We start from the raw sequence: 104,247 nt of genomic DNA on the forward strand, positions 1-104,247 counted from the left end.
CACCCGACTCTGCTAATGCGTGGGCAGTTGGCGTATTACCTGTTGCATTTAGTCCTGTTGCTGCATTAATTAATGTTGTTCGTTGAGATGCAGTTAGCGCCTTAGTAGGCACTAACACCACCCCTGCGCGACCATCCCCATCATAACTATAGTTACCTAAGCCCACCTCATAATCATCAGGTAGAGAACCTGTATCTTTTAGGTTACTACTTGCGTCATAAACCTTATCAGCCAATAGTTCAACAAGTGCTATCTGTAGACGTGTCAATCGAGAGTAACGTATCGTACTTCCAACTCTACAACCATCAGGAGTAAAGTTTATTTCTTGTTGAATACTGGTCGTGTCTATGACGGTATTACCGTTTTCATCCCTGAACAAGCCATCAGCAGCCGACCCATCATCCTGACGTTTATAAATAACCGCTCTGATTTTTTCTGAATTCTGAGAAGTGTAATTACCGTCGCATGAGCTGTAGTCGTTACTTATACTACCACTACCCATACTACCTGAAGTATCTAGCATCATAAAAATAGTTGCAGTGCCTGGTGTAGCTGCCTTGTAGATTTCTAAATCGCCAACAGGCTTTCTAGCTGCTTGTGCAACGGTACCACTAAACCCTAGCAGTACAGCAATAGCTAACGCCTTCACACGCCATGGCTGTCGATTGGATGTCTCATTATTCAGGTGTCTCATGATTTATTCCTTATGATAATTGGGGCGATGCGCTAACCATACTTTTATAGCAGTGACGCTATCTAATGTTGCAAGCTTAGACTAAATATCCAAACTTTTAGCTCGATGGTAACGTACAAAGCAAACCACCACCTGTTCCAAATTCGACACACTTGGTACGCTGTGACTGGTTCTCTACATCGGCTTGTTCATAAATAACAGCACTAGGAACACCTGCAGCTGTCATACAACCACCAATGCTATCCTCACTGTCTGTGACTGTATCTAACCGACTGGTTTGTTCAAAGCAGTTTTTGCTTCCTATTCCGGTATCTGCATAAGCTGGCAATACGGCAGTATTATTGATATCAAAAGTATACGCTTGGCTAGACACTGAGCTACTATCCTGTCCGGTAGTATAGCCTTTGAAAACTTCAGCATCCGCGCTAGCAGGCGTTAACGATATATTAACTTGAGTCATACTGGCATTGCGACTACTTACATAATCTTCTGGCTCAGTAGGATCGCAGTATCCATTATTACTACCCAATACACTGCCACCTGATGATAGGATCGACGTTCTATTGATATCAAAAAATCGATCTCGCGGTCGAAAACAAAAAACGTACTCATCGTCAGAGCTATCGGGATTTAGAATAAAGTATCCAAAAGGCCCTGTTATCGATAACATATCGCCATATATTTCTTCATCACTACTACCATTGATACTTTGCTCGATATTTTGGTTTGCATTATCCGCTGATTGTAACAGTAAGGTATTAATCTGATCACTGGTTGCGAGCCGTAAGTCAGTCGTGCTTTGCTTAACTGCAATAACACCTGCCAATATAATCAAAACTAAAAACAGCAATACCACGATGAGCACAGCACCGTGTTGTGAGGATGGAGATACTTTCGGATATTGATACTGCTTAATATTTGACATATTGCCTCTTCTCATGGTGACACGCTGTTATATTAAAGACCGGTCACTGATATAACGCGCGCGTTACGTAACAAGATAGTTGATTCATAGCTGCGGCGATAGAATGTGTCACGCGTCGCATCAGCTGTTAAATTTTGCTCTGTACCTAATACTGTGAAAGTAGTTTTGTCTTCTGTGTTGATCAATGGTGTGCTACTACGAATAATGACCCCAAGCTTCACAGTTGTAATTGAGGGCTTATCAGTCAACTGTGTATATATATTGGCTGGTAGATACGTTAAGTTGTCTATATCCGTCTGTGCACCTAATAGCACTTGGAACTGATCAACACCTGGTGTGATGATGGTGCCATTGCCATCAAAACTTTCTCCAACTACAACCACACCAGCATCCGTCACCCGTCCGGCATCACAAGCCAGTGCCAAATCATTCGCCGCTGAGTCTGCACGGATAAAATAGCGTTCAACGACCCAGTCATCCGTACCAGACGCTACTTCTGTCCCTTCGCAATCAAACAAAGAGCTTTCAGTAATGTTTTTATATTGAATAGTCAATTGATCACTGGCCACACCGTCCATATTTGACAAACCAACCCAGCCTGCCGAGCCAGTGCTATTCGTAAAATTTACACTATCTGTAGTATTACTCGCACCTAAATTTGTCGTCGTTAGTACAATACCACCATGATTTGTCTCATCCGTAATTTCAATAATAGGATTACCTAGATTGGCGATACGGACATGATCCTCAATACCTTGTAGAGCAAAGATAGCACTATCTTGCACTTCGGAAGCGCTTTGCTGTACTGTCAGAGTGCGTGTATTGATTAGATAGACTTGCATCACTGCAGCCGATATAAGCAGACCTAATACCAAAGATATCATCAGTTCAATAAGCGTAAAGCCCTGCGATCTACTAAACATGCTCATCTTCAGCTCGTTTTTATTATGAATACCATTATAATTACAGCTCATTAGTAAGCCTCCGATATCAAGCATTGGCTACCAGTTTTATAAACCCCATTACTGTCTGCGCATGCTTTGGTATCACCGTCATCTAATAATGCTTTGGTGTCATTCCACGCAGTAATCACACACATTTGCTGCTGGATTGCCTGAGCTGTAGTGCCAGGACACATAGTAACAGCAATATCTATATCCTCATCTGCTGCCATTTTTTTGATCATCAACGCGTCCCTAGCAGCCAACTGATTAATACTACAAGGCTGTTTTGGTGCATTGTTTCCACCTGTTGTTACCATTTCTGTCGATAGGCAGTTATTACCGCTAGCTAGAATACTAATCACGTCACCACCAACGGTGACTGTCTCAGTTGCCGAACTACCGACGATAGCCTGAACGGTTGGCACTGCATTAGAATCTGTAGGAGCGGCATCGCTAAAAGAAGTTGCGCCTCCTGTGACATAAGCCTCAGGATAAGCACGCATGACTTCGGCCAAGTTACGAACCACTGTTAATGACTTAGTCCGAACCAAACTCTCGTCTGTGGCTGTGATTGCCCTCATCTGAAGCGCACTAAAACCGAGCACAGCAACAGATAATAATAAAACGGCTACTAAGACCTCTACTAGACCCACGCCGCGCTGATAAGTTAAAACCTTCATGGGCAAGTGCCTCCTAACTGGCTACTAATATTTGCAACCGCAGTAATGATCGCCTGTCTGGGTGATGCAGAATCATTGCTATCACAAATAGTATAAACCATCGCATCCGCTGTCTTGCTTGACTTAAATTCAATCTGGCTAGCAGTAGATCTGATGGTGCTATTAGCATCATATTGATAAGTAGCGATCGTTTCACTGTCGCTTTCAATAACAATTGTGCCCGCATTAGCGCCATTGTTATTATAAGAAAATGTTATGTCTTGGCGACGAATCATGCTTTCAACTTTGGCTTCTTTCAAAGCATTGAGTAGTGTCGCCGTCGTCGACCTAGCTCTTTGATTAGCCAACTGATTACTTATATTAGGCGCCGCGATACTAACAATAATGGCAAGCACAGCAATGGTTACCATCAGCTCAATTAGAGTAAATCCGGAGCTGCTCATTCGTAAACTGATCGGTAGACTATTTGTAGATGCGTTCACATCAAATCCCTATTTATAACGGCCGTTGTCTGTCTGATAGCGATGCTAAGTTCCGCTGAAAGCTTTAATCATAGACTCATATTTTTATAGTGTTTTCGCTAAACTTTTTATGCCTATGAAATATAAAACCTGCAATTTTTATTCCATAATTTTTAGTTGCTATCTAATAACGAAGTAATAGCGGATGCGTCAATAGTACAAGCTATCTAGAACTCGTTATTTTTATCGTATTATTCAATTCAGCGGTGAGAGAAGTGTTTTGTTGATAGCCAACAAATTACTATATACAGTTTTCACAATATAGCGCTAAGGTAACAAATTAGCAACATATTAGTATATTTCGAGTAGGTGAAAGTAGCTATTAAGGCTGGCTTCCATGTGCTAACGCATAGGCAGACAGGAGATAGTTGGTATGACTTTGGTTATCTAACGTGGTTGCTTTTGGTACAGACAGTACACGTCCTAATGCCTGTAAGCTGGCGCCTGTGGTCGCAACATCGTCGAATAGTAATAAGCGTTTGACGGGTAGATTTTCTATCAATACAAAGGCATTGTCTAAATTACTTAAGCGCTCAGCACGCGTGAGTCCTTGCTGACTAATAGTATCGTCAACTCTCATCACGCCGTGCCACAATGGTATCCGCCAGTGCTTGGACAGTTGTGCCGATAAAATACTCACTGGATCGAATCCACGTTTGACCAACCGTTGATTGGTCGTTGGCATTGCAACAATCACGCTATTATCATGATGACAACCACGCGGTCGTGGTAACTGACGTATGGCATGCAGCAGTATTGGCAGTTTGGTTATATCTTCGTGATGTTTAAAGGCTCTAACGGCTTGACGAATCGGATAGTCATAATAGGTGGCAGCCTGAATAGACAATGAAGTACCAGCAGAAATATCAACTTCGAAAGGCTTGGGTAACCAAACGATACTATGATGACAGTGAGCACATAGTAGTCCTCTATTTAAGAGGTGATAAGCTTGTTGGCTCAACTTGGCAGAGAGGGAGTTATTATTTGAAGGTCTAAAGACTGTATTGGTATTTAGGAAGTCATTACTATGTAGCGATGATTGGCTTTGTAACAGTTGAGACTGTGGTGAGCTACGATAAACACGGCATAACTGGCAGCGTATATTTAGATACTCTGCCAGCCACAATCCAGTTTGGTACGGTGCTAATCGCCGCATAAATTACTGTAAGTAGACAAGCTATTAAAAACCGCGCCAGTCATTCAGCACAATACCGAAACCGATAGAGGTGTTTTCATGATTGTAGTCGATGATAGACTCACCATAACCTTGGAAAAGCTGCACATAACCATTGATATTTTCTGACAATGGATAAATATAATCTAGTTGCGCCGCGCCTTTATTGGTGCCTGGATTATAGCGAAGGGTTCCGCTCAAGCTTTGTTGATCAGGCAAATCATATAAGAACTTGATATCGCCATAGCCCATATAGTCTTCAATATCTGGGTTATCATCTGTACTACTACTCTCGTTATTTACTCGAGCCCATAAGCGCGGTACGATCGATAGCTTGCCCCACTCTGCACCTGCCATCAGATAAGCACGGTTCCATGAACGCGATAAAGGATCGTCTTGTCCATTAGAATGGTGAATGGCACCAGCACCCAACATACGCAGACGCCCGCCAAATGGTAGATTGGCGGCGACAGGTTGAGTTAGGAATATTTCGGGCTGGTAATCAGTCGCACGGAATGGACGTGAGTTATCTTCGTTATAGACCTGCCAATGCGACTCTTGCGTATAACCAAACCACAAGTCAGCATTACTATCGAATAAATCTTCTGCAACTTTAGATTTTAAAGATATCTGGAATTTTAACTCAGACTCTCTGACATCATTAGAAGTGAAAGACTCTGTGTCCCGCGTTGGTGTGCTTGGGTTTAAGTTAGGATCAAAAGTATAGAATAGTGGTAATAGATAAGTCGGTCGATACGGTCTTACGGTCCAAGTCCCGCGCTCACTGTTTTTATCCAAATCATAAGATAAGCTCAGTGGTGTATATTTTTCGATATCAGTCTGAGTGACACCTATATTTGATAAAATCTGTGCCTCAGTATTAGTATCATCTTCCGTTTCTACGCTGTTGTTTTTCTCCAAGTTGCTTTTTGCGAGTCGTTGATTGCTCACTAAAATAGTATCTGCATCTTCAACCGTCGTACCACTCATAGCCGTTTCAGCCTCAGCAAATACCACTTGTGGATTGCCTGAAATCGTACTTTGAAAGGTTTTTGCTAAATCCAATGGCTGTTTGGTCGTGGTGTAGCTCGGCGTTTTACCTTGATCAGCCACTTTATCAAAACAGGCCAAACGTGCAGCACTGGTATGTACTTGGGTACAATCAAAAAACAACTTCGCCTGCTCAGCAATAAACTCTTTGCTCACTACCTTGCGACTTTGTTCAGCCGTATCTGATTTTGTTGACTGCTCATCTATACCTTGTGGTATTTCAGAATCTTCATATTCAAATGCTGTCTCTGGTATTGGCAATTCATTATAAGTTTGCGTATTGTCGGTAGCATGCACTTGCACTGTCAAGCAAGTTAACGCTATTCCGATAGCAATGTTCAGATGATGTTTCTCTGTTTGAAGTAAGATATTTTTTCTCGCTTTGGTAAGAGGCATAGATGGGCGCTGTGCAGTGATATGGGGAAACATAAGTATCCTTTGTCTCACTGGCATCATCGCCAGCAAGTATATGAAGTAATGAATATGACCATTAGCGTCATCGCTAAAATAGAACAAGACCAATGATATTCGGATATAAAAGTCCAAAACTGTCATTGGAAATGCGTCTTTAGCATTGTTGCTTTATTGTAATGAAAATATGAATATTATACTAGCGTTATCGCCTCATAATACAAATGTAGATATGAATAAAAGATGTTAAACCAAGTGCTTAGTCTCATTATGATAGACAAATCTTAAGCGCATTAAAAAAGCCAATATACTATGATGATAGTATATTGGCTCTTTCGGATTATTAAGCCTTAGCAAAAGACTTACTCATGTTGTTAAGTATGAGTCATTAAGCATGAACTATTAATTATCAGTTATTAAGCATCGTCAATGTCTGCTCAAATTCTGAACGACCAATTTCACCTACTTGTTGACTGACCAGTTGACCATCCTGATAATACAGTAAAGCAGGTGGGCCAAATAACTTATAGCGTGCCAAGATAGCTTTAGAGTCAGCCGTAGTCTCAGTGATATCAAGTTTGACCAATTGCCAGTCTTGCATCTGTACGGGACGATTATGGAACAAGTTCTTGTCCATAATGCGACATTCTATGCACCACTCAGCGGTGACATCTACTATAACTTTTGGATTGGCAGCGATAATGACATCTAACTCAGCCAACGTAGTGACCGTCTGATCTGTTACATTATTAGCAGTTGACTGACTCGTCGTTGACTGTGTCATCGGTGCCGCACTCAATGAGGCAAGCGGATGCAGACTGTCATCATTACCTAACGCTGCACCTACCATCAAACAAGCTGCCCAAATACCTGCAAGCAAACCGAATGCCTGCGTAAGCATGCGACCTTTACCCAACCAGCTCCACGCCCATGTTGCTACTACCATGAACCATAATGCCCACACTATTAGCATTACTGGCGATATAAAGACACGTTCAATTAATAATAACGCCACGGCAAAGAGTAATAAGGCAAAACCTTGCTTGACCCAATTCATCCACTCGCCAGCTTTCGGCATGATTTTACCTTGAGTTGCACCGATTAAAATAAGCGGAGCAGACAAACCAAACCCAAGCATAAATAAAGCAGCAAAGCCGAGCAGCGGACTACCAATGGTAGACACCGCAAGTAGCGCACCAAATAACGGTGCAGAGACACAAGGCGATACCACTAAGGCGGACAAGAAACCAGCGACCAAACTACCACCTGTACTACCAAGCTTACTATCACCTGCTTGGCTCAACCCTTGCATTTTGCTACTAATGCCTCGTGGCAATCGGATACTAAACACCCCTAGCATATAGAGCGCTAGTAAAACGAAGACGATCGCAAAACTGATTAGGATGATAGGATTTTGTAGCCAACCAATAATACCCAATGACTCACCGAACACCGCAATGACAGCGCCCAAAATACCATATGCGGTCGCTACACCTATGGCATAACTGGTAGTTAAGATAACGCCACGTTTAACCGTTGGGTTCTCTTCACGAGCGACAATATTGGCGACGATAGGCAGCATGGGCAATACACATGGTGTCAAAGCCAAACCAAGACCTGCTAAAAACAGTAAAATCAGTGCCAAGCCAGGATGCGTTCCTAAGCCAAAAGGATCACTATCAACGACACTATTAGCAGCCGCTACCGTATCACTTTGCGCAGCGTTAGCCGTGGTCTCTCCATCTGCTCCGGAAATCGTATTAGTCGCTGTCAGCTCACCATCTAGCGAGCCTTCATCTAGTAAAGCATAATCAATAACCTCATCATCTGCCTGTACTTGCCCTGCTTCAGCATTGTCTGTATTAATATCATTTTCAGACACCTGTGAACCAGCTGCTAGACTAGCGTTAGCTGCTACGTCACCATTAGAAATATTGGTGCTATTTTCTACAGACTGCGACGTTGTAGCAGTGATATTGATAGTCGTATTGATTTTTTCAGGTGGATAGCATAGCCCTGCCTTAGCACAACCCTGCCATCCAATCACAACCGCGGCATTGTCTACACTTTTCCCACTCTTATTCGTCAGAGTCGTGGTTGCGACCATATTGATTTGATCAAATACAGGTACTTTTCCAAAAGTGGGATCATCAATCAGCACAGGCTTCTGACTAAAGGTGAACGGTGCTGCTGTCACCCCATCAGGCAGCATTAGCTTGATTTTATCTTTATAAACATAATGCTCAGGCGTGATATCAAAATTAATCGCTAAGCGTGTACCACTACCCGTAGCGCTAGTGTCAGTAATGACCTGAAATGCTTGATCGACTGGTAGGAATTTTTGCTTTGCGTCACTCTTACTATTGCCAAACAAGTCACCCAATCCGGCCGCTTGTGTGGTCATAGACGTAACTGCCAACCCAGTAGCTACTAGGCCAGTAGGTAACAATCCTGCAAATAACGAGCTACTGCTTATCGCAAATGCCAGTAGATAAGACTTCTTAGCAGGACGGCTTAGCGTTAGCGATGAGGGTTTTTCTTTTACCTTAATCGACATGAATGGCTACCTATTTATTACCAATATTCTATAGTTGAACTCAGATAATTTCGATACAAGGAAACCGAGTGCAAGTTATACATTAGTATGCTTAGCGAGGATGACGATGTAGCGGATTTATATGGATTTGACTATATTTATGACTAAGATATAAATCGACTTATTAGCTATCTAACAGCAATATCGACCGTGGTTTTTACCTTTTCTGGTGGATAGCACAAACCTGCAGTGGCACAGCCTTGCCAGCCAATCACAACTGGCACATTCTTAGCACCTTTACCATTATTCGTGGTCAGCATCGTGGTGGCCACCATATTTCTTTGCGTAAATACAGGTACCTTACCAAAGGTTGGATCATCAATTGAGACAGGGGATTGACTAAAAGTAAACGGTGTGGCGCTCACACCTTTAGGAAAATTTAAGGTTAATTTATTCTTATAGACATAATAGCCTGATGTGGTATCAAAATTAATCGATAAGCGCGTGCCTTTAGATGTCGCCTTAGTACTACTCACCACTTGAAAGGCTTCATCAACAGGCAAAAACTTTGATTTGGTATTACTGTTATTGAACAGCTCACCCAAACCAGCTGCCTGCGCACTCATGGATATCATTGACAATCCAGCCATTAACGAAGCACTCATAACAGTAAATGCAAGCACGTAAGATTTGTTAGCCGCACGCTTTTCTATTGCGGCTGATGTTGATGTTTGGATTGACATGAATGGCTACCTTTGGTTGCTACTTTTAAGGACTGATGGGAAAAATCTAAACTGGCTTTCTTGTATCCAAATTATCTAAAAATGACTATCTCATACAAAATTCTATAATGTAAAAACGGTATAGAATGGCTTTTATTTTATCTCTTGATAAAAAATATCAACCAATAATTGCCTTATTGATTGATTTTGAGCGATGACTCATTTAAATAGTCAAGCATCCCACCTATACACGGTTCTTTTAGTAGACCTCTGTACTGATACTCTCAATAATAATGAATAGCATAATGGCTAATTTCTATAACAATAGCTTCTGGATAATACTGACTTCTCAAATAAGGCTCACTATAGCTTGATGACTGGTTTTACCATAGTAAAAATGTGACTCAGTCAATAATATACAACAGTAAGCAAATATTAAGAAAGCTAAGGTAAGGTTTAGAAAGTAGCTATATTGGACATTCGATAATGAAAGGAGTAAGTCAAGTAATCAGTGATAACGCTCGCTCCAACCATTCGAATCTTTAGCGACATTAGGAAGGATAGAGCCCTAAAGAGCAATACAGCCATACTCAATAATAATATCTAACAATCCATTTGAGAGAATCAAAAATTTAAAGAAGTGGCGTAGAGTCGCCACTATCTGGCATCAAGCCTTGCAATAGCAAAACATCTAAATGCTGCTGTTGCAGTTTTTTATCAAAGTCATTTACTTCTGCAATCAGCATTCTTTCGATACGCTTGTCACTAGCAAACACACTCAATCGCGCACAGATAACCGCCAATTGATAGATACGTTTTTTACAATAGCCATCTAACCCTTGCAACAGTCTCACCATATGCGGGGTCTCGAGACTGGCATAATCATAATCTGCAACGACCTGCTGACTAAGGGCCGTAACACCGTAGCTGATAGACAAGTGAGCACAGAAATAACAGCTAAATAAGTAACCAACGACATGCCCAATATAATAGCCGCGGTCATAGGTAAAGCTACTCACACCAAAGTGGCCAAGCACATAGCTATTGAGACTGCCTTGATCACGGATAGGTTTACCATATTTTAGCTTACCCACAGTTGCAAAACATAATGGGTTGCGACCATCTTGGGTAGTCAACTGCCATCCTGCTGGCTGTTGGGCTGGCATGTGACGGATAATATCGGCGATGATGTCGTCAACCACATGTAACTGCTGCCAAAGGCGCTCTAGCCCATCCGTATCCATCAAACCGCGCTTATCGAGCTGTTGAGCGAGTAGATACTGCTGATGCTCTGCAAACTGTAACTTAAGCGTTTGTACCAGATAAGTGGGACGCGTACTGGCAGAGGCCATATATAGCAGCCGCGTACGCTCGTGCTGAGCCTGATAAAGCGCCACTCGCTGTCCAGCAATATTAGTCTGGTTATCAGTAGGTTTTTGCGTAGTCGAATGGCTATGAGAAAGCCCAGTAGATGAAGTTTTAGACGTTACTTCAACCTCTGCCCCTTCAGCCACTATCTCTTCTGAATTTGGTAACGTAAACAGCGCTAGCAATGTCGCCTTATCAAGTGGCTCGGCTATATTGTCTTGTTCCGTACTTTCTACAAGACATTGGTTATCCTCAACCTTGTCTGTAGCGTTGTTTGTACTTGTATTGCTTTGTTTTTTGGCAGACGCAGCAGAGCCTTTTTGGCTATTGGCTTGTGCGCTTGGCTTTGCGGTCGGTTCAGTCATAACATACCATCAGCAGCAAAAATAAACATCATCTAGACCATACGATATTCCTGCCATACAGTGAAATATCATACGCTAAAAATAAGCACGTACGCCTAGACAACTCATTATTCCATAGTACCTTAACACGAGCACATTGTCAGCCACACATCATCAAAATACCAGGCGCAGCAGTCAGATAAAAGTCTCTATCGACATCTCATTCACCATGGTCAAAAATAAAAAAGCGCTAAAGGCTCAGTGGTGCCCTTAGCGCTTTTAATGTAAATAAGTGCGATGAACGCAAGCTAAGCCATTATTCTTTTTTGATATTGCTGGCGATACACTTTAGGTGACACCCCATAAACACGCTTGAATGCCTGACTAAAGGTTGAGTCTGACGCATAGCCAACCAGCGAACTAATACGGCTGATGCTGTTTTGCTGTAAGCGCAAATAGCGTGCCGCCAAGCGCAGGCGATAATCGATCAGATAGGTCAACGGCGGCATCCCAACTGTATCTTTGAAACGTTGTGCAAAGCTTGAGCGTGACATACCCGCTACTTCGGCGAGATTATGAATTGTCCAGCTTTGACTTGGGTCTTCATGCATAGCGGCCAATGCTTTGGTCAGAAATGGATCTTTCATCGCCTTTAGCCAATTTTCTGTGGCCTCAGGCAGACTTTCAATATACACACGTAAGCACTCAATCATCATAATACTTGCCCAATGATTGATTACCGCTGTCTTACCCATGCGTTCACGTTCAGCTTCTAGTGTCAGTAGTTTAATTTCGACATCGATGACTTCGAACCTACCATCGGCTGCATCATTAATTTCAGGCAGAATCGGAGGCAGTACAGATAGTAAAGGACGGATCATTTCTTTATCATATTTGCATTCAATCAATATCAAAGATGAATTGGGATCACCATTACCATTGATTTCAAGCGTATTACTCTTACAATTAGGCAGTAAGTCATCCAACGATTCTGCAGCATCGCCATGATGGTTCAACGCGTAGCTGACATGCCTATGCGCATTAGGAATCATAATCATATCACCCGCATGTGCCTGCCGCAGACCATTACCAACGTCAATGCAAAAACTACCAGACATGACCAAATAAAATAAAATCGTATCTTGCCGAGTGATTGAGTAAGACCAATTACCAGTACCATTCAGGCGATAATATTTGGTTTCGAACAAATGCACATTTTGTAGCAGTACACTCAATGCATCCATCAGTTGCCCCTTCGATAATATAAGATTAGTCGCATCATATGGTCCAATATCTATGATATCGCCACGATAGTAGCGTCGCTTGATATACGATATGTACGTAGTATTCTAGACTAATATAGATTTAACCATACTATAAGCAAGCAAAATCTATGTACGGCAGCACTAAGCTTGCTATGACTACGACATGGCTCTAGCTATTTTTATTTGATATAGTCGGTTCAGTATAATTTGGATATAAAGAATGCTAGTGAAAGTACTACAAATAGTAGACTAAGCGAGCCTGACACCGTATCCAATTTATAGAAGATGGACTATAACTGATGTTGTATTGAATAAATCGTCTATACCAACCGTCTTTAAAACTTTATCATGATGCACAACTTAAAAGCTTATCTTTATTGGCTCATATAATAGCTATTAAGGAATAATGAAGAAGGTACAGAGACAGGTCGCTTATACAGAAGACTTGTCATCAAAACAAATCGTATAGACGCAAAAAGTCGCCAAAAGTGGCAGAGTCTGATTATTTATAAAGGAGTTTATAATGAGGTAACGCTAGAGATACTAAAAAGAGGTAATGCAGAAAAAATTGGGGCGACTGATGGGACTCGAACCCACGACAACCGAGATCACAACCCGGGGCTCTACCAACTGAGCTACAACCGCCATAACTATTGCCTGATAAGACAAAATTTGCAGGCTAAATGGTGCGCCTGGCAGGATTCGAACCTGCGGCCACCTCCTTAGAAGGGAGATGCTCTATCCAGCTGAGCTACAGGCGCTCTTAGAGGACTTTTATACATTAAAGTCAGTTCTAAATATACCAGAAACTAAACCATTATACATAAAAAAAAGCCTGTAAGGCTCTTAAAAAATAGATGGTCGGAGTGATAGGATTCGAACCTACGACCCTCTGGTCCCAAACCAGATGCGCTACCAAACTGCGCCACACTCCGAAAATTTCTATTATCACGATAGTTTGTTGCTTAACTTGTTATCAGAAATACTGCTAACTCGTTAATGTTCCTCGCTATCGAGGTGCACATATTAAGCGGAAACGGTGGTAGTGTCAACACTTATTTTTGATTAATTTAAAAAATTTCTAAATTATTTCAAAAACACCTACTTTTCATCAAAACAGCTTAAACAAAAAGTCTTTCCTACGACGGCGCTAACCATCGATAGCGCCATTATACTCGATTCAAGGCCGAACACAAGCGCTCGTTTATCGTTCCAGTAAAGACATTAAATGGTATGAGCCATAACTGAGCAGAATTCATATTATTATCAATATCTTGACCATTCAGAGACCGTTGACTAAGTGCTATCGGTTGTCTCTCATCACCTTGTACAGGGTAGACCAACCAGACCTGATCTGCTTGGTAAGCCTGCGCATAACTGGTCAATTGATAAGCGTCACTGGCACTAATGCTCGCTGCATGAGATAAATGCTTCCATTTAATATCGATGACATGACTATAGTTACCTGACACGTTAATGTGAGAAGCTGCTTCTGTATTGTCCTGACCTTGGTGGGTATGGGTATGGGTATGGGTATCGGCATGAGTATCAGTATCAATCGCTGTCTTATATATAAGTAAATCAGGTCGTATAGACAAGCAGGCCTGCCCTTCTGTATCACTCAGCCAGACACTCTGCGATTGATATAGGGGTCTATAATTCGGACTTACTTGGCTAAACATTGAGGCGATACGCTGACTAACCCATTGCTCAAAGGCTTGATTCATATCAATCAATAGGCACAATCGTGGTGATGCTTGTTTATGTTTGGATGCTTTATTGGGATCAATCATGTGACCCGTTTCGGTATTTGACTGTTGCAATAACCAATAAGCCAAGTCCACCAGCTGCTGCATCGTCTGTAATTTTTGCATGTGAAGTGGCAGCACTGCTAGTTGTTGCTTTGCCTGATGATATATCGAGTCGAGCCTCTGCATCTCATGTTGGCTGAGCACAGGTATTGGTTGCCACGCTTGCAAAGATTTAGGGGCCGTTGATTGGCTTAATAGTGGGCTTAATAACATCAGAGCACTTTTAATTAGTCGATTACCCTGCATGTCTTGGCTCAGCACACTGCTCTCACAGACGAACTTATGCGGCTGCATACTGTTATGGCGCAGCTGCTCTTTGATGAGTAGTCGACCTTGTAGCGATGCTTGGTTGTGAGTTTGCGACTGGTAATGCTTGGTCGGTTGCTGCTGTGCCAATCGCTGCAAAAACTGCGTGACCAGCCAATCTGATAAAGGCAATACAGCTATCGGTAATGACGTAAGCTGAGTACTAATCTGGCCTAAATTTTTTGTATGAGGCAGTTTATTGCGGGTTCGATCACTATTACCAATCAAATCAGACATCATGCCTTGCACCCATTGACGGGTTTGTGCGAGATCGCTGTCTTGAATAGATGGATTAAGCTTTGGCAATATCTCTAGTACGATACCACTAGGCAGGAGAATGATACCGATATAGTGCCCGACTTTCAGCTGCCACTGTCCTTGCTGACGTTTGATGCTGAACACCGAGAATTCTTGTGCCATCAACCAATGAAAATCAGCTATCTGTAAAAAACTGTCAACCGTTAGGCGTTGATGCTCAAATACAGTGATAACGTTAGTATCAGGCGCACCCATACCACTACGATTGATATTATTGCTTGTGATACTCTGATTTCTTCCATCGCTATTTATCAATTTTCAATAACCCAATTAATATAAACGCTGGAAAACGGCAGGTTTTATAAACTCGCCTATCTTGGCAATAAGGTCGCTATTGATTCTATAGCTATCTGTATTGACTGACTGATCGAGAAATAAGTGATGCCCTGAAAACATCTGATTTTGTGCAGCTAAATTATTTTTATTATCTATCTGAACATTTGACTCGTTTGTCATCAGTGCTTGGCTATCTTGAATAAACTGTGTGCTCATTGGCTGCTGCTCATCTTTAAAAATATACTGCAGCATAGTAATTTGTCCGCCAGTCGCTTGCGCCAATTGCGGAATAATTTGTTCGATTAATACGTCTTGTAGCTGTTCAAGAGTCGTTACTGAAAATAAGAATGCATGACCCAATTGCGCATCCACCCCTAACGTCTGAATAATGCGATGGTTCAAACCTGTTAATAGTCTGGCCAAATCTATGGTTTCTGCTTCATTATGTTCTGCTGTACTAGACGTTTCTGAGCCTTTACTAAGATTGATAATTGGTAGTAGTTCCGGCTGTGGTGGACAGTCAATAAACCGAAAACGTCGGCGTAGTGCCATGTCTAGCGGTGCTAAAGAGTGATCTTGAGTATTCATAGTCGCATAAATATCGACATTGTCAGGAACACTAAAGGTCCGTCCAGAATATGCCAGATTCACTGTCATGGCATTTGCCATACCCGTACGTTTATCGGGTTCGATCAGACTGAGTAGTTCGCCAAATACTCGTGACACGTTCGCGCGGTTGATTTCATCAATCAGCATGGCATAACGCTGTTTGGGATTGTTTGCCGCGCGCTGACATAGTTTTAAAAATGCCCCATCTTGAATGGCATAACTCATTTGAGACGGACTATTATTAGCATTATTTGACTGACCAGAAGCCACCATCACAGGGCGAATGCCTTCAACGAACTCTTCATAACCATAAGCCTGATGGAAGCTCACCATACTAAAACGCTGCTGACTGAAAGCTTGATTTTGGCTAGTGTCATTGTCTCGCTTTGCCTGCTGAAACTCTTCTAGTTGCTGCGATAAATCCGTTAACAATGCCATGCTTTCTGGTAATAAATACCATGCGCCACTGTTGTCTTTATCAAAGTAAGCTTGGCCAGCACGATTTTTATAACTTACGGTGTCTGAGCTGGTAGGAGTATGCATTTGCAGCACAGACCATGCCGTATTACTTAAGTGTTTCTCTCGCTCATTCTGCGATGCCTTGGCAACAAAAAACTCATGATTGACAATTTCAGGCACCTTGACCAAGTCTTGATTTTTGGATTGTAAATCTAAAAATGCTAGACAGACGACATCTCGCCAGCTGAGCGCTTGCAACAGCTGTGCTAGTAAATCATTAGGATTGGCTCTAGGTAAGTAGTCGGTATATTGCTTAGCAATTTGTAGCAATCGATAAGTCTTACCCGTACCAGCCACACCTGTATAAATAATATTGGTAGGCTTATGAGTTGATGTGTCGGGCATAGCGTCATCCAGCAGATAAGGAGTTCGTGAGAAAAATAAATAAAATGTGCTAAAACGCCGTCATTATAGCGTGACGCTTCACATGGCATCTAACGGCATTATTTTGAACAACACGGCTACGAGCTAAACTATTTCTAGTGTCCAAGACATCACCATATCAGTGTTGTTTTATAAGCGCATCAGTTCATTCTAATAATGGTCGGACAGCGGTAGTTAATGTAACATAGTGAGTATAGCGGCTTGCATAATACTCCGTATTTTTCCGCTATGATGATACACGCTACTACTCAAAATCTCATTCAACGCATCTAAGTTAAGGAATTTTGTATGTCAGGATTATTAAAAAAACTCCCTACCAAGCTGACCAATAAGTTACCAGCCAAAGTATCTGACAACACAAGATTGCCAGTCGAAAAGCCAACCAGCACACTCAAGCCCATCAGCAACCAATTCACCAAACTGTTATCAGTGACTAAATACTTGCCTGCCGGTGCACGATCGAGCATCTTGTCCAAAGCCTTTGGCAAGGTCGTGCCATATGTCGGCACGACAGGCGTCTATTATGAAACGGTCAATCCCAATCAAGTGGTTGTCAGTTTAAATAACACCAAGGCTGTACAGAATCACATTGGTTCCATCCATGCAGTGGCCATTACCTTATTGGCTGAAACGGCCACAGGGTTTATTTTGGGTTTAAACCTACCCTCTGACCGCGTGCTATTAATTAAGTCTTATTCGGTTAACTTTTACCGCCCTATCAAAAAGGGTCAAATTGCTGCGGTGGCCAGTTTATCTGATGAGCAGCGCTTAGATATCTTAAATACGCCAAAAGGTGAAATGGTTATACCTTGCGTGATTCATGACCGTGAGTCTGATAGTGACCGTGACCCGATCGTGGTTGAGATGACATGGGCTTGGATACCCAAATCTGAGCTAGAGGCGCGTCGTCAAGGCAAAGCGAATGAAAAAGCAGCAACAGTTGCTACAGAGTCTCCGGCAGAAACAGAGCAAGATACTCAACCAGTGGTAAATGACGAAGCTGCTAAATAGCTAATAGTTCATCCCGACTCAATGAAACATGATGCGCTGTACACTTTTTTATATCTGTATAGCGCATCGTTTTAGCAGTTGATTAGGGCTAGCACTTATATAAATAACCAGCAACAATACTCTCTATTAAGGTCCTCTAACGTCCTATCCTCTTCTATAATATTGTGTAGCCCATAAGACCCTATCGCTGAAGCCTTCTGACATGTACGTCCCTCTAACGCATACTCAACAGTATTACGCACATAGCCCGTCGCAACGTATGATTCATAAGTACCATTGCTATATGTATCACTAGTATAGATGCCACTGCTATAGATGCCGCTACTATAGCTACCTCTGCATACCTTGTCATAAGCCTTGATAAAGTTGATGACAAAAGAGACGGGTTGCTTAAATCGTTAAACTGGGTAAAGATTGTCTGTAAGCGTGCATGAGTTTGTTATAATAACATTTTGTTTTTCGTGAGTAGCAAGGCTCCGATTTTAGATGCTCCCTATCTGGTCTTTACCATCATGATGAGAAGCTGTCGCCTGCCATAGACTACTGCCTACGATGAATAACTTTTACTATTGAACCAACTCTTCGTTTGTCACCTTTGTTCGCCCGCTATTAGGATTATCCTTATGTCACAACAAGCCGCTATTTCTACTACCAGCCCTACGCCACTTTCACAAGATACATTTACTGTAGGCAGTCGTACACTCTCTTCTCGATTGTTGGTTGGCACTGGTAAGTATAAAGACATGACCGAAACTGGTGCTGCTATTGCTGCTTCAGAAGCAGAGATTGTCACGGTTGCTATTCGCCGAGTCAATATCGGTCAGAACAGTAATGAGCCGAACTTGCTGGATGTAATTTCACCTGATAAGTACACCATACTGCCCAACACTGCTGGCTGTTTTGATGCCGAGACTGCCGTTCGTACTTGCAAACTGGCTCGTGAGCTATTGGGTGGGCATAACTTGGTTAAGCTTGAAGTATTGGGCGACGAAAAAACGCTTTATCCAAACGTAATGGAAACGTTAAAGGCCGCTAAAGTATTGATTGATGATGGCTTTGAGGTGATGGTTTATACGTCAGATGATCCTATCGTCGCACAAGAATTAGAAAGCATGGGCTGTGTCGCTATTATGCCGCTAGGTAGCTTGATTGGTTCAGGTCTTGGTCTGCTCAATCGTCATACGCTCAGTTTAATCATTGAAAACGCTAAAGTACCCGTATTAGTTGATGCAGGCGTCGGCACTGCCTCTGATGCAGCACTTGCGATGGAGCTCGGCTGTGATGGTGTACTGATGAACTCTGCGATTGCTAACGCCCAGAACCCAGTTATGATGGCGCATGCTATGAAGCATGCCATGTGGGCTGGTCGCGCAGCATTCTTAGCAGGGCGTATGCCGGTACGCAAAATGGCGACTGCTAGCTCGCCACAGACCGGATACTTTTTTCAGTAAAACATCTAACAATGCACCATCATAAAAGTCAGTAATAAAACAATAAGAAAAAACGACGTCGGGCTTATTATATTAGACGTTTATCTTTAGTCAAAAATTAGGACTTGTTGAACATCCTACTACGGCAGCGACTAGTGGTAGATGTTCGACATAACCTAATCACTGTTTCATTGAATACCTTGCTCAAAGTATTATATATACACTTATGCTTAATCGCTTTGTCCCACTTTTAAATTGAATCAACAACATCGTCATAAAAGGATTTATTATGCGACTTCTCACAGCAGTCGACCAATTATTTTTGCTTCTTGAGTCGCGTAAACAACCTATGCATGTCGGTGGTTTATTTTTATTTGAAGTGCCAGATACAGCTGACAGCGACTTTGTCTATCAGCTGGTCAAGCAGATGCAAGACTCTGATGTACCGCCAAGCTTCCCTTTTAATCAAGTATTGGAGCATATGGCGTTTTGGCAAAAAGACAAAAACTTTGATGTCGAGCATCACCTTCATCATGTCGCATTACCAAAACCTGCACGGGTACGCGAGCTGCTCATGTATGTCTCAAGAGAGCATGGACGTCTCTTAGATCGCGCGATGCCTTTGTGGGAATGTCACGTGATTGAAGGCATTCAGCCAGAAAATGAAGGCGATCCTGAACGTTTTGCTTTATATTTCAAAATTCATCATTCTTTGGTAGATGGCATTGCTGCCATGCGCCTCGTACAAAAGTCTTTATCTCAATCACCCACCGAACCAGTAACCCTGCCAATCTGGTCTTTGATGGCACGTCATCGCAACCACGTCAACGCCATACTCCCTTCGAAAAGATCTATCAGACGCATCATTAAAGAGCAAATATCTACCATCAAGCCTGTGTTTACAGAATTGCTAGACAACCTCAAAAACTCTGGGGATGATGGCTATGTCGGTACTTTTGATGCACCCATGAGTATTTTGAATAAACGTATCTCTGCGTCACGGCGTATCGCAGCGCAGTCTTATGATATTCAGCGCTTTAATGATATTGCCGATAGACTAAAAATTAGTAGAAATGATGTGGTACTGGCAGTTTGCGCTGGTGCCATCCGTCGCTATTTAATATCGATGGATGCGCTGCCTAGTAAGCCATTAATTGCCTTTGTACCGATGTCACTGCGTACAGATAATAGCGTATCGGGTAATCAGCTGTCATTTGTATTGGCCAACCTAGGCACACATTTGGATGATCCATTACGTCGGATACAGCTCATCCATCGTAGTATGAACAGTGGCAAGCGCCGCTTCCGCCGTATGAACCAAGCGCAAGTGATCAACTACAGCGTTATCGCCTATGCTTGGGAAGGTATCAATCTAGCGACAGGTTTATTCCCGAAGAAACAAGCCTTTAACCTCATTATTTCCCACGTACCTGGCTCTGAGAAACCTCTATATTGGAATGGTGCGCGCTTGCAATCTTTATATCCGGCTTCTATCGTATTCAACGGTCAAGCGATGAATATTACCTTAGCCAGTTATTTGGATAAGATTGAATTCGGTATTGCGGCTTGCAGTAAGGCATTGCCTCACGTACAAGACATGCTCGCGCTGATAGAAGAAGAATTGACGCTGTTAGAAACGACCAGTAAGACGCTTGAATTTCAGGGTATAACCGTTGGCAGTGACAGTGATAAAGCAACAAAAAAGCTGGCTCCTTAACGGAACCAGCTTTTTATTATCAATGCTTTTAAGTATTGCTACTTATACAGCCTCGCCCCAACTAGGAACGACTACTTGCATCAATGGCTTTAACAGCTTGATGTTACAAGCAAAGATAGAACCGGAAGTCATTGAGTTGTGCGCGCCTGTATGATCGACAACCACACCACGTGCCTCAGTGACGATAAGCTCACCAGCAGCGATATCCCACGGCTTAATAGACATTTCGAAATAACCATCGAAACGACCAGCAGCTACATAGCATAAATCCAATGCTGCAGACCCTAAACGACGAATTTGACCACCCGCTTCAGAGACTTTCTGTAGGCTTTCAAAATGCTCTTTCGCATAAGAAATCACTTCACCATTGCGCTTACGCTCAAGCGGATGACCCGTAGTAAATAGGCCACCATCAAGCGTTTTTCGTTCGCTCACTTGCATACGGCGATTGTTCAAGCGCGCGCCTTTACCGCGGCTAGCAGAGAACATCTCATCACGGACTGGATCATAGACCACGCCATGTTGCGTAACGCCTTTATGCTGTACAGCAATCGATACGCAGAACTGCGGCACACCATGAACGAAGTTTTTGGTGCCATCGAGCGGATCGATAATCCAGCACCAGTCAGCGTCTTCGCCGCGACCTTCTTGCATACCAAACTCTTCACCCAAAAATGAATGATTCGGATAGCTGGCTTTTAGCGTCTCAATCGTCAGCTCTTCACTGAAACGATCAATACGTGTGACCAATCCATCAAGTCCTTTCGACTCGATATCCAATTCGATTTTGTGGCGGTTTTGATGCGCATATAAAATCTCTTTACCAACTTTTTCAGCAGTACGCGCTGCGATGACGACCATGGGTTCCATAAATAACCTATTTGCTTGATGAATGAATATAAAAAATAAGACTAACTTTGTGCCCACAACATGCCAATTAGACTAGCCGCATCACACCACATCTATGCGATTTAAAAAACGTGTCTTTTATAGATGAAAACTTATAAATGACAATCGCATTATACTAAAATTGTTCGATAAAAACGAAAAAACCATTACGTTCGCCAAACCAGCCCATATTTTGGTGGTCATCACAAACTGCGCAAGTTGTAAAAAAGTCAGCACCTACGGCTAAGTAAGCGTTAGCTCTATCTATCGAGCTTTTATCTGTTCAAACTAACATTATTGATTCTAAATCAATTTCGACCATACTATTTATGACAACGTTGCTTATAACAACATGGCTTATAGCAATACGATTTATAACAACACGACTTATGACAATAACTGCTGAAGCTGCTTACTCACACCGTCGACACTCAAACCGCAATCAGCCAGTTGCTGAGCTTGGGAACCGTGCGCAATGAAGCGATCAGGAATACCCATATTAGCAATAACTGGACGAGTACGCTTAAAAGCAGCTGACTCATTGAGCAAATACTCATTGACCGCACTACCTGCGCCGCCAGTAATTACATGCTCTTCTAGGGTCGCAATATGAGTAATGCCTTTTGCCAATAGCATCTCTAATAGGCTAGTATCTAAAGGTTTTACCCAGCGCATATTCACCACATGCACTTGATACTCTGATTCTGTATTACCATTGACGATAGCTTCTGCTGCGTGCTGAGCCGTGGTCATCATCGTACCAAATACCAATAATGCGAGCTTTTTCGGCGCATTATTAGGGCCTAATACTGACTCCACTACAGCTTCGCCGATTTTATAAATTTGTGCTGGCTGTTCGATAACGGCGCCCGTACCCACACCACGTGGATAGCGTACAGCCGTACATCCTTGATAGTCATAACAAGTATTAAGCAAATGGTAACATTCGTTTTCATCTTTTGGCGCTGCAATCAACATGTTAGGCACGCAACGTAAAAATGCAAAATCAAATACGCCAGCATGGGTTGCGCCATCTTCACCGACTAAACCAGCTCGGTCGATAGCGAACGTTACGTCTAGATTCTGCAACGCAACGTCATGAATCAGCTGATCATAGCCACGTTGCAAAAACGTTGAATAAATCGCGACAATCGGTTTGACACCTTGAGTTGCCATGCCCGCTGCTAACGTGACTGCATGTTGCTCAGCAATCGCTACATCAAAGAAACGCTCTGGAAAATGACGAGCAAAGTCGATCATTCCAGAGCCTTCTTCCATAGCAGGCGTAATGGCAAGCAGTTTGTCGTCTTCAGCGGCTTTATCACACAAAAACTGGCCAAACACTTGAGAATATTTTAACGCTGGCTTATCTACTGATGCCTTTGCTACTGAAGTATCAGCTGCTTTGATCTTCGCTTCGTCATCTTCGACAGGCAATTTGCTAATCGCATGATAACCGACTGGATCTAGTTCAGCTGGCGCAAATCCTTTGCCTTTGGTGGTATAAATATGAACCAATACTGGACCTGATACTTGTTTTGCCAATGACAATACCCGCAACAGCTCAGGGATATTGTGGCCATCAAATGGACCAAAATAGGTAAAACCAATCGCTTTAAATAAGTTGTCTTCTAATTGCGGGACATCACGCATTTCCTTGTGACGCTTACGGCGATCAAATCCTTGCATATCTGGACGATGACATAGAACAGGCTCGCCTGCCTCAGAGATATCGACCTGATATCCTGATTCCCAAAGCATCGCTAAATGCCGCGAAAATCCACCGATAGAGCAAGATATCGACATATCATTGTCGTTCAAGATAACTAGCAAATCAGCGTCTTGCTGTACTGCATCATTCATGGCTTCAAATGCCATGCCGCCTGTCATCGCACCATCGCCAATGATACAGGCCACTGTTTGTGCACGACCTTGATAGCGCAGCGCTAAGCTCATGCCTAGACCCGCTGAGATTGAAGTCGATGAATGCCCAACGCCAAAGGTATCGTATACAGACTCCGCACGCTCAGGAAAGGCCGTCAATCCTTCTTTAGATCTAATAGTACCTAACTGCTCACGACGACCAGTCAACACTTTATGAGCATAGGCTTGATGACCTACGTCCCAAACAATCTGATCTTGCGGTGTATCTAACAAATAATGTAGCGCAATGGTCAATTCAACCACGCCCAAATTGGCACCGAAATGCCCGCCACTCTGACCGGCTGAATACAACAGAAACAGTCGTAATTCATCTGCCAAGGTAATAAGGTGATTGGTGGTAAACGCGTTTAGATCAGACGGCGTATCAATACTATCAAGCAGTGGCGTATTTGGACGCACACGCGGAATGACAGCGTAAGTCTGCTGCAAATTTGACAGCTGGGCAGCGGATTCAATGGCTGACGCAGATACGGACTGAGACTGTGGGGAATGAGGTGACTGCTGCATAAACCGTACGATACCTACCAATCTGCTGACAAGACGTGCTTTAGAGTATAAAGATAACTATAGCTAAGCGACGTCAATAATATCTACATCATTATTGATGTAACTGACCATATAATTATTCATGCAATGCCTACGTATCTATACCTACGCGGCGCCTAACAACAAACACGCCGTCATAATAGACAGCGCTTCCATACTAGGGGTTGATATTATGCCTTATTATTTTGCATCAATATCGAATGTTCGTGACGACATAGTAATGTAAGGGTAAAGACTTGTCACTGTATCCGTCAAAATAGTATGGCATAATAGCATTTTTTTTTAATGGTCGCTTTAATCATCGTGCATCGTCTGTGAACTTTGTGTGTTTTTATAATAAAGACAATCAGCACGCATGTTTTACGAACAGATTATACTGCTATCATCCTAACTATCATAATACAGCTAGGATGACATCGCTGCGTTATTACTGCTAATACAGACCTTACTGCCACAATTACCGGCTTATGCAGGACATTAATGTCATATCAATTTATTACTAGTGCCAAACTACCGACTCGTTATGGCGAGTTTGATATTCATATCTTTGAAAACGAAGACGGTCAAGAGCATGTGATGCTGACCGTCGGACTGCCTGTGGTCGACCCAGATACAGCGACGCCATCAGAGCGACCGGCTCCCTTAATTCGTATTCATTCTGAGTGCTTAACTGGCGATGCTTTTAGCTCATTGAAGTGCGACTGTGGTCCGCAGCTTAATTCGGCGATGCAAGCCATACAAGAGGCTGGCTGTGGTGCGATTTTGTATCTTCGCCAAGAAGGTCGCGGCATTGGTCTCACCAATAAGATTCGCGCTTACGCCCTTCAAGATCAAGGTCATGATACGTTAGATGCCAATCTGATGTTGGGCTTGCCTGCGGATGCACGTATTTATGACATGTGTGGGCCGATGCTCGCTCATATCGGTATTGATGCGGTCAGACTCATTACGAATAACCCTAACAAGATTGCTTATCTCACTGAGCATGGCATCAATGTCGTGGAACGCGTGCCATTATTGGTAGGGGTCAATGATATGAATGCTGAATACCTCGCGACCAAGCGTGACCGTATGGGACATCTATTAGATAAAGATTTCAATACTGCAATACACCTGAATAAATAGATATTTTATGAGTATTCCAAATATAGATAATAAGTCAGACCTGTCAGAGTCAGTGGTAACACCGACCAATAATGACATCACACGAGTGCGTGAGTTTTTAGTCGATTTGCAGGCGCGTATCTGCCAAGCACTAGAAGCGCAAGAGCGCGATGGTGGCGGCAATGCAACCTTCGTCCCTGATGACTGGGAGCGCCCAGAAGGTGGCGGTGGTCGCTCGTGCGTACTAGCAGATGGCGAGGTGATTGAAAAAGCAGGCGTGATGTTTAGCCATATTCATGTACACAACCTGCCAGCGTCAGCAACAGCGCGCCATCCCGATATCGCTGGCCGCAAAGCTCAAGCCATGGGCGTGTCACTGGTTGTGCATCCCAAAAACCCGAACGTCCCTACTAGCCATGCCAATGTTCGTTTGTTCGTTGCTGAAGCTGAGGGCGAAGCGCCGATTTGGTGGTTTGGGGGTGGGTTTGATTTGACACCATTTTACCCAGTACTGGCTGACTGCATCCACTGGCATCAAGTCTGCCACGATCTGTGCGCACCGTTTGGTGATACCGTCTATCCTGACTTTAAGCAATGGTGTGATGAGTACTTTCACCTACGTCATCGCAACGAGCAGCGCGGTATCGGCGGCTTATTCTATGATGATGTCAATACTGAGAGTCGTGGTTGGGACTTTGAGACCTGTTTTAACTTTATGAAGGCAGTGGGTAACGGCTATCTTGACGGTATCACACCTATCTTTGAGCAGCGTAAAGACACGCCTTTTACTGAACAGCAGCGTGAATTTCAGCTGTATCGTCGTGGCCGCTATGTTGAGTACAACTTGGTCTACGATCGCGGCACGCTATTTGGACTACAGAGCAATGGTCGTATCGAGTCTATCTTAGTAAGTATGCCACCACTGGCGAGTTGGCATTATCGTTTTGAGCCTACTGAAGGCTCACCGGAGTTTGAGTTGACTGACGTTTACCTAAAGCCACGTGAGTGGTTGACTCTATAGCTTATGTGAATATAATAAAGGTGAGCAATGTCTACTAGATTATTGTCTAGTGGATTTAAATAAAGGTCAGCTGCTATAGCTGACCTTTATCATATGGGGCTTATCACCTTCACAGCGATATAAACTGCCATTTATTTGAACTCAATATGGTTGATTGAAACCACGATGTATCGCATGTCAGTCAACTCAATGATATGGTTTAGATAATCATCATCACTTTGAATATTACGATGATATAACAACTATTTTAACCATAGCTACGCAAATAATGGTTACAATACAGATTAAATTTCTAAAAAATCACTGATAAGCGGACATACTTTCAGGTAATTATGAGTTGATTTTGACCACAGTATCAAAGCCACCGTCTGCAAATACGCATACTATTAGCCAAATTTAAAGGAGTAATCTATATGGCACAGGTTCATTCTAACAAATCATTGAAATCTATCTTCGGTATCACCTTAATGGCAGCAGCCTTGGGTCTAACCGCCTGTAGCACTTCAACTGAGTCTAGCTCTAGCCCTGATATACAAGCCCGTCAAGACAGCATGAAAAACTGGGGCGACGCAATGGGCGTCATGGGTGATATGGCCAAAGCACCAGATACCTTTGATGCTGATGTTGTTAAAGAACAAGCGGCATTCTTAGCAGAAGATTCTAGTATGCCGTGGAGCCATTTCGAAAACCAAGAAGATATGGGTAATGCGACTGAAGCTGTTTGGTCTAATGCTGATGGTTTCCGTGCAGAAGCTGATAACTTCCAAAAAGTTACTGCTGAACTAAGTGCTGCCGCTCAAACAGCTACTAGCATGGATGACATCAAGCCTGCATTCAGTCAAGTTGGTGCGAGCTGTAAGTCATGCCATACAGACTTTAGAGCAAAAGATGAATAAATCTTTATACTGATAGTCAGTAGATCAGCATGAAAAAACCGCCACATCATTTGATATGGCGGTTTTTTTATTGTGGGAACTAGCGTTTATGTATATTAATGATAGCTTGATTACTCTACTGCTGCTTTTTCCACATTGATGTTTTTTTGCTCATTGAGATTATCGACAATCGTCATCACTGATGAGTCACTCAAGTCTATCGTTCTAATTGGGAATGGAATATTTACGCCTGCTGCATCTAGCGCGAGTTTAATCTCTACAAATACTTGATGAATCGAGGTAACTTTATTGGCTTGCGTGCCATCTTCAATAAACCAACGTACCATCAAATCTATCGTTGAATCTCCAAAACCTGTCGCAATCACGCTCGGCTCAGCTTTCTTTGATACGCTATCTGCCCTATCTAACGCTTTTAAAATCTCAGCTTTTGCCGCTTCGATATCATCTTCATAACCAATACCCACTGCCAGTTGTAACCGGCGCTGCTTATAGGCAGTATTGACCGTCAACGCTGAGGTATATAAGTCAGAGTTTGGAATAACGACTTGCCGACCATCGTAGGTTTTTATGGTGGTTGCACGAATTTTAATGTCTTCAACCGTACCTTCATACTCTCCTGAGACAATCTGATCGCCGATACGAAATGGCTCTGAGATGAGTAGCAAAATACCAGACAGCAAATTTTGAAAAATATCTTTGAACGCAAAACCAATAGCGACAGAACCGATACCGAGTGCACCGATTAGCTTGGCAGGGGTGAACTCCGGCACAGCTATCACCATGGCTATCATAAAGCCTACGAAGATAATTAAAGCACCACCTACTCGCTGAAAGACTTTGACCAAGTTCTGATGCCGTCTGCGACTGCCTAATATTTTATAGACGATTTTTTTGAAGAGTATCGACAGAAACCAAAAAATCAGGACAACGATAATCGAAGCGACAAAATACGGAATACGATCGACAAAACCAATAAATATGCCATTCGCAGAATCAATAATACTTTGATACGTTAGTGCAGCGGTCGTTGGCTCTGTACCTGTTATCGTTTCTGCCTCAGAGGTTGGCATCTAGGTGTCACTCCTTTGGTTGGTCATATTGATCATTAGTTTTACTGATAAGTATTCGCAACGAATACTTATCAAATATTTAAAGCTTTCAAACGCTTAAAACTTAGCCCATCAAGTCAGCTTGTACAATCTCAATCCAGTAGCCATCTACATCTTTGATAAAGGCGATATTTTTCATGCTGCCATCTTCTGGACGCTTCTTGAATTCGACGTTATTTTTATCAAACCAAGCCACCGCTTCATCCAGACTCGGCACGCTAAAGCAAATATGACCAAAACCCTGTGGATCTTGATTACCATCATGATAGCTAAAATCAGCTTTGGTTTCGGTACCGTAGTTATGAGTCAACTCTAAGATACCGCGCTGACGAAATGCAAAGATTTCTAAATCATCACCAGCAGGCAGGTTGTCTCGCTCGCTCTCCGTTAGCTTGGCCAAAAAGTATAAATCAAAACCCATGTCAGGGAATTTTTTTACTGCTAGCAACGTCATTCCAAGGACGCCCGTATAGAACGCTAAGGACTTGGCAGGATCTTTTACCCGTAGCATCGTATGGTTAAACGTAAAGCCAGTCGTCTGACCTGAAATAGGCTGAACACCATCGGTATTTACGCTGCTAGTAGGCTGGGCTATAAGTGATTCGTTATTATTATCGGTGGCTGAGCCATTATTTGATATAGACATGATTATCCTAATATTGACAAAATATAGAGTTAAAAAAACAAGCGCGTAAAGGCTTTTTACCCGCTTGACTCTCTTATCATAATAAAAAATCACGAAAGGATTGAGAGGATTTTGTAATAGTGCTTATTTGATGTGGCCGATTTAGATGATTTATTAGCTGTCTAAGAACCGTACCTTGCCTGTCTCTAAATCATACTCTGCACCAACGACTAGCAACTGACCACTATTGGTCAAGTCTTCTAGTGCACGTGAGCCATGCTTCAGTTGGCTAACCGACATACGTACGTTGGCACGGATAGAGCGATCAACTAGCTCGTCGGCATCGACGTCTTGACCATTAGCAGTCGCCAATTCATGCAGGTTATAAACACTTGGACGGATGCGGTCTACGATGGACTGCAAATTGGGCGAGTAGTTTGTTTCAGGGTTAATGAGGGTTTCTACGCAGGCCGTAACCGCACCGCAATGTGAATGTCCAAGCACGACCACCAGCTTGGTACCGAATTTTTCGGCCGCAAATTCAATCGAACCAATCTGTGATGGTGCTACTACATTACCAGCGACTCGAATCACAAACAAATCACCTAAGCCTTGATCAAATACAATCTCAACCGGTACACGTGCGTCCGAACAACCCAAAATAATAGCCAAAGGGTCTTGGTCTTTGACCAACTCCGGACGCCTTTGCATCATCGGATCAGTATTGCTCAAGCTATCAACGTAGCGTGCATTTCCTTCTTTCAAAAGCTCGAGGGCTTCTTGACCTGTTTTTGGGCGCGTATTGTTCGGCATAAGATATCCTTTATCATCAATAATATTAGAGTTATAAGCTGTTTAAATTGGATCTAGAATTAGGCTCACTCAGTCTACTATCTGTAGTAATTTTGCTCACATCTCTAGTATCCAAGTCATGTTTCACTGGCTATATTCAAACACAAATCGACTAAATAACTGACTAGTCACTATTAGGTACTGACAGGCCAGTTATATTGGTCTATCACAGAGTAATTGTATAGGAATACCACCTAAAAAATGATAAAAAACTTTGTATTAATGTCGCTATATGACGTAATTATTGCTAGCTGCCCCAAATCATAGAAATGAACCCCCTTGCCAAATGTCCTAAATAGGTTTGCCAAAAACTAGAACTGAAAAGCTCATAATAAAAACTCCTTCCTATCCTATAGTTTATTCCATCTGAAAGAGAGTCAAGGCGACCGAGTGCAGATGTATATGTAATACTTTAAGCGAGGTTAACGCTATCACTCTTTTATAGTGGATTGACTATACCTTTGTCTCTCAAGTACTGTCTCTCACGTAACTTATGATTAACTTGCACTAATTTATATCAAGGGTTTGTTATAATACGTGGCAACCAGACTAAGTCTATCCCCATAGCTTACACCCACACCAAATGACTTTGACCACAGTATCCTAAATGAATGGCCATACTGCGATGTTAGATGCTTAGGAAAAATATTATGACCATCCCGCTGCCCGATACGCACAAAACCTCTGCATCACCTAATGATGATAAGGTGCTGCTGCAACTGACTGGTCTAAAAAAAACCTACGATCAAACTGAAGTATTAAAAGACATCAACCTCGATATCCAGCATGGTGAGTTTTTGACACTGCTTGGCCCTTCAGGCTGCGGTAAGACAACCTTGCTACGCTTGATTGCAGGCTTTGAGCAGCCAAACGCTGGTGCCATTCATTTAGATGGTGTACAGATGGCAGGGTTGCCTGCGGATAAGCGTCCGGTCAATACAGTGTTTCAACAGTATGCGTTGTTTCCTCATATGACCGTCGCGCAAAACGTAGCTTACGGTCTTAAGCTCAAAAAAATACCGAAAGATGAGATTAAGACACGGGTACGCGAGATGCTCGCGATGGTACAGCTAGAACATTTGGCCAATCGTAAACCGCAAGATTTATCGGGTGGTCAACAGCAGCGTGTTGCCATTGCACGCGCCGTGATTAATCGTCCTAAACTGCTGTTACTCGATGAGCCATTGTCTGCGCTCGATCATAAACTACGTTTGCAAATGCAGTCTGAGCTTAAGCGCCTACAACGTGAGTTAGGCATCACTTTTGTCTTTGTCACCCACGATCAAGAAGAAGCACTCTCGATGTCGGACCGTATCGCAGTGATGAAAGACGGTACCTTTCAGCAAATCGGCACGCCTATCGAGATTTATGAAACGCCTGCTAATTTGTTCACAGCCAAATTCATCGGTGAGACCAATCTATTTAAAGCAGAAGTAAAAGGGGTCTATCCCAATCAGCCAGATCGTGATGGTAAAGTCACCAATGGGCGTATCGAAGTAGAAGTTTGCGAGGCACAAGCTCAAGATGGTCCAACCAGCTTACGTAATTTACGTCGGCCTAATTTTGCCAATGACGTGCAAGTCGGCGACATCGTAAACTTACTCCTGCGCCCAGAAGACTTAAGAGTTTACGATCCACAAGATAACGAGCATGTTGGACTGTTTGGCCGAGTGATCGAAAGTAACTACAAAGGCAGCACGCTCGACTCGATTATTGAGCTAGCAAACGGCCATATTATTAAAGCCTCTGAATTCTTTGACGAAGATGACCCAAGTTTTGATTATAAGCTAAATGAAGCTGTCAAAGTCTCATGGGTAGACGGCTGGGAATGGGTATTGCCAGAAGACTCTACTGAGCCAAATAAAGGTGGAGACCATACAAGCGTACAAAAGGATGTCAGTTAATGACAGGTCACAGCTTAGGCAGCAAAAGTCCTTTTCGTACCGCAACGCTATGGCTCATTTGGGGTTGGTTACTGATATTCGCGCTACTGCCAAATATTTTGGTCATCGCTGTTAGTTTTTTGACCCGCGATAGCAGTGCGTTTATCAGCTTACCCGTCAGCATCGACAGCTATGCACGCATGATTGATCCGCTCTATTTCGGCGTATTTATCCATTCGTTATGGATGGCAGGCATCACGACCATCATCTGCTTATTACTTGGCTACCCTTTTGCATGGCTCATATCTAGAGCCAAACCCCGTTGGCAACCACTGCTGATGATGCTATTAATACTGCCGTTTTGGACCAACTCTCTGGTGCGTACGTATGCACTCAAGTTGCTGTTTGCGAATAATGGTTTGATTAATAAATCACTGCTTGCGATAGGTGTTATCGATACCCCTATCGATATCCTATATACGCAAGGTGCGGTGATAGCTGGTCTGACGTATTTACTATTTCCATTTATGGTATTGCCGTTATATGCCGTGTTTACTGACTTGCGTCAGGACATGCTACTGGCATCACAAGATTTGGGTGCATCCAAGACACAGACTTTTTGGCATATCGTACTACCATTGACGACACCAGGCATTATCTCAGGGGTGCTCTTAGTCTTGCTGCCAGCAATGGGGATGTTTTACGTTGCTGATATCTTAGGTGGTTCACGCAATTTACTGGTGGGAAATATCATCAAAAACCAGTTTTTGGATGCGCGCGATTGGCCATTTGGGGCTGCAGCCAGCGTATTATTGACCCTCGCTATGGCCGTGCTGTTACTGGCCTATCGTGCCAGTAGTCGCCGCATTGGCAAAACTGATTTCAGTGAGGTGGCCTAATGTCTCATTCGCGTACAACGAAAATTGGCAGTATCGCAGCCAAAGGCTATCTCAGCCTAATTTATACCTTGCTATATCTGCCTATTATTGTTTTGGTAGTAATGTCATTTAACAAATCAAAAATTGGCTACAACTGGGGCGGCTTTAGCTTAAAGTGGTACGAGTCACTGTTTAATAACCAAGCGATGCTAGATGCATTTTGGCATTCTATCGTATTAGGGTTGGTTGCTGCGACCGTCTCAACATTGATAGGTACGCTCACTGCTCTAGCGCTACACCGTTATAATTTCCGTGGTAAAGGCTTGCTAAACGGGCTGCTATTCGTACTGATGATGTCGCCTGAAATTGTATTGGCCATCTCATTATTGGCGTTATTCTTATTAATTGGTCTGCAGTTAGGCTTTGTCTCGCTATTATTAGCACACATTACCTTCTGTCTACCGTTTGTGGTCATCACTGTCTTTGCACGATTAAGCAGTCTAGATGAGAAATTGATGGAGGCGGCACGCGACTTGGGTGCAAATGAGTCAACGATGGTACGTACCGTGCTCATTCCTGTTATCTTACCAGCGGTGATGGCAGGTTGGTTACTCGCCTTTACGTTGTCATTGGATGATGTGGTGGTTTCAACCTTTGTCACAGGTCCAAGCTATGAGATTTTACCGTTACGTATTTACTCTATGGTACGGGTAGGACTCAAACCAGAAGTCAACGCTATCGGTACATTGCTACTGGCTGCTTCTTTAATATTGGTTATCATCTCGCAGCTGCTATTACGTCGGCGCTAGTTTACCGCTGCCAATCTGACATCGCTAGTTTGGCACTGCTTATTATTGGCACTGTTTATTAATAGCAAGCTTTGAATGAAAGTCAGCGCTATATCTATTATAATGAATTTTTCTCACCTTCGCGGTTAGGTTACCTTATGCTAGAGCTCCGTCACCTCAATACTCTAACCGCGCTACGGGCGCATGGTTCACTCGCTGCTGCTGCCGATGAGCTGCATGTTACGGCTTCAGCGGTATCACATCAGTTGAAAGAGCTAGAGAATTACTACGATATCAGCTTGGTCAATCGTCGTACGCGCCCGCTCACTTTTACTCCCGCTGGCAAGACAGTACTGGCGTTGGCAGATAGTATAATGCCACAAGTCACCCGCACTAAATCCAACCTTAAGCGTCTAGCGCATGGTCAAGCGGGCAGATTACGCCTAGCATCAGAGTGTCACAGTTGTTTTGATTGGCTGATGCCGATACTCAATCATTATCGCCGTGAGTGGTCAGATGTCGAGCTAGACTTTGCCACAGGGTTTGAGCCTGAGCCGCATCATCTGCTCATGGAAGGTGATATTGATTTATTGATTACGACCAGTGATTTACCCATAGACGGTATAAGCTATCAGCCGCTGTTTGAGTATGAGAGTCGCTTGGTACTGTCACCCACGCATGATTTGGCAGCGCAAGAATTTATTGAGCCCAATGATCTGACTGAAGAAACCTTAATTGCTTATCCAGTAGAGGCCAAGCGTCTCGATATTATCGCCAACTTTATGACGCCTGCACAGGTGAGCTTTGAGAATGTGCGTACTACAGAGCTGACAGCGATGCTTATTCAGCTGGTCGCTAGTGAGCGCGGAGTTGCTGCATTGCCTGATTGGGTTGTGGCGGAATATGAGAAAAAAGGCTGGGTCGTCTCGCGGAAGTTGGGTGCAGGTGTGCATTGTCAGCTGTATGCAGCGACGCGCACATCAAGTCAAGACACAGCATATATGCAAGGGTTTGCGAATTTATTGGAAGGGATAGTGAAGCCGTTGTAGGTTCATTACTGATTACTTTCTTATAGTTATAAAATATTAGTCACTTTTTCATATCGTAACGAATGTTATGGTAAATGAGTTTAATATGGCTCAAAGCCATTACTCGAAAACTATTCTATTGTGTGATCAGCATCGTTGATCTTATTAAATTCGGTTTTAGTAACAATCTGTCTATGAGCTTTAAAAAACTCTATGACTCGCTCATTATTATCGACAAAACCTTGAATAATCTCGGGGTGATCTAGCACTCGACCATTAACCGCTATGATATTTTGGAAATCTTGTGCAAACTGCGTATTGTAGCCGCTTAGATTAAATCTTTGGTTGTAGTCATCATTCATGATTCTAATTTTATACTGTAGTTTGAAATCATCATCTAATAGGGTTGATAACCGGTAATAGTTATGAAAATTACCTAACCCTCCTTCTCCGTAAGTTGTAAACATTAGCTTCAGTGGACTAGTCTGGTTTGGCATACCATCTATTACTAACATTTCTTGAGTAGAGTCGGCATAAAATCGCTCAATGTTTAACGTTTTTTCTATTAGCGACTCTGGGGGGAAAGTATTATAAAAATAGTCTTTACCCCTAACTACTTTTTCAACGATTTCACCATCAGTTTTATTTGAATCAATCAATCTGTAAAGTGGTCTCAAGTCTGTATAAAAAACCATACCTAGTTTTTCTGAAGGGCAGTGATAACTATTCGAGGGGTTACCTGAGAATGTTTTCGCTTGAAATTTTAGTCTCAAATGTTTTGTCGAAAACTCATTAAAGTCACCAGCATCATTATTATTATTACAACGTGGAAAAGTGGCGACAAATACCTTATCTGATATTTCTGCTGGTATATAAGCGGTAACTAGCTCATTTGGGTTTTTTGGCTCTGTACATCCGGTTACTAAGATTCCTATAGCACTTAGAATGAAAGTACCTATGAATTTCAATGTCGTCATAATCATCTTATTTCGTACAGTTAAGTCTCGTTAAATCCTGATTTGAGTATACCCCAAGGGAACCAGTTATTTTGCCCTTTAAACCTATTAATAAACCACTTAAACTAGACTGCTATCATGGAACCACCTATAACAGACCATTGAACGATTAATATTTATCAACGGCTACAAAACCAACTTAAAGAAATAAAATCCCAACGCAGTTGCTAATAATGTCAATCCAACGTGCAAACCTATTAACGCAAGACCTGTCAATAACCTGCCTTCACTGATAAAAGTAAACACTTCCGCGCTAAAGGTACTAAAGGTCGTCAATCCGCCTAAAAATCCAGTGATGACGAATAGTCTCACGTTGTCAGATAAGCCAGTACCCATCCTTCCGAACCATACTAAAGCTAGCCCTATTAATAGTCCACCCAAGACATTCGCGCCCAATGTACCAAGCGGTATCCAATGGTGCAATGGATTAAAGCGCGCCAGCCACCCTCGCAAACACGCTCCAAATGCGGCGCCTAGACCAATCGCAATCCACTGCATAGCGGTATCCTTACTTCAGATAGATTTCATGAGCATGAACATGGGCACAAACATGGGCATGAGCCCCAATCAATAGCACCTTTATACCGGAGGCAATTCGGTCATCGGCCAACGTGGCACACAGCTAACGGCCAAATCATCTGACTGCCCTGCTTGCAAGCGCTCATAGCCAGCATAAGCAATCATTGCCCCGTTATCGGTACACAATGCAGGCGGTGCATAGTGCACCGTTGCATCTATTTTGGCCAGCTCCGCTTCTAACGTTTCACGCAAATGAGTGTTGGCACTGACGCCGCCAGCAATGACTAAGCGGCTCATATCTACTTGCTTAAGTGCTTTGACGCATTTTCTTACCAGTGTATCGACCACTGCATGTTGAAAGCTAGCTGCAATATCAGCGCGTACTTGTGGATTACTCTCGGCGCTATTTCCCGAACCCCCTGAGTGTGGGGTATCCTTGATAAGGTTATGCACAGCTGTTTTCATACCGCTAAAGGAGAAATCCAAACCACGGTGTAACATCGGTCTTGGCAAGCTATACGCGTTTTGATTGCCTGTTTCAGCCAGTTTGGCTATATTGGGACCACCAGGATATGGCAAGCCTAGCATCTTAGCTGCTTTATCAAAGCACTCACCCGCAGCATCGTCTATCGACTCACCCAATATCTCATACTGCCCAACCCCACGGGCAGCAATAAGCAAAGTATGTCCACCAGAGACGAGCAATGACACAAACGGAAACGCAGGAGGGTTTGCGCCCATTAATGGTGCCAACAAATGGCCTTCCATATGGTGGATGCCAATCGCAGGGATATCCAAACCATAAGCCAAACTGCGCCCAAATAACGCACCCGTCATCAATGCACCAATGAGTCCCGGCCCTTTAGTATAGGCAATCGCATCGATCTCGCTTTTTTTCATATCACACTGATCTAACAGCTCATTAAGCAAAGGCACGAGCTTTCGAATATGGTCGCGACTAGCAAGCTCAGGCACAACGCCACCATAGAGAGCATGCAGCTCTATTTGTGAATACAGCACTTGACCAACCAAACCTTGATTGTCATTCGAAATCTGCTCACTATCAAAAACCGCTAGACCAGTCTCATCACAAGAGGTCTCTAAACCCAACACTTTCATATGCTTGCCTTTATACTTTTGTCTGCGTGTCATTTTTTACAGCGTTTTTCGCCTTAGCTTATGTGCGAAAAAACGTGCACAAAAAAACCGCCATTGTCAGTCACAATGACGGTCAGTTTAGCAAATTTCAATGGTCAATATCAGCTAACCGCTGCAATCATGTAATCTACAGCCGCATACACCTGAGCTTCACTTACTTTATCAGTGACTTGCGCTGGCATTTTATTAAAGCCTTTAGCAGAGTGCATGTGTAGCGTATCTTTGCCTTTGGTAAGGCGCGCTGCCCATGCGGCTTTATCACCATATTTTGGTGCATCGAGCAAACCTGCAGCATGACAAACCTGACAGTTTGATTCATATAGTTTAGCGCCTGCATCCGCGGCCAATACTTCAGGCTCAGCAGCAACTTCTGCTACTGGCTCTTCCGTAGTAACAGGCGCCTCAACAGGTTCTAATTCAACCTCTGGTTCAGGCGTAGCAATTTCAGACTCAGTCACTTCAGATTCAACAACTGGTGTGTCAGCGATCGCTACAGTGGTATCAGCAGGTTCATTGGCAGTAGATACCTCTTCTGTACTCGTATCATCACCACTACAGGCACTCAGTGCTAACAATGCGCTAATACCGATAACAGAGATCGTAAGCTTGTTTATGCGCTGTCGTTTATTCATCATGATCACACCTCTATATTATGTTTTATATTGGTGGCTGCTTATAAAGCTTATTTACCACTCTTGGCAGCCCAAATGACCATTAAATCCATGCTTATTCAGCAGCAGCTTCAGGTTCGGCACTGTCAGTAGCAGCTGCGTCAGCATCGGCGCTATCCGCTGCAGTCGCTGTTTCTGCCATAGCAGTATCAGCCGTTCCTTCTTCAGCAGTGGCTGTACCATCAGCTTCCGTGGCAGCTGCATCAGCCGCAGGCATCGGTGCTGTTTCTGGAAACTTCATGTCTTCAGCTTCCGGTGCATTTTCAATCGCAAGTGCAGCCGCTTCTTCAACGCGATCTACTGCCATTACTTCTTCATGCTCTTCGCCGCCGCTACAAGCGCTAACACCAAAGCTAAAAGCGACGATAAATGCGCTACTTAACGCTGTATTTAATACTGTCTTTTTCATTCAAACATCCTCAATAAAATACACACAAAACGGTTCATAAGCTTACTATAATATGGGAATTATCATAGCATAAACTCCACCTAAACCGTTATAGACAGTAGGGTTTTTTATTTATAATGATGCTCTCTAGCACACTTATATAGTCACTCTTATTTAACTAAAACCATTAATGCTGTCTCATAAACTAACTCTATATCTACAAAAAACTGTGCAACTTAATGATAAATATGGATTAATACAACAAATTCATTGACTTACTTGCTATTTTTTATTAAAATACCTGCCCTTGTGCTCATGTACAAGATTATCCTAGTTTGAGCTGATGTCTGTAATCTTGAGATATTACGACTAAATACTAATACACAGCCAAACTAATGCCTTTATATCTCATCCTAATCGAGGAGTCTTCATGCCTGCAGTTAAGGTTAAAGAAAACGAACCAGTAGATATCGCTATCCGTCGTTTCAAACGTTCATGTGAAAAAGCTGGTGTATTGTCAGACGTACGTAAGCGTGAGTTTTATGAAAAACCAACGCAAGTACGCAAGCGTAAAAAAGCTGCTGCCGTAAAGCGTTATAAAAAGAAGTTACAACGCGAAACTATTCGTACCACTCGTATGTACTAATCCATAATACGATTAGTTAAGTACAAGTGCTACATTAACGCCACTGTTATCCATTGATATCAGTGGCGTTTTTTATGCTACAATTTTTATTACTATTGCTCAAAATCTGAATAAATAACTCTTAACGAATAAGGATAATAACAATGAGTCAACTTAAACAGACTTTATTAGACAGCATCAAAGTGTCTATGAAAGCGCGTGAGCTTGAGCGCGTTAAAGTATTGCGTAACGTACAAGCAGTCATCAAGCAGATTGAGATTGACCGCCGGATAGAGCTAGATGACGCACAAGTATTAGAGGTATTACAAAAGCAATTGAAACAGCGTCAAGAATCACTCACTATTTTTACAGAAAACAACCGTGATGACTTAGCAACCAAAGAGCAGTTTGAGATTGATATCATCAATGGGTTTATGCCCAAACAAATGAACGATGATGAAGTGGCTGCTTTAGTCAACGCTGAAATCGCTGAGCAAGGTGCAACATCTATGCGTGATATGGGTAGCGTAATGGGTGTACTAAAGAACAAAACTGCAGGCCGTGCAGATCCAGCCCTCATCTCTAAGATGGTAAAAGACGCTCTACAAGGCTAGCACCTACTATTGATTAGAAAGTTCTGTCTGTAAAAACAACCGCCTAAGGCTTAAAGTCTTTGGCGGTTTTTACTGCTTTGAGTTCTGCATTAATATTGGCTAAAAGCGGCCGAGCACTATTGGCTTGGGGTGTATTCTGCAATTGTTCCGTCAGTTGCTTGGCTTGTGTCAGCGATATGAGTGCACTTTCGTAGCGATTGCTCCATAGCTGATCTTGGCTGCGGTAACGTAATGCATTGATAGTGGCAATATTGGCCAGCTGCGGTGAAGTCGTGGTTTTTGCCAGCTTTTCATTAGCCAGTTGTAGACTCTGCCAAGCATAACGATCGCTTGGCTGCTGCTCGGTTAGTGGTTTGAGCAATGCTTGTGCTTGTGTCGGCTGGTTGCTATTGGTGAGTGCTTCCGCTAAGTAGAGTCGTAGATCACGACGCTCAGGATAGATGCGCTGCTGGCTTTCTAAAATTTGTGCCGCTTCTGACCACTTACCTTGTTCCGTTAGCATATAGCTGTGAGTAATCGACAATAAAGGCTCTAGTGTTTGACGCTGTGTCGCTGATAATGCATCGATTTCAGCCAGTAGCTTGTTAGCATTTGTAAAACGTTGCTGTTCACTGTACCAGTGCATCAAAGCCAATTTAGCACCGACGCTATTCTTTGCAGCAGTCGTCAATACGGTCTCAGAAGCATGCTTACCAGTAATCTGTACACGCCAATAGAGCAAATCAAACAATGCCTGATGACGTTGCTGCTGGTTTAATGATAATGAAGGATAGCTCTGCGCGCGACTTTGTGAATCACTCAAACGCTCATTACTCAGTGGATGGGACATAATAAAACTTGGCAAAAACTGGTTTTCAACTTTATTGAGCTGACTTCGTTGATTCATCGTGGCAAAAAACCGTGGCATGGCTCTTGGGTCATAACCCGCTTGGGTCATGATTTGCATCCCTATTCGATCAGCCTCGCGCTCATTACTGCGACTAAATGCCATGCTACTGTTCATCGTAGCGGTTTGACTACCCATCAAAACGGCTGTCGCCGCATCACCATCGATTGCTGATGCAGCAATTGCTGCTAGCATGCCACCTACTTGCATGAGCAATGCTTTTTTTCGATCATCCACACCACTTTCATAATGATGCTGGCTAATGTGTGCCACTTCATGCGCTACCACACTGGCAAGCTCGTCCATACTACTGGCGGCCAATATAGTGCCTGTATTTAGACCGATGACACCACCTGGTGCTGCAAAAGCATTGATACTCGGATTATCAATAATCACCAAGCCCATTAATGCTTGCTGCCGTGCTTGAGCATTCAAACGCCACGTCATGTCTTTGAGCGTTTCTTGAATCCAAGGATCATGCTCCATCTGAACGCCACCATTGATGTTTCGTAGTGACCATTCGCCTAGCAGCTTATTTTGATACTGCTCAGCGAAGCTCAAGCCCTGACCTCTCAAGTTAGGCAAGTCTAAATCTTCGGAGTCCGTGGATTGCCATGAGTTATAATTGTATTGTGACGTTTGGGTGCTGCTATTATTACTACTGTTCCACTCACTACTATTGGCAGCCGTTGTGGTCATCAATAATGCTGTTGAAACCCCTAATATAAACATGCTCGATATCGCTATAGACAGAGCACCCTTTTTTCGCTCGCACAACAGCGATACCCACCCAAACGAAGGTGTGGCGACCACATATTTATTTGAGTGATTCATGGCTGCGCTATCAAAAATCGACTGTCTATTGGCGTGATACAAATGCTTATCCTATGCAGGTGAGTAATGATGACAACATTCTCTCGACTATACGAGCTTGTGCATATAAGGTCAATTCTAGTATAGGTTCGACTACCAATAACTAAGCGGCGTGTCACTATTGCGCAACATGACTGTGTAATTCTAATGAACCGAATGTTGAGTTGATTATATTCAACTCAATTGCACCCTAGCTATTTGCTATAATGGCAGTCACAACAATAGGTCTACGTCGCTATTAAGCACAAAGTATTCAACAAAAAAGTCTTAAAATTAACGATGCTTGAAAGCGAACTATTGATAATACAAATAGTAGTACAAACCAAAGTATTGGTATCTATAAGGGTTATTTTATGTCTGTTGATAGCCAGTCCACCATCATCCAAGCGCCTGACCTCATAACCTTATCAGAAAAACTCTCTGGTGCTGAGCAACAAAATATCAATAACTTATTGGCATTACTGTCGGTGAATGATGTTGATTCAAATAACGAATTAGATGCAAAGCAATCCTCTATCAATATTGTACGTTTCGTCGATGGACGTGGGCTTGCTTGTCCAATGCCGCTTCTGAAAACCAAAGTGGCATTACGTGATGTCGCAACTGGTGAATCATTGTATGTGGTCGCCACTGATGCCAATTCACAAGCAGATATCGCTGCTTTCTGTCGACAAAGTAAGCAAACAGACACGACCAATCGACTGCTACTGACCATCAATAGCGTTACCAGTCAACAGGCAACTGATAGCACACCATCACAGCGTTTCGATACAATATATCACTTCATCATTACCAAAACTGATAGCAACTAAGCGTCGCTATCCTTTACAATTACAACTATAAATATTTTTATCTTACTATTTGCGTCACTATTTAATCAAGGTCAAGAATATGGCTAACACTGCTAATGATGCTGCAAAAACGAGTAAAAAAGACGATGCAGCACCTGTAAAAAACGAAGCACGTGATGCAGCATTGAAAGCTGCGGCACAGCGACCACCTTATGATGCGGATGCGCTAGGTGATACCAGTACTCGTGATTTGGTACCAGCAATGCCAACGCATCTATCAGCGCCTGGGGTCAATCTGGGTGCGTATATCAATACCGTCCATCAAATTCCAATCTTGACGCCAGTACAAGAGCAAGAGTTGGCGCATCGCTATTATGACGAAGGCGATGTTGAGGCGGCACGTCTGCTCGTGATGTCACATCTGCGTTTTGTGATTCACATTGCACGCAGCTATTCAGGCTACGGTCTGCCACAAGCCGATTTAATTCAAGAAGGTAATTTGGGACTAATGAAAGCAGTAAAACGCTTTGATCCCAACAAAGGCGTACGCTTGGTATCCTTTGCAGTGCATTGGATTAAAGCGGAAATTCACGAGTTTGTCATTCGCAACTGGCGTATCGTGAAGGTAGCGACTACTAAAGCACACCGTAAACTATTCTTTAATTTACGTAGTCTCAAAAAGACCAACAATCAGCTAACGCTAGAAGAAGCAGATGCGATTGCAAATGACCTAAATGTCACGCGCAAGCAAGTGTTAGAGATGGAGTCACGACTTACGTCCTATGATGCCTCGTTTGAAGCGCAATCGAGTGATGACGACGATGGGCGCTATGCACCGCAATTGTTCTTAGAAGATGGTATTGATCCTGCTGAGCAGTTAGAAGAAGCAGATTGGGAAGAAAACAATTCTTCAGCATTAATAGCGGCAATGGGAACCTTAGACGATCGCTCACGTGATATCGTTGAGCAACGCTGGCTCTCTGAGCAAAAATCAACCTTGCATGAGTTAGCAGCCGTCTACTCTATTTCGGCAGAACGTGTACGCCAGATCGAAAAAAATGCCATGGACAAAATCCGTGATGCAATGACTATCGATAGTGTGATTTTGCCAGATGATATTCAATAGCTGTTATTTTATAGTAGCGACTGCTTTTAAATAATATGAGTGTGCCATGTTAAATTGGATAGGTATTGCGGCGATTAATATGGCTATCGCCGTTGCGCTAGGCGCATTCGGTGCGCATGGTTTGAAAAACATAGCCAGTCCTCAGCAACTCGAATGGTGGCATACGGCAACACTGTACTTGCTAGTACATGCGCTCGGCTTACTACTAGTAGGACTATTGATACGCCTCAGATATATTACTCAAACGACCGCTTGGCTTTTACAGATTGGCATTATAATATTTGCCGGTAGTCTGTATTCGATGACACTTGGCGCACCACTTTGGTTTGGAGCGATTACACCCATCGGAGGTATGCTAATGATTGCAGGTTGGCTATGGTTGGCAGTATCGACATTTAAATCAAAAGACTCGATCAGCTAATCAAAGCGCAGTTAACCAATCTAGAGTATGTCATCTACTCAAGCATTAATATTTTTGAGTACAAGGAAATCTAAATTATTAAGGAGCGCAATTATGAGCAACATCAGTGTCAATGGCAAACATCTACAGACCACTCATCAGACGGTACAATTGGTTATTAATGAGCTTGGGCTTAGCCAAGGCCGTTATGCCGTAGAAGTCGAAGGTGAGCTTATCCCAAAGAGCGAGCTGAGTCAGCTACGTATCGTTGAAGGCATGAACATCGAAGTAGTACAAGCCGTTGGTGGCGGCTAATCACTGCACTTTACTTATCGTAGATTACATAGACTGAGTGTAATATGCTTAATTTGTTGAATAGAATACTGGTTTCATTTGGCTTATAACCAAACTTTCAAAAAGATTATCAGTAGTTTTGATTAATGAATAGACTTACTGATACTCTCCTTTCTTGATACTAGTACTAGAAAAGGCCTCAACGTATGATACGTTTGAGGCCTTTTTCCTTTTTGTGTATTATGATTTCAGTTCAGTAGAATCAAATATAAATCATATGGCTAGCTATACTATTTATTATTATTTGGTCAGCCAGTACTCATTAAATACGATATCTACCAAACCTCATCAAATTAAACGGCTGGTGCTACATCATCGACTGTAAAGTCTTCGTAACGTTCATCACGTCCAGCACCCTGAGTCTTTTTACGCTCTTGACGGGTTTTGTATTTACGCACTTGTCTATCAAGTTTGTCTGCCATTTCGTTGATGGCTTTATACATATCATCTTCACACGCTTGAACAAACATTTCTTGACCTGAGACTCGCATAATCGCTTCAGCTTTATGGCTTTTTTTACCGCCATCACTAGCACCGCTGTTGTCTAACGATAATATCACTTTAATACTTTGTATCTGATCGAAGTGACGCTCTACTTTCTCAAGCTTTTCACGAACTGCCTTGTCCATAGCTTCAGTAACGCTGATATGGTGACCACTGATAGAAACATTCATATTATTGTCCTTTTGTTTGTACTTACAGTCAACAGATGAATTAGCATTCCTGCTTTTATCACCCTGCTTTACCAACAATCGCTCTACTATCTTTTATAGCCAGTACATCCAGTAAAATGCCGATATATCCTTTCATTATCTCCTGATTGCTACTATAAAAATGCTAAATCGATACTTAGATTTCGTTGTTGGTATGACTCTAATTTGTCATGAAATTAGGATAGTAGCAAGCCATTTAATTGTAATTAAGTGTAACAATAACTGTTGTTTCTATCATGTTTCTATATAATCAAAAAATTTTATTTTTTATATTTTTCTGACATATATTGGTCAATATATGAGCGTGCTTATAACTTATTGAATTACATCGTTTAATATTTTTGTTTGCGCTGAGTAGACGATCCAATATTCATTGCTTCGCGGTATTTGGCTACAGTCCTTCTGGCAATATCGATGCCTTCAATTAACAAACTGTCTTTGATACGACTGTCTGATAATGGCTTTTTTGGATTCTCATCGGCGATGAGTTGCTTAATCATGGCACTGATAGCGGTCGATGAAACATCACCATCTGTACTGCTAACATGTGATGAAAAGAAATGCTTTAGCGAAAACAGTCCTTGTGGTGTCAGGATAGTTTTGCTGGTGGTCAGACGTGACACAGTGGATTCATGCAAATCAACTTCTTCTGCAATGACCTTTAAGATAAGTGGTTGCATGGCAGTCGCACCATGTTGTAGGAACTCTTGCTGATAACGTACGATACTGGTGGCGACCTTTAGTAGGTTTTGATTGCGCTCTTCGATACTGCGAATAAACAAGCGAGCATCTGTAAGGTTTTCACGCAGATACTGATTGTCAGGGCTATCATCACCCCGTTTGACTAAGTTGGCGTACTCTTGATTGACTCTTAGCTTCGGCAGGGTGTCAGGATTGAGCCGTACCTGCCAGCCATCCTCTTGCGCATCTGTCCCTGCAGTGGTATTACTACTATGGCGACGGACAGGCGTGACCAGCACATCAGGAATATCGTAACTGTCTGGCTCCCGTGCGTAATCCGGTTGACTACTATGAAATAATAATCCTGGTGAAGGATTTAAGCTGCGTAATAGATTTAATGCAGGTGTGATCTTCTCAGCTGCAAGTCCAGTCTGCTCGGTCAGTGCTTTAATATTATTACTGACTAAGTATTCACTAGCAGATAGAAGTGCTTGCGCTTCTTTTAGAGACTCCGTATTACTATCAAGTTTGGACAGCTGAATCGCTAGGCATTCACTGAGATTCCGCGCCCCAACACCGAGTGGATCGCAAGATTGAATAATATGTAATACGGCCATTACTTCATCTTGCTCAACAGACTCATTCCATTGATAGAAGCTCGCCATGGTCTCAAAGCTCTGCAACAACTCATCGATATCAAGCCGAACAAAACCCATATCATCCATAGAGTCCATCAGGTAGGTGGCGATCAACATATCTGCTTCTGATAGATGTTTAAAGTTCAGCTGCCAACGTACATGATCTTGGATAGTGGCAGAGGTGCCGCCTTGATAGCTATCAAAGTCATCGTCACCTTTGCTCCCTGAACTGCTAGCCGCCGATGCATAGTTGCTGCTATCCGCACTATTATCAAAGCTACTATAGTCGTCACTATCCATCGCATGATTGTCTATGGCACCATCATCGATATTGGCTTGCTGCAATTTATCAAAGCTATCACTAAGTTCGTTATCATAGTCAGAGGTAGTCGTGTTGCTGTCGGATTTGGCAGTAAATGACTCAGTGCCAGTACTTTGATTCCAGCTATCCAATGTGAGTGAGTCGCTCAGCTCGTCTATAATATCGTCGCCGCCATGCTCGTATTCATCGTCATCATCTTCGATACGTTCAAGCAGTGGATTACTATCCAGCTTGATCTGAACCTCTTGCGCGAGCTCAAGACTAGAGAGCTGCAGCAATTTAATGGCTTGCTGCATCTGCGGGGTCAGTTTCTGTGAGGTGCTTAGCGTGGTCGCCAATCCGAACGACATACTCATGGGCGGCTTATTACACTCCGGTAGTGATAATATTCTACAAATATTTTTGGTCAAACCAGTGGTTTAACGTTATTAGGACATGACGATAGCATTTTTTGGCGCAATTTTGCTATGATAATTTACACTCTAGCCAGATACAATTGTTACGCTTTTCTCATTAAAGCCTATAAATATTAGCATTTCAGCATTAACTGCTAAATAATTAATATCAAAAATCGGTTTATCATCATATAAAATTTATAAGAAAAATCATGAAATACACGACTGCAAAATAACCAAATCGAATTAACCTAAAAATAACTGAGACCGCAACCATGAATAGTACACAGAACAATCAATTGACCACTGCTGCCATCCAAATGAATAGCCAACAGAATATTGAAAAAAACTTAGCCGATATAAAAGCGGCGATTATTGATGCAAGGGCGCAAGGAGCTCAGCTTGTCGTATTACCAGAGAACTGCTGTAGCATGGGCGAGCAGTTTGCTACTGCAGAGCGCTTTGACGATCTATCGATGACGATAGCAGACTATGCCAGCACTTATGGTGTCTACGTACTAGCAGGCTCGCTACCCTGCCCTTATCGACCTGACGGCATTGTGGTCCCTGATGGTAGACTACGCCAAGTCAGTCAGTTGTTTGCACCTGATGGCTCGCGAGTGGCACGTTATGACAAGATTCATCTGTTCACAGCCACTGTGGCGGATAAACACGGTAGCTATAATGAAGCAGCCACTTTTGAGCCAGGAACACAAACTGTAGTTGCACCACTCGAAGCAAATAATACGGTCTATCAATTAGGCATGATGGTTTGCTTTGATTTGCGCTTCCCTGCATTGGCACAGCGTCTACGTCAAGCAGGTGCCGACATATTAAGTGCCCCGTCAGCATTTACCTATCTAACAGGGCAAGCCCATTGGTCGCTGTTGCTACAGGCACGTGCGTTGGACAGCCAGTGTATGGTCATTGGTGCAGCACAAGGTGGCGATCATACTTACAAGAATGGTGATATACGTCAGACGTGGGGACACACGGCGATTACCGCTTATGATGGTACAGTTATCAACCATTACGATGATAGTGGATTGAATGAAGCTACTAATCAGGAAGACAGCAAGCACTACGCCATGGTATTGGCATCATTAGATCAGCACGCCCAACAGCAAGGACGCCAAAAAATGCCTATCTTTGACTGTCATCGTTTAGCGTAAGTTATGATTAAGGTGTGTTGAATATTCGACACACCTTATTTTTGATTTGAGTCATCGTCGCGTTGAGCATGAGTTGCTCTCGGGTGGGCGCGATCATAGACTTGAGTCAATTTGGCAAAATCGACATGGGTATAGATTTGCGTGGTACTGATATCACTATGACCCAACATTTCTTGTACGGCGCGCAAGTCACCACTACCTGACAGCATGTGTGATGCAAAGCAATGGCGCAATAAATGGGGATACATATTTTGCGAGATGCCAGCACGAGTAGCAGCAACTTTTAGACGTTGCTGCACTGCCCGTGTTGATAAGCGCGTACCTAATTTCTCACTGATAAACAATGCCGTGTCCATTTGCTCTACCCACAAATTACGATGCGGTAGATAGCGCGTAATTGCCTCTGCTGCTTTTATCCCTAAGGGTACTAAGCGTGTCTTATTGCCTTTACCTGTTACACGTACACGTAGGTCTGATAGATCTACATCCGCCATATCTAGTGCTACCAATTCACCCACACGCAAGCCGCTACTGTAGAGCAACTCAAACATGGCCTTATCCCGTAACCATAAGCGCGCTTGCTCAGGCGTATCAGGAATCTCTTGGTCAAGCAATTGAGTAAGCAAATCTACGTCTGCGATAGACGGTAAGGGTCTAGGGCTACGCTTAAGCTGGTAGCCAGTGGTAGGATTGATACGTGCTAGCCCTTCTTCAATCAACCATCCATAAAAATGACGAATCGCTGACAGCTCTTGCTGGACGCTGGCAAGTGCAAGCTTGTCTTCATCGATACGCTGACCGATATGCTGAGCTAATTGGCGCTTGTCACAGCGCGTCCATGTCAGCCGTTTACCACGTAAAAATAGTGCCAGTTGGTTCAAACCAGCAAAATAAGCCGTTAGGGTATGCGGCGAGTGATTACGTACCGATAAAGTATTTAACCAACGATGCACTGGTGCTAACAGCTCACGTAACGCTGTGTCCGACTCTATAGTGGCTGCCAGTGTGTCTGACAGCCAAACTGCTGATTGTACTTCTGAACCCAATGCTGGCTCTATCTGACATTTTTTATTGGACATAGCCCTGTTAGAGATGACCATAGCATTTACCCATTCGCCATCCGAGTTTAGCCCTCAGAATTAGGCTTGATACCCGCTTGCGCCATTAGTCCATCTGGGCTAAACACGCCTTCATAAACAAAGGCCGTTGGACCCGTCATCATGACTGAATAACCCGGCTGCCATTTGATAATCATACTGCCGCCATACAGCTGCGCGCGCACTTCTTCGCCTTCATCCAACCAGCCTTCACGTATGCCAACCGCCACTGCAGCACATGCACCCGTACCACAGGCTTGAGTCTCACCAACACCGCGCTCGAATACCCGTAGACGAATATGACGTTGATTCATCACCTGCATAAAGCCGACATTGACGCGATCTGGAAACGCAGGATGCGATTCAATGGCTTTACCCAAGGTCTCAACCTCAGCATCGAGCACATTATCGACTTTGATGACTGCATGTGGATTGCCCATATTGGCAACATAGAGCTGTACAGGTGTTCCATTAACATCCAAATGGTAGGCGTTTTGGATTTTAGTAGTGGCTCTTGGGCTAAATGGAATCTCGTCTGGCTCAAACTTGGGTTTGCCCATATCGACTTCTACCCAACCATAACGGTCTGTGGTCAGCGTGATAATTCCACTTGCCGTCTCAACACGTAGGCGCTGTTTAAATGACAGTTTGCGTGCCTGTACAAAACGAGCGAAACAGCGTGCACCGTTACCACACTGCTCGACCTCTGTGCCATCGGTATTAAAAATACGATAGCTAAAGTCGACATCCGGACGCATCGGTGGCTCGACTACGAGCAATTGGTCAAAACCAATACCCAAATGACGATCACCCAATAACTGTACCAAATCCTTGGTTAATTCTAAGCGCTGAGTCACCAAATCGATGACCATAAAATCATTGCCCAGACCATGCATCTTAGTAAATTCTATTAGCATACCCTTGATATCCTATCCTATTTTTATGTATGGCTTATCTTAGCACGCTGTCAGATACAATCATAATAATACCAATCCCAAAAAATACGATTAGCGGTGTCAAATTTGTTTAGTCTACAGTGAGTAATACTTGTACTGAGTAGTACTTGCACTCGTTTTCCTTGCTACTCTAATTTTTGTGAATGGGGTTGCTTTCAACTAAAGTCACGCCTTCAATTAAAGGCATGCCTTCAATTAAGAGACAGCTTTAATTAAAAAACAACTTCCTCAAAATCCAGTCATAAAAAAACCCATTGTCATTATCACAATGGGTTCTCTTCAATCATCAAATCCTGCGACCGTTTTGGCTCGTCTTTAATAGCCTTACTGCGCCTGCCACAATGTTTCATTTTCATATAATGATTCAATCGTTTCACGCGGACGAATCAACTGATGATGGTTATCAGACACCATGACTTCGCTAGCACGTGGACGCGAATTATAGTTGCTACTCATGGTAAAGCCATAAGCACCGGCACCAGTGATGGCCAATGTATCTCCTGCTTCCAATGCTAATAAGCGACCTTTTGCCAAGAAGTCTCCGGTCTCACAAATCGCACCAACGATATCCCATGGTTGCGTACCATCCGTGTCGATACCTTTGCTCGGTAACACACTTGGAATCACGGCCATTTCTGCTTGATACAGTGCAGGGCGAATCAAGTCGTTCATTGCCGCATCGACAATAGCGAAGTTCTTATGCTCAGTAGGCTTTAATACGTCGACACGCGTTAATAGTACGCCCGCATTGGCAACGATACTGCGGCCCGGTTCAAAGAATACCGTTAATCCAAGCTCGCTTAGTTTTGGTAATAATGCAGCAGCAAACTCATCCATAGACACAGGCGTCTCATCGATATAACGCACCCCTAAGCCACCACCTAAATCGATATGGCGCAGCTCAATACCTTTTTCACGAAGGGTATGTATCAACTCAATTACTTTGTCTAATGCAGCAACGAATGGCTCTACTTCCGTCAACTGTGAGCCAATATGACAATCAATACCGACAATATCAATATGCGACAACGCGGCGGCTTGCTCATAGACAGCGACAGCGTCTTCGTGGGTTATACCGAACTTATTGTCTTTTAAACCGGTTGAGATATAAGGATGAGTCTTGGCATCGACATTAGGGTTAACTCGTAGAGATATCGGTGCTGATTTATCGAGTTGCTGTGCCACTTCATTGATTAAAGCCAGCTCGCTAATAGACTCGACGTTAAAGCAACCGATACCTTGGGTAAGTGCATACTCGATATCACCATAAGTTTTGCCAACACCTGAGAATACAACGCGTGCAGCATCGCCACCTGCAGCTAATACTCGCATCAACTCACCACGTGAGACAATATCAAATCCTGCACCTGCCTGAGCCAAAACACCGAGCACCGCAAGATTAGAGTTAGCTTTAACGGCATAACATACCTGATGTTTTAGACTGGCAAAGCTATCGGTATAAGCCTGATAAACATCCAATATCGCCTGCTTTGAGTAGACATAGCATGGCGTATCATAGCAATCGACCAATTCAGTTATACTGACCTGCTCCATATGTAAGGCATCGTTGCGATAATTCAGCGCAGGCAAATGAGCAGTTAAGGCTTCAGGGTTAATATATAGCCCTTGTTCTGTTTGGGTCGTTACTGTAGTCATTGTGGTTATATCTCTCGTTAAATCAGGTAAATTTATTCGGAATTATTGATGCTCTTATACGATTAATAATCGTTAGAATCTTCGTTCACATCTGATAGTACTTGCTCTAAATAGCGAGCGTTCTGTTTATCATTACTTGCCGATGCTGCATTGTTTGACTCTCCAGCATTAGACAGCATCTCTGACCCTGCCGCCTTTGAGCTATTGGAATCGGCTAGATAGAGGTCGCCCTTTTGCCCACAGCCCGTTAACCCGAACATGACCGCACTACCGATAATCAATGTAGAAATGGCTCGGCAACTGGCGTTAATAGATAAATGAGAATTGCACTCAGTGTTTGAAACACGGCGTATAGTAAGCATAGGGCAAATAACCTTGCAGCAGTGTGAATATGATTGAAAACATGACGTTTACGACTGAAATATTCAAAATATTATAATCTATGTAAGCATAGCATTGTATCAGTAAAGCAGTAAGCCTCTTGAGGGTGATTGACCAATAATTTTGCTAACTTTATGATTTATAAATACGGCTTATGACGATAATAATTGATACGTATTATTTGGTAAATTGTGAAAAACCGACACAATTTATATGGCAATTGTTGTGTGTGAAACACGGTTTTATGGTGCAAAACACGGCTAAACACATTTTGAAAAACTTTCTTACAATTTTTATTGTGGGCAATCTTGCCTTTATAGCACTTACTATTTGATGGCTATATTCGGTGCACAGGTGTAACAGTGCTTGACGATGTTCAATCTTAAACCTTATAGTTACTGTGGTATAAGATACTAATTGTGTTACATTATACTCCGAAAATATCGCTTTGATGGATTGCTAGAAGCAACCAAACAAAGTGACGAGTAGGGATTTATTGGTAGACCTGTAAGCGTGATATCGCTTATTTCATTTTTATGAAAGGTCTGCTGATTTTTGTTTGTTCGGCGGAAATTAATCCGCTATGATTCACCCCTTGTCAAAAAACATAATCTAAGGATAGAGCATGAGCGATAGCACCCCCATCTTTAATGATCGTAATACTGGCAGATCAAAACTTATCAACCCTACTTTGGTTCTCAACTGTGGTTCATCTTCTATCAAATATGCGCTAATCAGCGAAGACGAATCCACTCGTATTACCGGTCTTGCCGAAAACTTGGGGCTTGATACCGCTCGTATCAAACATACTACTTTAAACGGCGAAAAACTTGAGATTACCATCCCTGGTGGTCGTCATGAATTGGCACTACAAAAAATCCTAGCACTACTTGAGCAATATCATTTTGTCGCTGTAGGACATCGTGTGGTTCACGGCGGTCGTGAGTACTCAAAAGCCGTCCGTGTTGACCAACATGTACTTGATGAAGTAAAACGCTTAAAAATCCTAGCACCTCTACACAACCCTGCAAACGCCTTGGGTATTGAAGCGGTTGAAGCCATTTATCCTGACATCCCACAAGTGGTCGTTTTTGATACTGCTTTCCATCAAACGATGCCACCAGTTGCTTACCGCTATCCAATTCCAAAAGCACTATACGAAGAAGAAAAAATCCGTCGTTATGGATTCCATGGTACCTCACATGCTTATGTCTCAGAGCGTGCCAGCGAAATTACAGATGCTAAAGGTCCACATGGTTGGTTGACCGCTCATCTAGGCAATGGTTGCTCAGCGACTGCCGTCTATAACGGTCAAAGCTTGGATACCAGTATGGGTCTGACGCCGCTTGAAGGCCTAATGATGGGTACGCGTAGTGGTGACGTCGATCCTAGCTTGCACATTCATCTCAAGCGTAAACTGGGTATGAGCCTAGAAGAAATCGATACTATGCTTAATAGTGAAAGTGGCTTATTGGGTATCTCAGGTCTGTCGAATGACCTGCGTACGATCGAGCAAGCAGCGAATGAAGGCCATAAAGACGCTCAACTCGCCATCGAGATGTTCTGCTATCGTGTCGGTAAATACCTAGCCAGCCTAAGCTGTGCGCTACCTGACTTTACTGGTATCGTCTTTACTGGTGGTATTGGTGAAAACTCAGCAACCACGCGCGCTCGCATCTTAGACGTTATGCGTCACTTCGGTATCAAGTTTGATGCTGAAAAGAATGATGATTTAGTCGGCGGTGCAGAAGGCAGCTTCCAAGATGAAGGTAGTAGCATCGAGCTATGGGTTGTCCCAACTGATGAAGAATGCCAAATCGCTAAAGAAACCCGCCAAGCATTAGGTCTAAAATAGAAAATAGCTCGGCTATTACAGTGATGCTTATTTAGGGGCTTATGTCGTATAAATATTTTTATATGACATAAGCCTTTAAGTAACTGCTCTACTGACCAATCACTGCAAGCGAAAGCAGCAGCCATCATTTTAGCCAGTCAGCAACACCTCTCTCACGGATATAATAAAATAAATAGTAGGATATGCTATGCAAACCATTTTACTTGTACCTATTAGTCGCGGTATCGGCCTGACATCAGCAGCGCTAGGTCTCATTCGTGCGCTCGATTATAACGGCGTCAAAGCCGGTTTTATGAAGCCATTTCTGCAAGATGATACGCTCGATAAGCAAAACAGCCTAGACAGCTCAAGCGCATTAACCATGCACGCATTCGGTCTAACACCGCCTAAATCTATCAACCGTCAGCGCGTTGAGCGTATGATTGGTGATGGTAACCTTGATGAATTGATGGAAGAAGTGATCGAAAACTTCCATAGCATCGGTGATGACCAAGACGTCGTGATTTGTGAAGGTTTAGTACCCACTACTGAAGCCTCTTATGCCTCACAAATTAACCGCGCTATTGCCCACGCTTTAGATGCCAAAATCATCTTTGTGAGTACAGTCGATACCAAAAACCCAGCTCATTTAGCCGATAAGCTGGATGTGCATGCTCGTGAATTTGGCGGTATCGCGCATGAGCGTACTTTAGGCTGCATCTTGATGCGTGTGCATGATGTGCCAAATACCTTTGACACTCAGCCAGTAGCACCGGGTGAAGCCATGGTCAGCTTGGATGCTGGGTTCATGCAAGAAGTACAACGCCTGTCACCGCATTTTGATACCGATCGTTTCCGTCTAATCGGCGTGGTACCTTTTAGCGATTCATTGTCAGTACCCCGTACGTGGGATATCGCTGCAGAGCTGGATGCTACTTGGTTAAATGTCGGTGAAGCGAAGACACGCCGTATCAATCATATTAGTTTGACAGCTCGCTCAGTCGCACGCGTTGATGAAGTATTCAAACGTGGTACGCTCATTGTCGTACCTGGCGATCGTGATGACTTGTTACTTGCCGCAGCCTTGGCTTGTATCAATGGTATTCCGTTAGCAGGTCTGGTACTGACTGGTGGTGTCTCACCAAATGCGACCGTCGCTGAGCTATGGCAATCTGCACTCAAAACAGGTATTCCTGTCATGAGTGTTGAAACAGATAGCTTTGAGACCGTACAGAGCTTGATGCACATGAGTGCTGAGATTCCAAACGATGATATCGAGCGTGCACAAGAAGTCACGCGCTATGTGGCCGCGCACTTAAATCTAAGCTGGATTAAAGAATACTTTAGCCATGACCATCAGCCGCGCCTATCGCCTGCCGCTTTCCGCCATCAAGTGGTCAAAAAAGCACAAGCAGCTAAGAAACGCATTGTATTACCAGAAGGTGCTGAACCACGTACGGTAGAAGCTGCCTGTATCTGTCAAAGCCGCGGCATCGCTGACTGTGTACTGCTCGCAAAACGCAGCGAAGTGGAACAAGTTGCCAAAAATCGCGACTTAATCTTGCCAGAAGGCATTGAGATTATGGATCCTGACACGCTTGATATGAGCAAGTATATCGCTGCGGTCGTTGAACGTCGTAAAGGCAAAACAACCGAACTGGTCGCTGCTGAACAGCTTGAAGACACCGTATTCTTAGGTACTATCATGCTACAGATGGGTGAAGTGGATGGATTGGTCTCAGGTGCTGTGCACACGACTGCCAACACCGTACGCCCAGCATTCCAGTTGATTAAGACTGCACCGCAGTATTCATTGGTATCTTCGATCTTCTTTATGCTGCTACCTGAGCAAGTCGTGGTGTATGGTGATTGCGCCATCAACCCTGACCCAACGGCGGAAGAGCTGGCTGAAATCGCTATCCAATCTGCCCAGTCTGCAGCAGCATTTGGTATCGAACCAAAAGTGGCAATGATCAGCTACTCTACTGGCTCATCAGGTACGGGCGCGGATGTCGAAAAAGTCATCCGAGCGACCCAAATCGTTCGTGAACGTGAGCCGACGCTTGCTGTTGATGGCCCACTACAGTATGACGCCGCATCGGTCATGAGTGTGGGCAAACAAAAAGCACCTGATTCACCCGTTGCCGGACAAGCCAACGTCTTTATCTTCCCAGATCTCAATACGGGTAACACCACGTATAAAGCGGTACAACGTAGTGCCAACGTCATCAGTGTTGGGCCGATGCTACAAGGTTTGAATAAGCCAGTAAACGATTTGTCACGTGGTGCATTGGTTGACGATATTGTCTATACCATCGCGCTGACTGCTATTCAGGCACATAGCGATTTGATTTAATCGTCACACTGTTTATTGATAAGAAATTTGCTGATTAAAATTTTGGTGATTAGCAATATACAACTAAGCCGACTGTCACTATGATAGTCGGCTTTTTATTACCGTTTTAATGACAGAAGCTGACCCGCCCACTACAATAGCGCTATCGTTTCTTTTGAATCCACCATCACGTTTTTCTTACCAGCCATTTGACCTCGTTATTTATACCTAATATGACCGACAATTTATGCTTAATATAACTAACCATAAACAGACTCAACACCCTACACCTGCCATCCGTGCTTATCTTGGTGGCTCATTTGATCCTGTGCATAAGGGTCATTTGCAAATAGCGATGTACGTTTATCAGCACTTATTGCCGATAGCGAAGCAGCAACAGCGCGACCTACATGTGTCATTGTTGCCCAATGCTCGCTCGCCTTTTAAAAAGCAAAGCACCGATCCCAAGCATCGTTTGGCCATGTTAAAACTGGCGACAATCAATACTCCAATACAGATAGATGAACTTGAACTGTGGCAAGCGCCACCTGTTTATACGATCGATAGCGTGCGTACGTTACGACAGCGCTATCCGCATGACCGTTTAATATTCATCATTGGCATGGACAGTGCACTGAGTTTGACCAAATGGAAAGAAGGACTTGGGCTGACCGACTACGTCAATCTGTGGATTTTTAATCGTGACAGCCTATCTGATGTTAATGTTAATGTTAATGTTAATGTTAAAAATAACAGTTTTGCCGAAAATACGAAAAATTTAGTAGACGAAAATCACATAACGCAAGACATGGCTGAATTGCAGTCACAACTACCCGCGGCGCTACAATGTCTGGTAATCGACTCACCGACTGAATTGATAATGGCCAATGCTCAAGCACTGGTAAATAAAAGCGCTCTAAAAAATAACTATCAAGGTCACATTTATATAGACCCGCGTCCTGTGACTGCCGTATCCAGCACGCAAGTACGTCAAAAACTTCAGAAAATCCCTCACGCATTAAATATAAAGCATACTGCCGAAATGCAAATCGCATCTTTGCAACCAATAAATGATATCATGTGCAATACTGAACTTAATCCATTAGCTAAATGGCTAAATCCTGCTGTTTATCAATATATTATCGCCCATCAGCTATATTCTGCTGCTCAATTCCGTTAAAATCGCCTTATCTTTGTCACTTTGCCTATCCTGTCTGTATATGTGACGGGCGACATCTAGTTCATTCGACAATGCCAACGCATGCAAATTGACGATTTACCTTTTTATTTTTAATATTTACGATTCAAGAGATCAAAATTTATGACCAACACCATGACCGAAGAACGCTTAAAAGAATGCTTAGCCGTTGTTGAAACTGCTCTAGACGACATGAAAGCAAAAAACATCACCGTGATGAATGTAGAAGATTTGACTGACGTAACAGAACGCATCATCATCGCTGATGGTACGTCTAAGCGCCACGTACGCGCGATGGCTGACAGTGTCGGCGCTGAAGCCAAGCAAGCTGGCTTTATGCCACTTGGCCGTGAAGGCGGTATCGACTCTGATTGGACGTTGATCGATTTGGGCGCAGTTGTCGTCCATATGATGACGCCACAAGCACGTGAGTTCTATGACTTAGAAGGCCTATGGTCATCACCAGAGCAGTTGGCTGAGCTGGTCGCTGTGCCACGTGAAAAGAAAACTGCAGGTCGTCGTAACAAAAACAAATAAGACTGTTGATTACGATACTCGTTCAAAATTGAAAAACGTACCACCAAAAAGACCAGATGATTATTCTGGTCTTTTTTTATGTAAAAATAAGCGGTTCTGTGTCTAAGACATGTTCTCGTAAATATTCTGAAAATGGTTCAAGATTAGGCTAAGATATCAGCAACTAGTCAGCATTACTGCCTAAAAAATAACCAACCATCAGAGCGGCTTATGAGCACAGAACCGATGATATCTACGTTACCAGCAACGGCACAAAGCAAGCCCGACTTTAACCAAGACCTGCCACTACATATCGCCAACTTAACCTGCGTCCGCGCTGGTAAAGCGATGCCATTCGCCCGTGAAGAAATGAGTGCCATCGATAAAGCGCCAATCAAAGCGCCTGTTGCTGTCAACTTCATGGGCCTCGCCACTGATGAGCAAGCCGATCGCAAACATCATGGTGGCCCGCTAAAAGCCGTGCATCAACTGGCACCTGCGACTTATGAAAGAATCAATGCAGCGTTTGGCCTAAAGGTACGTGTCGGTACATTGGGCGAAAACCTCACGACCGAAGCTGTCAATGGCCTGCCTGAAATGACTGAGTCTACGGTTTGCATTGGCGATGTTTTTCAGTACGGTGGACATTTTGAGAACGGTCAAGACAATAGTAATGATGATAGTGTCCAGCTACGCATCGTTCAACCGCGTCGCCCCTGCTACAAAATCAATGACCAAATCGGACAGTTTACCAAAGTGCCAAATATCGCGGCATGGGTCAGCAAACAAGGTATCTCTGGCTGGTACTTTCAAGTCGTACGTGATGGTCTGATTAATGCGGATTTACCAGTTTACTTAGTCGAGCGCCCCTATCCGTTTGCAACGCTCGAAAAGTTATGGCAACTGGCCAATTCTAAAGAAAAATATGATGCAGAGTTGCTTGAGCCATGGCTCGCGATTAAGTGTTTGGAAGATAGTTGGAAAAAGGTCTTGGCTAAGAAGGTTCAAAAACCATAAAACCTGACCCTGATAAATACGGCCAAGCTTTCATTTTATGAATGATGACAAAACATTATTGATGTACAACTGCTAGTGGTTTCATTATTATTTATATAGAACGTCAATATTATTATGGAGCCATCAGTGTTTAATAGAAAACTATTACTGACCATCCCCATCTTGGCATTAAGCGCTTGTAGCCAAATCGCGATGTCCGACACTGCTAAGGTTAAGGCGAACTCAAATCTACAGGCCTTATCAGCTACCAATAGCTTTCAAGGTATATGGGAGGGTCAAGGTTACCAATACGACATTGAGGAAAGTTGGACTATCAAGCTTGCAATAGTCGGCGGTCAATATAAAATTGACTATCCCTCATTGCAATGTGGCGGAGTATTGACGCTGTTGAATGCAACTGCCGATAAGATGGAGTTCAGGGAAAAGATAACCTATGGCCCATGTGTCGATAATGGTGATACGGTCATTACTAAGACTGGTGCTAATACGGCAAACTTTGCTTGGTATAGCAGAGATGGATCGCAAGGTGCAGATGGTACTCTCAGAAGAAGATAGTCCGACGTGCATTGATTACTTTTTTCATTTAGCACATCACTCAAACTACTTAAAATGATTTATCATGGTTTCCGCTCGGATTATAGTCCTAGCGGATTTTTTGTAGCAGATATTATCGATTCAAAAATCCACTATGATTTAATGTCACACTCTCGCTATCATAATGGCTGATACTAAAATGTATGAAATCATTTATTCTAAGCAAAACATAATATGATAAAAAATACCGTCTTTCTTACTACTGTTCTTGGCATGATGTTTTTATCAGGCTGCGTGACCACGACCTCTCCAGTAGCGACCACCAAGAGCTACATCGTGGAGAGCAAAACCTATCAAGCCACTGGCAAAAGCGAACGCATCAAAACCATTGTGCTGCACTATACGGTCTCAGACAATGACCGATCTATCAACACACTGACCACGGGCAAGGTCAGCGCTCATTATCTTATTTTAGATAATGACGATGATAAAATTTATAATTTAGTACCAGAAAATGAACGAGCTTGGCATGCGGGTGACGGCGGCTTTGCAGGACGGACGATATTAAACGATACCTCTATCGGCATAGAAATCGTCAATGCAGGGATTGTGCCTGAATATCAAAATGCCCTAAAAGACGGCCAGCTGGCGTATCATCCTTATGACCATTATGTCGCCTTTGACGAGTTACAGATTAAAAAAGTCGCGGAGCTGGTGCAAGATATCACGGCAAGATATGGCATTTCACCAAAGAATATCATTGGTCATTCTGATATGGCACCCTCACGTAAGATAGACCCCGGTGCAAAGTTCCCTTGGCAGCAGCTGTATAAGCAATATGGTATCGGCGCTTGGTATAATGATGCTGACAAGCTTGCTTTTATGGATATAGACACATTTGCAGCGGCTACAATACCTGAACTGAAGCAGCAATTTCGTGATTATGGCTATCAGATTAACAGTAGCGACGAATGGGACAAAGCCAGTCGCGATGTCGTCTATGCGTTTCAGCTACACTTTAGACCCCGTAACCCAACAGGAACGGTAGACTTAGAGACTTATGCTATTTTAAAGGCATTGAATAAGAAGTATTCTGATACCAACGATTTTTATTAGCCATTAACAACCAAGAATCTGTCCATAACAACAATGAAAAAGGAAATACTATGAGCACATTGTTTAGTGTAAATTTGAATAAATTGGCTTTGATCCGTAACTCTCGCGGTACTGACTACCCTAACCTATTGACCTTTGTGAAGAAGCTGATTGACCTAGGTGTCAAAGGCTTTACCGTACACCCAAGACCCGATGAGCGTCATATCAGATACCAAGACGTCTATGATATCAGTGCGTTTTTGGCGGATTATCCAGAGATTGAGTTCAATATCGAAGGCAATCCGAACGAGCAGTTCTTGAAGATTATCCGTGAAGTAAAGCCACATCAATGTACGCTCGTGCCAGACAGTGATGATCAGCTGACCTCTGATCATGGCTTTGACATCATCACACATCATGAGTTTTTATCAACATTGAGCAAAGAGCTAGAAGCTTTCGGTACGCGCTGTGCGGTATTCATCGACCCTGATATCGAACAGATCAAAGCGGTCATCGAGAGCGATGTACAGACGATCGAGATGTATACCGAAGAATGGGCGCGCGCTTACAGTAATGGTAAGAGCGATGACAATATTGATTTCGATGAGGTCAAGCAACGCTTTAGTGACTGTATCAACCTAGCCAATCAAAACGGTATCCGCGTCAATGCGGGTCATGATTTGAATTTGGATAATTTGGCTGACTTGCTCGCGCTTAGTGATATCGCTGAGGTGTCGATTGGTCATGCCTTTACTATTGAGTCGCTGGAGCAAGGCATGGATAACGTGGTGCGTCAGTATTTAGTAATTTGTGGCTAGTCCATACTAGGGCGTGTCTTCAATTCACTCGATAGTCATCTCAATGGGCTAAATCTTGCCAAACATCGTCAAATAGCTGGTTAATATACCGATATTATCTGCGCTATTTTCCTTGTTTGACGGCAATTTATCTCATTTTTATCACCATTTTTGAAATGAAGACACGCCCTAATAAGCAATATAGTTTGGTTCTATCAGCAGTCCTAATATATGGATTATCAATACAAACGCTAATAATATTAAAAAAGGAATCTTTATGTATCAAGCCTTTCAAAAACACCTACAACAAGAAATCAGTGATATACGCGCAGCAGGATTGTATAAAAACGAGCGCGTTATCACCTCTCCGCAAGATGCGCTCATCAAGATCGCCGATGGTCGTGAGATGCTTAACTTCTGTGCCAATAACTACCTTGGACTGTCTGACCATCTTGAGATTAAAAAGGCGGCGATCAAAGCCATCGAAGACTCAGGTTATGGCATGTCATCTGTGCGTTTTATTTGTGGTACGCAAGATTTGCATAAGCAATTAGAAGCGGCAATTTCTAAGTTTTTTAATACTGAAGATACGATTCTTTATGCGGCCTGTTTCGATGCCAATGGCGGTGCTTTTGAGCCACTGCTGACCAGCGATGATGCCATTATTTCTGATTCGTTAAATCATGCCTCAATTATCGACGGTGTGCGCCTGTGTAAAGCTGCCCGTTATCGTTATGCTAATGCGGATATGCAAGATTTAGAAACGCAATTGCAAGCAGCGCAAGCACAGCGTTTTCGTTTGATTGTCACCGATGGTGTGTTTTCAATGGATGGTAATGTCGCGCCAATGGATGAGATTTATGCGTTGGCACAGAAATATGATGCCATGGTGATGATTGACGAGTCGCATTCAGCAGGCGTGGTCGGTCACACGGGTGGCGGCGTGACTGAATTGTTTGATCTAAGTGGTGATATTGAGCTGATCACGGGTACATTAGGCAAGGCATTTGGCGGTGCTATTGGCGGCTTTACCACGGGTAAAAAAGAAATGATTGAGATGCTGCGTCAACGCTCACGCCCGTATCTGTTTTCAAACTCTATTCCTCCTATGGTGGCTGCCGCTGGGGTAAAAGCGTTTGAGATGCTGTCGCAAGACAATACCTTACAAGACCAATTGCATGAAAATACCGCCTATTTTGTGAAGCAAATGCAAGATGCGGGCTTCGATATCAAGCCTACCGAATCGGCCATTTGTGCAGTAATGCTCTATGATGCCAATGTCTCGCAGCAAATGGCAGACGCACTGCTTGAAGAAGGCATTTATGTGATTGGCTTCTTCTACCCTGTCGTACCCAAGGACGAGGCTCGCATCCGTGTCCAGCTCTCTGCTGCCCATACTCGCGAGCAGCTAGATAAGTGTATCGCCGCATTTATCAAAGTCGCCAAGCAAATGAAAGTGATTGATTAAGCATCGTTTAGTATTTATCTAAATTCAACAATAAAATGCAGCTACATAAGAGAAAAGTATGAAAGCACTGGTTAAAGCCCATGCTAAAAAAGGCATCTGGATGCAAGACATGCCAGAACCTACGGTTGGCATCAATGACGTTAAAATTAAAATTAAAAAAACCGCCATTTGTGGGACAGATTTGCACATTTATAAGTGGGATGAGTGGTCAGAAAGAACCATCAAGACGCCGATGATTATCGGACATGAATACGTCGGTGTCATTAGCGAAATGGGCGATGGTGTAAAGCATTTTGAAGTGGGTGATCGAGTCACTGGCGAAGGACACATCGCTTGCGGGCATTGCCGTAACTGCCGCCGTGGTAAGCTCCATGTGTGCGAAAACACCATCGGCGTGGGCGTCGACCGTGATGGCGCGTTTGCCGAATATTTGGTGATACCTGCCGATAATGTCATCAAACTCGATGAGCGTATTAGCGATGAGATGGCAGCCATTATGGACCCCTTTGGCAATGCCACGCATACTGCCCTTTCATTCCCTGTCCTTGGTGAGGATGTACTGATTACGGGTGCAGGTCTGATTGGATCGATGGCAACAGCGATTTGCCGTTTCGCAGGGGCGCGTAATATCGTGGTCAGCGATATCAGCGATTATCGCCTAGAGCTTGCCAAAAAAATGGGCGCGACGATGACCATCAACCCAGCCAAAGGTGAAACCATCGAAGGCGCCATTGCTGAGTTAAAAATGCACGGCTTTGATATTGGGCTTGAGATGTCAGGCTCGCCTCAGGCGTTTGATTCGATGATTAGTAATATGTATAACGGCTCTAAAATTGCGCTCTTGGGCATTTTGCCTAACACCACCACGGTGGATTGGAGCAAGATTATCTTCAAGGCGTTAACCCTAAAAGGTATCTATGGCCGCGAGATGTGGGAGACGTGGTATCAGATGGAGCAAATGCTGATTAGCGGTATTGATCTGTCGCCCATCGTTACCCATCGCATGCACATTAATGACTTCCAAGAAGGCTTTGATATCATGGAAAGTGGGCAATGCGGTAAGGTTATTTTAAGCTGGGATTAATTTTGGCGATTCAGCATTTGAGGAGTCGTGGTTAGGGTTTAAATTGTCACGACTGATAAAACGGCACTGATTTCAGTGCCGTTTTTTTTGGATATTAAGAAGGGATGAGATTCATGAGGTGTTTGCCGAGGCTTAGAAGGATGATTTAGAAGAGTAAGACGAAAATGTACTTTAAAGGAACTTCTCTAATTAATATACTTATAGTGGACTATTCTTGCTAACCCACCGTAGGCAATCTATCTTCGATAAGTTGAGAGAAATTTTAAAAACCTATTTATCTTAAGTGGTACTTTGTTTTCGTGCAACTCCTCTTGAATAACGTTATCAGTATGTTCTTCAACGGCCTCTTCGTCACTCTCGATATTTTTTGGCGTTAAACTTAGTTTAATAAATGGTATAGTTTTATCAGTTTCAATATCTAATTTATAATCAAATGATAAATTACCTTTTGTTTTATCCTGTTCATTCTCATTGAAGACAACATTGACGACATTACCATCTTCAAAGTCTTCGATAACTAAGGCTTTGAATCTATTTTTCGTTGTAAGAATACATGAATCTAAAATATCAAAACTATTACTATAAACCTCACAATCACCAATTCTGCAGATGTAATTTTCTGAATAGTTCTTGGTAATTTGCAGTATTTCAAGCTTTTGTTCATCTTCATTTAATAAGTCAAATATCAAATCAGATATACTTTGGTGACATAGAAGAACAGCATCAGGTGTTTTAATCTCATTTAAAATAAAGAATAACATATCCTCTAAAGAATCAAACAACTCACAGCTTGTTGGCTTGTTAATGAATATTTTCCTTAATATAACATTTCTTAGATTATTCGCTATTCCTTCACCATAACCTTCAACTGAGCTATGTATTGAAGGTCTATCATCACTCATGATATAAGATTTTTCAAAATCTCTTACGCTAACCTGATTATTACTGATTAATTCAACTCCATCTCTGTTTATTGCGCCAAATATATTAAGTGGAAACTTCGTTTCATAGGCTATGAAGTCATTAGATGCCACCTTAGCCATCTCATAAAGCACTTTTTTATCGACACCAGAATTTATAACATGACTATTATTAATCTTCTCAATCTCATCAATCAGCTCTTCCATTGACTCTACAAAATTTGTGCGATATTTCACCACCTCTTCGTGTGTTTTTTCAGAAGATAATAACTTGTATTTAGACGTTTTTTGAGCAATATCAATTAAGCCTCTAAAATTACGAGTCATGTCCTCTCTGTTTGAAAAGCTATAGATATCTGATTTTAAAGTATTCAGCCAATCTCCCGATAGCTTCCATTTGTTTGAGGAGTAAGACACAATCAGTTGAATAAATTCCTTATCTATACTTACATTATGCCGCCCTGCGTACGTTCTTCCAGAAACCATTTTCTGGCTAAATTTACGGTTAGAATTTTCGATTAATCTAACTTGCCACTCAGAATCAATATCTATACCACCAAGATGAAATTTTTTGCATCTAATATAAATACCTAGCACCTGATTCGCCTGACTAATACCTTCCACTTTAGTATTGCTAGTACCAGTAGGATATATTCTATTTTCTTGTAGTAATGCATCAATATAAGGTTTGACTCTTAGAACATCATCGCTGTTGGCTAATATGGAACATACTGTTAGAAACCTTATATCAACATACGCATTTTTTAGAGCTGTCTTAATAGCAAAATCTAAGTTCTCAACATTACCCCGTCTAATCTTAAACCATAAGTCTGCATTTTCTTCAAATAGCATCTCAATATCAATAACTTTTGAATGCCATGATTTTTTTTCATTATAAAAACCTTCTTTTAAAATACCACTCTTCCAATGTACTAACATATCGGTAGACCACCCTAACGCTTGATCGTTTTCGATTCTTAATGATTCTACTACCATTTCAGCTGTGTATTTCATATGCTCAAACAATACTGGATACGATTTATTAATGTCCTTGTATTTATGCATAATATAAAAACTCTTCCATTGTTCCCAAACTGATACAAATTTATGTATAGCATCGTTAAAACTATTTTCAATTACTATATTAGAATCGTTAGATTGGTTTTTCCATTTTAGAAGAGCACTCCATAAATATAATACATTTCTAAAAATAGCGTTGGTTTCGATATCATTTATATTTTCTCTAGCAGAATAAATATTCCTATAAAAATATAACGCATAAGAAAAATACTGCGTACTAGTAGGGATTTTATTAATAGTCTTTTCTAATAGAATATGATAACTTCTTATAAAATCTGTGAAATAAGAACTACTCCAAACACCTTTATCTACAAACAACCAATTATTGGGCTCACCATCGGGACTTTCGAAATCTAAAACCTCAACTAATTGAATATGGTATTTCACCAATCTATTTAGTGATTCGATAAAATAGCCTTCATCATTATTATCCAATGCAATATATACAGGACTAGTAAATGCTTCTAAGGCAGATAATATCCCAACACCTGTTCTATTATTATTTTTCTTATATTTTACAGAACTCCTTATTAAAAATAATACAAAGCAATTGATCTTAAATCCAGAATACTTTGCAAGAGTTACTTTCTTTCTTCTATACGTAGATTTAGGAATACAGATCTGGAAATTAAAATCACTCGGTTCGACTTTACTTTTAGAACGTTTTAATATTTCTATTTGCAACCATAGTGCTAGATTTATTTTCCATAATGAAATATTACGTAATTCCTTACTTCTTTTAGTACAATAATTAATTTCGCCTTCATGTTCTTTTAACATAAAAGCATTTGAAGTTATTAATAAATCATTACCTCTAGCTCTTAATAAATTATATTTAAATAGATCTTCAATATATACATCTCTTATCAATTTTTTCAAATCAAATTCACAAATTTGGTTCGTTACAAATCGAAATATAAACTCATCCTTCTTCCTTTCATCCAAAACACTTAATGTCTTTACAAAAAACCAAATCATTAAGAATAAGTTAAAGATAAACCAAAACGTTAGAGTTATATTTAATATGAAGCTTAGTTTATCTGTCAAATTTTTATTAAAAATCAAGCTAAATGCGAGAATAATGGTTAATGATAGACCACTCAAACCAGCAAACATAAAACCTGAGAATTTTTGATATAGAGAAAAAATGACCTTTTTCCCTGCCTTGTCTTGGAACAAAATACTAACAAGTGAAATTACTAAAGGATAAATTAGACCTATAATTGTAATCTGACCAGTTAATAACACCCCTAACAAACTAGAATCTTTTTCAATCTTAATATATGCTGGTATATAGCTCATCCAACAATGAGCATTCCAACCCACCATAAAGCATAAAAGGAATAGTAAGAATAGATATATTTTATAATGATTTGACCAAGAAATTATACTTTTTTCAAGAAAATTAGAGCGGTTATCTTTATAAGCTTCATTTTTATGTAAAGTTTCTTTGATCTCGTTATTAATATAATGAGATAGAGGACGAAAATTATTCAAGAAGCTACCAAATTTTTCTGACATATAGCATCCTTTCCAAGAATTCAGATATTAAAATTAATTTTTTATTAAAGTGAAAATCAAATATATATATTAGCGCTAAACACAAAAAAGGTGAGCCGAAGCCCACCTTTTTTATTATCTAAGATTAATTCAAATTTTCCTAGCGCAACCAAGCGCGAGCGTTACGGAACATACGCATCCACGCGCCGTCCTCATCCCACTCTTCTGGTTTCCAGCTGTGGTTATAGGCTTTTAGGTTACGCTCAGGATGCGGCATCATGATGGTGACGCGACCATCAGTGCTACACAGACCCGTGACACCGCCGACAGAACCGTTTGGATTGAGCGGATAAGTCTCAGTTGGATGACCTTGGCTATCGACATAACGCATCGCAAGCTGACCGTGTTTTGCCATACCGTCGATTTGTGTATTGTCTAGTGTGGCATAGCCTTCACCATGCGCCACAGCGATTGGCAAGATGCTGTCTTGCATGCCTTTGAACAGGATAGACTTGGTACGCTCGACTTTTACGTTGACCGTACGCGCTTCAAAACGAGCCGATTGGTTGGCGATGAAGCGTGGGAAGTTATCCGCACCTGGGATGAGGTCTTTTAACTGAGCCATCATCTGGCAGCCGTTACAGACGCCTAGTGAGAAGGTATCAGGACGGGCAAAGAAGCGGACAAACTGCATGCGTAGCTCGTCATGGAACAAGATAGAGTTCGCCCAACCAGAGCCTGCGCCCAGTACATCACCATAACTAAAGCCACCACAAGCGACCAGACCGTCGAAGTCACGTAGATTGATGCGACCATTCAGTAGATCGCTCATGTGTACATCAACCGCTTCAAAGCCAGCTTGGGTAAAGCCTGCTGCCATTTCCGTTTGACCGTTGACGCCTTGCTCGCGCAAGATAGCGACTCTTGGTTTATTGTCACGACTAGCTAAGTATGGTTCTTCAACCTTTTGATTGAGATCAAAGTTTGGCGCAGCGATAAGACCTTTATGGCTCGCATCAGCAATCAAGTCATACTCTTGCTGTACGCACGCAGGATTGTCACGGCGACGCGCGATTTGATAGCTAACCTGCGTCCACGCTTGCTGTAATTCGGTACGGCTAAAGCGTAAAGTGTCGGCACCCATGAGCGTTGGCGTTTGGATAAGTAAGCTGTCTTCTTCCGAGCTTTGACCAACGAGGCTGAGCATATCAGCAACGTTAAACTCTTCTGCCAATTGCATGAGAGCAGCGACGTTTTCTGGTAATACTTGGATGACCGCACCCAGCTCTTCACTGAACAGTTGACCGAGTAAGTTATCATCGGTCAATGACAGCTTGATACCTTGACGGCTGGTGAACTGCATCTCAGCGATAGTCGCCAATAGACCGCCATCACCGATATCGTGATAGGCGCTGATGACGCCTTGCTCGTTACCCGCTTGGACAAAGTTAAAGAAATCAACCAAGTCGCTTGGCTGTGCTAAATCTGGGCAATCGTTACCCAATTGGCTAAGCGTTTGCGCAAGGATTGAACCGCCTAGACGTAGCTTGCCTTTAGACAAGTCAATACGGTAGAACGCGCTGTCACCATTGATTAGCTCAGGGGTTAGCGTTTTTGCCACGTCAACCACAGGAGCAAAGGCCGTAATCACCAAGCTCATTGGTGACACGACTGATTTATCCGTCTCACCTGCTTCACTGCTGTCAGTCCAGTTGGCACGCATCGATAGCGAGTCTTTACCGACTGGGATAGCGATACCCAGTGCTGGACATAGCTCTTCGCCGACTGTATATACCGCGTCAAATAAGGCTGCGTCTTCCGCATCATCACCACATGCTGCCATCCAGTTCGCTGACATCGTGATATCAGACAACTGAGCAATACGCGCACCAGCGATGTTGGTAACCGCTTCGCCAATTGCAAGGCGTGCTGACGCTTGTGGACTGATTAGCGCAACTGGCGTACGTTCACCGATACTCATCGCTTCGCCGCTCATCACCTGACCATCTAGCGCGATCAAACCTGATGCCGTCACTGCACAATCAGACACGGGCACTTGATAGCGACCTACATACTGATCACGCACGACCATACCCGTGATAGAACGGTCACCAATGCTGATCAAGAATGATTTGCTAGCGACCGTTGGGTGACGCAAGACGTCTTTGATAGACTCAGCTAAATTGACTTCGCCTAACTCTAATGCAGGTAAGCTGGTTTCATGGCGCTCAAAGCTACGCTTCATCTTCGGCGTACCACCGAGCAATACTTGCATCGGCATATCAACAGGCTGCTCAGCGAGCAAGGTATCGTCAACGACCAGCTGACGGACATCCGTGGCTGATCCCAAGATGGCATATGGGCAACGCTCACGCGCACAGATCGCATCGAACTGGGCTTCGCTTTCTGGGCGAATCGCGAGGACATAACGCTCTTGCGCTTCGTTTGACCAAATGGCCATTGGTGACATGCCAGCTTCTAGCGATGGAATTTTACGCAGATTTAGTATCGCGCCCATCTCGTGGTCATTGACCAGTTCTGGCATTGCATTAGAGATACCGCCAGCGCCCACATCATGCAATGATACGATCGGGTTGCCGTCTTTGCCATTATTGCTCGCATCGACATCATTACCGGCTAGTGCCCAGCAGCGATCCATCACTTCTTGGCAACGACGCTCCATTTCAGCATTGTCACGCTGAACCGAGGCAAAGTCCAAGCCTTCATCAAGTGAGCCACTATCAACGGAAGACGCTGCACCACCGCCTAGACCAATCTGCATCGCAGGGCCACCAAGGACGATTAATAAATCACCTTGTTGAATGGCGTTTTTTTCAATGAGGTTGCGTTTGATATTGCCGTAACCACCTGCCAGCATGATTGGCTTATGATAGCCGCGCATCTCGCTGCCGTCTTTTGCCGCTGACGTATCAAGCTGGAAACTACGGAAGTAACCACATAGGTTAGGACGACCAAACTCGTTTGAAAAGTTGGCTGAACCGAGTGGCGCTTCAGTCATAATTTCAAGACTGGTTGCCATACGATCTGGCGTGCCATAAGCCTGAGTACTCAATTGACCTGACTGCTCCCATTTTTCAGCGAGCTCTGGGATATGTAGGTGTGATACGTGAAAGCCTGTCAAACCTGCTTTTGGCTTACCGCCACGACCTGTTGCGCCTTCATCACGAATCTCACCACCAGCACCTGTCGCTGCACCCGCATACGGCGCGATAGCCGTTGGATGGTTATGCGTTTCGACTTTCATCAAAATGTCGATTGCTTCTTCATGGAAGTCATAAGGATGGGCAGAGTTTGCATCCATCGCATCAGTTGGAATTGGGTAAAAACGCATGCCGTCAGACCCCGCCATCACAGCAGCGTTGTCTTTATAGGCAGATAAGATACCTTGTGGATTCGACTGGTAAGTATTCTTAATCATTTGGAACAGTGACTTTGGCTGTACTGCACCATCCACTGTCCACTCAGCATTGAAAATCTTATGACGGCAATGCTCTGAGTTTGCCTGTGCAAACATCATTAGCTCAACGTCAGTTGGGTTACGTTTCAGCTCATTGACATACGCATTCATCAAATAATCAATGTCTTCACTTGATAACGCAAAACCAAACTGGGTATTGGCAGACTCTAGCGCTGATTGACCTTGTCCGATAACATCAATATGATTCAATGATGCTGGCTGCTCATCATCAAACAATTCGTTCAAATCATTCAAATCATAAACCAAGCTCTGCGTCATACGGTCAAACAATAACTGCTCAGCGTCTACTGGTAGTTTTTCGCCTGCTTCACCATCAATTGTTAAGGTATAAACAACCACACGCTCAACACGATTGATTTCAATTTCACAGTTATTAAAGATATCAGTCGCTTTACTTGCCCATGGCGAAATCGTGCCAAAACGTGGACCAACGATGACTTGTAATTGGTTGTCCTGCGGGCCAGTCAGCACTGTCGCACTGTCAACAGCGAGTAGGTCTAACGCCTTTTTATGTTCATCACCTTCGAGCTTGCGTGATAGCACATACACTTGCTGGGTACTTATTTGACTGACATTGAGCTCGGTTTTTTGCTGGAACTGACTGATGAGTTGCTGCGTCTGAAAATCGGTAAGAAACGGTTGTCCGGCGATGGTCATCATAAAGGCATAATCCGTAAGATCAAGGCATCTCTGCCATGCTAAGTAAATGGTCTGCGTATTATAACAAGAAGCCCTGTAATAAGCAGGTCTAAACCAAGATAAATTGCCGAAAAGCGCATTTATCGAACTCGCAAACGGTTAGCAAATAATTGCCTTGTTCTTCCCTTTGACCTTCTCCCTGATCTACTCTTTAGGCTTCTATCTTCGACATCATATTGCATACCGTTTTTTCAGAGCAGAAAGCTTGAGCACCTATATAGTCGATTAGTCAATTCAATTTAAAAGTAGTGAAAGGCAACTGAGTGTAGATGTACATTAAATACTTCAAGCGAAGTTAACGCAGTGACACTTTTATAGTGAAATGAGTATAACGTCACAATTTTTACTTAACCCTTATACTCCTTACAAACTTTCACATCGTATTACTGGCAACCTATATAAATAGACCACTGGTTGTCGGTATTCTAAATACGAATTGTCAAAAAGTTAAAAATTAATAAATAAAAATTTACCTAACAAAAACTTCATAACTGTTAATTAAATACTACAAAGAAAAGGAAATTTACTATGAGTAGACAAGACCATATCGATAAAGTGCAAGAACTGGTAAAAGACATCAAATTTGCCATGATGACCACACGCACTCATGAAGACCATCTACATGCCTGCCCGATGACCACTAGCGAAACCAGTATCGGTGCAAAAGAAATTTGGTTCATCGGCGATAAGACCACTGAAACGGTCAAAGATATCGAAAGAAATCCGCAGGTCAACTTGGCCTACGTCAGTCAAGATGCTAAGAATTATGTCTCTATCAACGGTAAGGCAGAATTGGTTGAAGACCAAGAAAAGCTAGATGAGCTGTGGTCACCGATCTACAATGCGTTTTATGAGCAAGGTAAAGAAGATCCAAATATACAATTAATTAAAGTCGTACCACATGGTGCAGAATACTGGCTAAGCGGTAGCTCAGTGGTTAACATGTTTAAGATGACCACCGCTGCGGTAATGGATGGTAAAAAAGCGACCAATCTAGGTGAAAACAACTCAGTCACTTTATAAAAGTTAGTAATGTTATAGAAAACCATTATTTGAATGCAAAATAGTAGAATACAAAAACGCCAGTGGCTAATGCGACTGGCGTTTTTTATGTTTGGTAGTTTGTCTCTTATTTCACAGTAAAATAAAAGTTATAATTATTGTGGCGGTTTTGCATAGCCATTGTCAGCTGGATAGGCTTGTGGCTGTTGAGGCTTTGGCTTAGTAGGATCATACAACTCATAAATAGCTGTACCAATCACGCCAGTATTACTGATAGAGCCTGATTCAGTATTGGCAGCATAAGCATCATCTGGTTTACTAAAGATAAAAGAAGCAACCGAACTCTGACTCTTACGGAAGCCCTCAATCACCAAATCGTCATTTGGCTCTAACACATATCCGCTGTCATAGCGACTGGCAGAACTGCCATCCAATACATTTAGACCATCGACACTGGCAACGATTTCATAAGTGTTGGCACTGTTGTTATGATATACCAAACGATAGGCTTGACCCGCCTGACCTTGAAGGTAGTAATTGCCAGCATTACGATAGAGCGATAGTTTTCCAGTATCGGTTGCCGCTGAAAAGTCAACCTTGCCCGCCAGTAGCGACATGCTATTTACGGCGCGGCCCGTATAGGATTTGTCTGCATAACGAACCTGCATCTGCTCAATAGGCTCAGGATTGGTACGGCGCAAGTCAACAGTAGTGACCTCTGAATTAACATCATCGCCCCATTTGGTACCTAAGCGTTCTGATTCAGCAGCATCTTGAGTAGAACGTTCTGCAACAGAGTCTGTTTGAATGGATTTTTCTTGCTGAATAGTTGAAGTGGACTGCTCTTGCATATTTGAGCCCGAAGAGCACCCTGTCAATAATGCCAATAGTAATACGGCAGCGCCCAACTTTTTCTGATGTGATGTCATGCCTACTTCCTTATTTGAATGACCTCTCGTCATACTTCGGCCAATTCTCTTATATTTTGTTTACTAATTTTGAGTATATATCAACAGTATGTACAATCAAAGAGTAAAATAAATCGATCGTCCCATAAGCGAATACTAGACAATAAAAAACGCCAGTGGCTAATGCGACTGGCGTTTTTATCTAAATTTTATGATACTACAATCAATAATATGGCTTAACCACTCTGCTTGAGATATGGCCAAGCGGCTCTTAGATAAATCATCATTGACCATAAGGTCAGAACAACAGCTGCTACCATCAACACATAGCCAATGGTTTCAAGTGATTCCCAATTGAGCAATAGCACGGTAATTGCCACCATCTGGAATGTTGTCTTAAGCTTACCCACATAAGACACAGCCACACTGGTACTTTTACCCAACTCTGCCATCCACTCACGCAACGCAGATACCGCGATTTCACGTGAGATAATCACGATGGCAGCGATCGCCATTATGATATTGGGATGCCATTGTACTAAGATGATAAGCGCTACCGCGACCATCAGTTTATCAGCGACGGGATCCAAGAATCGCCCAAAAGCTGACATCACATTGAGCTTACGCGCAAAGTAACCATCTAGCCAATCGGTAATCGCAGCGATAATAAAAACGCCCGTCAATAATAAATGGCGTACCAAGCTATCGCTAAACTCGCTCATGCCTACCCGCGCAATCACATTATCTGAGATGGCTGGCATGCCGATTCCCATGGAAGGTGGCCAATAAGCAATGGCGACAAATAGCGGAATCATTAATATTCGCGCAATAGTCAGATTATTGGGCAAGTTAAAAATACTCTTGGTATTTTGCGTACTTGATGGCTCCTGCGTATGCAAATGCGTATTTTCAGTCATGGCAAACCCAGTTTCATATAGACATAATAATGGCAGATAGCTTAGCATTTTTCAGGCAGGTCGTCATGCCATCTCTTTAGCTACTCAGTTACTAATTATATTAAAATCCATCCTTAATCGTCATATAACTACGAATTATTAACATTATTTATTAGTAGTGCGCATAAAATCAGAAAAGCATCTATCTTCATTCGACATCATATCAGCAGTATGGTTGATCAAATACTTCCTCTAGATATTTTTTTAAAGGTAATATCATGTAACCAAAACAGCCAAACAGTGGCTGTTTACGCTATGATAGTCATTCCAATAAAACACTTGTACACTTAAATAAATAGGCAACTACACCTACCTATTGAATTAACCGCTACTACTTTAATCTTAGAGAGCAATAATAGAAATTTTATAATAACAACAACGCCCAATCACTGCCCTTGTAGTCATTATAATTATTACTACACGATCAGTTTTCCTCAGCCCACAGCTTCTCCTTTGTGGGCTCTTTTTTGCCCACATTTATTCATCAATAGAAATTTTTACTATTTATATCCATACAGTGCCATTTTATAACCATCTGAGCATTTTGGTTATTAAATTCCTATCAGAATCTTCTCTGCCTTAAATTAAAAAACCCACTTAACGGTGGGTTCTTAATACAGGTTATAAACCTGTTGAGCTGATATAACATAAATTACGATATTTCGAATTTCACATCACTTAACGTCATTGGCAACACTTTGATTGGCACAGCACATAACCATGCTATACCTGCTGTACAGTAGAATTTTTCATTGTCACAAGATACAATTCTCGCTGTAAAATCATTCTCGATTTGATCTCTCATAGCATCTTCATCGCTATTATCATCTACCGCACACCATATATCCTGACAACCATTTTCGAGCATCACGCGGGTTAAATCACTTCCTATCAGCACTTTATTCACCTCTAGCTTTATACCATTCCATATATTACCATAGGTAAATATATCTGTTTATTAGAGGTTTTAATAGCATTATTTTTAATTTAAGGATTAATTTTAATATACATAATTTTAGTAATACAACACTAATTAATCTCTTATGACTTTGCCCATCCCGTCATGAGTTGGTCTATTAGTTCTATCGAATGCGTTTAGATCATTTAAATGCATATTTAATATCTTGAATATGCCAATAGACCTCACTAGTCAATGAGCAACTCCTTTACTCTTATATTATTTTACGAAGATTATAAATAGCCTCAACCGTCTGTTGTGCCATTTGATAGCAGCTTTCGATATTGCCCTGTGCACACCAGTCACCACTGACAATCCATTGATGTGGCTCATCGACTAAGATGCTTGGTGCCTCTTTATCAGCGCTGTCATTAACCACCGTTGCCGCATAACGCCAACGATGACTGTCTATTTGGCTAGGTGCATTTGCTTCATCCCAGTTCAGTGCTTGCTGTGCCGCTCGCAGTAACTGTGCTTGGACGGTCTCGATATCATCATCGACATGCTGCTCTGACCAATGATTGCTAGCATGAATGGTAACACTAGGTAGCAGATCGTCATGAGCAGGCTTTTGATGCTCGATAAATATCCTATCGAGAATAGAGTCTATCAGATAAGCGACATCCCATTCTGGTTGAACATCTTTACTTAGCGCTTTCGGTAATACGGCAATATCGCTCCACCCCAACATCAATGTATAACAAGCCTGCATCTGTGGCTCAGTAATTCTTGATTGCGCAGCAAAGTTGCTATCTGCCATCAGCTCGGCTGCCTGACCATTAGGTGCGGTACAAATCACCCAGTCAAAGTAACCGAGACTCGCGCCAGTATCGTCAAATAACTCCGTTTTTTTATCAGCTTTTTCCGTTATAGAACCATCATATTGAGCCAGCGGTGCAACGCGAGTTTTAAACTTTATCGTGGTGTGCTGCAATTCATCAGCCAATTCACGTCCCCAGCTGGTCATTTTGGGGGTACTGATATAGCGTGCTTGCGTGATGTTCCATTGCTCTTTGCTTTGGATATCGGATGACTCAATGCTATCGTTTGCTGGTGTTAGATTGACCACTTGTGCACACCATGGTTGCAATAAACCTGACTCTAGCCAAGGCGCAATGAAATGTTGAAAGCTAGCTGTTTTAGCCGTAAAAAACTGTGCCCCAAATGCCCATTGCCAGTTCTTACCAGTTTGACTATCGGTACGATAACGAGTGGCTAAACGCCCAACACTGCGAGACTTTTCAAAAATAGTGATGCTAGGTATCAGATCTTTATCATTACCTTGGCTAAAAGCACGCTCTAATAATGTGGCGGTAAATAGCCCTGTCAGACCACCGCCGATGATAGCGATTTTAGGTAAAGTAGTATCGGTACGGTTTAAAGGATGATGAGTCATAATGACAATAAGCCTTATAGGGTATGTGGTCAGAAAATAATATTTATAAAAATAACAGTTTGTTGTAGTCGATTCACTTTTAACTAGTATTCAACTTTTAAATAGCATTGAACCTTTAAAACCTATTCATATCAATATCGTCTACGTAAAAAAGCCATGCTATTTCTATAACATGGCTTTTTTTAATTGCCTAACGAGGATAGTGTAGATCTATATGTAATACTTCAAGCGAGGTTAACGCAGTAACTCTTTTATAGTGGAATGACTATGCTCCGCGCTCAGCTTTGACTACCTCAACCAATTGATTAATCACAGAACTGTCTGCAAGGGTGGATAAATCACCTAAACCAACATACTGTCCAGCGGCTAGATTACGCAAGATACGGCGCATGATTTTACCCGAGCGCGTTTTTGGTAGTACATTGACGATATGAATAGTATCTAAATTAGCAATGGGGCCAATCTCAGAGCGCACATGTCGATTCAGCTCAGCCTTCAGTGACTCTGTCTCTTTTTCGCCCGACTTTAGAATGATAAAGGCGCAAATACCCGTGCCTCGAATCTCATGTGGCATACCGACAATCGCAGCCTCAGCCGTGGCAGGATGTGCGACCACGGCGCTTTCAATCTCGGCTGTGCCTAGACGATGCCCTGAAACATTGAGCACATCATCGACACGCCCCGTAATCCAGTAGTGTCCGTCCTCGTCACGCTGCGCCCCATCACCGGTGAAATAATAGCCTGGATAATCGCTAAAGTAGGTCGCTAAAAAACGCTCATGGTCATTATAAATGGTACGCATTTGCCCCGGCCAGCTACTATTAATCAGCAAGTTACCTTCAGCAGAGCCTTCTAATATAGTGTCATCCCTATCGACGATTTCTGGTTTTATACCGTATAGAGGGTTCATAGCTGCACCCGGTTTGAGTGCGTCTGCACCTGGTATCGGCGCCATTAAGATACCGCCAGTCTCCGTCTGCCACCATGTATCAACGATTGGACATTTACTATCACCGACGACATGATAGTACCAGTCCCATGCTTCTGGATTGATCGGCTCCCCAACGGTTCCGAGCAAACGCAGGCTAGAACGATTAGACTCACGGACAAAAGCATCCCCCTCCTTCATCATCGCTCGAATCGCTGTCGGCGCGGTGTATAAGACCGTCACATTGTGCTTATCAATGATATGGCCGATGCGTGCCCACGTTGGGTATTCTGGTACACCTTCGAACATCACTGTCGTCGTCCCATTGGCGAGCGGCGCATAAGTTGAATAAGTATGACCCGTAATCCAGCCTACATCAGCTGTACACCAGTAGACATCATCGTCTTTAATATCGAAAACATCTCGAAACGTAGAGAGCGCATAAGTGATATAGCCACCAGTCGTATGCAACACACCTTTAGGCTTACCAGTCGAGCCAGATGTGTAGAGTAAAAACAGCGGATCTTCGGCATTCATCACTTCAGGCTCACAATACTGCGATTCACCGTCTATTAAACTATGATACCAAAGGTCGCGGCGACCACTCATCGGGACAGAGTTACCAGTACGATGGACGACGATGACGTTGGTCACGCTGTCAGTGCCATCCATATCGAGCGCACGATCGACATTCGCCTTGAGCGGCGTACGTTTATTACCACGTAAACCTTCATCAGCAGTGATAACCAGTTTCGAGCGACTGTCTATCAAACGATTGCCCAAGCTCTCAGCAGAAAACCCGCCGAAGACCACTGAATGCACGGCACCGATACGCGTACATGCCAGCATCGCTACCATCGCTTCCGGTATCATCGGCATATATAAGGTGACGCGATCACCTTTTTTGACCCCCAGCTTACGCATGGCGTTACCCAAGCGGCAGACCGATTCGTGCAGTTCTTTAAAGGAGATAATTTTATGTAAGGAAGGATGATCGCCTTCCCAAATAATCGCTGGTTTGTAAGGGTTGTTTTGTAGGTGTCGATCAAGGCAATTAACAGAAATATTCAGCTCACCATCTTCGAACCACTTGATTCGAAAATCCTTTAAATCATAATTAACGTCGCTGATTTTGGTTGGTTTTTTTATCCAATCAATCAGCTCGGCACGCTGCGCCCAAAAGGCATCATGAGACTCAGGGGATTCGATAGACTGCTGGTAGTCGGTGCGGTATTGTTCGGCTGTCGTATTGGCAGCAGCGATGAACTCGGCTGCAAGGGGAAATGATTTCTGAGTCATAATAGTCATCCTTTTTAATTATTATGACCTGTACCAATCGTCAATAACGACCGTCTGTACAGGTAATAAGAGCCATCTTCCATAATGCGTGACACGTAAGGTTAGTTTGACAAATAAGCCGGATGGTTGCAAGGCATCAACCGCCATTCATAACAATATCACTGTACAGCTGTATAATTGGGCACGCATGATAAAATTTATGGACAGGGCAATAAGCTATTTAATCCTTGTAACCTTAAATAAAATATGGACAATAGCTACTCTAAAGCGAACGCTAAGAGCGACTGACTCTTTTGAAGCACGACTTTATTAAATATAAGCAATCGGCTTTATTTTTACTATTTTATATCTATAGTCAATTCACCCTATTATCGATACAACAAACTGAGTGCCCGCTATACCGTTGGATAGTGAGCGAGGTTGATACCTGTAGCGATTTTATAGTGGACAGGCTCTATCATTTTATGAGACCACAATGAGCAATCAACGCAATACATCACAATACGCCCACTACGATGTCATTATTATCGGTGCTGGCGCGTCAGGGTTATACTGTGCGCTCACTGCGGGTCGCCGTGGTCGCCGCGTACTGGTATTGGATCATGCCAATAAAGCGGGCAAAAAAATCCTCATGTCAGGTGGTGGCCGCTGTAACTTTACCAATTACTTCGTCGAGCCTGAGCATTTCCTTGGTGCCAATCAACATTTCTGTAAATCAGCCCTCAGCCGTTATCCCAGTTGGGAGTTTATCGGTATGGTTGAATCGCATAAAATTCCTTACCATGAGCGTGAGCACGGTCAGCTGTTCTGTGATGACTCTGCACAAGATATCTTGAGCATGCTCCTTGATGAGTGTGCAGCAGCAGGCGTACAAGTAAAATTGAATGCTCAAATTGAAAGTGTTCAAAATGTCGAAAATGATAAAAATGCTCGTTTTCAATTATTGACTACCAAGCAACTCAGTAAAAAAGAAAAGCAAGAGAGAAAAGAGGCGGCAAATCTATCCAAGCTGCCACAAACAGGCTATCGCTGTGAGTCGTTAGTCGTCGCCACTGGCGGATTATCTATACCAACGATGGGTGCTAGCGGCTTGGGCTACGAGGTGGCACAGCAGTTTGGGCATACACTCATACCGACTGATGCCAGTCTCGTGCCTTTTACCTTCACTGATAAAACAGGTGAACTGATTCGAGCATTGTCAGGCATTAGCTTGCCAGTCATTGCCAGTAATGAGCGCATTTCCTTTAAGTTACCGCTGCTGTTCACCCATCGTGGACTGTCCGGTCCTTCTATGCTGCAACTATCCAACTATTGGCATACGGGTGAAACCATCAGCATTAACCTGCTACCAGAGACAGATACGACAGCGCTATTATTGGCTCATAAAAAATCACACCCCAAGCAGCTGATTCGTACAGTATTGGCTGACTATACAGACAATGCATTACCCAAAAAGCTGCTGACTGCGCTGCAGACTCACCTGTGGGAAGACATAAAAGATACCGAGCTTGCTAATATTAAAGATGAGCGTTTGGCAGAGCTTGGTGCGAGTCTAAATGGTTGGCAACTGAAGCCCTCTGGTACCGAGGGCTATCGTACCGCTGAAGTCACGCGCGGCGGCGTCAAAACAGATGAAGTATCCTCAAAAACCATGCAGAGTAATTTGCAAGAGGGTCTGTACTTTATCGGTGAGGTGCTCGATGTCACAGGCTGGCTGGGTGGTTATAATTTCCAGTGGGCGTGGGCAAGCGGTTTCGTCAGTGGCGAGATTGTCTAACGATTCATTTTTTAATAACTCATCTGTTTAGCCATTAGTCTATTTAAAAATCAGTCGTGTTCAATGATTTTGATGATGCATTAGGGCGTGTTTTTAGAGCACTCTGAACACGCTATAACCATCTATGTTTAATTTTTTATTCTACTTAAGTTGATTTTTAACTCAATAAAGGTTTGATAACTGCTAGAATAAGAAGCATGACAAAAGTGAAGCTGTTTAGTGTTCACGCTTGAAAAGCAACAATAAAAATTAGAATAATATAGTTGGTTCAATATAATTTGAGTACAAGGAAGCCGAGCGAAAGGGCTACAAGTAGTAGACTCAGCGAGACTGACACCGCATCCAATTTATAGAGGATTGACTATACATCTCATTTTATGGGGGAATACATGCGTCCGATTGAGAACGTTCATAGTAAAAAAGCACCGCATTGGGTCGGTGATGGCTTTTATGTAAAAACCTTCATCAACCATCTCGAAGAAAACGCTGACTTTAACTATGAGCACACTGATCCATTTCTGTTATTCGATTATGGCGAACCGACCACCTTTGAGCCGAACCCTAATTACCAGACGGAACCGCACGGCATCGGTAAGCATCCACACAAAGGTTTTGAGACGGTCACCATCGCCTATTCGGGCGAAATCAGCCATGCAGACTCGACCGGTGGATGCGGTGATATCCTAGAAGGTGATGTGCAGTGGATGACCGCAGGACGCGGCATTATGCATGAGGAGTTCCATTCAGCAGCGTTTGGGCAGCGTGGCGGCGTCTTTAGTATGGTGCAAATGTGGGTCAATCTACCGAGCGCAGACAAACTAACCCATCCAAAATACCAAAGCATCAAACGTGCAGAGATACCTCTCGTTGACTTGATAGATAACAGCGACGACAGTGACGGTAGCAATCAAGCCACTATTGGCAAAGCTGCTATCATCGCTGGCGAATGGCAAGGAGTAACAGGTTCAGCCAGTACCTTTACATCCATTAATATCTGGAATATCGAGCTGTATGCCTCTGGTTCAACGACACTGCAAATACCCAACACGCACAATACACTGCTGCTAGTGCAAGAAGGCGAACTACGGGTAAATGATATGCCTGTGAGTGCAGGAAATCTGATCCAGTTTGAAGCACCCACGCAACATCGTGCTGACATTCAAGATGATCAAGCACTGACTACTGACACCATTGAGCTACACTGCTCTATTATCACCACTGAAGAATCAACACTAAATCCTATCAAACTTTTGTTATTCAGCGGTGAGCCTATTGGTGAGCCAATAGCAGGTTATGGACCGTTTGTCATGAACACACAAGAAGAACTGCGCCAAACGTTTCGAGATTATCAGACAGGTAATTTTATTAAGTAACTCAATTAGCTGAAGTAGTTCAAGTAGCCGAAACCTATGTATCATCATGCATAAAAAAGCCACCAGACGATTATCGTCTGGTGGCTTTCGATTGTCAGTTATATAGAGATAACTATAGTCAAAGAACTCTAAAATGGGTACAAGGCAGCCGACTGTAGATTGTACTAGTACATCTAAGGAGGGTAACGCCGTAGCCGTTTAGTAGTTCACCGACTATATATTACGCTTGGTTTAAAAACGGATAGTCGGTGTAACCTTCAGCACCGCCACCATAAAAGCTATCGGGATGCTGTTCATTTAGCGCAGCGCCTTCACGGATACGCTCGGCCAAATCAGGATTGGCAATATAATCACGACCAAAAGCAACCGCATCGATGTATCCGGCTTTAACATTTTTCTCTGCTTTTTCGGCAGTATAACCACCAGCAGCGATAATCAAGTTATCAAAAGCAGCGCGGACACGTTGACGGAATCCATCGCTATAAGGAGTGCCACCAGCCCAATCAGGCTCTGACAGATGTAGATACATCAAGCCACGCTTGTTAATCTGCTCGATTAGCCAGATATTCTCATCTTCATTATAGCCAGCTTCTACATTGTTAAATGTTCCAAGCGGTGAGATACGAATACTAACGTGATCAGCATCCCAAGCATCCACACAAGCATCGATAACATCTAATGTTAGACGCGCACGGTTCTCACGGCTACCACCATATTCATCTTCACGCTGGTTGGTTTGCTCAACCCAGAATTGATGCAATAGATAACCATGGGCACCATGAATCTCAACCCCATCAAAGCCCGCTTCTTTGGCGTTTTTGGTTGCTTGTGCAAAGTCAGCGATGACTTGCTTGATTTCATCAAGTGTGGCTGGGCGTGGCGTCGTTGCTTCAACGCGGATGGCTTGGTTATTGCTATCACGCAATGAGGTACGTATACCGACATGGACATCAGAGGCAGAAATTGGTGCTTTGCCATCCGGCTGTACGCTCTCATGCGAGACCAGACCGGTATGCCATAGCTGTACCACAATCTTGCCACCTTTGGCATGGACATTATCAACGATGGTTTTCCATGCGGTGATTTGGTCTTGGGTATGAACGCCAGGTGCACCTGCATAGCCTTTTGCTTGAAAAGAAACCTGCGTTGCTTCAGTAATCACAAGCCCTGAGCTAGCACGCTGTGAATAATACTCGCTAGCAAGTACAGTCGGTACATCACCGGGCTCTACTGAACGCAGGCGCGTCAACGGTGCCATAATGATACGGTTTTTTAGCGTTTGCGTGCCCATTTTTACGGATTCAAATAAATTATCGTGTGCCATGTTATGCCTTATTATGTTTGTCGTTATAAGTTACTGTTCTTTATTATGAGGTTCATTACTATTAATTAAAGTGCTCGACTATTCATTAAAGCCCTCAAAAAAAACTGGCTTAGAACCATAAAAAAATGCGAGCCATTGAATCAATAGTATTGGGTCAATAGAATATATCGTTGCCTATTTGCTAAGCAAAGACGCATATTGAACGACCGTTATCTTTATAGGGAGTGTCCGTTATTATTCAAGTAAACTTTACAAACAGAAACACTGCTTTATATTTATTTAATAAAGAATGATAGCCACTATTTCGATAGCCTATTAAAGGGTAAAATCACCATAAGCAAACAATAGTTTTATTATTCGTTTATTAGAACTTATTTTAAACTATACATATTCATATTTTACGGCATGTTAAGAGGATACAGTCTGTGCAAAAAAATCAAGTGTCATTCATCATAGGTTCAAGCCTGCTGCTCGTTAGCACTGTTACTGTCACTGCATGCCAGCCAACCTCGAATACCCCATTACCCCAAGCACAAGCTATTGAAGAATCAAACATACCAACGGTCGTAGAGAAACCTGAACCTAGTAAAAAAAGCTTAGGTGTAGATGCGAAAACTTGTGTACAGCTGAATCAGACAATGCAAACAGTGGATGGTACTAGCAAGATTGAAGATATTTATGCCATTCAAAAACAATTAGATACTTGCTTACCGACGGCCAGCAATGCTGAAGTAATGGCATTATTGAGCAGTTATGAGTCAATGTATAAACAGTTTCTAGTAGGTGATATTGATATAGACGATGAAAGCTTTAACAGCATTGTCTATGACTTATATTATGAAGAAAGTGCAACATCAAAGCAGCTAGCGACCCTAAGCCCACGTGCACAATACTTGATTGGGCTAATACAAAGTGGTGCCGATGTGAGATTCCGTGACTTGGGAGAAGGTCTATTTTCATTTGATCATGACATGCTAGCGATGGTAAACATATTTATACCTTATCTACAAAAAGACCAAGCAGCATTTATCCAACGTATGGCACAGAACAATCAAGAGAGTTTTTGGATGGATGCATCAGTGACTACCACCTTTCAGGAATTGGTCGAACGTGCAACATTTTGGGAGCTTTATATACAGCAATATCCAAATGGCTATGCTGTAAAAGATGCCAAGACTTTATTGAACTTATATCGCTATGTGCTTTTCTATGGCGCAGACAATACACAATGGACAGATGATGCTATCCATCGGTTTATGGAACCTAGTTATAAAAAAATCATGCTTGATTTAGCCAAGCGTCCCAACAGTATGTTAGCCAAAAATGCTCAGCTTTTTCTTGGCTTCTTGGCGTTACCCGATAGCGAACGACAGATTAAATATCCTGTACCTAGCACAGATGAAGATGGTTATGAAATACATGATTGGTCCAAAGTGCGTTATCAATTACACCAAGTATTACAAATACCTTCTCCTTGGGATGTGCGGCATGATAGAGATTGCCTAAATGGTATCTCTTGCACTGACCAGATAGACCTTGATAGCCTAGACATTTCATCAAATTTCGCTTATGCCTGCCCTTCTGCTATGCAGGGAGCAATGCAACTTGAAAACGACTTGCAAGTTTGGGAACTCGACACCGAATCTTCCGAGCAAGCGTCAAGCTGTAAACCTTCTAATCTAAAAGCGTATTCGCAGTTTGAATGTAACCTCAGCATTGATTGGCACCAGAACGCAAATATTGATATTTATAGCGACAGAGAGGTATACAAAAACGTGTATGAGAATTTAGAAGATTGTGAGCTTGCCCTAAAATAAAATACAAGATGGCTGTTTTATTAGGGTCTGTTAGACTGTTGCGGCTGTCCTACTCACTCTTTCCTGCTACGGGTATAGAAATAAAAAATGAAGTCGTTATCACTTATACAAAATAAAAAGCTACCGCTCATCATAGGTTCAAGCTTAGTGTTTGGCCTTACTGCTTGCCAGCCTCCTTCTGACAAAGCTACTTCATCAGAAGCACAAACGACAACTATCCAAAGCGAACAGCCTATCGCAGAAGCAAAGACGCCAAAAGAACTCACTAAAGCCTTGGTGAAATTATCGGAAGATACATTAAAAGAGCGGCTGATTTGTAGCAAGCTTAATGACACAATAAATGCTATCAATAATAAAAATGAAATCGAAGACATTCATGCGGTTCAGCACCAGTTAACCGCTTGCTTGCCAGTGGCCAACAACGCTGAAATATTGCAATGGCTAGCAGAGTATCAGGAGATGTATGCACGTTTTCTGAATGTTGATAGCGCTATAGACGACAGCGCATTTTATGCCTTGATGCGCACCATCGAACAAGGTAAAAAGGTTTCGGTGACACAATTAAAAGCAGTGAACTCTCATGTTCGATATTTGGTTAGCTTAATCATGAGTAGGTCTGACGTCAGTGTGCGCTATTTGGGCGAAGGTGATTATGAGTTTCATCACGACCTAACGGCTATGGCAGATATATTCATTCCCTATCTACCAGAGGATCAAGCTGCCTTTATCCAGCGAATGGCTCAAGACAACCAAGGAATATTTTGGTTTGATGCAGCGATAGCTTTTTCTTTTGAGGAGTTGGTAGAGCGTACCGTCTTCTGGGAAGATTTCATGCACCAGTATCCACAGAGTATCTTTTATAACGATGCTAACGTGTTATTCAATATGTATCGTTATCTACTGTTTTTTGGGTCAGAGAATACCCAATGGACAGATGAAGAAATGCGTGAATTCTATGACTCAGATAACGAACAACTGATGGTGCAGCTGAATCAACGCCCTAATAGTAAACTGGCTAAAAATGTACAAAACTTTTTAATATTTATGGAGCAATCCGATACCGAGCGTCTTAAGCGATACCCTATACCTGACAAAGATGAAAACGGTCGTGAAATAGATGAGCGAAACATCACACCCTATCAATTGCATAAAGCATTAGACCTATCGTCACCATGGACCGTCACTCAAAATAGAAATTGTTTGAATGGCATTATTTGTGTGGGTAAGAACGCTCAGTAAAGCCAAAATACACATATTATTCCGTACATAATTTACGACTTTATCATCCTAGTAACAGACAACTCTAAAGACAAATACGTCCCAAACAATATCACCACCGAACCGATAATGGCAGGTGTATCCAATGCTTCACCCAGTAATAAATAGCCCAAAATAATCGCAAAAATTGGGATCACTAGCGTAATGCTCGTTGCTCTCATAGGGCCAATACTTTTGATTAATTGATTCATAAAAATCAGCGCAATGGCGGTAGAAAACACACCAATACAGATAACAGAAACCCAAGCCTGAGCACTGATACTCTTGCCATAAGGGAACTCATATATTGCAACCGGCAGCATAATCACACTGGCAATAATGAGTGACCCTGCGGTAATCGCCACTGGAGAGACATCATTCAAGTAATTCCTAGTAATGTTCGCCCCTAGCGCATAACCAACACAGGCCAACAACCCATAACCCATCGGCAACAGACTCGAACCCGACGTCGCATCCTGCCCACCAAACAAACTCTCACTCATCAAAATTACCACACCGATAACACCAATAATGAGGCCCAAAATTTGCTTTTTTGATAGTCTGTCTTTAAAGAACGTACTGGCGATAAATCCACTCAGCATCGGTACAGAAGCATTGAGCACTGCCAAAACACCCGCATTCACCGAACGTGCAGAAAAAGAAAACAGCATAAATGGCACGGCAGCGGAGAATAATCCAACAAGCGCCAACACTTTCCAATTTTCGCGGATGCCTTCTCTGTTTTTCTTGCTAATTAATACAAAGATCAGCATGACCAGCCCAGCAAATATGACCCGTAAACTGGCAAAGGTCAACGAGCCAAACTCCGGCACACCCACGCGATAAAATATAAAAGACAGCGACCACATAAAGGACAGTGTTACGAAAATAATGAGGTCGCGGTTGGTCATGAAAAAATCCTATCAAGCATGGGACGGCTGTTTCCTATTTATAAGAGATGGTCATTTATGATAAATGTACCGTTATAAAAGGTCTCAGTCGTGAAAAAGGTTATATCGTAAAAAAAGACCACGATGATAACTTTTTAATCGCTTAAAAGGGATTATTTTTCTATACTCATCACTCACTTTTGTTTATAAATTTACCTTATCTAAAATAAAATCAATATCTTTATCACCGCGATCATTAAATTCCAACCTCGCATCGGTAAGAATGGTTATGCCTATATATAAAAGCCAACTCATAAAACCTAATAAATAACCTTCTACTCAAAAGGATAAAAAATGAAACTGCGTATCTTAAAATCTGCTGTGACCAACCCTTGGTTTAACCTAGCGACCGAGGATTGGATATTCCAAGCACTCGACCCAGACTCGCACACGCTATTCTTGTGGCGTAATTCTGAGACCGTGGTCATCGGACGCTCGCAGAATCCATGGGTGGAATGCAAAATTGATAAAATGGAAGCTGACGATGTGTTTTTGGCACGGCGTCAAAGTGGCGGCGGTGCGGTGTTTCATGATTTGGGCAATACCAACTTTACTTTTTTATCACCCAAAGATGACTACGACCAAGCAGCGAACTTTACCATCATCATCAATGCGCTGAAAAAACTAGGCATAGATGCTGACTTATCTGGGCGTAATGACATGCAAGTGGGTGATAAAAAAATCTCAGGCAGTGCCTTTAAACATACAGCGGATCGCAGCTTTCATCATGGGACATTACTCGTCAATGCCAATATGCAAAAACTCAGTGACTACCTCAATCCGCATCCACTCAAGCTAAAAGCCAAAGGTATAAAATCCGTGCGTGCAAGAGTCGCAAACTTGGTTGAGTTTAATAAAGACATCAATCATGACACGCTGTCTGATGCGATTATTGAGGCGTTTTGTGAATACTATCGCGACAAAGATTATGGCGACACTGCGCCAGTAGAAGCGTTAGATGAAGCCAGTCTCACCAAGCAGCCTAGTTTGCACAAATACTATCAGCAAATGGCAGATTGGGATTGGCGCTTTGGCAAGACCCCTGAGTTTACCCACCATATTGAAACACGCTTTGATTGGGGCATTATCGATTTGCACCTTGATGTAAAGCAAGCAATGATTCGTGAAGTCGTTATCTTCTCTGATGCGCTAAATGTTGATTTGATTGAGCTGTTAAAAGAAACTTTGACTGATAGTAAATATAATCGCAGTGACGTAAAAACTAAGTTCGATGAGCTAAGCAAAGCCCATCCTGATGTAGCAGCGCAAGTGAATGACGTATCTGAGTGGTTGACTAGCGAGATGGAAGGTTAGATTTTGCGACGTCAAATTTAATCTAGCAAGTATTGCAGGGTATGCCGCTTGCACTGCTTGATAAAAAGTTACTGACACAAATGCGCTTTATATAGTTAATGGTATTGATATCATACAGACGCCATTTGAGATTTTTTATATTAATGATGCATAACAAGCACCCTACCATTACTCCATTTTTTATGAACAATAAATATTAAGGCATTTTTATGAAGTACTTACATGCAATGATTAGAACCAACAAACTAGAAGAAACGTTATCTTTCTATTGTGACCTTATGGGCTTACAACTGCTAAGAAAGAGAGACTCTGAATCAGGCAGATTCAGCTTATATTTTTTAGCAACGCATGAGGGTGCGCCAGAGATTGAGGTGACACACAACTGGGATGAAAAAGAGTATACCAATGGCGATAATTTTGGGCACTTTGCCTTTAAAGTCGACAATATATACACGCAGTGCGACACCTTTATACAGGCAGGGGTCGAGATATTAAGACCACCTAAAGATGGCCATATGGCTTTTGTTAAAGACCCTAACAACATCTCAATTGAACTGCTACAAAGTGGCGAAGACCTAGAACCTATCGAGCCTTGGATTTCGATGGAAAATGTTGGCAGTTGGTAAATGAGTGAGGCTAGCTAGCTGGGCTAGGATCGATGGACTGATTCGTTTTTTGCAGAAAATGATGATGACACGTATATCACAATTTAGCTTTCTTAAAATACAATCAAGCTCTAAAAAATGAGGGTAATATGAAAAAGTTATGCATCACTACGATCAGTATTTTAGGCACTTGCTTACTTTCCACTTATGCAAATTCAGCAAGTTTTGATTGCGACAAAGCTGCTAGTTGGGTAGAAAAAACTGTTTGCGAAAATCCTGAGCTTTCTAAGCTTGATGACGCCATGGCAGAAAAGTACAAAAGTAATCTAGTCACCTCTTCTGACTATGAAGACAGCAAAGCTTTTAAAGATAGGTTCATTGCTAATCAACGCATATGGCTAAATTTTCAGCGTAATACTTGCAAAGATACCAAGTGCCTTATCCGTGAGTATAAAGAATATATCGAAGAAGATACATATTATGATTGGGAAGATGAGCTAAACTCTTCTGAATTTCCCAATAAGGATATGTTTGGAGAATTTTCTAAAAACTTTCAAATTTCAGTATTTAATGTAGATGGTAAGCACAAAAATACGTTGCAAAATGCAATGAATACTTTGTCGATTAATAAGGTTGATAAAAAACCTAATCTTTCTGTAATTGAAAGTGACTTAATTTTTGATAATTTACATACCTGTAGTATTGAAGATAGCATTGCAAGGTGGTCACAAAATCATTGGGTCGTTAACGATGATCAGCCAGATGAAACCGTCGAGCTAAGATTATATCCAGCAATGTATAAGGGTAAGAATCAACTATTATTAAGAGACATTAATTATCAGTTTAGTTCAGGGCGTTGTGGTGTCCGAGGGTATTTTGACCGGATTATATTAGAGCACGAGGTGAGTTAGGTTTTCGAACTTCGAAGCAATGATAAGCTAAATTTTATCTCAATTAAAATAAAAACCTTGAGCAATATTTAAGCTCTAAATAAAAAAACAGCAGGAGATCACTCCCCTGCCGTCTTCTAGTTTTAGACACTGATTTTAAATCAATCGTTTAAATCTGCACAGCAACCTCAGCCCCATCACGAATCGCGCGTTTAGCATCTAGCTCAGCTGCAAGCTTAGCGCCGCCGATTAAATGATACTGCGCGTCTGGCGCATCACCAACGTTTGGCATTAGCTCAACGACTGACTCTTGACCTGCACAGACGACGACGCTATCGACACGTAGTAACTGGCTTTGACCTTGACCATTGGTCACCCAAATACCTTCATTGGTAATTTTGTCATACTGCACGCCAGCGACTTGGATGACGCCGTGTGATTTGATATGAGCACGATGCACCCAACCAGAGGTTTTATTGAGTCCGCTGCCCAAGCGACCTTTGCTGCGCTGCATGAGATAGACTTGGCGAATAGGTTTAATGGCCTCAGGCTTAACCAGACCACCATCCGTTTGATAATTGACATCATTAGTCACGCCCCACTCTTCGCGCCACTCACTAATTGACTGGGCTTTTGGACGATAGCTTGGATCTTTCAACGTCTCAGGATCTAGCTCATCAAGTGGTTGACCATGTTTGGCGGTGAGATATTCACTGACATCAAAACCAATACCACCAGCACCGATGACAGCAACTGTATTGCCAACTGATTTCTCACCAGATAGCAGTTCAGCATAGCTCATCACTTGTGGCAAATCTGCACCTTCAAGCTTACCTGCTAGACTTCTAGGTACGACACCCGTTGCGACGATGACATGGTGGAATTTGGCTTTTTCAAGCATGTCTTTATCGACTTTGGTGTTCAGTTGTACGTCGACACCCAAGTGCTCAAGCTCATTAATATAGTAGCGAATGGTTTCAAAGAACTCTTCTTTACCAGGGATGACTTTGGCATAGTTGAACTGACCGCCCAACACGTCTTTGGCTTCAAACAAGGTCACATCATGACCGCGCAGTGCAGCCACATGAGCGGCTGACATACCCGCAACACCGCCACCGATGACAGCAACTTTTTTCGGCTTCTTCGCTTTCTTATAGACCAATTCAGTCTCATAACAGGCTTGTGGATTGACCAAACAAGTCGAACGTTTGTTTTCAAAAGTATGATCTAGGCAGGCTTGGTTACAGGCGATACAAGTATTGATACGGTCTGCTTGACCATTTTTGGCTTTATTGACCCAATGTGCATCAGCTAAGAATGGACGTGCCATCTGAATCATATCTGCTTGACCAGTCGCGACGATTTCTTCTGCTGTTTCTGGCATGTTGATACGGTTGGCTGCCATCATTGGGATACTAATGTGCTTTTTGATTTCAGCGGTGAAATCCACAAAGGCTGCACGTGGCACACTGGTCACGATCGTCGGGACACGCGCTTCATGCCAGCCAATGCCCGTATTCATGATGGTTACGCCCGCTTCTTCTAGCGCTTTTGCCACGGTAATGACTTCATCCATGACGTTACCGTCTTTGACCAAATCGATAACAGATAAGCGGAATAGAATAATGAAGTCTTCACCAGTCGCCTCGCGAACGGCTCTAACCACATCAACGGCGAATTTCATACGAGCGTGAATATCACCACCATAAATGTCTTTACGCTTATTCACATGGCTCGATAAAAACTGGTTGAGTAGATAACCTTCAGAGCCCATGATTTCGACACCATCATAGCCTGCTTGCTTGGCAAGTTTGGCTGAACGAGCATAGTCTTTTACCGTTTGCTCGATGTTTTTAATACTCATCTTGCGCGGTTTAAATGGTGAGATTGGCGATTTAATCGGGCTTGATGACAGTACGAATGGATGATAACCGTAACGACCACTATGCAAGATTTGCATGATGAGTTTACTGTCATGTTTATGCACAGCACGGGTCACGCGTTGGTGATTGATGACGTCGGCCTTTGTATTCATGGTACCGCCCGCAGGGAGCAACCACCCTTCGCGATTGGGCGAGATACCGCCAGTGATCATCATCGCCACGCCGCCTTTGGCACGCTCTTCGAAATATGCCGCCAACTTGCCATAATTATAGAAACGATCTTCAAGACCAGTATGCATAGAGCCCATCACTAGACGGTTTTTGAGCGTAGTAAAACCCAAATCAAGTGGCTCAAATAAATGCGGGTAATGTTCATTGGTAGTGGCAGTTTCAATCGGCGCGGCAGTGCGGCTGGCGGTCATATCATTTTCCTTATGAATGGCTTGCGGGGTTTAACGTTACTGGTATCGTACCACACCGCTATTATCATCAGCTACGCAGACAAACGACTGATGAGTGGACATTTATTAATGACCATACCAAATGGCTTTGCTTAATAGCTGACTTCCTAGTATACGGTTAAACAAACACGACAAAACCAGTCCAATTATCAATGACGACTGTCTATAATAATTAGGTATTAAGACGTAGCATCGACTGGATTAATCGATTAGATTATAAGGGTAAAAATACAAATACTTTCAATTGATGACATGCCCTGATAAAGTCGATCGACTAAAGTATTACCTCAAAGAATCTCAAATATATGATAAAGGATTATCACAATGACAGACTTCCATACTGGTCTTGGCAAGAATGCAGCCAACCACCAGCCGCTTACCCCTATTGATTTTATTATTCGCAGTGCGCAGGTGTACCCTGACAAGACCGCCATCATTTATGACGACCTAAAATATAATAACTTCACCCAAACATGGCAACAGACCTATAATCGTTGCAGGCAGTTAGCTGATGGGCTGCGCAAACTGGGTATTGATAAAAACGATACCGTGGCAGTGATGATGCCGAACACGCCAGCGATGATTGAATGCGCCTTTGGTGTACCGATGTCAGGTGGCGTACTCTGTACATTGAATACCCGACTAGATATCAACGCCCTCACCTTTTGTCTACAACATTCCGAAGCTAAAGTTCTGGTTTTGGACAGTGAATTTGCAGAGTATGCCGAGATTATTGATGAAACCTTTCCTAACCTAATTGTTATTCACTCAACAGATGCGGCACTCAAAGTCGATCGATTTGGGCAAATGAGTTATGAGGAATTGGTTGCCAGTTCAGACAGTTTGGATAACTGGGAAAAACCATCAGACGAATGGGATGCGATTGCACTGAATTATACCTCTGGCACCACAGGCAAACCCAAAGGTGTGGTCTACCACCATCGCGGTGCCACGCTCAATGCTGTATCCAATATTCTAGATTGGGACCTACCGAAGCACCCTATGTATCTCTGGACGCTGCCGTTATTTCACTGTAATGGTTGGTGCTTTCCATGGACCATCGCTGAGCGTGCCGGTATCAACGTCTGCTTACGTAATATTGATGCAGATTTGATTTTACAGCTGATTGCTAAGTACAAAGTCAGCCATTATTGCTCAGCGCCTGTGGTACACAATATGATTGCAGGCGGTAAGTCTGAATACAAAGAAGCGATTACTCACGAAGTCAATGGTTGGGTCGCTGGTGCGCCGCCATCTGAGACTATGCTAGCCGCCATGGAAGCCATGGGGTTTCACATATCTCATGTCTATGGTCTCACTGAAGTGTATGGGCCAGTGACTGTCTGTGCCGAGCAAGCAGAATGGGATGAGCTAGATGTCACCGTACGTGCGCAAAAGAAATCACGACAAGGTGTGACTTCACACTTGATGACTGGGTTTGAGGTGTTTAAGCAAGGTACAACTGAACCTGTTGCCGCCGACGGTGAAGAGATGGGCGAGCTGGCATTACGCGGTAATATGGTGATGAAAGGCTATCTCAAAAGTCGTAAGGCCACCGAAGCGGCCTTTGCTGATGGCTGGTTTCGCACGGGTGATTTGGGCGTCAAATACCCTGATGGTTATATTAAAATCATGGACAGGCTTAAAGACATCATCATCTCAGGTGGTGAAAACATCTCTAGTATCGAGGTAGAAAACATCCTATATAAAATGCCTGAGATTCAAAGCTGCGCCGTGGTCGCTGCACCACATGAAAAATGGGGCGAAGTTCCTGTTGCCTTTATCGAGATTCATGCTAGTAGCACCTTGCAGCGCGATACCGTGATGGCACATTGCAAGCAGCATTTAGCCGGATTTAAAGTACCTAAATACATTGTATTTGCTGAAATACCAAAGACCAGTACGGGTAAAGTTCAGAAGTTTGAACTGCGACAAGCGGCCAAATCATTGGCACATGAAACACCGAAAGTTACGGTCAGTGCAAAGTAAGCTTTTAACATAAAAACTGTTATTGATGAAAAAGGCCAGCCTAATTAAATTAGGCTGGCCTTTTTTACTATTACTTATATTAATAATGAGTGATGCGGTTCTTTATAAATCACGCTTATTATTAACCAAACTTAGGCGCAAACCATTGATAAATTAACATGCCAACTATCATGGCAGGGATGAAGACATACGCTTGCCACTGCCCTGTCCCGAGCAGTACGATGCCTGGCCCTGGGCAAATACCAACCAACCCCCAACCAATACCAAATAGCACCGCACCAATAAGAAGTTTTTTATTGATAACGGTTTTGCTCGGCATCTCTATCACTGTATCAATCCAACTGCTCTGTTGACGCTTGGCCAATTGCACACCAACGATTGCCACGATTAATCCACCGCCCATCACCAGCGCAAGAGAGATATCCCATGCACCAAAGACATCCAAAAACCCTTGTACCTTCACAGGATCAGTCATACCAGATATCAGCAGTCCTAAACCAAATAACAACCCTGCCAGCAATCCAATTATATTTTTTAGCATGTTTTTCTCGCACCTAATATATTAATTCAAGCTGCTATAAATAGCATTCAACACTGTCTTAGCAACGAGCGGTTTAAATCAAACCTAAGACATGCCGACCGATATAAACGGTCACAATACCGAACAGCATAAAGGTTACCGTCGCTGCCATTGAGCGTGGAGACAAGCGTGCATTACCACAGATGCCGTGGCCACTGGTACAGCCAGATCCTAAGCGTGTCCCAAAGCCAACCAATAACCCTGCACCAATTAATAACGGCAAAGAGCTACTGATGGCAATCTCAGGTAACGGCCTGACCACACTATATAAGATTGGCGAGACGATTAAACCTACTATGAAGAGCACCTGCCACATCTCTACGCGCTTGGGTTTCAACAAGCTAGAGAATATACCGCTAATACCAGCAATACGCCCAATACCCAATAGTAGTATGACCGTCGCCACACCTAGTATTAAGCCGCCTACTAAGGAGATGGGTGTAAATGCCTGCCCGTCAATTTGTATACTCATATTGCTTACCCAGTCTTATATTTATCTTATATAAATACATTATATTATTAAATATAATAAAAAGGCAAAAAAAATACTGAACCCATATTAAACAGGCTCAGCATTCTTTTAGATAAGGCATATGCTAAGTATTATTGAGCCAATACTTTATCCAGTGCTGACTCAAAACGTGACACTGCGCCATCAATATCAGTTAGTTTATCTAAACCAAATAGACCCAAACGGAAGGTCTTAAAGTTATCAGGCTCACCCACTTTTAGTGGTACGCCAGACGCAATCTGCATGCCAGCTTCTGCAAAGGCGCTACCTTTATGCATATCATCACGGTCGGTATAAACCACGACAACACCTGGCGCTTCAAAACCTTTAGCTGCCACGCTCTCGATACCTTTATCAGCAAAGACTTGACGGATGCGGTTGCCCAATTCCCACTGTGCATCATACAATGTATCAAAGCCAACTTTTTTAGCTTCTAAAATAGTATCGCGGAACTGACGCAAGCTATCGGTTGGCATGGTCGCATGATAGGCATGACCGCCATTCTCATAAGCACGCATGATGTTTAACCACTGCTTCAAATCTAAGCTGAAGCTATCAGACTCTGTACTGTCTACTTTTTTGATAGCGGCATCGCTGAGCATGACGAGGCCAGCGCATGGCGTACTACTCCAACCTTTTTGCGGCGCGCTAATAAGGACATCAATCCCCAAATCTTGCATATCCAACCAGACACAACCTGAGGCAATACAGTCAATAACCAGTAAACCACCAACACTATGCACGGCCGCGCTTAAAGCTTTAATGTAATCCGCTGACAGAATAATACCTGATGAGGTTTCAACATGCGGCGCAAATACCACTGCTGGTTTTTCTGCTTTAATCTTTGCCACTGCCTCATCGATATCGACAGGTGAAAACGGCTTTGGAGAATCACCCTCTTCGCGATGAGCAGTCAAGACCGTAGTCGATTGGGCAATTTTGCCTTTTTCTAGGATTTGCGACCAACGATAGCTAAACCAACCATTACGAATAATGAGGCAATCTTCATCGTTTGCCAATTGACGCGCAACCGCTTCCATACCATAAGTACCAGCACCCGGTACAATCACGACTGCATCAGCGTTATAGACTGATTTCAGGTCGCTAGACAGGTCATTCATCACTTGTTGAAAGACTTTCGACATGTGATTGAGGGCGCGGTCAGTATAGACCACTGAGTATTCTAATAAGCCGTTTGGATCAATATCTTGACGTAATGCAGTCATAGGGCGCTCCTAGTTTATTGTTAGATGATTTAATAATTCTTAAGCTGTAGCTACAGCAAGCTCCAGACACTAAAACCTCAATATTAAAATGCAGATACTAAAATCTAAGTGCAAAAATCTAAATGCCAACCTAGCCAAATACTATTTATAGTGAAATAGCACTATTGCTAGAGACTATAGTTGATTCCATTTAAAAGTAGTACAAGGCAACCGAGTGTAGATGTATGTTTAATACTTCAAGTGAGGTTAAAGCAGTAATACTTTTATAGTGAAATAGCACTGTCGCTAGAGGCTACTATAGCTAATATTCATTTGGATATAATATCGAGTAATAATCGAGAGTACGACGCAGGGTTGACGATATAGCGCTTTATCCTAGTGCTATTGCCGTTGATGATTGTGTCTTGCATGCATTGATTTTATTAACTTGGGACGAAATCGTACAAAACATATGCACCGATATAAATGCTACACAGTGGTAGACTCATTACAGTGGTCGCGGATGATGGAATGACATGAATAGATACTGAGCCAGCATAAGTGCGCTAAGGCGTTTATCGAATAATGGCCAGCGAATCCCGACAGATTATCATCGCTTAATATGCTTATGACAGCTCGATATTAGCACTGATAATGCAGGTTGACAACGATATGTTCGCGCAATGCGTGCACTGGCGAATCTATGATTTTTTGATAAAGGAATGGCTACTATCGACGGCCGCGATGTGACTCATTCAAGCCTGCTACCACAAAGTCTAACAGTTCGCTGTCACCTTCACGGGCAGCTTTACGCAGCAGCTTCGATGGTGCATGTGTGAGTTTCTGGGTCAGACGGCGTGACAGCTCGGTGAGGATATCTTCAGGGCTGGCATCACTCTGCTGTAGCTGAGCGATAGAATCATGCAGTAGTTTGTCTACTTGATCCTGAGTACGTGCACGGTATTGCTCTATATCTTTACCGACTTGGCGCACTTGAAAACTACGATCCATCTCAACGACCAGTTGGCTGACCAGTAGCTCCGCATCTACCGCTGCTTGTCTGCGCTGCTCGATGTTACCAGCAATCACGTGCTGCAGATCGTCGACAGAATACAGATAGATATCATCTATACGGCTAATGGTGGAGTCAATATCGCGCGGCACTGCTAAGTCAATCATCAACATTGGCTGATAGCGGCGACGCTTGAGCGCCTGCAATGTCATGGTTTTATCAATCAACAAATCCATACTGCCGCTACAGCTACTGACAATATCAGCCTCTGCCAACACTTGCGGTAGCTCTTGCAGTGTTCTGACTTCCACACGGCGATTAGGGTTGCGCAGCTCAGCCGCCAGTGCTTCTGCCCGTTCAGGATTACGATTGCAAATGATAACCCGCCCGACCCCAAGCCCCGCAATGTGCGTCGCGACCAATCTATTCATCTCGCCTGCTGCCACAACCAATAGAGTTCGGCTAGGCAAATCATCAAATATTTGCGTGACGAGTTTGGCCGCCGCAAAGCTGAGCGATACCGCTTGTGCACCTACTTTGGTCTCATTACGCACACGCTTAGCAGCCGCAAACACTTGATCGACGACCCAACCGAGCTGATTACTCAATACTTTTTGCTCTTGTGCGAGGTGTACAGAGCGCTTAATTTGACCGAGTATCTGCGGCTCACCCAATATCATAGAGTCTAGCCCTGCGGCGACCCTGAGCCAGTGAGTTAAAGCATGCGTATCACGATGCACATAGAGATACGAGTCAATCTCAGAGAGTGATAGTTGCTTAAAAGTAGCGAGCCAGCTTTTAATTTTGATAATATGAGCACTGATGGTAGCAGATGAGAGCTTGCTACTACTGGTAAAAGCATTACTAGCCACTTCCTGCCCAGTAGACTCGGCCTTTTGGGATTCTGATAATTGTGAATCTAACGATGATGTTAAATTTGACGACGGTAAGGTTGAATTTTGCGATGCTAAGGCTTGTGGTACAAGGGCGTAAATCTCGGTACGGTTGCAGGTAGAGACAATCACACTACCATCTGTGAATGCTTCTAACTGTTTGAGCGCGATATTCACATCGTCACCTACTAACGCCAAGCGCTCTCGTAGAGCGACTGGTGCAGTTTTGTGATTGACCCCAATGACCACTAATCTCATTATTGATAGACCATAAAAATGATGCTCATCTGCCAACCGCTCTATCTTATTATTTTTAAAAGACAGTTTTGGACGACAGCGTTAAAAGAAATAATCTGAAAACCGCTTATTATATCATTATTGCCAGCTTTAATTAACACTCGCCTACCGATGATAACTATTTGCTTGTATCTGGGCGCGCATGTCACAAATCAACTACTCATACGATTGGTAAAGCCAATGTTTGAATTTGAGCAAATGTTTAAAAAATGCTCACAAACCATTCGCTTACTCTGCATTAAATTGTTATATTTTCATAATATGCTGACCAATATTGATAGCGAATTATCGTCATAGATAGTCAGATAATCATGCTTTGCCCACCAGCTATTGTTAGAATAGTTAATACTACTATCTGAGTAACACGGTCACTATTGTTTATACCAGCTATCTACTCTTATAATGTTTGTCATGGGTACTCGTTACCAACATTTAGTTTAAAATAATTAAAACATATAGTTAGAAAACTGCTAAACAGCTACGGCGTTACCCTCCCTAGATGTACGGCTTGTACAATCTGCAGACGGCTGCCTTGTACCCGTTTTAGAATTCTTTGGCTATAGCTTATCTTATCGATATAGATAAATAATGGGCAAATACGGTTATCTATGATTTTTTTCGGGTCATTACTTCGATCAAAACTTGCGCATGACGCCCAATCGAATCTTCATGCTTTATGGCATGACATTATTGAACGTCTATGGCAACACTATAAGCTAACATTATCGTTGGCCGTCTGTCTGTGCCTAGGATCTTCTTCTGTATACGCAAACCCTTCCAACGTCTTATTACAGACCACTGGACCCAGCGTATCAGCAGCTATCATAGACGACAACGCATACAGCAACAATGCATCGAATAACAATGCGACGAGTCATACTACAACAACTATCCATACAAGCATACAGCCCACAGGAAAGGTTGCCAATATTGATGGCCTAGCCCCAGCAAGCCTATGGCAACCTGAGCTCGAAGAGCCAAGTTTATATGCGCTGCTAGATGCGGAATTTTCAGCAGATCGTGATGACAAAAAGCGCGCGATTACTATCTACAAGCAGCAATCTTTTAAAGAAGATGCGACGGCAGTCTTTGAGCGCGCGCTTAGCTTGTCTTTGCGCAATGAACGGGTCGAGGATTCGTTACAGTTTGCCAAAACATGGCAAGACCAAAACCCCGATCACGTGCCTGCTTGGTTTTATGTGGCGCATTTGGCGCTACGAGCACACGACTACTTGCTAGCTGGCGAGACATTGAATCGTATCTTGCGTTACGACCCTAGAGCAGACCTAAGCGAAATCCTTATCGGTATCTATCCAAACGATGATGAAGATAAGCGTGAATTACTTGCCGCGCTACAGCCGCTAGATAGCGAGCAAAATGCTTCATTGTCCGTATTAAAAGCAGGCTTGCTTTACCAATTTAATGAGCCTGAAAATGCCATTATCCATATCAACCGTGCTTTAGAACGCCAACCAGACTATGTGCCTTTTATTACGTTAAAGGCCGACATATTGCGCAAAATCGTTACTGCTGAGACAGTAATCAATTATGTCAGCCAAGCACGACTGCGTAATCCAGACAGTAAGAACCTTTACTTGTATGAAATCCGCTATTTGTTGGACTTAAAGCAAAGCCAAGAAGCGTGGGAGTTATTACTAAAAGCACATAAGCATTTTAATGATGATGCTGAGATTACTTTATTAGCAGCATTAGTGAGCTTGGATATCGAAAAATATGATAATGCCGATCAGTTACTCAATATGCTGGCAAAGACACCCGCTTATCTTAATCAGGCTTATTACTATCTCGGTATCAGTGCTGAGCGCCAGCAGAAATTTGAACAAGCCAAATACTATCTCAATGGTGTCATGCAAGAAGACTTAGTGCTAGAAGCTCGTAGAAAAGTCGTCGCATTTGAATTACTCAATAACAATACTAAAGCGGCAATGTCAGTTTTAGAAAAGCTGCGTAAAGACTTTGAAGTATTTGCACCTGACACGTTTGTGATGCAAGCCGATATCTTATGGCAGCAAAACAAACCTGACGAAGCGCTGAGCCTATTAACGAAAGCTGCGCGTAATTATCCTGATAATGAAATGCTCTTGTTTGCACGTGCCCAGCTCCTCGATGACAAAGAAGACTATATCGTAAAACGGCCCCTACTCAACCACTTACAGGCTTTAGATCCTAGCAATCTGTCTTATAAGCTCAGTTATGCACAGCTACTATTGGCCAACGAACGCAGCTCTGAGCAAGGTCTTGCGCTTGCGACAGCGATCATTAAAATTCACTATGATGACCCACGTTACGATAATGAGCTACATCTACAAGCACTCAATATCCTAGCAAGCAATGCGCTGGCTAACAAAAACTACCAGCAAGTTATCGACTACCTACAGACACCTTATGACGTGTTGCCTACGCTACGTTCAGGTGCTTTACTGTTACGTGCGTATCAAGGCCTAGGTAATAATGAAAGAGTCGAGACACTACTTACAGACTTGCAGAAACGCTTTTCATTCGGACAGCATAATATTAATGATCGCATACAGCTGTATTAAATACATGGTCAATAATCCATTTTGATAGTAGGTAAAGCAGTTCAACGATTGCTGAGCACTTAATTACAAGGCACTTATAAGAAGCTAACAGCCACGCATAACTGAGTAACAAATAACACTTAAGCTAATATCTTTGTAAATTTGTTCATTATTGGGGAAACATCATGTCAGTAGTTACTACTTCTTATAAGCTTAATAGAGTCACTCTATTCACGGCCATGGCAGCAGCGCTCGTGATAACATCTGGTTGTCAGTCATTAAAAACAGCGAGTGCGACTACCAACCAACCAACCACAACTATACAAGAGCAACCACAAAAGCTTGAGACCTTTAATATTACTGGCAAAATTGGTGTAACGATGCCTGCTAACGACACCACAGGCGCTCAAGGTGGCAGTGCCTTTTATGCGTGGGGACAACAAGAAGACCGCTTTGCTATCGAGCTGATTGGCGCGCTAGGTATCGGTAAAACCAATATCGAATATGATGGTCAAACCGCCACGCTAGTCAGTGAAAAAACAGGGTCATTGACAGCCAATGATCCTGAGACTCTATTGAAAAAAGCAACCGGCTGGCAGGCTCCTATCTCACAAATGCCTTATTGGATATCTGGTCGTCCAGCACCTTCAGACAGTGCGCCAGAAATGGATGCCCAAAAGCGCTTAATCAGCTCAGTTAACGGTGAGTGGACTGCTAGCTTCACCTATAAGGGCACTGATAAGCTACCGAGTAAAATCAGCGCTGTGCAGCCTCAAGGTAACAAGGTCGTGATGACGATTAATCACTAACCTATCGCTCATTACATCACTCACTAGTTAGAGCAATGACCCATCAAGCCACCGTTGCTTACTAAGCTAGCCGTTTATGGCTGAAAACTTTATGACTGTACATTATGATTGAAAATATAGCCGCATCGTCTGCCTCTACTATCACACGCTTATCCCCTGCAAAGATTAATCTGTTTTTGCATATCACTGGTAAGCGCGCTGACGGCTATCATGATTTACAAACGGTCTTTCGCTTGCTCGATTGGGGTGATTATTTACATTTTTCAATAGACAGTGATGTCGACGCTGATACTAGTGATAACACGTTAGAAGCTACGAATCTTTGCCATCAATTACTATCACTAAATGGCGCAGAAGCGATAACGACCAGCATAGAAGACAATCTCATTTTTAAAGCAGCATACGCATTATTAGCTGCTTCAGTACTATCTGACAAGCTACCTAAGCAGTTAGCATCAGTGAATGTCACTTTAGATAAACATTTACCAATGGGTGCAGGATTGGGTGGTGGCTCCTCTAATGCTGCCACCACCGTATTGGTATTAAATGAGATTTGGCAGCTTGGCTTTACTTGTGATGAGCTTATAAAAATCGGTGCAAAAGTGGGCGCTGATGTGCCCATATTTATCTTTGGGCAAGATGCGATTGCGATGGGTATTGGTGAGGAACTGACCGCCATTGATTTACCAGAACAGCAATATTTGATTCTGACACCTGATGCACACGTCAACACTGCCACACTTTTCGCTCATCCAAAACTAGAGCGAGGCATCACGCCCCTATCGATTGAAACCATTCAAAACCAATACGCTGATTATGTACAAACGCTCACTGCGCCCTATCACAATGTTTTTACGCCAGTGGTGACGAGCCTCGCACCTGCTGTTAAAGAGGCTTTACGTTACTTACAAAGGTTAGAGCAGCACGCGATGGGTACAGCACGAATGACTGGCTCTGGTAGCGCAGTGTTTTTACCTTTGGATGCAAGCGTGACTACTGACAAAGCACTTTTAGCCAAGTGGATTGCGGAAGCACCTTGTAAGGGATACGTGGTTGGGAGTTTATAATTTTTTATTATTACTCCCATACCCTTATAGTTTTAACTGTAATCTAAGAGATTAGAAACATTACCTGTTGTATTCAACTTTAAAAAGTATTTTATTATCCAATAAAAAATCTCAATACTTCAAAATACCATAGGCAATTAGCTTTAATTCAGTGATCAGCTTTAACTTTAGTCTCTCAAACCTACCTCATTACGAATAAAAGCCATAAAAAGGCGCAAATGACTTGCAAAATCTGAAAAATTACTTATAATAGGTCGCCTAAATAGGGGTATAGCCAAGTTGGTAAGGCATCAGGTTTTGATCCTGACATCCGTTGGTTCGAGTCCAGCTACCCCTGCCATTTTTAAGTTCGAAGCGTTTGATATGTATACATTATAAGTGAATTATAAATCGTCACTTATGGTATTACCATTGACAACGCCATCCCAGTTTCGGTATAGTTCGCAATGAACGCCGCTAGGGGAAGTTAGATATTAAACGGTTTATCCGTTTTGTAGTTAACTGAAAGGTCGTAACGCCATTCTAGAAGTAACAATTATTAAAAGTTACTGCTAGAAATCGGACGTACACAGCCTAGACATTACAGGGGTATAGCCAAGTTGGTAAGGCATCAGGTTTTGATCCTGACATCCGTTGGTTCGAGTCCAGCTACCCCTGCCAT

At 42.8% G+C, this 104,247-nt stretch carries 83 protein-coding genes and 5 tRNA genes (1 of these 88 running past the window's edge); 41 read left to right on the top strand and 47 right to left on the bottom strand.

Going from position 1 to position 104,247, the window contains the following annotated elements:
* The 16 genes from AAEY75_RS06650 to AAEY75_RS06725 all read right to left on the bottom strand — a co-directional run.
* A protein-coding gene (locus AAEY75_RS06650) for a pilus assembly protein (protein ID WP_352259162.1) crosses the window boundary here: on the bottom strand, positions 1-694 show its beginning. 3,242 nt of this gene lie to the left of the window's left edge; 694 of the gene's 3,936 nt are visible here — the first part of the coding sequence; it begins with the start codon at positions 692-694; its stop codon lies beyond the left edge, outside the window.
* 97 nt (positions 695-791) lie between these two features.
* Positions 792-1,619, bottom strand: coding sequence for a pilus assembly protein PilX (locus tag AAEY75_RS06655; protein ID WP_352259163.1), 828 nt, complete (start codon positions 1,617-1,619; stop codon positions 792-794).
* Between the two features lie 32 nt (positions 1,620-1,651).
* On the bottom strand, positions 1,652-2,593 hold the full coding sequence (locus AAEY75_RS06660; protein WP_352259164.1) for a PilW family protein: 942 nt from the start codon (positions 2,591-2,593) through the stop codon (positions 1,652-1,654).
* Positions 2,593-3,243 (bottom strand): type IV pilus modification protein PilV, encoded by a 651-nt coding sequence (gene pilV, locus AAEY75_RS06665; protein ID WP_352259165.1) that lies wholly within the window; start codon positions 3,241-3,243, stop codon positions 2,593-2,595. The genes AAEY75_RS06660 and pilV overlap by 1 nt, the downstream gene beginning before the upstream one ends.
* A complete protein-coding gene (locus AAEY75_RS06670; RefSeq protein WP_352259166.1) occupies positions 3,240-3,725 on the bottom strand; it encodes a pilus assembly FimT family protein in 486 nt (161 codons plus the stop codon). Before AAEY75_RS06670 ends, pilV begins: the two co-directional genes overlap by 4 nt.
* A 361-nt stretch (positions 3,726-4,086) precedes the next feature.
* Positions 4,087-4,920, bottom strand: coding sequence for a ComF family protein (locus tag AAEY75_RS06675; protein WP_352259167.1), 834 nt, complete (start codon positions 4,918-4,920; stop codon positions 4,087-4,089).
* Between the two features lie 24 nt (positions 4,921-4,944).
* Positions 4,945-6,417, bottom strand: a complete 1,473-nt coding sequence (locus AAEY75_RS06680) for a phospholipase A (protein ID WP_352259168.1) — start codon at positions 6,415-6,417, stop codon at positions 4,945-4,947.
* Between the two features lie 391 nt (positions 6,418-6,808).
* Complete coding sequence (dsbD, locus tag AAEY75_RS06685) at positions 6,809-8,956, bottom strand: protein-disulfide reductase DsbD (RefSeq protein ID WP_352259169.1); 2,148 nt, start codon at positions 8,954-8,956, stop codon at positions 6,809-6,811.
* Between the two features lie 167 nt (positions 8,957-9,123).
* Positions 9,124-9,678 (bottom strand): protein-disulfide reductase DsbD N-terminal domain-containing protein, encoded by a 555-nt coding sequence (locus AAEY75_RS06690; protein WP_352259170.1) that lies wholly within the window; start codon positions 9,676-9,678, stop codon positions 9,124-9,126.
* A gap of 611 nt (positions 9,679-10,289) precedes the next feature.
* The gene (locus tag AAEY75_RS06695) at positions 10,290-11,390 is read right to left on the bottom strand and encodes a hypothetical protein (protein WP_352259171.1); all 1,101 of its coding nucleotides are present in this window, start codon (positions 11,388-11,390) and stop codon (positions 10,290-10,292) included.
* Positions 11,391-11,677: 287 nt separating this feature from the next.
* On the bottom strand, positions 11,678-12,613 hold the full coding sequence (locus AAEY75_RS06700) for a helix-turn-helix transcriptional regulator (RefSeq protein WP_352259172.1): 936 nt from the start codon (positions 12,611-12,613) through the stop codon (positions 11,678-11,680).
* 590 nt (positions 12,614-13,203) lie between these two features.
* Positions 13,204-13,279, bottom strand: a tRNA-His gene (locus tag AAEY75_RS06705).
* A 39-nt stretch (positions 13,280-13,318) separates the two neighbouring features.
* Positions 13,319-13,395, bottom strand: a tRNA-Arg gene (locus AAEY75_RS06710).
* 97 nt (positions 13,396-13,492) lie between these two features.
* Positions 13,493-13,569, bottom strand: a tRNA-Pro gene (locus tag AAEY75_RS06715).
* A 234-nt stretch (positions 13,570-13,803) separates the two neighbouring features.
* A complete protein-coding gene (locus AAEY75_RS06720) occupies positions 13,804-15,324 on the bottom strand; it encodes an McrC family protein (protein ID WP_227681263.1) in 1,521 nt (506 codons plus the stop codon).
* 15 nt (positions 15,325-15,339) lie between these two features.
* Positions 15,340-16,818: an McrB family protein gene (locus AAEY75_RS06725; protein ID WP_197215746.1), complete on the bottom strand. Its 1,479-nt coding sequence runs from the start codon at positions 16,816-16,818 to the stop codon at positions 15,340-15,342.
* Positions 16,819-17,145: 327 nt separating this feature from the next.
* Here AAEY75_RS06725 and AAEY75_RS06730 point away from each other — a divergent pair, with 327 nt between their 5' ends.
* From AAEY75_RS06730 to AAEY75_RS06740, 3 genes are all read left to right on the top strand, one after another.
* Positions 17,146-17,868 (top strand): DUF4442 domain-containing protein, encoded by a 723-nt coding sequence (locus tag AAEY75_RS06730; RefSeq protein ID WP_352259173.1) that lies wholly within the window; start codon positions 17,146-17,148, stop codon positions 17,866-17,868.
* Between the two features lie 623 nt (positions 17,869-18,491).
* Positions 18,492-19,319, top strand: coding sequence for a thiazole synthase (locus AAEY75_RS06735; RefSeq protein ID WP_352259174.1), 828 nt, complete (start codon positions 18,492-18,494; stop codon positions 19,317-19,319).
* A gap of 268 nt (positions 19,320-19,587) precedes the next feature.
* On the top strand, positions 19,588-21,015 hold the full coding sequence (locus AAEY75_RS06740; protein ID WP_197215742.1) for a WS/DGAT/MGAT family O-acyltransferase: 1,428 nt from the start codon (positions 19,588-19,590) through the stop codon (positions 21,013-21,015).
* Between the two features lie 42 nt (positions 21,016-21,057).
* Here the strand turns inward: AAEY75_RS06740 and AAEY75_RS06745 are convergent, their stop codons facing one another.
* Both AAEY75_RS06745 and dxs read right to left on the bottom strand, forming a co-directional pair.
* Entirely contained in the window at positions 21,058-21,885 is an 828-nt protein-coding gene (locus AAEY75_RS06745) for an inositol monophosphatase family protein (protein ID WP_110921870.1), read from the bottom strand.
* Between the two features lie 405 nt (positions 21,886-22,290).
* On the bottom strand, positions 22,291-24,354 hold the full coding sequence (gene dxs, locus AAEY75_RS06750; RefSeq protein ID WP_352259175.1) for a 1-deoxy-D-xylulose-5-phosphate synthase: 2,064 nt from the start codon (positions 24,352-24,354) through the stop codon (positions 22,291-22,293).
* 519 nt (positions 24,355-24,873) lie between these two features.
* On the opposite strand from dxs, the gene ribA reads away from it, so the two are divergent.
* The 3 genes from ribA (at position 24,874) to AAEY75_RS06765 (ending at position 27,414) form a co-directional block, all read left to right on the top strand.
* Positions 24,874-25,518, top strand: a complete 645-nt coding sequence (gene ribA / locus AAEY75_RS06755) for a GTP cyclohydrolase II (RefSeq protein WP_197215740.1) — start codon at positions 24,874-24,876, stop codon at positions 25,516-25,518.
* A gap of 7 nt (positions 25,519-25,525) precedes the next feature.
* Positions 25,526-26,518: an oxygen-dependent coproporphyrinogen oxidase gene (gene hemF / locus AAEY75_RS06760; RefSeq protein ID WP_227681262.1), complete on the top strand. Its 993-nt coding sequence runs from the start codon at positions 25,526-25,528 to the stop codon at positions 26,516-26,518.
* 413 nt (positions 26,519-26,931) lie between these two features.
* Complete coding sequence (locus tag AAEY75_RS06765; protein WP_197215739.1) at positions 26,932-27,414, top strand: c-type cytochrome; 483 nt, start codon at positions 26,932-26,934, stop codon at positions 27,412-27,414.
* A 110-nt stretch (positions 27,415-27,524) separates the two neighbouring features.
* Here AAEY75_RS06765 and AAEY75_RS06770 read toward each other — a convergent pair whose 3' ends face one another.
* From AAEY75_RS06770 to AAEY75_RS06780, 3 genes are all read right to left on the bottom strand, one after another.
* A complete protein-coding gene (locus tag AAEY75_RS06770; protein ID WP_197215738.1) occupies positions 27,525-28,484 on the bottom strand; it encodes a mechanosensitive ion channel family protein in 960 nt (319 codons plus the stop codon).
* 103 nt (positions 28,485-28,587) lie between these two features.
* Positions 28,588-29,169 carry a lactoylglutathione lyase gene (gene gloA / locus AAEY75_RS06775; protein ID WP_197215736.1) on the bottom strand — a complete coding sequence of 194 codons (582 nt, stop codon included), beginning with the start codon at positions 29,167-29,169 and terminating at the stop codon, positions 28,588-28,590.
* A gap of 153 nt (positions 29,170-29,322) precedes the next feature.
* Positions 29,323-29,961: a carbonic anhydrase gene (locus AAEY75_RS06780; protein ID WP_110921876.1), complete on the bottom strand. Its 639-nt coding sequence runs from the start codon at positions 29,959-29,961 to the stop codon at positions 29,323-29,325.
* Positions 29,962-30,650: 689 nt separating this feature from the next.
* Here AAEY75_RS06780 and potA point away from each other — a divergent pair.
* From potA to AAEY75_RS06800, 4 genes are all read left to right on the top strand, one after another.
* Positions 30,651-31,904 (top strand): spermidine/putrescine ABC transporter ATP-binding protein PotA, encoded by a 1,254-nt coding sequence (gene potA, locus AAEY75_RS06785; RefSeq protein ID WP_197215733.1) that lies wholly within the window; start codon positions 30,651-30,653, stop codon positions 31,902-31,904.
* Positions 31,904-32,782 (top strand): spermidine/putrescine ABC transporter permease PotB, encoded by an 879-nt coding sequence (gene potB, locus AAEY75_RS06790; protein WP_197215731.1) that lies wholly within the window; start codon positions 31,904-31,906, stop codon positions 32,780-32,782. The genes potA and potB overlap by 1 nt, the downstream gene beginning before the upstream one ends.
* Complete coding sequence (gene potC, locus AAEY75_RS06795) at positions 32,782-33,570, top strand: spermidine/putrescine ABC transporter permease PotC (protein WP_197215729.1); 789 nt, start codon at positions 32,782-32,784, stop codon at positions 33,568-33,570. The genes potB and potC overlap by 1 nt, the downstream gene beginning before the upstream one ends.
* Positions 33,571-33,707: 137 nt before the next feature.
* Positions 33,708-34,598 (top strand): LysR family transcriptional regulator, encoded by an 891-nt coding sequence (locus AAEY75_RS06800; RefSeq protein WP_197215728.1) that lies wholly within the window; start codon positions 33,708-33,710, stop codon positions 34,596-34,598.
* A 110-nt stretch (positions 34,599-34,708) separates the two neighbouring features.
* Here the strand turns inward: AAEY75_RS06800 and AAEY75_RS06805 are convergent, their stop codons facing one another.
* From AAEY75_RS06805 to AAEY75_RS06825, 5 genes are all read right to left on the bottom strand, one after another.
* Entirely contained in the window at positions 34,709-35,554 is an 846-nt protein-coding gene (locus tag AAEY75_RS06805) for a hypothetical protein (protein WP_197215727.1), read from the bottom strand.
* Positions 35,555-35,719: 165 nt separating this feature from the next.
* Positions 35,720-36,091, bottom strand: a complete 372-nt coding sequence (locus AAEY75_RS06810; RefSeq protein ID WP_110921881.1) for a CrcB family protein — start codon at positions 36,089-36,091, stop codon at positions 35,720-35,722.
* Positions 36,092-36,172: 81 nt separating this feature from the next.
* On the bottom strand, positions 36,173-37,231 hold the full coding sequence (gene tsaD, locus AAEY75_RS06815) for a tRNA (adenosine(37)-N6)-threonylcarbamoyltransferase complex transferase subunit TsaD (protein WP_352259176.1): 1,059 nt from the start codon (positions 37,229-37,231) through the stop codon (positions 36,173-36,175).
* A gap of 140 nt (positions 37,232-37,371) precedes the next feature.
* Positions 37,372-37,905, bottom strand: coding sequence for a c-type cytochrome (locus AAEY75_RS06820; protein ID WP_352259177.1), 534 nt, complete (start codon positions 37,903-37,905; stop codon positions 37,372-37,374).
* A gap of 91 nt (positions 37,906-37,996) precedes the next feature.
* Complete coding sequence (locus tag AAEY75_RS06825; RefSeq protein WP_227687343.1) at positions 37,997-38,350, bottom strand: hypothetical protein; 354 nt, start codon at positions 38,348-38,350, stop codon at positions 37,997-37,999.
* A 409-nt stretch (positions 38,351-38,759) separates the two neighbouring features.
* Between AAEY75_RS06825 and rpsU the strand changes: the two genes are divergently transcribed.
* The gene (rpsU, locus tag AAEY75_RS06830; protein WP_110921885.1) at positions 38,760-38,975 is read left to right on the top strand and encodes a 30S ribosomal protein S21; all 216 of its coding nucleotides are present in this window, start codon (positions 38,760-38,762) and stop codon (positions 38,973-38,975) included.
* Positions 38,976-39,118: 143 nt separating this feature from the next.
* Complete coding sequence (locus tag AAEY75_RS06835; RefSeq protein ID WP_201549368.1) at positions 39,119-39,568, top strand: GatB/YqeY domain-containing protein; 450 nt, start codon at positions 39,119-39,121, stop codon at positions 39,566-39,568.
* Positions 39,569-39,611: 43 nt separating this feature from the next.
* On the opposite strand, the gene AAEY75_RS06840 is transcribed toward AAEY75_RS06835, so the two are convergent.
* Complete coding sequence (locus tag AAEY75_RS06840; protein WP_352259178.1) at positions 39,612-41,288, bottom strand: M48 family metallopeptidase; 1,677 nt, start codon at positions 41,286-41,288, stop codon at positions 39,612-39,614.
* Positions 41,289-41,680: 392 nt separating this feature from the next.
* On the opposite strand from AAEY75_RS06840, the gene AAEY75_RS06845 reads away from it, so the two are divergent.
* From AAEY75_RS06845 to thiS, 4 genes are all read left to right on the top strand, one after another.
* Positions 41,681-42,139, top strand: a complete 459-nt coding sequence (locus tag AAEY75_RS06845) for a sulfurtransferase TusA family protein (RefSeq protein ID WP_352259179.1) — start codon at positions 41,681-41,683, stop codon at positions 42,137-42,139.
* 241 nt (positions 42,140-42,380) lie between these two features.
* Positions 42,381-43,244 (top strand): RNA polymerase sigma factor RpoH, encoded by an 864-nt coding sequence (rpoH, locus tag AAEY75_RS06850; RefSeq protein ID WP_197099889.1) that lies wholly within the window; start codon positions 42,381-42,383, stop codon positions 43,242-43,244.
* A gap of 46 nt (positions 43,245-43,290) precedes the next feature.
* The gene (locus AAEY75_RS06855) at positions 43,291-43,665 is read left to right on the top strand and encodes a DUF423 domain-containing protein (RefSeq protein WP_352259180.1); all 375 of its coding nucleotides are present in this window, start codon (positions 43,291-43,293) and stop codon (positions 43,663-43,665) included.
* 93 nt (positions 43,666-43,758) lie between these two features.
* Positions 43,759-43,959 carry a sulfur carrier protein ThiS gene (gene thiS / locus AAEY75_RS06860; protein ID WP_110921891.1) on the top strand — a complete coding sequence of 67 codons (201 nt, stop codon included), beginning with the start codon at positions 43,759-43,761 and terminating at the stop codon, positions 43,957-43,959.
* 332 nt (positions 43,960-44,291) lie between these two features.
* Here the strand turns inward: thiS and hpf are convergent, their stop codons facing one another.
* Entirely contained in the window at positions 44,292-44,672 is a 381-nt protein-coding gene (gene hpf, locus AAEY75_RS06865) for a ribosome hibernation-promoting factor, HPF/YfiA family (RefSeq protein WP_197099730.1), read from the bottom strand.
* A 371-nt stretch (positions 44,673-45,043) separates the two neighbouring features.
* Positions 45,044-46,708, bottom strand: a complete 1,665-nt coding sequence (locus tag AAEY75_RS06870; RefSeq protein WP_352259181.1) for an RNA polymerase factor sigma-54 — start codon at positions 46,706-46,708, stop codon at positions 45,044-45,046.
* Between the two features lie 314 nt (positions 46,709-47,022).
* On the opposite strand from AAEY75_RS06870, the gene AAEY75_RS06875 reads away from it, so the two are divergent.
* Entirely contained in the window at positions 47,023-47,919 is an 897-nt protein-coding gene (locus AAEY75_RS06875; protein WP_197215713.1) for a nitrilase-related carbon-nitrogen hydrolase, read from the top strand.
* Between the two features lie 35 nt (positions 47,920-47,954).
* Here the strand turns inward: AAEY75_RS06875 and AAEY75_RS06880 are convergent, their stop codons facing one another.
* The 4 genes from AAEY75_RS06880 to lptM all read right to left on the bottom strand — a co-directional run bounded on the left by AAEY75_RS06880 (position 47,955) and on the right by lptM (position 51,990).
* The gene (locus tag AAEY75_RS06880) at positions 47,955-48,998 is read right to left on the bottom strand and encodes a tyrosine recombinase XerC (protein ID WP_352259182.1); all 1,044 of its coding nucleotides are present in this window, start codon (positions 48,996-48,998) and stop codon (positions 47,955-47,957) included.
* 47 nt (positions 48,999-49,045) lie between these two features.
* Positions 49,046-49,933 carry a diaminopimelate epimerase gene (dapF, locus tag AAEY75_RS06885; RefSeq protein WP_110921895.1) on the bottom strand — a complete coding sequence of 296 codons (888 nt, stop codon included), beginning with the start codon at positions 49,931-49,933 and terminating at the stop codon, positions 49,046-49,048.
* 363 nt (positions 49,934-50,296) lie between these two features.
* Complete coding sequence (gene lysA, locus AAEY75_RS06890) at positions 50,297-51,628, bottom strand: diaminopimelate decarboxylase (RefSeq protein WP_197215709.1); 1,332 nt, start codon at positions 51,626-51,628, stop codon at positions 50,297-50,299.
* Between the two features lie 62 nt (positions 51,629-51,690).
* Positions 51,691-51,990 (bottom strand): LPS translocon maturation chaperone LptM, encoded by a 300-nt coding sequence (gene lptM, locus AAEY75_RS06895; protein WP_352259183.1) that lies wholly within the window; start codon positions 51,988-51,990, stop codon positions 51,691-51,693.
* A 644-nt stretch (positions 51,991-52,634) separates the two neighbouring features.
* Here lptM and AAEY75_RS06900 point away from each other — a divergent pair.
* The 10 genes from AAEY75_RS06900 (at position 52,635) to tdh (ending at position 63,887) form a co-directional block, all read left to right on the top strand.
* Positions 52,635-53,864 carry an acetate/propionate family kinase gene (locus tag AAEY75_RS06900; protein ID WP_352259184.1) on the top strand — a complete coding sequence of 410 codons (1,230 nt, stop codon included), beginning with the start codon at positions 52,635-52,637 and terminating at the stop codon, positions 53,862-53,864.
* 187 nt (positions 53,865-54,051) lie between these two features.
* On the top strand, positions 54,052-56,199 hold the full coding sequence (pta, locus tag AAEY75_RS06905) for a phosphate acetyltransferase (RefSeq protein WP_110921899.1): 2,148 nt from the start codon (positions 54,052-54,054) through the stop codon (positions 56,197-56,199).
* A gap of 226 nt (positions 56,200-56,425) precedes the next feature.
* Entirely contained in the window at positions 56,426-57,358 is a 933-nt protein-coding gene (locus tag AAEY75_RS06910) for a nicotinate-nicotinamide nucleotide adenylyltransferase (protein ID WP_352259185.1), read from the top strand.
* A gap of 141 nt (positions 57,359-57,499) precedes the next feature.
* Positions 57,500-57,913: a ribosome silencing factor gene (gene rsfS / locus AAEY75_RS06915; protein WP_110921901.1), complete on the top strand. Its 414-nt coding sequence runs from the start codon at positions 57,500-57,502 to the stop codon at positions 57,911-57,913.
* A gap of 225 nt (positions 57,914-58,138) precedes the next feature.
* Positions 58,139-58,909, top strand: coding sequence for an MOSC domain-containing protein (locus AAEY75_RS06920; protein ID WP_502944382.1), 771 nt, complete (start codon positions 58,139-58,141; stop codon positions 58,907-58,909).
* A 126-nt stretch (positions 58,910-59,035) separates the two neighbouring features.
* Positions 59,036-59,464 (top strand): hypothetical protein, encoded by a 429-nt coding sequence (locus AAEY75_RS06925; RefSeq protein ID WP_352259186.1) that lies wholly within the window; start codon positions 59,036-59,038, stop codon positions 59,462-59,464.
* A 213-nt stretch (positions 59,465-59,677) separates the two neighbouring features.
* Entirely contained in the window at positions 59,678-60,559 is an 882-nt protein-coding gene (locus tag AAEY75_RS06930) for an N-acetylmuramoyl-L-alanine amidase (protein ID WP_352259187.1), read from the top strand.
* A 50-nt stretch (positions 60,560-60,609) separates the two neighbouring features.
* Positions 60,610-61,356, top strand: coding sequence for a pyridoxine 5'-phosphate synthase (locus AAEY75_RS06935; protein WP_352259188.1), 747 nt, complete (start codon positions 60,610-60,612; stop codon positions 61,354-61,356).
* A 256-nt stretch (positions 61,357-61,612) separates the two neighbouring features.
* Positions 61,613-62,803, top strand: coding sequence for a glycine C-acetyltransferase (gene kbl / locus AAEY75_RS06940; protein WP_352259189.1), 1,191 nt, complete (start codon positions 61,613-61,615; stop codon positions 62,801-62,803).
* Between the two features lie 58 nt (positions 62,804-62,861).
* Positions 62,862-63,887, top strand: a complete 1,026-nt coding sequence (gene tdh, locus AAEY75_RS06945; protein ID WP_352259190.1) for an L-threonine 3-dehydrogenase — start codon at positions 62,862-62,864, stop codon at positions 63,885-63,887.
* Between the two features lie 236 nt (positions 63,888-64,123).
* Here tdh and AAEY75_RS06950 read toward each other — a convergent pair whose 3' ends face one another.
* Both AAEY75_RS06950 and purL read right to left on the bottom strand, forming a co-directional pair.
* Positions 64,124-67,408, bottom strand: a complete 3,285-nt coding sequence (locus AAEY75_RS06950) for a hypothetical protein (protein ID WP_352259191.1) — start codon at positions 67,406-67,408, stop codon at positions 64,124-64,126.
* Between the two features lie 139 nt (positions 67,409-67,547).
* On the bottom strand, positions 67,548-71,546 hold the full coding sequence (purL, locus tag AAEY75_RS06955; protein ID WP_352259192.1) for a phosphoribosylformylglycinamidine synthase: 3,999 nt from the start codon (positions 71,544-71,546) through the stop codon (positions 67,548-67,550).
* A 567-nt stretch (positions 71,547-72,113) separates the two neighbouring features.
* Between purL and AAEY75_RS06960 the strand changes: the two genes are divergently transcribed.
* Positions 72,114-72,608: a pyridoxamine 5'-phosphate oxidase family protein gene (locus AAEY75_RS06960; protein ID WP_197099712.1), complete on the top strand. Its 495-nt coding sequence runs from the start codon at positions 72,114-72,116 to the stop codon at positions 72,606-72,608.
* Between the two features lie 134 nt (positions 72,609-72,742).
* Here the strand turns inward: AAEY75_RS06960 and AAEY75_RS06965 are convergent, their stop codons facing one another.
* The 5 genes from AAEY75_RS06965 to acs form a co-directional block, all read right to left on the bottom strand.
* Positions 72,743-73,516 carry a hypothetical protein gene (locus AAEY75_RS06965; RefSeq protein WP_352259193.1) on the bottom strand — a complete coding sequence of 258 codons (774 nt, stop codon included), beginning with the start codon at positions 73,514-73,516 and terminating at the stop codon, positions 72,743-72,745.
* 215 nt (positions 73,517-73,731) lie between these two features.
* Entirely contained in the window at positions 73,732-74,412 is a 681-nt protein-coding gene (gene pgsA / locus AAEY75_RS06970; RefSeq protein ID WP_110922213.1) for a CDP-diacylglycerol--glycerol-3-phosphate 3-phosphatidyltransferase, read from the bottom strand.
* Positions 74,413-75,103: 691 nt separating this feature from the next.
* Positions 75,104-75,358, bottom strand: coding sequence for a hypothetical protein (locus AAEY75_RS06975; RefSeq protein WP_352259194.1), 255 nt, complete (start codon positions 75,356-75,358; stop codon positions 75,104-75,106).
* Between the two features lie 265 nt (positions 75,359-75,623).
* The gene (locus AAEY75_RS06980) at positions 75,624-76,805 is read right to left on the bottom strand and encodes an NAD(P)/FAD-dependent oxidoreductase (RefSeq protein ID WP_352259195.1); all 1,182 of its coding nucleotides are present in this window, start codon (positions 76,803-76,805) and stop codon (positions 75,624-75,626) included.
* Positions 76,806-77,070: 265 nt separating this feature from the next.
* Positions 77,071-79,032 carry an acetate--CoA ligase gene (gene acs / locus AAEY75_RS06985; RefSeq protein WP_352259196.1) on the bottom strand — a complete coding sequence of 654 codons (1,962 nt, stop codon included), beginning with the start codon at positions 79,030-79,032 and terminating at the stop codon, positions 77,071-77,073.
* Between the two features lie 475 nt (positions 79,033-79,507).
* On the opposite strand from acs, the gene AAEY75_RS06990 reads away from it, so the two are divergent.
* Both AAEY75_RS06990 and AAEY75_RS06995 read left to right on the top strand, forming a co-directional pair.
* Positions 79,508-80,809, top strand: coding sequence for a BaiN/RdsA family NAD(P)/FAD-dependent oxidoreductase (locus AAEY75_RS06990; protein WP_197215680.1), 1,302 nt, complete (start codon positions 79,508-79,510; stop codon positions 80,807-80,809).
* Positions 80,810-81,198: 389 nt separating this feature from the next.
* On the top strand, positions 81,199-82,182 hold the full coding sequence (locus tag AAEY75_RS06995; RefSeq protein ID WP_197215679.1) for a pirin family protein: 984 nt from the start codon (positions 81,199-81,201) through the stop codon (positions 82,180-82,182).
* Positions 82,183-82,402: 220 nt separating this feature from the next.
* Here the strand turns inward: AAEY75_RS06995 and AAEY75_RS07000 are convergent, their stop codons facing one another.
* A complete protein-coding gene (locus AAEY75_RS07000; protein WP_352259197.1) occupies positions 82,403-83,506 on the bottom strand; it encodes an alkene reductase in 1,104 nt (367 codons plus the stop codon).
* A gap of 425 nt (positions 83,507-83,931) precedes the next feature.
* On the opposite strand from AAEY75_RS07000, the gene AAEY75_RS07005 reads away from it, so the two are divergent.
* Both AAEY75_RS07005 and AAEY75_RS07010 read left to right on the top strand, forming a co-directional pair.
* Positions 83,932-85,323 (top strand): hypothetical protein, encoded by a 1,392-nt coding sequence (locus tag AAEY75_RS07005; protein WP_352259198.1) that lies wholly within the window; start codon positions 83,932-83,934, stop codon positions 85,321-85,323.
* 87 nt (positions 85,324-85,410) lie between these two features.
* Complete coding sequence (locus AAEY75_RS07010) at positions 85,411-86,562, top strand: hypothetical protein (RefSeq protein WP_352259199.1); 1,152 nt, start codon at positions 85,411-85,413, stop codon at positions 86,560-86,562.
* A 32-nt stretch (positions 86,563-86,594) separates the two neighbouring features.
* On the opposite strand, the gene AAEY75_RS07015 is transcribed toward AAEY75_RS07010, so the two are convergent.
* The gene (locus AAEY75_RS07015) at positions 86,595-87,491 is read right to left on the bottom strand and encodes a DMT family transporter (RefSeq protein ID WP_201588754.1); all 897 of its coding nucleotides are present in this window, start codon (positions 87,489-87,491) and stop codon (positions 86,595-86,597) included.
* A 333-nt stretch (positions 87,492-87,824) separates the two neighbouring features.
* On the opposite strand from AAEY75_RS07015, the gene lplA reads away from it, so the two are divergent.
* The 3 genes from lplA (at position 87,825) to AAEY75_RS07030 (ending at position 90,360) form a co-directional block, all read left to right on the top strand.
* Positions 87,825-88,844 (top strand): lipoate--protein ligase, encoded by a 1,020-nt coding sequence (gene lplA, locus AAEY75_RS07020; RefSeq protein ID WP_352259200.1) that lies wholly within the window; start codon positions 87,825-87,827, stop codon positions 88,842-88,844.
* 209 nt (positions 88,845-89,053) lie between these two features.
* A complete protein-coding gene (locus tag AAEY75_RS07025) occupies positions 89,054-89,470 on the top strand; it encodes a VOC family protein (protein WP_352259201.1) in 417 nt (138 codons plus the stop codon).
* Positions 89,471-89,598: 128 nt separating this feature from the next.
* Complete coding sequence (locus AAEY75_RS07030; RefSeq protein WP_352259202.1) at positions 89,599-90,360, top strand: lysozyme inhibitor LprI family protein; 762 nt, start codon at positions 89,599-89,601, stop codon at positions 90,358-90,360.
* Positions 90,361-90,508: 148 nt separating this feature from the next.
* Here AAEY75_RS07030 and AAEY75_RS07035 read toward each other — a convergent pair whose 3' ends face one another.
* The gene (locus AAEY75_RS07035; protein ID WP_352259203.1) at positions 90,509-92,644 is read right to left on the bottom strand and encodes an FAD-dependent oxidoreductase; all 2,136 of its coding nucleotides are present in this window, start codon (positions 92,642-92,644) and stop codon (positions 90,509-90,511) included.
* Between the two features lie 363 nt (positions 92,645-93,007).
* Between AAEY75_RS07035 and AAEY75_RS07040 the strand changes: the two genes are divergently transcribed.
* Complete coding sequence (locus tag AAEY75_RS07040) at positions 93,008-94,672, top strand: AMP-binding protein (protein ID WP_352259204.1); 1,665 nt, start codon at positions 93,008-93,010, stop codon at positions 94,670-94,672.
* A gap of 121 nt (positions 94,673-94,793) precedes the next feature.
* Here AAEY75_RS07040 and AAEY75_RS07045 read toward each other — a convergent pair whose 3' ends face one another.
* The 4 genes from AAEY75_RS07045 to hemA form a co-directional block, all read right to left on the bottom strand.
* Entirely contained in the window at positions 94,794-95,213 is a 420-nt protein-coding gene (locus tag AAEY75_RS07045; protein ID WP_352259205.1) for a DUF6691 family protein, read from the bottom strand.
* A 73-nt stretch (positions 95,214-95,286) separates the two neighbouring features.
* Positions 95,287-95,724, bottom strand: a complete 438-nt coding sequence (locus tag AAEY75_RS07050; RefSeq protein WP_352259206.1) for a YeeE/YedE family protein — start codon at positions 95,722-95,724, stop codon at positions 95,287-95,289.
* Between the two features lie 131 nt (positions 95,725-95,855).
* Entirely contained in the window at positions 95,856-96,989 is a 1,134-nt protein-coding gene (locus AAEY75_RS07055; RefSeq protein WP_352259207.1) for an aminotransferase class V-fold PLP-dependent enzyme, read from the bottom strand.
* A 708-nt stretch (positions 96,990-97,697) separates the two neighbouring features.
* The gene (hemA, locus tag AAEY75_RS07060) at positions 97,698-99,131 is read right to left on the bottom strand and encodes a glutamyl-tRNA reductase (RefSeq protein ID WP_352259208.1); all 1,434 of its coding nucleotides are present in this window, start codon (positions 99,129-99,131) and stop codon (positions 97,698-97,700) included.
* Between the two features lie 647 nt (positions 99,132-99,778).
* Here hemA and AAEY75_RS07065 point away from each other — a divergent pair.
* From AAEY75_RS07065 to AAEY75_RS07085, 5 genes are all read left to right on the top strand, one after another.
* Positions 99,779-101,731, top strand: a complete 1,953-nt coding sequence (locus tag AAEY75_RS07065) for a tetratricopeptide repeat protein (protein WP_352259209.1) — start codon at positions 99,779-99,781, stop codon at positions 101,729-101,731.
* 164 nt (positions 101,732-101,895) lie between these two features.
* A complete protein-coding gene (gene lolB, locus AAEY75_RS07070; protein WP_197215647.1) occupies positions 101,896-102,519 on the top strand; it encodes a lipoprotein insertase outer membrane protein LolB in 624 nt (207 codons plus the stop codon).
* Between the two features lie 104 nt (positions 102,520-102,623).
* Positions 102,624-103,586 carry a 4-(cytidine 5'-diphospho)-2-C-methyl-D-erythritol kinase gene (gene ispE / locus AAEY75_RS07075; RefSeq protein WP_197215645.1) on the top strand — a complete coding sequence of 321 codons (963 nt, stop codon included), beginning with the start codon at positions 102,624-102,626 and terminating at the stop codon, positions 103,584-103,586.
* Positions 103,587-103,850: 264 nt separating this feature from the next.
* Positions 103,851-103,926 (top strand) — tRNA-Gln (locus AAEY75_RS07080).
* Positions 103,927-104,170: 244 nt separating this feature from the next.
* Positions 104,171-104,246, top strand: a tRNA-Gln gene (locus AAEY75_RS07085).
* Position 104,247: the final 1 nt, after the last annotated feature.

The sequence above is a fragment of the Psychrobacter sp. TB55-MNA-CIBAN-0194 genome, from assembly GCF_040309505.1.
In the GTDB taxonomy this organism is placed as follows: domain Bacteria; phylum Pseudomonadota; class Gammaproteobacteria; order Pseudomonadales; family Moraxellaceae; genus Psychrobacter; species Psychrobacter fozii.

Coding starts and splice junctions, on each gene's coding strand:
- AAEY75_RS06655 (WP_352259163.1), bottom strand. CDS start 1,619: ATGTCAAATATTAAGCAGTATCAATATCCGAAAGTATCTCCATCCTCA.
- AAEY75_RS06660 (WP_352259164.1), bottom strand. CDS start 2,593: ATGAGCTGTAATTATAATGGTATTCATAATAAAAACGAGCTGAAGATG.
- pilV (WP_352259165.1), bottom strand. CDS start 3,243: ATGAAGGTTTTAACTTATCAGCGCGGCGTGGGTCTAGTAGAGGTCTTA.
- AAEY75_RS06675 (WP_352259167.1), bottom strand. CDS start 4,920: ATGCGGCGATTAGCACCGTACCAAACTGGATTGTGGCTGGCAGAGTAT.
- AAEY75_RS06680 (WP_352259168.1), bottom strand. CDS start 6,417: ATGTTTCCCCATATCACTGCACAGCGCCCATCTATGCCTCTTACCAAA.
- dsbD (WP_352259169.1), bottom strand. CDS start 8,956: ATGTCGATTAAGGTAAAAGAAAAACCCTCATCGCTAACGCTAAGCCGT.
- AAEY75_RS06690 (WP_352259170.1), bottom strand. CDS start 9,678: ATGTCAATCCAAACATCAACATCAGCCGCAATAGAAAAGCGTGCGGCT.
- AAEY75_RS06695 (WP_352259171.1), bottom strand. CDS start 11,390: ATGACTGAACCGACCGCAAAGCCAAGCGCACAAGCCAATAGCCAAAAA.
- AAEY75_RS06700 (WP_352259172.1), bottom strand. CDS start 12,613: ATGGATGCATTGAGTGTACTGCTACAAAATGTGCATTTGTTCGAAACC.
- AAEY75_RS06725 (WP_197215746.1), bottom strand. CDS start 16,818: ATGCCCGACACATCAACTCATAAGCCTACCAATATTATTTATACAGGT.
- AAEY75_RS06730 (WP_352259173.1), top strand. CDS start 17,146: ATGTCAGGATTATTAAAAAAACTCCCTACCAAGCTGACCAATAAGTTA.
- AAEY75_RS06735 (WP_352259174.1), top strand. CDS start 18,492: ATGTCACAACAAGCCGCTATTTCTACTACCAGCCCTACGCCACTTTCA.
- AAEY75_RS06740 (WP_197215742.1), top strand. CDS start 19,588: ATGCGACTTCTCACAGCAGTCGACCAATTATTTTTGCTTCTTGAGTCG.
- AAEY75_RS06745 (WP_110921870.1), bottom strand. CDS start 21,885: ATGGAACCCATGGTCGTCATCGCAGCGCGTACTGCTGAAAAAGTTGGT.
- dxs (WP_352259175.1), bottom strand. CDS start 24,354: ATGCAGCAGTCACCTCATTCCCCACAGTCTCAGTCCGTATCTGCGTCA.
- ribA (WP_197215740.1), top strand. CDS start 24,874: ATGTCATATCAATTTATTACTAGTGCCAAACTACCGACTCGTTATGGC.
- hemF (WP_227681262.1), top strand. CDS start 25,526: ATGAGTATTCCAAATATAGATAATAAGTCAGACCTGTCAGAGTCAGTG.
- AAEY75_RS06765 (WP_197215739.1), top strand. CDS start 26,932: ATGGCACAGGTTCATTCTAACAAATCATTGAAATCTATCTTCGGTATC.
- AAEY75_RS06770 (WP_197215738.1), bottom strand. CDS start 28,484: ATGCCAACCTCTGAGGCAGAAACGATAACAGGTACAGAGCCAACGACC.
- gloA (WP_197215736.1), bottom strand. CDS start 29,169: ATGTCTATATCAAATAATGGCTCAGCCACCGATAATAATAACGAATCA.
- AAEY75_RS06780 (WP_110921876.1), bottom strand. CDS start 29,961: ATGCCGAACAATACGCGCCCAAAAACAGGTCAAGAAGCCCTCGAGCTT.
- potA (WP_197215733.1), top strand. CDS start 30,651: ATGACCATCCCGCTGCCCGATACGCACAAAACCTCTGCATCACCTAAT.
- potB (WP_197215731.1), top strand. CDS start 31,904: ATGACAGGTCACAGCTTAGGCAGCAAAAGTCCTTTTCGTACCGCAACG.
- potC (WP_197215729.1), top strand. CDS start 32,782: ATGTCTCATTCGCGTACAACGAAAATTGGCAGTATCGCAGCCAAAGGC.
- AAEY75_RS06800 (WP_197215728.1), top strand. CDS start 33,708: ATGCTAGAGCTCCGTCACCTCAATACTCTAACCGCGCTACGGGCGCAT.
- AAEY75_RS06805 (WP_197215727.1), bottom strand. CDS start 35,554: ATGACGACATTGAAATTCATAGGTACTTTCATTCTAAGTGCTATAGGA.
- AAEY75_RS06810 (WP_110921881.1), bottom strand. CDS start 36,091: ATGCAGTGGATTGCGATTGGTCTAGGCGCCGCATTTGGAGCGTGTTTG.
- tsaD (WP_352259176.1), bottom strand. CDS start 37,231: ATGAAAGTGTTGGGTTTAGAGACCTCTTGTGATGAGACTGGTCTAGCG.
- AAEY75_RS06820 (WP_352259177.1), bottom strand. CDS start 37,905: ATGATGAATAAACGACAGCGCATAAACAAGCTTACGATCTCTGTTATC.
- AAEY75_RS06825 (WP_227687343.1), bottom strand. CDS start 38,350: ATGAAAAAGACAGTATTAAATACAGCGTTAAGTAGCGCATTTATCGTC.
- rpsU (WP_110921885.1), top strand. CDS start 38,760: ATGCCTGCAGTTAAGGTTAAAGAAAACGAACCAGTAGATATCGCTATC.
- AAEY75_RS06835 (WP_201549368.1), top strand. CDS start 39,119: ATGAGTCAACTTAAACAGACTTTATTAGACAGCATCAAAGTGTCTATG.
- AAEY75_RS06840 (WP_352259178.1), bottom strand. CDS start 41,288: ATGAATCACTCAAATAAATATGTGGTCGCCACACCTTCGTTTGGGTGG.
- AAEY75_RS06845 (WP_352259179.1), top strand. CDS start 41,681: ATGTCTGTTGATAGCCAGTCCACCATCATCCAAGCGCCTGACCTCATA.
- rpoH (WP_197099889.1), top strand. CDS start 42,381: ATGCCAACGCATCTATCAGCGCCTGGGGTCAATCTGGGTGCGTATATC.
- AAEY75_RS06855 (WP_352259180.1), top strand. CDS start 43,291: ATGTTAAATTGGATAGGTATTGCGGCGATTAATATGGCTATCGCCGTT.
- thiS (WP_110921891.1), top strand. CDS start 43,759: ATGAGCAACATCAGTGTCAATGGCAAACATCTACAGACCACTCATCAG.
- hpf (WP_197099730.1), bottom strand. CDS start 44,672: ATGAATGTTTCTATCAGTGGTCACCATATCAGCGTTACTGAAGCTATG.
- AAEY75_RS06870 (WP_352259181.1), bottom strand. CDS start 46,708: ATGAGTATGTCGTTCGGATTGGCGACCACGCTAAGCACCTCACAGAAA.
- AAEY75_RS06875 (WP_197215713.1), top strand. CDS start 47,023: ATGAATAGTACACAGAACAATCAATTGACCACTGCTGCCATCCAAATG.
- AAEY75_RS06880 (WP_352259182.1), bottom strand. CDS start 48,998: ATGTCCAATAAAAAATGTCAGATAGAGCCAGCATTGGGTTCAGAAGTA.
- dapF (WP_110921895.1), bottom strand. CDS start 49,933: ATGCTAATAGAATTTACTAAGATGCATGGTCTGGGCAATGATTTTATG.
- lysA (WP_197215709.1), bottom strand. CDS start 51,628: ATGACTACAGTAACGACCCAAACAGAACAAGGGCTATATATTAACCCT.
- lptM (WP_352259183.1), bottom strand. CDS start 51,990: ATGCTTACTATACGCCGTGTTTCAAACACTGAGTGCAATTCTCATTTA.
- AAEY75_RS06900 (WP_352259184.1), top strand. CDS start 52,635: ATGAGCGATAGCACCCCCATCTTTAATGATCGTAATACTGGCAGATCA.
- pta (WP_110921899.1), top strand. CDS start 54,052: ATGCAAACCATTTTACTTGTACCTATTAGTCGCGGTATCGGCCTGACA.
- AAEY75_RS06910 (WP_352259185.1), top strand. CDS start 56,426: ATGCTTAATATAACTAACCATAAACAGACTCAACACCCTACACCTGCC.
- rsfS (WP_110921901.1), top strand. CDS start 57,500: ATGACCAACACCATGACCGAAGAACGCTTAAAAGAATGCTTAGCCGTT.
- AAEY75_RS06920 (WP_502944382.1), top strand. CDS start 58,139: ATGATATCTACGTTACCAGCAACGGCACAAAGCAAGCCCGACTTTAAC.
- AAEY75_RS06930 (WP_352259187.1), top strand. CDS start 59,678: ATGATAAAAAATACCGTCTTTCTTACTACTGTTCTTGGCATGATGTTT.
- AAEY75_RS06935 (WP_352259188.1), top strand. CDS start 60,610: ATGAGCACATTGTTTAGTGTAAATTTGAATAAATTGGCTTTGATCCGT.
- kbl (WP_352259189.1), top strand. CDS start 61,613: ATGTATCAAGCCTTTCAAAAACACCTACAACAAGAAATCAGTGATATA.
- tdh (WP_352259190.1), top strand. CDS start 62,862: ATGAAAGCACTGGTTAAAGCCCATGCTAAAAAAGGCATCTGGATGCAA.
- AAEY75_RS06950 (WP_352259191.1), bottom strand. CDS start 67,408: ATGTCAGAAAAATTTGGTAGCTTCTTGAATAATTTTCGTCCTCTATCT.
- purL (WP_352259192.1), bottom strand. CDS start 71,546: ATGATGACCATCGCCGGACAACCGTTTCTTACCGATTTTCAGACGCAG.
- AAEY75_RS06960 (WP_197099712.1), top strand. CDS start 72,114: ATGAGTAGACAAGACCATATCGATAAAGTGCAAGAACTGGTAAAAGAC.
- AAEY75_RS06965 (WP_352259193.1), bottom strand. CDS start 73,516: ATGACATCACATCAGAAAAAGTTGGGCGCTGCCGTATTACTATTGGCA.
- pgsA (WP_110922213.1), bottom strand. CDS start 74,412: ATGACTGAAAATACGCATTTGCATACGCAGGAGCCATCAAGTACGCAA.
- AAEY75_RS06980 (WP_352259195.1), bottom strand. CDS start 76,805: ATGACTCATCATCCTTTAAACCGTACCGATACTACTTTACCTAAAATC.
- acs (WP_352259196.1), bottom strand. CDS start 79,032: ATGACTCAGAAATCATTTCCCCTTGCAGCCGAGTTCATCGCTGCTGCC.
- AAEY75_RS06990 (WP_197215680.1), top strand. CDS start 79,508: ATGAGCAATCAACGCAATACATCACAATACGCCCACTACGATGTCATT.
- AAEY75_RS06995 (WP_197215679.1), top strand. CDS start 81,199: ATGCGTCCGATTGAGAACGTTCATAGTAAAAAAGCACCGCATTGGGTC.
- AAEY75_RS07000 (WP_352259197.1), bottom strand. CDS start 83,506: ATGGCACACGATAATTTATTTGAATCCGTAAAAATGGGCACGCAAACG.
- AAEY75_RS07010 (WP_352259199.1), top strand. CDS start 85,411: ATGAAGTCGTTATCACTTATACAAAATAAAAAGCTACCGCTCATCATA.
- AAEY75_RS07015 (WP_201588754.1), bottom strand. CDS start 87,491: ATGACCAACCGCGACCTCATTATTTTCGTAACACTGTCCTTTATGTGG.
- lplA (WP_352259200.1), top strand. CDS start 87,825: ATGAAACTGCGTATCTTAAAATCTGCTGTGACCAACCCTTGGTTTAAC.
- AAEY75_RS07025 (WP_352259201.1), top strand. CDS start 89,054: ATGAAGTACTTACATGCAATGATTAGAACCAACAAACTAGAAGAAACG.
- AAEY75_RS07030 (WP_352259202.1), top strand. CDS start 89,599: ATGAAAAAGTTATGCATCACTACGATCAGTATTTTAGGCACTTGCTTA.
- AAEY75_RS07035 (WP_352259203.1), bottom strand. CDS start 92,644: ATGACCGCCAGCCGCACTGCCGCGCCGATTGAAACTGCCACTACCAAT.
- AAEY75_RS07040 (WP_352259204.1), top strand. CDS start 93,008: ATGACAGACTTCCATACTGGTCTTGGCAAGAATGCAGCCAACCACCAG.
- AAEY75_RS07045 (WP_352259205.1), bottom strand. CDS start 95,213: ATGCTAAAAAATATAATTGGATTGCTGGCAGGGTTGTTATTTGGTTTA.
- AAEY75_RS07050 (WP_352259206.1), bottom strand. CDS start 95,724: ATGAGTATACAAATTGACGGGCAGGCATTTACACCCATCTCCTTAGTA.
- AAEY75_RS07055 (WP_352259207.1), bottom strand. CDS start 96,989: ATGACTGCATTACGTCAAGATATTGATCCAAACGGCTTATTAGAATAC.
- hemA (WP_352259208.1), bottom strand. CDS start 99,131: ATGAGATTAGTGGTCATTGGGGTCAATCACAAAACTGCACCAGTCGCT.
- AAEY75_RS07065 (WP_352259209.1), top strand. CDS start 99,779: ATGATTTTTTTCGGGTCATTACTTCGATCAAAACTTGCGCATGACGCC.
- lolB (WP_197215647.1), top strand. CDS start 101,896: ATGTCAGTAGTTACTACTTCTTATAAGCTTAATAGAGTCACTCTATTC.
- ispE (WP_197215645.1), top strand. CDS start 102,624: ATGATTGAAAATATAGCCGCATCGTCTGCCTCTACTATCACACGCTTA.